Raw genomic sequence first — 115,343 nt, 5'->3', positions numbered from 1 at the left:
GCATAGGATATACATAACTAGCATTTGGAGTGCATATTATGACTCATCATCGTCTATTGCGTCTTGCTAACATCTCAATGGTGATATTTTTAGTGGTGGCCTGTGCCGCCTTGAGTATTGCTTATCTTCAAGAAGAGAAAGTATCGTTGGGCATGACGGTGTTTATGCACATCACCTTGGTAATTAGTGCCGCGCTGTTTAAGCTGGCGTATGTGGTACGTTTAATTGCGCAAGACAAAATGGGCCAACCGCTGGTTTAGGGCACGGAGTTGCCAGCAGAGCAGACATCCTCTGTCATCTGCAAATGTCGTCTGCCGACGACTCTAAGCCTAAGAAAGAGGCGGCAGGGATAGTCTCCTTCTACCAGCACATGACAGAGATATCATGTGCTGAGCGCTTTATTTCCCCGCACCTTTCACCACTCACTTGAAAGCAGTTAGTCTAGCTTTTGGCGGGTGATTTCTACTTCATCACTAAACTGGCGGCGCAGTTCAGATTTAGTTTTTATAACGAGCTCTCCGCCTTTGCCTATGGTCATGTGCTCGGGGTTATCATTGTGCAGTGCCTGCCATAACAACACCGCCTGCATGCTGTTTTCTTTTTGCTCTGTCGTCAGCACAGAGCCGTCTGGCCACTTGCCTAATTCAACCGCCGTTTTTAAACGTAAATAAACATCTTCTGGCATGTTGGCAATAGCTTGCTGAAATGATGACATCTTGTTTCTCCTGTCGGTAGCTTCTAAATGAGTACCGCTATAAGTATTGATGCGAGCGCCGCAGCCATAAAAAAGGGCAGCCCATGGCCGCCCTTCGTACACACTAACGGCATCATTACGGTGCCTTATGCTAGCCGTTACTGAGGCAAGTCTATCAGCTCAATCCCGGCCATTTTTTGCATGACTCGTACAACCTGACAGCTGTAACCAAACTCGTTGTCATACCATACATACAGTACAGCACGATCGTCTATAGCAATGGTTGCCAGCGAGTCAACAATACCGGCAAAACGAGAACCAACCATGTCGGTTGATACTAATTCGCTGCTGGTGCTGAAATCAATTTGCTGGTGCAAAGGTGAGTCCAGCGACATGGTTAGCAGGTACTCGTTTAGCTCGTCGGCGTTGGTCGGCTTATCTAAATTCAGATTAATCACCGCCATAGACACGTTAGGTGTCGGCACGCGAATCGCATTACCGGTCAACTTATTTTTCAATTCAGGTAGTGCCTTAGCCACGGCAGAGGCCGCACCGGTGCTGGTTAACACCATGTTTAGCGCCGCACTACGGCCCCGACGATCACCTTTATGGAAGTTATCAATTAGGTTTTGGTCGTTGGTGTAAGAATGCACAGTTTCAACGTGGCCATTCTTAATGCCGTATTTATCACTTACCGCTTTTAACACCGGAGTGATGGCGTTAGTAGTACAAGACGCCGCCGATATGATCAAATCTTCTGATAAAATCATGTTGTCGTTTACACCAAACACGATGTTTTTAATATCGCCTTTACCTGGAGCCGTTAGCAGTACTTTAGCCGCACCCTTGGCTTTAAGATGCTGACCTAAGCCTTCTTCATCGCGCCAAATACCTGTGTTATCAACGATTAACGCATCGTTAATACCGTATTGAGTGTAATCAATCTCGGTGGGGCTATTGGCGTAAATCACCTGAATATAAGTGCCGTTAGCAATAATGGCATGGTTTTCCATGTCTACTTCAATGGAACCATTAAACGGGCCATGTACCGAGTCGCGGCGCAGCAAGCTGGCGCGCTTTTCTAGGTCGTCTGACGAGCCACGTACCACGATGCCACGTAAGCGTAGGCCGTGATTACCACCCGAACGCTCAATTAGCAGACGAGCTAATAAACGACCAATACGGCCAAAACCATATAACACCACATCGGTAGGCTGGCTGTTATGGTCTGTATCAAGAGCCGGTGCCAGTTCGTTACGCAAGAAATCAACCAAGCCAGATTCGTCTTGGTGAGTCTGCCAGTAGCGTACCGATAATTTACCTAAATCGATGCTGGCCGGTGCCAAATCAAGTTCACTCAGTGCTTTCAACACCGGGTGACTCTGACTGACTAACAGTGCCTTGCCTTCGTGGCGACTTACTACACGGTGAGCCTTGATAATCTCAATGGTAGAGGCATTTAACAGTGGACGCGCATGGACGCAAATTTCCACGCCCTGATCACGGTACAATTTTCCAATCAGGGGCTGCATAGACTCCGCCAGCTCCTGGCTTTGTTGCCAGGCGGACAGGTAACTCTCGTGGGTCATCGACCGGATCCTTTTTTCGGGTAACTATCATGAGTACTGAAGCAGGTATGGTGTTTAAACGAACCGATAAATACCGCTTAGCTCTATTTTAAGTGCGCCTATTTTAGTTGATAGAGGGTATGATTACTAGACTAAGGACAGCCAACAAGGTTCTCAAATGAACATCAAGCATGCTTTTTTGATGCTACTCGCCCCTCTCTTTTTAGCAGCCTGTGACCGAGATCGCATCATTAATGTTTGTGAAGACACTCCTCAATTTTGTCAAGAATTACACGCAGACAGCTGGTGTCGCTTTGAGCGCACAGCGCTTATCCGTGCACGTAAGCTGCAAGCAACCCAGCCAAGTGATCCCAATAATTACGATTTGCTCACTACATTAAAAGAATATCATGGCTGTTTAGACCCACTACTGGCTATTGAATACACTCAACGTAAAGAACGTAAAACCGATAAGGTGGATGCAGTATTTCATGCACAAGAAGCCATGACACAACTGGCCGCAGACACCGTAGATTCAGATTATCCTTATTTGCTGTTATGGCACTGGCAACATGAAGGAAGCCAAAGGGCTAAAGCCAGATTTATTAAGCTCGCAGATAGAGCTGAAATGCAAACGCCAGACTTGCAAAATACCTTAGCTAAATTATTGATGATTCGTGATAGTGCCGCGGCTGAGCAGAAGTTGCTTTACGCGCTAAGCCTCTATGAGAAAGGTGACACGCTAGACAGTAATATTATTGCCAACTTACTCACTTTGTATATTCGCCAGCAGCGCTATCAAGAGGTTTGGCTTTGGTCTCGGGTATTGAGTAAATTGAATCATGAAGAAAATATTGAGTTAGCCCGCCTCGATGTCTATTCAACATTTGATGCGGCACAGCAGCAAGAAATGCAGCAGCAGGTAGAACATATTTTTAAGCAATTGACACAGGGAAAATTTCAAGCGCCCAGCATCGAGTGAATTAACTGATCTTGCACAATGTTATGTGGGATTGGCTTACAATCAGATTGACGGTTTATGTTTTTTTTGTAACGTTAGTCTGTATTCACTTTGATATATTTCAGCATAGAGTACAAACATGAAAATTAAGGTAGCTATTAACGGTTTTGGTCGTATCGGTCGATTGATGTTTCGTGCCGCATGCGAGCGTAACGACATGGAAATAGTGGCCATTAACGACTTGCAAGATGTTGATTATATGGCCTACATGTTGAAATATGACTCTACTCATGGCCGTTTTCAAGGCGATGTGCAGGTAGAAGACGGACAATTAATGGTGAATGGCAAGTCGGTGCGGGTGACCGCTGAGCGCGACCCAGCCAACCTTAACTGGAGTGCGGTCAATGTCGATGTAGTAGCAGAAGCCACCGGCATTTTTATGACCGATGAAAAGGCTCGTCTGCACATTCAAGCGGGTGCTAAAAAAGTGGTGCTTACCGGTCCATCTAAAGACGCGACGCCGATGTTTGTAATGGGCGTAAACCAGCACACCTATGCCGGTGAAGATATTGTTTCTAATGCCTCCTGCACCACTAACTGCTTAGCACCGCTGGCCAAGGTTATTAATGATAATTTTGGCATCGTCGAGGGCTTAATGACCACGGTGCATTCAATTACCGCGACTCAAAATACCGTTGATGGTCCTTCACAAAAGGATTGGCGTGGTGGCCGTGGTGCCAGCCAAAACATCATCCCCTCCTCTACCGGTGCAGCCAAGGCCGTGGGTAAGGTGATCCCTGAACTGAATGGCAAGTTAACCGGCATGTCGTTTCGCGTACCTACGCCCAATGTGTCTGTCGTCGACTTAACGGTACGGTTAGAAAAGTCCGCCAGCTATGCAGAGATTTGTGCCACGATTAAGGCAGCCGCAGAAGGCGAGATGAAAGGCATTATGGGCTATACCGAAGATTCCGTGGTATCGACTGACTTTTTAGGTGAAACCTGCACCTGTGTATTTGATGCCGGTGCGGGCATCGCCCTTAACGAGAACTTCGTAAAGTTAGTGGCTTGGTACGATAACGAAATGGGCTACTCACACAAAACCCTAGACTTGATCGCACACATCTCGAAGTAACTAACTAATAGCGCCGAGCACCAAGCGCCCGGCGCCCAGCTCAACAAAAGACCGAGACCAAAGACTCTCTCGCCACGGAATACACGGAAGGACACGGAAAAATAATCAAGATAAAAGTGATTGATGGGTTAAGCCCTTACAATAAATATCCTTGTTAGCTCTTCTTCCGTGTATTCCGTGGCAAACAGAGCTTTAGATTTATCTTTTAAGCCCTACCTCCCTCTTCACCTTCCACCCAGCTCAACAATACACCGTGTTTATCTTTAGCTTGCTGCTGAGCGCCAAATACTAGTCTCGATATTCAATCGTTGGCATAGTAAAATGTTGGATTCGGCCGCCATGAGTTGGTGGCTTGCTGACCTGATATCAGAGATTTATATTAATGTCCGACGCCGCATCCCCTACGTTTACTCCCGAGCTACTCTCGCCTGCGGGCACCCTTAAAAACATGCGCTATGCCTTTGCCTATGGTGCCGATGCCGTGTATGCCGGTCAGCCGCGCTATTCGCTGCGGGTACGTAATAACGAGTTTAATCACGAAAACCTTAAAATAGGTATCGATGAGGCCCATGCGCTGGGCAAAAAGTTTTATGTGGTGGTGAACATTCAGCCCCATAACGCCAAGCTAAAAACCTTTATCCGTGACATGAAGCCCGTAATCGAGATGGGCCCAGATGCGTTGATTATGTCCGATCCGGGGCTGATTATGCTGGTGCGTGAGCATTTCCCTGACGCGACCATTCATCTGTCGGTGCAGGCTAACGCGGTTAACTGGGCGTCGGTGAAGTTTTGGCAAGATTACGGTATTGAGCGCGTGATTTTATCGCGGGAACTATCCCTAGAAGAAATTGAAGAAATTCGCGCCCAGTGCCCCAAAGTAGAACTCGAGGTGTTTGTACACGGTGCATTATGCATGGCGTACTCTGGCCGTTGCTTGTTATCGGGCTACATCAATAAGCGCGATCCTAATCAGGGCACCTGTACTAACGCCTGTCGTTGGGAATATAAAGTGCACGACGCCAAAGAAGACGATGCAGGCCAAATTGTGCATCAGCAAGAGCCAATTGCCGTGCAAAAAATCGACCCCGCACAAGAAACTATTACCCCCACACTGGGCGCCGGTGCGCCTTATGAACACCCGGTATTATTGGAAGGAAGTAACCGCCCGGGTGAGTATATGGCGGCTTATGAAGATGAGCACGGCACTTACATCATGAATTCTAAAGACTTACGTGCGGTGCAGTATGTAGAGCGCTTAACGCAAATGGGCGTGCATTCGTTAAAAATTGAAGGCCGTACTAAGTCGTTTTATTACGTGGCTCGTACCGCCCAAGTGTATCGTAAGGCCATCGACGATGCCGTTGCCGGCAAGCCGTTTGATGCCAGCTTAATGAGTACACTAGAGAACCTAGCGCACCGTGGTTACACCGAAGGCTTTTTAAAGCGTCATGCCCACAGTGATTATCAGAACTACGAAATCGGTCATTCGGTATCGACCCGCCAGCAGTTTGTGGGTGACATTACCAAGCGCGATGGTGATTGGGTTCAGGTTGAGGTGAAAAATAAGTTTATGGTAGGCGATCAGTTAGAGCTAATGACGCCGGCCGGTAATATTACCTTTACCCTAGAGCAGATTAAAAACCGCAAAGGTGAGCTAGTAGACGTCGCGCCCGGCAGCGGCCATGTAGTTTACATACCCTTAGCCCAAGACATAAATGCCGACTTCGCGATTTTGTTACGCCATTTAAAATAACCGCATTAATAGCTGTCAGATAAAAACGGCCGTACGCTTTACGTCATTCGCTGTAAGTCTTTAAATCAATCCTAAAGCAGATACCGGGGCGAGCCCGGCAAGACGGCATAGGGCGAAGAGCCAACAAGAACGGGGTTTGTGTTCATGCCGTCTTCCTGACGTAGATCAGGATCTGCTTGAGGGTTTAATACATAAAAGCAGATATCGGGGCGAGCCCGGTAAGGCGGCGAACTGCCGCTGTCAGCGGTAAGCTTTCAGCCCTCAGGTAAAAACAAAACACGGAACCGGTTTTGATGTTATCTGTAGCTGATCGCTGATCGCTGAAAGCTGACGGCTTACCGCTTTCACTAAGCGGTATTTATCTTTAGCTGAGCGTCGGGCGCCTGATGCTTGGCGCTGAATTGCATCCATAAAAAAGCCGAGACTGTTGTCTCGGCTTTTTTGCGGCTATCAATAACGAAAGGCTAATTACTCAGCTGGCTTCTCGTCATTGTTAGCAGGTGCTGCAGCTTCTGGCTGAGCAGGAGCTGGTGTTGCAGTTTGTACTGGCGCGGCTACTTTAGCTGCTTCAGTAGGCACTGCTGTTTCAGCGGCTGCTGGTGCAGCTTCAGTTGGTGCCACGTCGGCTGGTGCTTCAGCTGCCACTTCAGGATCTTTCGCTTCTTTAATAGACAAACGAATACGACCCTGACGGTCAACTTCTAATACCTTCACCTTAACGGTGTCGCCCACACTCAAATGATCCGATACGTTTTTAACACGCTCTTCGGTAATTTGAGAAATGTGCACCAAGCCATCTTTGCCTGGCAGGATGTTAACGAAGGCACCAAAGTCGGCTAAACGAACGACCTGACCTTGATAAATAGTGCCCGGCTCCACTTCTGCAGTTAGCTGCTGAATGCGGCTAATAGCAAGTTTAGCGGCTTCGCCATCTACTGCGGCAATTTTAACGGTACCGTTATCATCTAGTTCGATGGTGGTGCCGGTTTCTTCGGTCAGTGCACGAATAGTCGCGCCGCCTTTACCAATCACATCACGGATCTTCTCAGGATTGATCTTGATGATATGAATGCGCGGTGCAAAGTTAGAAATCTCTTCACGTGGCGCCTGCAACGCATCGTCCATCACAGTTAAGATGTGCAAACGGGCATTACGAGCCTGCTTGAGCGCCTTTTCCATGATTTCTTTAGTGATGCCTTCAATTTTAATGTCCATCTGCAAAGCAGTAATGCCTTGCGTGGTGCCGGCTACTTTAAAGTCCATGTCGCCTAAGTGATCTTCATCACCCAGAATGTCGGACAGTACCACGTAGTCTTCGCCTTCTTTTACCAAGCCCATGGCAATACCGGCCACAGACGCTTTAATGGGTACGCCGGCATCCATTAGTGCCAGTGAGGTACCACATACAGAAGCCATAGAGGACGAACCGTTAGACTCGGTAATTTCGGCAACGATACGTACCGTGTATGGGAACACCTCAGCACTTGGCATAACGGCTGCAACACCGCGTTTAGCCAAACGACCGTGACCAATTTCACGACGCTTAGGGCTGCCAACCATACCGGTTTCACCAACACAATAGGGAGGGAAGTTATAATGCAGCATAAAGCGGTTGGTGCGGGCACCTGTTAACTCATCAATCATCTGTGCATCACGCTCGGTGCCCAGAGTGGCCGCAACCAACGCCTGAGTTTCACCACGGGTGAACAATGCAGAGCCGTGAGTACGCGGCAATAGACCGGTGGCTACGTTAAGTGCACGGATCATATCGGGTTCGCGACCGTCGATACGCGGCTCGCCACGTACTACACGACCACGCACTATGTGCTTCTCAAGCTTACCCAGCTGCTCTTGTACTTCTTTGGCCTTTTGCTCGGGGTTGCTCACTAAGACTGCGGCTAATGCTTTCGCCTTAATAGCGCTGATTGCATCGCGACGCGCGGTTTTATCGGTAATGCGATAGGCTTCGCCCAACTCATCACTCGCCAGTTCCGCTACTTGGGCTTTCAGTGCTTCGTTTTCAGCTTTTGGCTGCCAGTTCCAAGAGGGCGTACCCACTTCTGCGGCAAACTCTTTAATGGCCTGTACCGCAGTATTTAGCTGCTCGTGACCATACACTACCGCACCTAGCATTACGTCTTCTGGCAAAATATTCGCTTCAGACTCAACCATCAGCACTGCATTTTCGGTACCGGCAACCACTAAGTCCAGTTCGCTGTTTTCTAGCTCACTGATGCTTGGGTTAAGTACGTATTCGCCGTTCATGTAGCCTACGCGCGCAGCACCAATCGGGCCTGCAAACGGCAGCCCAGAAATAGCCAAGGCCGCGGATGTACCCAACAGCGCAACAATGTCAGGGGCAATTTCAGGATTAACCGAAACCACGGTCGCAATAACCTGAACTTCGTTTTTGAACCCATCGGGAAACAACGGACGAATTGGGCGGTCAATCAACCGCGACGTCAGTGTTTCACCTTCCGTTGGACGGCCTTCACGTTTAAAAAAGCTGCCAGGAATACGACCGGCGGCATAGGTACGCTCTTGGTAGTTAACCGTTAGCGGAAAAAAGTCTTTGCTTTCATCTGCATCACGCTTGCCAACAACCGTTACTAATACGGCGGTATCACCAATGCTGGCCATAACAGCACCACTCGCCTGGCGAGCCATTACGCCAGTCTCAAGAGTTACCGTATGTTGACCATACTGGAAGGTTTTCACGATAGGATTCACGTTGTAGATTCCTTAATATGCTTGGTCTTTTAATTTAGCTCAACAGTATACTTTATTATGGATTAAAGCACAGCGCGAAGCAGGTGAAGTATAAGACGTGAAGAATGAGACGTAGCCCACCCGGTCCAAAAGTACGAGGGTTCTCCTCTCTACCTCACGGTTCATGCCTTACGGTGAAAATCAGGCAACAAAAAAGGGCCCTAGGGCCCTTTTTTATTAAACTGAATGTGTCGATTAACGACGCAGACCCAGTTTGGCGATCAGTGCACTGTAACGTGTTACTTCTTTACGCTTCAGGTAGTCCAGCAAGCTACGACGCTGGGATACCATGCGCAGCAGACCACGACGGCTGTGGTGATCATGGATGTGCTGCTTAAAGTGACCTTGCAGGTGATTGATTTGTGCGCTCAGCAGGGCAACCTGAACTTCAGGTGAACCTGTGTCGCCTTCGCCACGTGCATGGTCAGCAACAATTTGGGCTTTAGTTTCAGCGTTTAGTGACATCTTTTGTACTCCAAAGAGATGAATGTTTTTTCCAGCCGATCACTAATTCAGCCGGAAAGCGAGCGCGCATTCTATCAGTTAAGCCAGTGTTGGCAACCAGAAAATGGCGTTGCCAACAAAAGAATGACTTAACGGTCGCAAGGTTCAAAAAGATTTTGCAACGGAACCCACAGCAGAACACGGAAAAATAAAGATAAGTTCGGAAATATATTTTATTTTTAAGACCTAAAATATAGCGCTAAGCCTGAAGCCAAATCAAATATAGCTCTTTGTCATCTTTAGCGCTGACCGCTTGGTTACCTGCCAACACTCAGCTACACGCTACCCTAATGGCTTGCTCTTACCAATAAAATATCTTAGTAATTTTCGCTCTTATCTCAGCTTAATTTTCCGTGCGTTCCGTGTTTCTTCCGTGGCAAAGAAGTCTTTAATCGCTATTAACGCACTAAGCGTTTAGGTGCCACTTTGCCATCGTCGTCAATTTCGCCAACGCCAATAAACCGGTGTTGCTCTCCCACCGTCATTCTTACCTGCCCGTCTGTAGGCGCACCCGAGACCTGAACCGCTTGGCCCTGATTGATATAACCGGCCACCAACTCAGACATGTGTACTTCTGGCAGACTAGCTACGGCAGTCTCCATCGGCAACAACAAGGGATCTAGCTCAAGGCGAGGAGCAATCTCTTGCGTGCGGCAGTTTTCAAGAATGCATTCCAGCTGCTCAAGAGTCACCATCCGCTCGGCGGGATACGTCGCAACCGCTAAGCGGCGCAGCACCGCCACATGCGCACCACAGCCCAGCACTTCACCCAAATCATCAACGATGGTACGAATGTAGGTGCCTTTGCTGCAGTGAACCTCCAGCTCCACTTCGTCTCCTTCAAAGCGAATCAGCGTGAGCTCATACACAGTGATAGAACGCGACTCTCGCGGTATTTCTATGCCTTCACGGGCATATTGATACAAGGGCTTACCTTGATATTTAAGCGCAGAGAACATGGAGGGAACTTGCTGGCTCTGACCACGAAATGGCTCCAGCGCCGCAATTAATGCCTCCTCAGTCACATTAACCGGACGGGTTTCAACCACCTCGCCATCGGCATCACTGGTGTTAGTACGCAGTCCTAATTTGGCAACCACGCGATAGCGTTTATCCGCTTCCAGCAAAAACTGAGAAAACTTAGTGGCTTCGCCTAAGCAAATGGGCAACATACCGGTGGCTAATGGATCTAGTGCTCCGGTGTGCCCCGCTTTGGCCGCAGCATAAATGCGCTTAACTTGTTGCAAGGCATCGTTAGAGGTAATGCCCTCAGGCTTATCTAACAACAAGATGCCGTCTACCTCACGACCACGAAATCGACGTTGACGCCCCATTATTAATCCTTTTTCTCTTGATCTTGTTCTTGTTCTTGGTCTTGAGCCTGCTCTTCGCCGCTGCGACCGCTTTCTTGTATACGACGCTTATCTTCGGCAATGGTGCTAGAAACCAGGGTAGAAATACGCACCCCTTCCACCAAGCTTTGATCGTAGGCAAAGCGCAGCTCAGGCGTGACACGCAGGCGCATCGCTTTACCCACTAGGGTGCGAATAAAACCACTGGCATCTTTCAAGACCTTCATGCCTTCGGTAATTTTTGCTGGATCGTTTTCTAAAAAGGTGACAAATACTTTAGCAGTACTTAAGTCTTTAGATAAGTCGACACCGGATACCGTAACCAATTTTAGACGGTCATCTTTAATTTCCCGCTGCAGGATCATCGCAATTTCTTTTTGCAATTCCTGCCCAACCCGGCGGGCACGGCTGAATTCTCTAGCCATAATGCTGTTTTCCCATTAAAAAAGGAGCCTTTAGGCCCCTTAGTATCAAATTAGGTGACAAAAGAGTGCAGCCCTAAAGCGGGCTGCAAGCCCTTTCGACGCTAGCGGTGCTAGGTCGGCGTCTCCCTTATAGGGTGCGCTGTACTTCTATAATCTGGAAGACTTCTATCTGGTCGCCTACACGTACATCATTGTAGTTCTTAACGGCGATACCACATTCCATGCCATTACGCACTTCTTGCATATCGTCTTTAAAACGACGCAGCGATTCTAGTTCGCCTTCGTAAATTACCACGTTATCACGCAATACCCGAATTGGGTTGCTACGTTTAACGTTACCTTCGGTAACCATACAACCGGCCACTGCGCCAAACTTAGGCGAGCGGAACACGTCGCGTACTTCGGCTAAACCGATAATCTCTTGTCTAAACTCAGGTGCCAACATGCCAGTCATGGCCTGTGTCACTTCGTCCAGCAATTCATAGATAACGCTGTAGTAACGTAGATCGATTTCTTCAGCTTCAATCATCTTACGAGCAGAAGCTTCGGCACGTACGTTAAAGCCCAAGATAATAGCATTCGAAGCTGCCGCTAAGCTGGCGTCAGTTTCGGTAATACCACCTACGCCAGAGCCAATGATCTTCACTTTAACTTCGTCGGTAGACAGTTTCTGCAACGACTCAGCAATCGCTTCAAGAGAACCTTGTACGTCTGCTTTCAGTACCAAGTTCACTTCAGCCACTTCGCCTTCTTCCATGTTCGCAAACATGTTTTCAAGCTTAGCGGTCTGCTGACGCGCTAGTTTCACATCACGGAACTTGCCTTGACGATACAGCGCTACTTCACGTGCTTTCTTCTCGTCGCGTACTACTGTGGCTTCATCACCAGCAGAAGGTACGCCCGACAAGCCCAGAATTTCTACTGGAATAGACGGACCGGCAGTTTTAACGTCGCGACCTAACTCATCACGCATCGCACGCACTCGGCCATACTCTAGGCCACACAGTACTATATCGCCTTGGTTCAGCGTACCTTCCTGTACCAGTACTGTTGCTACTGGGCCACGGCCTTTATCTAGGCGAGACTCGATGACCACACCTGATGCCATGCCATCGTATATCGCTTTCAGCTCTAATACTTCAGCTTGCAGCAATACCGCTTCTAACAAATCATCAATACCATCACCGGTTTTAGCCGAGATATAGGTAAAGATGTTTTCGCCGCCCCAGTCTTCCGACATGATGCCGTGTTGAGACAACTCACTCTTAACGCGATCGATATCCGCTTCGGGCTTATCCATCTTGTTAACAGCAACGATCAACGGCACATTGGCCGCTTTCGCATGCTGAATAGCCTCGACGGTTTGTGGCATTACACCATCATCCGCCGCCACTACCAAGATAACGATATCGGTTGCACTGGCACCACGAGCACGCATTGACGTAAACGCCGCGTGGCCTGGGGTATCCAGGAAAGTGATAGAGCCATTCTCGGTATCTACGTGGTAGGCACCAATATGCTGGGTAATTCCACCGGCTTCGCCAGACGCTACTTTAGCGCGACGAATATAGTCCAGTGTAGAGGTTTTACCGTGGTCAACGTGACCCATGATAGTCACCACTGGCGCACGAGTTTGACGCTCGGCATCGGTATCACGGTCAGACAACACATGCTGCTCTAATTCGTTTTCACGACGTAGAATCACTTTGTGTCCCATTTCTTCCGCCACTAACTGCGCGGTTTCTTGGTCGATAACCTGGTTAATGGTCGCCATAGCGCCCATCTTCATCATCACCTTGATGACGGCTGTACCCTTAACGGCCATTTTGTTAGCCAGTTCGGCTACAGTAATGGTTTCGCCAATTTCAACATCACGGTTAACCGTTTGAGCAGGCTTTTGGAAGTCATGCTTCATTGAATTGGGCATCATTACTTTGGCGCGCTTGCCTTTGCGCAGACGCTCGTTGCGGCTTTCACGGTTCTCGCGGTCTTCTTTGTTCTTACCGCCTTTGCGTTTCTTGCCACCGGTGCTACGGCGTGCTTTATTTTCTTCAGTCTTATCTGCTTCGTCTTCCGCGGCCTTGGCATGAGGGTTAGTCATAACATGGTAGTCGGCATCTTCTGGCTTCTTCGCTGCAGCTTCTTCAGCCCAACGTTTTTCGTTTACTTCAGCCAGTTTGCGCACTTCTTCCGCTTTTTCTTTGGCATCTTGCTCGGCCTTGCGCAAAATTTCTTGTTCACGCTGCTGCTTCAATTTTTCTGCTTCGCTCTTCGCCATATCGTCCACCTTTTTCTGCTCTTTGCTTTTGGGGGCTGTTTTCCCCTGCTCTTTGGTGTTCTGAGCTTGCAGCTGAGCCTGGCGGGCTTTTTCTTCCGCGTCATGCTTGGCTTTTTCTTGCGCTTCACGTTTAGCCACTTCTTGTGCTTCACGTTTAACTTGCTCTTCGGTCTCGCGGCGAGCCTGCGTTTCTGTTTCCAGACGCGCTTGCTCTTCTGCTTCCTGCTGACGCTGCTGCTCTTCTTCAGCAGTATCGCGTCTTACGTAGGTACGCTTCTTTCGCACTTCAACCTGAACAGCCTTGCTCTTTCCACCCACCACGGGCACATTCAATGTGCTCATGGTTTTGCGCTGCAACGTCATCCGTTTGGGTTCGTTTGCCTCAGCGCCATGCTGTTTTTTCAAATGTGTCAGCAAATCGGCCTTTTCGGTTTCCGATACCATATCGCCGGTTGATTTTTCCATACCGGCTTCGCGAAACTGCTGTACTAGACGGTCAACTGATGTGTCTATGTCGCTGGCGAGCTGCGATAATGTAACTTCTGCCATTCATTTACCTCCGCTGAACTTATTCTTCGGTCTGGTCTCCAAACCAACAGATATTACGGGCTGCCATAATCAGCTCCCCAGCTAGGGTTTCACTCAGATCTTCAATTCCTTCAAGATCGTCTATGCCCTGCTCTGCTAGTTGTTCCAGTTCCGCAACACCACGGGCGGCAAGCGCATACGCCAGCTCCCGGGTCATGGAGGGCAGTGCGAGCAGTTCCTCTGCTGGCTCAACCCCTTCGAATGATTCTTCTTGCGCTAGCGCCCGAGTCGTCAGGGCAGCCTTGGCACGGTTACGCAGCTCCTCCACCATCTCTTCATCTAGGCCTTCTACGCTCAACAGCTCGCTGACCGGCACATAGGCAATTTCTTCTAATGAAGAAAAACCTTCTTCCATCAGTAAGGCTGCAAAATCGTCATCCACATCCAAGTGCTGGATAAACAGATTAATGATCTTGTCGCTTTCAACCTGATGCTTGCTCTGCAAATCTTCTACCGTCATTACGTTCAGTTCCCAGCCAGTAAGCTGGGCGGCTAAACGCACGTTTTGACCATTACGGCCAATCGCTTGGGCAAGATTGCCAGATTCCACGGCAATATCCATGGAATGGGCATCTTCATCCACAATGATGGAAGCAACGTCAGCCGGTGCCATGGCGTTGATCACCAGTTGCGCAGGATTATCATCCCACAGCACGATATCAACACGTTCGCCATTTAGCTCGCCAGATACCGCCTGAACTCGGGCACCTCGCATACCAACGCAAGCGCCGATAGGATCGATACGTCGGTCGTTGGTTTTAACGGCGATTTTGGCACGGCTGCCTGGATCACGGGCAGCACCCATGATTTCGATAATTTCTTCACCAATCTCTGGCACTTCAATGCGAAACAACTCTTTCAAGAAGTCGGGGTTGCTACGGCTAACGAATAGCTGAGCACCACGTGCTTCTGGACGCACGGCATATAGTAAACCACGTACTCGGTCACCGCTGCGGAAAGTTTCGCGAGGCAGCATATCTTCACGGAAGATAACGGCTTCAGCGTTATTACCTAAGTCTAAAATGACGTTCTCACGCGTCGCCTTTTTGACTACACCGGTAATAATTTCACCTTCTTGGTCTTTAAACTGCTCAACCACTTGCATGCGCTCGGCTTCGCGTACTTTTTGTACGATAACCTGTTTCGCAGTTTGGGTGGTAATGCGGTCGAAAGTAACCGAGTCGATGTCATCTTCTACAAACTCACCGAGCTGGATTTCCGGCTCATCAATTTGTGCAGCTTCCAACGTAATCTCGGCGTAAGGATTGGTCAGAACTTCCTGACTTTCCACTACTTGCCAACGGCGGAAGGTTTCAAAGTTACCACTTTTACGGTCAATTTCGACTCGTACTAGGATATCACCTTCATATTTCTTTTTGGTGGCCGTAGCCAACGCTGTTTCCAGCGCCTCAAAAATCTTTTCGCGTGGTACTGCCTTTTCGTTAGAAACGGCATCAACCACCAGTAATATTTCTTTATTCATGTCCGACCGCCTCGTTAGTCAAAGTTCGGAACCAGATGTGCTTTTTGGATATTAGCGAAGGCGACGGGAAACACGGTTCCTTCCACCTCCAGACTGATCATGGTGTCGTCTACCGCCACCAGAAGTCCGCTCAATTTACGACGGTTGTTCACCGCCATACGCAGGGATAACTCTACCTGCTGACCAATAATGGCCTGATAATGAGCCGGCTTAAACAGGGGGCGAGCCATACCCGGAGAAGACACTTCCAGATCATATTCGGTAGAAATGGGATCTTCCACATCTAACACGGCACTTGCTTGCCGACTTACATCGGCGCAATCTGATACTTCAATACCGTTTTCATGGTCGATATACAAACGTAAGGTCGAATGCTGCCCGGCACGTATATACTCGAGCCCCAACAATTCAAAGCCAAGAGCCTCAACCGGCTCTGTTAGCATCTCGGTCAGTCGTTGTTCCAATGTAGCCAAAGCTACCCCTCCGAAAACAAAAAAAGGGCTCGCAGCCCAGTGAATGTGCACCAATATAATATTGGTACTAAAGTGCAGATAAAAAAAAGCCCCGATCTTCAAATCGGGGCTATTCACCTGGACCCTGACTGTTGCCTTGCGACAACCACTTATCACACTAACCATTACAAAAGCCTAATAGTAACAAGCTGCAATAAATGTGAGGATTTGGTTGCGGGAGCCGGATTTGAACCGACGACCTTCGGGTTATGAGCCCGACGAGCTACCAGACTGCTCCATCCCGCGTCCGAAAACGTAAAAATTATAGTCAATTTGGGTTTTAAACTCAACTTAACTCAATTTTGGTGCCGTGAGCGGGAATTGAACCCGCACGCCCATACAGGCACTACCCCCTCAAGATAGCGTGTCTACCAATTCCACCACCACGGCAAAAACTTTTTATTTTGGTACGTCGCTGTTTTCGTTTTTAATAACATCAACAGGAGCATTACCTGGGATAACACTTTCTTCCACTGTGGGAACAGAAAGGTCTTCCCATTCGCTTCCCTGAGTGCTGCTGTTGCTGGATAAATTACCCAACGCCAAGCTCACTACAAAGAAACCGGCTGCTAGTAGCGTAGTTGCTTTCGTAAGAAAGTTACCTGAACCACCTGAGCCAAATACTGTATTGGAGGCACCTGCTCCAAAGGAAGCGCCCATATCGGCACCCTTACCTTGCTGCATCAGCACTAAACCAACTAAGGTTAGCGCGATAAGCAGATACACCACTAAAAGAATTTCGTACATCAGCCTACCCTTGCTTGACGTCTGAGCCCCGCATCAGACTGCTGTCCGGAGCGGGGCTAATACTAGCGAGACGACTCACCGGATACAAGCGCAATTTTCAAAAAACAGCGCGAATGAGCGAAAAGCCATCAAAAAAGAAGATTCCATCACCAAATAAACGGGAACAGTGAGGGGTAAAGTGTAAAGAGTAGGGACTCCACACTCTTTTCGCCTCACCCCTCACATTCAATTACTCAACTGCGTCGGCGATATATTGCGCTAGGCGACTCACTTGTTCTAGCTCTGCCCCTTCTACCATGACGCGGATCAGCGGCTCGGTGCCAGACTTGCGCAATAATACTCGTCCTGCTCCTGCTAACTCTTGCTCGGCAACGGCCACTCGGCGTTTTACTTCGCTGTTATTAAGCGGATCGGTACCTGCCTGAAAACGCACATTGTTTAGCACTTGAGGATAAAGGGGTAACAGCTGCCCTAAACTTTGCAAGCTTTGACCGCCAGACGCCATCACCCGCAGTACTTGTAAGGCGGCGACAATGCCATCCCCGGTGGTGTTGTAATCCAGACTGATAATATGTCCTGAGTTTTCTCCACCCAACTTCCAGCCGTGTAGTTTTAATTGCTCTAGCACATAGCGGTCACCGACCTTAGCCCGTACAAAGGGAATATCTTGTTTCGCTAATGCTAACTCGAGTGCCATATTGGTCATTAATGTGCCGACCACCCCGCCCCCTAAGGCGTTACGCTTAATGGCATCTTGCGCCATTATGTAGAGTAGCTGATCTCCGTCGAGCAAAGCGCCGGTATGATCAACCATGGCCAAGCGATCCCCATCACCGTCAAACGCAATGCCTAAATCGGCACCGTGCTCTTGCACTGCGGCAATTAACGCCTCGGGAGCGGTAGAGCCCACTTTATCGTTAATATTAACACCATTAGGTTCACAACCAATGCGGATCACCTTAGCACCCAGCTCGCTAAATACTGCCGGCGCTATGTGATAGGTGGCACCATGAGCACAATCTATCACTATGGTCAGGCCATCTAGGTGCATTTCGGAAGAAAAGGTACTTTTACAAAACTCGATATAACGGCCCGCCGCATCAGTAATACGGCTCGCCTTGCCCAGCTGCTCTGAGGCCACACAATCCATGGGCTGATCTAGCATAGCTTCAATGGCCAGCTCTACTTCATCGGGCAGCTTGGTACCGTCATGAGAGAAAAACTTGATACCGTTATCGTAATAAGGATTATGCGATGCGCTGATCACAATGCCGGCTTCCGCCCTAAAAGTACGCGTCAAATAGGCAATCGCAGGCGTTGGCATCGGCCCAAGCAAAGCCGCTTGTAGACCTGCGGCTGACAATCCCGCCTCCAGTGCAGATTCGAGCATGTAGCCAGAAATTCGCGTGTCTTTACCAATCAGTACTTTTTTGGTGCCCGTTTTTGACAGGACCTTACCCGCAGCCCAACCCAATTTCATCACAAACTCGGGAGTGATGGGGTAATCACCGACTCGGCCGCGTATACCGTCGGTACCAAAATATTTTCTGCTCATTATATTATCCCTGATAATGCTTGGCGTATTGCCATACTCTCATGGCATCAGCCATTTCTCTTACATCATGAACCCGCAGTATTTGTACGCCCTGACTTAGCGCAAATAAATGCGCTGCCAGACCTCCCGCTAAACGCTGGTCGACTTCTCGACTCAATAACTGCCCTAGCATCGACTTGCGCGACATTCCCGCCAGCAAAGGCAGCCCCAACTGATGCAGCTGCCCGACCTTACCCAATAATTCATAGTTATGCGCTAGCTGCTTACCAAAACCATAGCCAGGATCAAGGCAAAGCCGTTGCCGGCTAATTCCTGCTTGCTCACAAGCTTGCACCCGCTGTTGTAAGAACGCGGCCACCTCTGCGGTCACGTCATCATAATTTGGTGCCTGTTGCATAGTTCTAGGCAGCCCTTGCATGTGCATCAGGCAAATAGCAGCACCGCTTTGTGCGGCAACCTGCAACGCATTAGGTTCACGAAGAGCTCTAATATCATTAATTAAGTCAGCCCCTGCTGTTACTGCACCCAGCATGACTGTTGCCTTGCTGGTATCAATCGATATCCAGCAGTCCAGCTCTTTGCGTAATAACTCTATCACGGGAATGACACGGTCTAGTTCTTGCTGCTCAGCGACCGCATCTGCGCCTGGACGTGTCGACTCCCCTCCCACATCAATAATGACGGCACCGTCGTTAACCATCTGCACGGCATGGCGTAACGCGGCGTCTTGAGCAACAAAATGGCCGCCATCAGAAAAAGAGTCTGGAGTCAGGTTAAGCACTCCCATGATGCAAGGAGTAGATAAATCTAGCGTTTTGGATGAGCTCGATAACAGCATAACAAGACATTCTCTTCAAATAAAAAAGCCCCGAACAGGGGATGTTCGGGGCTTAATTTATCACAAAATATTAATGACCGGTGATATCACTTGGCTTATTCAGATCAGGCGCTTCTGACTTAGGCTGCGGGTTTTTATCCGCTTCTTTGTCCGTTGCTTCATCATCCGAAGTCGCGGTAGGTCCTTGTGGCTTATCGTCGGACTCTTCAATCCAATCGGCTGGAGCCCGAACTTCGCGACGTGCCATCAAGTCATCAATTTGCTTGGCATCGATGGTTTCATACTTCATTAGCGCATCTTTCATGGCATGCAGTATATCGACGTTATCCAGCAATATTTTCTTGGCACGTTGGAAGTTACGCTCAATAAGTTCTTTCACTTCAGAGTCTATCGCCTTAGCGGTTTCATCTGACATGTGTTTCACCTTGCCCCCAGAGCCGCCCATGAACACATCACCCTCTTCTTCCGCGTACAGCAAAGGTCCTAGCTTTTCAGACAACCCCCACTGCGTCACCATCTTGTACGCTAAGTCGGTGGCACGCTCGATGTCATTAGACGCACCTGTAGTTACCTTATCGAAGCCGTAGATAATCTCTTCGGCCAACCGGCCACCATATAGGCTAGAAATCATCGACTCTAACAGCTGCTTACTGTAACTAAAGCGATCTTGCTCGGGCAGATACATAGTCACACCCAAGGCGCGACCACGAGGAATAATCGACACTTTATAAACCGGATCATGCTCTGGCACCATGCGCCCCACAATAGCGTGACCTGCTTCGTGATACGCAGTCATGGCTTTTTCAGACTCAGACATCACCATAGAACGGCGCTCAGCACCCATCATGATCTTGTCTTTTGCCTTTTCAAACTCATCCATCGACACTACGCGTCGAGAAGAACGAGCCGCAAACAAGGCCGCTTCGTTCACCAAGTTCGCTAAGTCCGCACCACTGAAGCCCGGAGTACCACGGGCAAGAACACTCGCCTTAACATCATCACCCAAGGGTACGCGACGCATGTGTACTTTAAGTATTTGCTCACGGCCACGTACGTCAGGCAGCCCCACTACTACTTGGCGGTCGAAACGACCAGGGCGCAGTAACGCCGAGTCCAATACGTCGGGACGGTTAGTTGCCGCCACCACGATTACGCCTTCGTTACCTTCAAAGCCGTCCATTTCAACCAGCATCTGGTTAAGGGTTTGCTCTCGCTCATCGTGACCGCCACCCATACCAGCGCCACGCTTACGACCAACCGCATCAATTTCATCGATGAAAATAATGCAGGGTGAAGACTTTTTCGCCTGCTCAAACATGTCGCGCACGCGGGATGCACCTACACCGACGAACATTTCAACGAAGTCGGAGCCTGAAATGGTAAAGAATGGCACTTTAGCTTCGCCAGCAATGGCTTTGGCCAATAGCGTTTTACCGGTACCAGGCGGGCCCACCAACAAAATGCCGGTAGGAATACGCCCACCCAACTTCTGGAAATGGCTTGGGTCGCGCAAATAATCAACCAGCTCGGCTACGTCTTCTTTAGCTTCATCACAACCGGCTACATCGGCAAACGTAGTTTTAATTTGATCTTCGCCCATGAGGCGCGCCTTGCTCTTACCAAAGCTCATGGCGCCTTTACCACCGCCACCGCCTTGCATTTGGCGCATAAAGAACACCCACACACCAATCAATAACAACATGGGGAACCATGAAATAAAGATAGAGGTCAGCAGGCTGGGCTCTTCTGGTTTCTCGCCCACGACTCGCACGTTGTTATTCAACAAATCGTTTAACAATTGTGGATCTTGCGCAGGCAAAATTGTCGTGAATCGATCACCACTGCGCTTAACACCGTTAACGGTTTTACCGTCGATGCGTACTTCTCGAATTTGCCCTTGGGCTACTTCCTGTACAAAGGTAGTGTAGTCCGTTTGGCTTCCACTCGGCTCGCTTGGGCTAAAGCTCTGGAATACCGACATCAACACCACGGCTATGACCAACCACAGGATCAAATTTTTCGCCATGTCACTCAAATTACTAACCTCACCGGCTGACTGTTTATGATTCTGAGAGTACTACAGTTTATAACCTGTAGCCACAATGTACACTTCTCGCGACCGCGGTCGCGACGAATCGGGTTTTCTTACTCTTACCGAACTAAAAGACCGACGAACTTCCAATAAAAACTCATCAAAACCGGCCCCTTGAAACACTTTCACTACAAAACTACCTTTAGGTGTCAATACTTGGCGACACATATCCAGCGCCAACTCCACCAAATACATGGATTTAGGCTGATCTACTTCTCGGGTGCCACTCATATTTGGCGCCATATCAGACAGTAATACATCAACCTTGTCTTCACCTACCCGCTCAAGCAGTGCATTCAACACCGCTTCGTCTCTAAAGTCTCCTTGTAGGAAGTCGACGCCTGCGATGGCGTCCATCGGCAGTAGGTCACAGGCAATCACTTGACCTTTTTGCCCCACTTGCTCCACGCAATATTGACTCCAACCGCCAGGGGCGGCGCCTAAATCCACTACCGTCATGCCTTGTTTGAGCAAACGGTCGCGCCCTTGCAATTCTTCTAATTTAAACACGGCTCGGGAGCGGAGGCCTCTTTTATGCGCCTCTTGTACATATTTATCGTTGAAATGCTCTTGAAGCCAGCGCGTTGAGCTGCCCGAGCGTTTTTTGTTCGCCATTAAATTATCGCTCTGCTATTACCATTACAGTGTAGATGGGGGTACAATAGCCCCCTTTCAACCTATTAACTGAAGCATTTTGCAATGACTCTGACTAATAAGCAAAAACAATACCTCAAAGGATTGGCTCACAGCCTTAAACCAGTGGTATTGCTGGGCCAACATGGCCTGACCGAAGGCGTGTTGGCTGAGATCGATTTAGCCCTTAATTTTCACGAATTGATCAAGGTCAAAGTTGCCGCCGAAGACAGGGAAGTTAAAGCACTGGTCATGGATGCCATCGTCCGTGAAACAGGCGCGTTAAAGGTACAAAGTATCGGCCACATGCTGACACTATACCGCAGCAGCGAAGAGAAAAAAATCAGCTTACCCCGCGCTTAAGCATTAGGGCCAAGTAAGCAGGCCCTCTGCTTTTAACTTCTTGGCCCTCTTTTCTGTGTTGCTACACATTAGTACCACTACACTATAAGTATAATTATTTACCTTGGTGTTGTGATGTCTGACCATCCCTATTTAACCGACGAAGAGCTTGCCCTGCTTAACGAGCTTTACCAAGCTGACGGCCAAAATGCATTGCTAACGCTGCCATTAGTGATGGATGCCAATATAGGACCTTTATTGGAACAAGCAACAGGCCTCGAACTAAAACTTGAACTAGGCCAAGTAAAACTTAGCTTTCCTGTCGCCCTAAACCACCCGGTCGCAAGCCAAGAACAAGCCGCACTCAGCTCACCTAATATTGTTAGCCACAGCGGACACCCTCGAGCTTGGCGCTTACCTCATCCACAAGATATTGAGCTTAAACGCCCAAATGGACAACTGTTGGCTGCCGAAATTCGTGACTTGTCTATCAATGGTATGCGCTTGGTATCACAGCGCCCATTATTTAAGCCTGCACCCAGCCAACAAGCGCATAAAAAAATATGGTTGGTGCTGGGCCAAGAGCAGCAGCTGGCATTGCAACTTACGTTAGTTCGCCAACGTAAAGGCCCGCAATTTTGGCTCACAACGGTGAGCTTTACACTCAACAGTGCCGACAAGGGCACCTTGTCAGACTTTGTATTTCGTGGCTTTTTAGAACAGATACAAAAACGGCAGGCGCTATAGCGTCTGCCGTTTTTCGTTTTCGTACTGAGTCGTGTGGCCGAAATTACAGGTACTGGACCTTAAGAATTTCGTATTCTACTTCGCCACCTGGCGTTTTTACTACCGCCACATCATCCACTTCTTTGCCAATAAGCGCGCGAGCAATCGGCGAGTTCACCGAAATCAGGTTCGCTTTGATGTCTGACTCATCGTCACCCACAATGCGATAGGTGATTTCTTTTTCGTCGTCTACCTTAAACAAATCTACCGTGGTACCAAAAATAACTTTGCCAGTATTAGGCAGCTTGGTCACGTCGATAATTTGAGCGTTGGACAGCTTGCCCTCAATTTCTTGAATCCGCCCTTCACAGAACCCTTGCTCTTCACGCGCCGCATGGTATTCGGCATTTTCTTTTAAATCGCCATGTTCACGGGCATCAGCAATATCGGCAATAATTCTGGGGCGTAATACCGACTTGAGGTGATCCAGTTCTTCACGCAGCTTTTGTGCGCCAAGAACCGTCATAGGAGTTTGTGCCATAATAAAACCCAGTTCCTTTCAGACAATAAAACAACAAGAGCCCTGCCGAACATCAGCACAGGGCTCATATTATACATTCCGTGTCAGCCGCTGGGCTGCTATGTAGCAACCCAGATTAATACAGCTAACTTAGCGGGTCAAATCGTCGAAGAAGCGCTTCACTCCATTGAGAAAGCCTTCCGTCTTGGGTTGATGTTTGTTGGCTGCAACACCACCACAAGAGTCTTCTAATTGACGTAATAATGATTTCTGTTCTTCGGTTAGGTTAACCGGCGTTTCAATATAGGCTTTACATACCAAATCGCCCATTTGACCATTGCGAGCCGAACGTACCCCTTTGCCCTTAAGACGGAAGCTACGGCCGGTTTGCGTTTCAGCCGGTATTTTTAGCTTAACCCGTCCGTCTAGGGTCGGCACTTCTACTTCGCCGCCCAGAGCCGCGGCACTAAAGCCTATCGGCACTTCACAAAACAGGTTGTTGCCGTCCCGAACAAAAATTTCATGCTCGCGTACGTGCATCTGTACATAAAGGTCACCCGCCGGCGCACCTGATTCACCTGCCTCGCCTTCGCCGGATAACCGAATTCGATCGCCGGTGTCTACACCCGCCGGTATTTTTACCGACAGCGTCTTCGTTTTTTGATAACGGCCGTCACCATGACACTTATGGCAGGGGTCGGTAATGATCTTACCTTTACCACGACAATGCGGACAAGGCTGCTGCACGGTGAAGAAACCTTGGCGCATTTGCACCTGACCATGACCATGACAGGTAGAGCACGTATTGGCCTGGGTGCCCGCTTTAGCACCACTGCCATCACAGACATCACAACCTACCAGTGTTGGCACCTTGATCTCTTTGGTCACGCCCCGCACGGCTTCTTCTAGCGTCAGCTCCATATTGTAGCGCAAGTCAGACCCACGGGCCGCACGCTGCTGACGACGCTGACCGCCACCGAAGATATCGCCGAACACATCGCCGAACACATCGCTAAAGTCACCGCCGCCGCCACCAAAACCATGGCCGCCCTGCTGACCATTTACCCCTTCATGACCAAACTGATCATAAGCGGCGCGTTTTTGCGCATCGGTCAATACTTCATAGGCTTCAGACGCTTCTTTAAATTTATCACCGGCGTCAGCATCGGCTTTATTACGGTCGGGATGATATTTCATCGCCATCCGCTTATAAGCTTTCTTTATATCGCGCTCATCGGCTCCTTTAGAGACGCCAAGCACTTCATAATAATCTCGTTTTGACATAGGCTGATTACTTACCTGAGTCCTGTTAACACAAAGGCGGGTGTTGGGATCCCAACACCCGCACTAGGCGCGTTAATACGCTGGGTTTAAATTACTTTTTGTCGTCTTTTACTTCTTCAAACTCGGCATCAACTACATCGTCATCGCCTTTGGCTGATGCGTCTTGTGGTTCGCCCGCAGTTTGTGAAGCTTCAGCTTGGGCCTTGGCCTGAGCAACTTCAGCCAACTTTTGTGACACTTCCATCAGCGTTTTCTGTTTGGCTTCAATGTCATCTTTATCTTCGGTACGAGCGGCAGTTTCTAGCTCGCTCAATGCAGACTCAATGGCGCTCTTGTCATCGGCGGCCAAGTCATCGCCCGCTTCTTCCAGCTGCTTGCGAGTAGCATGAATCAAGCCATCAGCTTGGTTACGTGCGCCCACTAGCTCTTCAAACTTTTTATCTTCGGTCGCGTTTGCTTCCGCTTCGCGCACCATGGCTTCTACTTCTTCGTCACTTAGACCAGAAGAGGATTTAATGGTGATCTTCTGCTCTTTACCTGTGTCCTTATCGGCCGCAGATACGTGCAGAATACCGTCGGCGTCCAAATCGAAGGTCACTTCAATTTGTGGCAGGCCGCGCGGTGCAGGACGAATACCTTCTAGGTTGAACTGACCCAGAGACTTGTTATCACCTGAGCGCTTACGCTCACCCTGCAATACGTGAATGGTCACGGCTGCTTGGTTGTCGTCTGCAGTAGAGAACGTTTGAGACTTGCGCGTTGGAATAGTGGTGTTCTTCTCGATCACCGCCGTCATTACGCCACCCATCGTCTCGATACCCAAAGACAGAGGTGTTACGTCCAACAACAATACGTCAGTTTTGTCGCCAGACAATACGGCACCCTGAATCGCGGCACCTACGGCAACGGCTTCGTCTGGGTTAACGTCTTTACGTGGCTCTTGACCAAAGAAGTCACTTACCGCTTTTTGTACTAATGGCATGCGGGTTTGACCGCCGACCAAAATAACGTCATCAATTTCTGATACCGACAGGCCTGCGTCTTTTAGTGCCGTTTTAACGGGCTCTAACGACTTCTTCACCATGTCTTCTACCAGTGACTCCAGCTTGGCGCGAGTCAGCTTGATGTTCAGGTGTTTAGGGCCTGATGCATCAGCAGTAATATAGGGCAAGTTCACGTCAGTCTGCTGAGCAGAAGACAGTTCGCACTTGGCTTTTTCAGCGGCTTCTTTTAAGCGCTGTAGTGCCAGCATGTCGTTACGCAGGTCGAAACCTTGCTCACGCTTAAACTCTTCGACTAAATAGTTGATTAAACGGTTATCAAAGTCTTCACCACCTAAGTGGGTGTCGCCGTTAGTGGCGAGTACTTCAAAGGTCTTTTCGCCGTCCATCTCATCAATTTCGATGATCGAGATATCGAATGTACCACCACCCAAGTCATATACTGCAACCTTGCGATCGCCCTTGGCTTTGTTTACGCCATAAGCAAACGCCGCCGCAGTGGGCTCGTTGATAATACGTTTTACGTCTAAGCCTGCAATGCGGCCGGCGTCTTTGGTTGCCTGGCGCTGTGCATCGTTGAAGTAAGCAGGCACGGTAATAACCGCTTCAGTCACTGCTTCGCCTAAGTAGTCTTCGGCGGTTTTCTTCATTTTTTTCAGTATTTCTGCAGATACCTGTGGGGGAGCCATTTTTTTATCTTTGGCTTCTACCCAAGCATCACCGTTGTCGGCTTTAACGATTTTGAACGGCATGATTTTTAGGTCACGCTGTACTTCTTCGTCTTCAAAACGACGGCCAATCAAACGCTTGATGGCAAATATGGTGTTGTGCGGGTTGGTCACCGCCTGACGTTTAGCTGGCTGGCCAACTAATATTTCGCCATCATCGGCATAGGCGATGATGGAGGGAGTAGTACGAGTACCCTCGGCGTTTTCTATTACTCGTGGATTATCTCCGTCTAAAATAGCGACGCAAGAGTTGGTGGTACCTAAATCGATGCCGATGATTCTACCCATGAAATCCTCTCTAAATATCTTGAATTAAATAGTAAGCATTATGTATTTTGCTTTAATCTATATATGCGGCTGCCGATGATGACTTTCAAGGCATAGCTCACACTTTTTAATGAAAACCGCCATTTTACGTCTGCGGTTTGCGACTGGAGTGCTTTAAGCCTACTTATATTAGGCTTGAGTACCTTAAGCTTGGGTATCGATGGCCGGCCCTTTGGCCACCATGACCATGGCGGGGCGCAGTACGCGGCCATTAAGCTCATATCCTTTCATCATGACTGCCACGACTGAGTTAGGCGCAACGTCGTTGCTTTCTACCATGCTCATGGCCTGATGCTTATTCGGGTCAAATGGCGTGCCAGTAGGGTCTATCTGCAATACGCCAAATTTTTCTACCGTGCTTAACAGAGACTGCAGCGTCAGCTCCACCCCTTCATACACCGCTTTAAAGGCATCGCTTTCTTTATCTGTGTGCTCAAGGGCGCGTTCTAAGCTGTCGATAACGGGTAATAACTCGTTGGCAAACTTTTCCAATGCAAACTTTCGTGCCTTTTCTACATCTTGTGCAGCACGGCGGCGCAAGTTTTCCATTTCAGCCAACGCGCGCAATGCATTATCTTTTTCCGTCTGGGCGCTGCTGGTCGCATCCGCTAGTTGTTGCTCCAGTTCGGCTACATAAGCTGCATCCGGCAAGGACTGCTCTGCCTCTTCCGATGCCTCAGCATTTGTATCTACGGTCAGCGGCTCTTGCTCAGCAGCCTGCTCTGTATCAACCTGATGTTGTTTATCGCTCATGTGATCTCCCATATATAAATTCTTGCCTGCAGCCTATATGGGGGAGGCGAGATCAAAATTCAAGAGAATATGTTGGCAATTCTTGATCACTCGCTCGCTCTCAGACACAGTGTTAATTAGAATGAGGCATAACACGGCTAAGAAAGTACTGGCCGACCTGCCTACCTTACCCTTCAGCTAGGTCTATATATCGATGGATACCGAATTTAATACCATAGCCCTTATCGGCAAACCCGATCATGAGGGAGCCAACCAAACTCTGGTTGCCTTGTATAAGCACCTTATTGGTTTGGGGATTAACGTTGTTATAGAGCGACGAGTAGGCGAGCAGCTAAGGCTTGACGATGTTGAGCTATTAGAAATGGTTGAGCTAGGGGAACGCGCCGATTTGGCCATCGTGGTCGGCGGCGACGGTAATATGTTGGGTGCCGCACGTGTTCTAGCTAGATTTGATGTGGCGGTGGTGGGCGTTAACCGAGGCAACCTCGGCTTTTTAACCGACTTGTCACCCGACAGCTTTGAGCAGCCCCTTGACCGCCTACTAGCCGGTGATTATCAAGCCGAAAATCGCTTTTTACTCGAAGCCCAAGTACACAGACACGGCCAGCTAAAGGCCAGTAATACCGCCATGAACGAGGCCGTATTACACCCGGGTAAAATCGCCCATATGATTGAGTTTGAGGTGTACATTAATGGTCATTTTATGTACAGCCAGCGCGCCGATGGCATGATTGTGGCCACCCCTACGGGCTCTACCGCCTACTCTTTATCTGCCGGTGGCCCCATTGTGACCCCTAACCTTAATGCTATTACGTTAGTGCCGATGTTTCCGCACACTTTAAGTTGTCGGCCCATTGTTATCGACGCCGACTCTCACGTAAAGCTGGTGCTGTCTCCTAACAATAGAACCGGGCAAATGCTAGTAAGTTGCGACGGCCACGTATCGCTGGCAGTGCAACCGGGCGATGAAATTCATATCAACAAGAGTCCCCATAAACTCAAGCTACTTCACCCACGTGGCCACAATTATTTTGAAGTACTGCGCAGTAAACTAGGCTGGGGCAGTAAGCTTTTTTAGTGTCGATTGTTGAAAAAATCATGGCCAAAAGCAGAGAAATACCGAAGCTGCTTTGGCCATGTTGTCCCCTTTACTCTTCAATCGACGGTTTGCTTTTACTAATAAAACCTCTTCGTTCTTGCCGCCTTTCTCATCTTAATTTTTCTGTGCTTCTCATAAATAAAGAAGCGTGCTCTTCCATGGCAAAATATTTTAACCTTCTCTTTTTACTAAAAACTTAACACTCAAAATTCAAAACTGCCTTGCCACTGTACAAAACAACAGTATACTGTATTTATACACAGTAACCCTTGTGCAGAGGTTCTATCATGTTACTTCAGCTCACCATCAGTAATTTTGCCATCGTCTCTTTTCTTGAGTTGGACTTACGTGCCGGCATGACCAGCATCACCGGCGAAACGGGAGCAGGCAAGTCAATCGCCATCGACGCGTTAGCCCTCGCCCTGGGCGAGCGGGCAGATACCGACACCGTTAGGCCCGGTGCCGATAAAGCCGATATTAGCGCACGCTTTCGCATCGACAAGCTACCTAAAGTAAAGGCATGGCTCAGTGAACAAGAGCTGGACGAGCAAGATGAATGCATTCTGCGCCGCACCTTAAACCGCGAAGGTCGCTCTCGTGGTTACATAAATGGCACACCGGTACCACTGGCTCAGCTAAAAGCTCTGGGGGCATTACTGATCAATATTCATGGTCAGCATGCCCATCAGGCGTTGCAAAAAACCGACTACCAGCGAGGTTTGCTGGATGCCTACGCCGGGCATCACCAGTTAATACAAAAATCGAGTAAGTACTACCAGCAATGGCGTCAACTGACCAACGAGCGCCAACAGCTGCAAAACGATCAAGTTCAATGGCAAGCACAGCGCCAACTGCTGGAGTATCAAGTGGCTGAGCTGGATGAGCTGGCACTCGATGCGGAGGAATTTCCTACCTTAGAGGCCGAGCACACTCGACTGGCAAACGGGGCCGAATTGCTTAACGACTGCCAGCTGGCACTGAATGTGCTAGCCGATAGTGAAGAAAACAATGCGTTACAACAATTACGCCACGGCTTGAAACTCGTCACCGAACTCTGCCAAATGGACGCTCGCTTATCAGCCATACAAGAGATGCTCGAAAGCAGCCAAATACAGCTTGAAGAAGGCCATGGTGAATTAAGCCGCTACTTAGACCGGTTAGAGCTTGATCCCGAACGCCTGCACGAGGTGGAATCGCGTATGGCAAAGGTGATGGAGCTGGCACGCAAGCACCATGTACTTCCTGGTGAGTTGCATCGCTTTCATCAAAGCATTGCCACCCAACTCGCAGCAATGGATCACAATGACAGTCGTCTGCAAGAGCTAGCCGAAGAAGTAGAATACGCAAAAGAGCAGTTTTTATTAGCCGCCGAACGATTGAGCCAAAGCAGGCAGCGTTATGCACTGTCACTGAATAAACAAATTACCGCCAGCCTTCATCAACTCAGCATGGAGCATGGGCGCTTTGAAATGACAGTCACCGCCGATAAAACTGCCGGTTATTCTCCCTTGGGAATAGATAAGGTTGAGTTTTTGGTTAGCACGAACCCAGGCCAACCCATGAGCCCAATGGCGAAAGTGGCATCCGGTGGCGAGCTGTCACGTATTAGCTTGGCTATTCAAGTTATTACCGCGCAAAAAGTTGAAACCCCCACTCTTATTTTTGATGAAGTAGATGTCGGTGTCAGTGGCCCAACCGCAGCAGTCGTCGGCAAGTTATTACGCCAGTTAGGTGACTCTACACAAGTGTTGGTGATCACTCACCTGCCCCAAGTGGCAGGCAATGGTCATCAGCATTACTTTGTCAGCAAAGACAGTGCCGATAATGTGACCCAAACCCGTATGCAAGAGTTGGATAACGATAGCCGCCTAAACGAACTAGCGCGATTACTCGGTGGCAATAAAATTACCGAGAACACCCTAGCCAACGCCCGAGAGTTATTGGTGAGTGAAGCGTAAATAAAGCGGTTAGCGTGTCTCTACTGTCACAAATAATCTCAGCACTCAGACGCAACTGGGTAGCCTCCTCCGACACGCTGCAAGCACCTCCCTGTGACGCTCAAACACATGACATCCCTGTCATGTGATGGTCGGCTGAGGCTATCCCAGCGGCTTCTTCTTTAGGCATCGAAATTGTCGGCTGACGGCATTCACAGGCAACTCTACAGCTTATAGGAGGGCAGAGGGTATCTGCTCAGCCGACCATCTGCGCCAAGGATGGCGCGGCTGAGCCCCCAGGGAGGGGTTTACGGCGAGTCGGAGGAGTGGTGCCCTTCCTGACTTATCGCATTAATACCAAAAAAAGTGATTGCAAAGAGATGGACGGTATTAGCTTACACCAGTCGGCGGGCGGCGCCGATGACGATCTCAATGGCTTGCTGCTCGGTGTTTTGCATCGTGGTTTCGTTAGGGATTTCTTGCTGGGTACGGTTAACAATAACGCCGGCTACACAGCCCGCCTTAAGACCCATGCTGGCACACATGGTAAATAAAGTGGCCGACTCCATTTCGTAATTCAGCACTCCCAGCGCCTGCCATTCTTCCATACTGCCCTGCAGGTGACGTGGTACACGAGCAGAAAACGTGTCGTAGCGCTCCTGTCCCGGATAAAAAGTATCAGACGACGCCGTAATCCCTACATGAGGACTAAGCCCCAGCTCTCGCGCCGCATCAACTAACGCACAGCTACAATCAAAATGAGCAACCGCAGGAAACTCTAGCGGCGCAAAATGACGACTAGCACCATCTAAGCGCACCGCGCCTTGCGTGACAATTATGTCTCCTACATTAATATGGGGCTGAATAGCGCCAGTAGTACCAATACGCAAAAACGTCGTCACCCCCAATTGAGCAAGCTCTTCTACCGCGATCGAAGTAGAGGGGCCTCCTATGCCGGTAGAGCACACGACTACCGACTTGCCATCCAGCTCACCCAACCAAGAAGTAAACTCCCGCTTAGTCGCTAACAAACGCGCATTGCTCAACTGACTGGCAATGCGTGCCACCCGCTCGGGATCTCCAGGAATAATAGCCAGCTTGGCACCGTGCAAATCCTCATCGGTTATTCCTAAGTGAAAAACGTGCTTAGCCATGAGTTACTCCCGAATAACAACGTAAAAAATAGTATGATAGAACAGCGGATCCAAGATGACAGTAACTCGTATCACGGAACCTCTTCTTCAATAGTGGGTCAGATTGCCATCGTAGCGATCTTAGTCAACGAACAAACCCAAATATTAGCCAAGCATCGGCTTGTACAAGGTCGGCGCCAACCGCTATTATGGCGGCAAGTCACACAGGGATATAATGCGTATATGCAACTCAAAACCTTGATTTTACCTTTATTGTTTACTCTTCCTTTAACCGGCTGCAGCTTGGTTTATAAGGTGGATATACCACAAGGCAATTACATTGAAGCAAAGCAGGTTGAGCAACTTCGCCAAGGCATGAGCCAAGAGCAAGTGCGCTTCTTGTTGGGCAACCCCATGAACCTAGATAGCTTTAATCACGACCGCTGGGTCTACCTCTATTACTTTAAACCCGGTCACGGTGAGCCAGAGCAAAAACAATTGATTTTAGACTTTATTAATGGGGCGCTAACTTCAATTACTGGTGATTACCAAGCTTCAGCCTCTTTCAGCCAAGGGCTATAAAAAACGTGTGGCCATACCAATCTATGGCCACTGTTAGACGTAAAGAGTGAGGCATGAATCAAAGCATCTAATGGGTAGCTGTTATTTTTGCTCTTTACGATTTATCGCTTTTCAGGGGCTTTGGTTTAGCGCGATTTTCAGAAGGTCTTCCACCAGTTACTTTATCTGCTCGCCCTTCTTCTTTAGCTTGTTCGGCTCGCCGACGGCGAATTTCTTTAGGATCTGCCAACAAAGGCCGATAAATTTCAATTCTGTCGCCATCGTGCAGAGCGTGATCGAGCTTAACCTGTCGCCCAAAAATACCCACCATATTGCAGTCTAAGTCGATATCAGGAAATTGCTGCAAAATACCCGACTGCTCAATCACCTGTAAGACATTATCTGCTGCAGATACCTTGAGACTCAACACTGTTTGCTTATTTGGTAAGGCGTACACCACCTCAATTTGAATAAGACTCACCACCATACACCTCTTTTGCTCGCTCGCTAAAAGAATGCACCATTGCATTGGCCAGCTCTTTAAAGACTCCGCCAAACGCCAACTCTATAAGGCGAGAAGTAAATTCAAAATAGAGTTCCAGTTCAACTTTACAGGCATCATCATCCAGTGGTGTAAAGGTCCAACCACCATTTAAAGCCTTGAAAGGGCCATCAACTAACTCCACCCTGATATGGTTATGCGGTGTGAGTTCATTGCGCGTCGTAAAGGTCTTACGAATGCCTGCCTTAGCTACATCTAAGGCCGCTGTTATCGTATTGTCGGACTCAGAAACAATGCGACTATCGACACAACCAGGCAAAAACTGCGGATATGAGTCAATATCATTCACTAATTCATACATTTGTTGTGCGCTAAACATCACTAACGCACTGCGAGTAATACTCGGCATAACTTCTCCTGGCAGCGAAACGCCCATATTTTAACACTAATCTCAGCAGGACTCACGACTGACACGTCGCTTAAGCAATAACCGCGCTGAATAGAGAATAAATCGAACAAAAAAATAGCAGTTGCAGTCTTGGCAATTCCCAAGGCCATCAAGGACCCGTATAATGGATGTACTATGACAAAAAACAAAGCCAAGAAAAAAGTCGGTTCCAGCACCATTGCCCTTAATAGAAAGGCAAGGCACGAATATTATGTAGAAGAAAAATTCGAAGCCGGGCTGGAACTACAAGGATGGGAAGTAAAAGCGATGCGGGCTGGCAAAGCCAATATCGCCGATTCTTACGTATTTATACGTAATGGCGAAGCATTCTTGTTTGCCGCCACCATCACCCCACTCAACGTTGCCTCTACTCATGTAGTGTGTGACCCCATGCGTTCACGCAAGCTATTGCTTAAACGCCGTGAACTCGATCGCCTAGCCAGCCAGCTTGATCGCGAAGGCTATACGCTGGTTCCACTTGCACTGTACTGGTCTAAGTCTTGGGTTAAAATTGAAATTGGCCTAGTAAAAGGTAAAAAAGACCACGACAAGCGCCAAGACGTTAAAGAGCGTGACTGGAAACGCGAAAAAGACCGCATGATGAAACATAAAAATCGTTAATACTTGTGGTTTGGTTTGAATTGCCATACCATAAACGGACTTGGGGCTGATTCTGGATTCGACGAGATTCTCGAACTCCTAGGTGCATGCCGAGGTGCGATAGGCCTCGTTAAAAAATCGCAAAAAAATAGTCGCAAACGACGAAAACTACGCACTAGCAGCTTAATAACCTGATAGAGCCCTTCTGCCCTAGCTTGTCTGTGACTTAGGGAATTGGAAGGTCATACTTCACAGAATCGCGTGGATATCGTGCCTGACGGTGGAAGCGTTAAAACCAATTTAGGCTAGTTATTCTGTGGCGTGTCTGTCCGCAGCAGATGGCGAATGTAATGACTGACTAAGCATGTAGTACCGACGATGTAGGTTTTTCGGACGCGGGTTCAAATCCCGCCAGCTCCACCAATCGATTGGAAAAGGCCACCTTAGGGTGGCCTTTTTTATATGCAATACAGCCACTATTGCCTTGCTCGGCTGCTTTCCATAGGTTTTCTTGCCCATATGTTGCTTCGTTCACTTACAAAAATTAATCTTCGCACTCTTATTCTCTCGTTGGCAGTGCTGAGTGTACTGATCACCTCAGGTAACAGCTTTTACGCCACCTACGAGGTTCAGCGAACATTACTTATCAATAATACCTTAGAAGCCAACCGGGTCTATGCAACCAAGCTGGCCGAAGTGACCGATGCCTTTCTCAAGACCACACAGAGTAATCTCTCCTACAGTGCCAATTTTTTGAGCTCTCAGATGGATAACAATGACATTCTGATGGACGAGACGCGTCGTCTGCATCAACAATCTGGCACTTTTAACTCGGTTTATGTCGTCAACGCAACAGGGACTGTGATAGCGGCATCTCCGCAAACCCTCGATCTAAAAGGGGTTAAGGTTAACTCGACTAACGCACCGCAGCATCTTGAAGCCAAACAACCATTAATTACTGACCCCTATGTTTCGCCCCTAGGTAATTATATGATCAACTTGTCGCACCCAATATTTTCCGCTAATGGTGACTACCAAGGCTATATTGGGGGTTCTATCTATTTAGAACAAGACAACATACTGGGCGCTATTCTAGGCAAGCATTATTACCATGACGGCTCTTACCTCTATGTGGTCGACCGTAATAAAACACTTATCTATCATCCTAATAAGGAGCGTATCGGCCAAAAGATAGCCAACAACATCGCTATCGATGACGTGGTTGCGGGTAAAGAAGATGCTCATGCCCTGTTCAACTCTAAAGGAATTGAAATGTTAGCCGGCTTTGCTCCTGTTAAGCGAGCTGGCTGGGGAGTGGTTGCACAACGACCCAAACAAGCCACTTTGGCAGGGCTAGACGGCCATATTGTGAGTGTGTTTATAAAAGCTCTGCCCCTTACTTTTCTTACACTGCTCGGTATCTGGCTATCCGCTGTTTTTATTTCTAGACCGCTTTGGCAGCTGGCGTATAACGCCCAATTAATCGATAAAAAAGAGGCGCAGGGAAATATTTCTAGCGTCCGCTCTTGGTACTTTGAAGCCGCTCAACTTAAGCTAGCAATTCTAAAAGGCACGGGCTTGCTCAACGATAAAATTAGCCAATTGCATACCGATAGCCACACAGATGTAATGACCGGATTACTCAACCGACGAGGCATGCAGCAGATGCTGGATCAATATCAAGAAAAACAGCGTTCTTTTGCCGTGGTTACGCTGGATATCGACCATTTTAAACGGGTAAATGACAGCTACGGTCATGATGTGGGTGACATGGTGATTAAAGCGTTGGCAGCCCTGATGAAAAATAATGCGCGTAAAGAAGATGCTTTATGCCGCAGTGGTGGGGAGGAGTTTATAATATTTTTGCCAGACACCACACTAAGCACTGCCCTTACGGTAGCTGAGCGACTACGCTTGCAAGTGGCCGAATTTAATATGCCAACGGCTGGGTTTATCACCATCTCATTAGGTATTGCTTATTGGCCTGGCGATCCCGTTATCATTAACTCGATACTCAAACAGGCAGATCAAGCTTTGTACCAAGCTAAGCAGCAAGGGCGAAATCGCACAGTCACCGCAGGCAACATCACACCTTAGTCTTAACCTACTTAATCTCGCACAAAGTTTTCACTTGATCGGCGGGTTGCGGCTTAGCGTATAAATAGCCTTGATATAAACGACAACCGTTAGCCAACAACATATCGCGCTGGGCTTTAGTTTCGAGCCCCTCTGCAATCACTTCTAACCCGAGGCTGGTTGCCATGGCAATAACGGCGCGAATGATAGCCAGACTGCTGTTGTCTTCGGGTAGGCGTCGTACAAATGATTGATCTATTTTAAGTTGGTCTAGCGGGAGTTGCTGCAAGTACTGTAGCGATGAATAACCGGTACCGAAATCATCAATAGCAAAACGAATACCCGCCTCTTTAAATCGCCGCATACGCTCAATAGCTTGATGCATATCCGTGACGAGCATTGACTCGGTTAACTCTAGTTTTAACAATGTAGGATTAGCACCCGTCTCTTGTACAACTTTAAGCACTTCCTCAACAAAACCCTGCTGGTACAGTTGAGCCGGACTGATGTTGACTGATACCGTTATGTCTTTAAAAATCGGAGTTTGTGCCCAGATTGCCATTTGTTCGCAAGAACGTAACAGCACCACACGGTCTATTTTGCTCATAATACCCGCGGCTTCGGCTACGCCAATAAAGGCACCGGGGGCTAACAGGCCTCGAATAGGATGTTGCCATCGCACTAGCGCTTCAGCGCCAATTAGATCGTTATTGCTATTGAACTGCGCCTGAAAATATACACAAAATTCTTGTGCTGCCACACCGCGGTTGATGTCTTCTTCTAGCAATAAACGCTCTGATATCACATCTTGCATGCGTGGGCTAAAGAAGCGACGCTCGCCTTTACCACCTGCCTTAGCGGCATACATGGCTAACTCAGCTTGGCGCAGTAATTCTTCAGGCGGCTGCTCTGAGCTGTCTAGCACGGCAATCCCCAAACAAGCACTGCTACGCAAACTTTGCTCGCCATGGGTATAAGGCTGATCAAGGAGATTCAACAATACTTGGCTATAATGATCTAGTTGTTCAATGAGTTGAGTTTCATTATTGGCTCGTGCTCCAAGCGCAAGCACAAATTGATCACTGCCTAATCTAGCAAGACTGTCCTCCTCAGTTAATTTACCGCATAACTGATCGGCTACATGTAACAACAGTTTGTCGCCTACTGCATGCCCCCACAAATTATTCACATTTTTAAAGTGATCTAGGTCGATAAAAATAACCGCACCCAAAGTGCTTCTCTTAGTACAGTCTGTTTGTATTTGTTTAATACGATTGAGCAATAAGCGGCGGTTAGGTAGTCCAGTTAAGCTGTCATAATATGCTAGGTGGTGAATTTTTTTAGCATCTTCTTTCTGGGCGCTAATATCTGTTATACCCGCGACATAATGACTGATTTTACCTTGATGGTTTTTTACCGCACTAATCGACAGCCATTGCGGATAGACTTCTCCCGATTTTCGCTTGTCATACACTTCGCCCTGCCAGTGGCCATGAATATTAATGTCATGCCACATATCACGGTAAAAGGCTTTGCCATGCAGCCCAGACTTAAACATGGCAGGTGTTTTACCAAGCATCTCCTCTTCGCTATAACCGGTTATTTCGGTGAATGCACGATTAACACGCAATATACAATTATTTTTATCGGTAACTAGCAGGCCCTGAAAACGCTCAAAAGCAACGGCTGCAATACGCAAATCGGTTTCATCTTTAATGCGTCCACTAATATCTCGACTTAATATTACAACTGCACGGTGCCCACCCAAGTCACTTTCTAATACTTGCGCCACACTTTCAAAAGTCCGCCATTGTTCACCAACCTTCAGCTCAAACACCATATGAGTGACCTTTTTCTGCCTTATGGTGTCGGTGATAAAATGCATTAAGCGCTCGACATGCAATGTGTCATAAACATCTCGAATATTATTCCCAACTACCCTCATATCTTTATCGTAGGGAAAAATATAATTATCGGCCATAACGTCGAGATAATTACCGTTGTCGTCAATGACGCTCATCATGTCGGGCAAAGCACTGGTTATCGCCAGTAAACGAGCCTGACTGTTGCGTAATGCCTGCTGCTCTTGCTGACGGCGCTCCGCATCTTTAATGATAAAAATTAACATTAAAGTGAGCGGAACCGCCACAATAAGAAACGGTATCGTCATGGATAATAAATGCAGTTTTAATTGCGTCTCTACGGTGACGTAGAGCAAACCAATACCTATAACGTGCAGTAATAAAATGACAGGTAAGAGGTGGCGTATATGAAACGTAAGCCAACCTCGTTGATGACAATAACGTACAAATAAGCCAAGTAATAAGGCCAGTGTCGTACTAATGATGCTTACAGAGGATCCTGAATCATCTACCAAAAATTGAAACCCTGCCGCCAGTATAAAGGCCACACTGCCGGTAAGAGCCCCCCCTAATAAGCCCGCTACAAACATCACCGCTTCTGCCAAATCCAGCATAACACCCGGCCCAATATTAAAGGGAGCCGATACACAAGCAATGGTGACAATACCAAACCAAAGCCCGGTGGTTAACGGGAGTAATCGAGGAAATAGCTGCATTACCCGTACGTTCATGGTCAATAGCCAACCAGAGGCAAGTATAAGAATGGCCTGTTCAATAATAGATATCAGCATAGGAAGATTACAGTTGCTCTGTTTATGGAATGCACGCTGATGAAAGCCGCCACTGACCTAAATGGTGGTTAAGCATAGTACATCTAGAGCCACAGTGTAGCATTCCACTATTCGTTATATCCAGATGAAATAAATAAGTAACCTTCTATTACTTTTAAAGCCACAACAAAAAATATCTTGCGCCATAAAATAAACAGTCTATGAGCCATACTTTATTTGTCACAAACAGGCAGAGCTACATATGTGGTTTATACTTAGTTCAGCATAACAGCCACAGGTAAGATGCTTAAACGCTTAGTGGCCGGTCATTATGCAAATATAACGATCCGCTATCTTGAGTTACTCCAAGATAAACCCCATCGTGAAGGCCATAATGAAGAGGTATCAGCCTATGATTTTCAATCGTATCTGGGGTTTGTATGCGCGCCCTAAAACCGAATGGCGCAACATAGACAATCACCACGAAAGTTTTAGCCACAGCTTGATACACTTGGCGCTTATCGCGCTAATCCCCTCGGTGTGCGCCTACTTTTCAACGACACTCATTGGCTGGAACCTAGGATACAGCCACACTAATAATACGATGTTGACGCACGAGAGCGCGCTAGTAATGGCCGTCGGTATGTATTTTACGCTGATTATCGGTGTATTTGCCCTCTCTTATTTGATGTTCTGGATGGCAAAAACCTTTGGTGCTAATCCTAGCTTTAGCCACACAGTTGAGCTTTCTTCCTATACCGCGACCCCCTTATTTATGACCGGCTTAGCACTGTTTTATCCTGAGCCTATTTTTTTGATGGCCGTGGGATTAGCCGGGGTCGCCTACTCGGTTTATCTACTGTACTCTGGCATTCCCATCATCATGCACATTCCCGAAGAGCGAGGTTTTATCTACTCCAGCTCAGTGGTGACGGCCGGCTTGGTATTGCTGGTGTGTATTATGGTTGGGTCGGTCATCGTATGGAGCATAGGGTTTGGCCCCGTATATACCCACTAACGCGTTTATTAGATACAAAAAAGGGGCCTTTCGGCCCCTTTTTATTGCTTAAAGCGCCGTTATGGCTGACCTTCGTTGTAAACAGCAAGATGACTATTGTCACTGCAGTCAGATTGTTTGGTATTGTCGTTACGTATCGCATTTAGCTCGTCTAAATACGCTTGATTCACGTCTTGAGTAACGTATTCGCCGGTGAAGACCGAGGTTTCAAAATGTCGCAGATCAGGATTGAAATGACGTACCGCATCTTCCAAGTCTGTTAGCTCCTGAAAGATAAGTCCGTCGGCACCAATCAACTGACAGATTTCATCCACTTCTCGGCCATACGCAATCAGCTCGTTAACCGAGGGCATATCAATGCCATACACATTCGGGAAACGGATCTCGGGGGCGGCAGACGCAAAGTATACTTTTTTGGCACCGGCTTCGCGGGCCATTTTAATAATTTGCTCCGAGGTGGTGCCTCGTACAATGGAGTCATCCACTAGCAGCACATTTTTGCCGGCAAATTCAGACGGAATGGCATTAAGCTTGCGCCGTACCGACTGCTGACGTTGTAGCTGGCCGGGCATAATAAAAGTACGGCCAATATAGCGATTTTTTACGAAGCCCTGCCGATAAGGCAAGTCTAGGTTATGGGCTATTTCGAGGGCAATATCGCACGAGGTTTCAGGGATAGGGATCACCACATCAATCTCTAAATCTTCCCATTCCCGTGCTATTTTATCGCCCAGTTTTTGGCCCATTTTTGCTCTAGCCCCATATACCGAGACCTTGTCAATGAAAGAGTCTGGACGAGCAAAATACACATATTCAAAAATACAGGACTGGTGCTGTGGCGCGGCGGCGCATTGCTGGGTAAATAGCTCGCCGTCCTGAGTGATATAGACGGCCTCTCCGGGTGCTACATCACGGATCAGGCTAAAGCCTACCGAATTCAGTGCCACGCTTTCTGACGCCACCATATATTCGGTGCCGCTCTGTTCGCAATCGCGCTTGCCTAATACTAGCGGGCGAATACCATTAGGGTCACGAAACGCTAGCATGCCATGGCCAATAATAACCGCCACCGTCGCGTAAGCGCCTCTGACTTTTTCATGTACTTGACTGATAGCAGCAAACACGTGCTTAGGTTCGAGGTGTAAGTTTTGTGTTTGCTGATCAAGCTCGTGCGCTAGCACGTTAAGTAAAATTTCAGAGTCGGAGCTGGTATTGATGTGGCGGCGAGCAACGCGAAACTGCTCTTCTTTGAGCTCGCGCGCATTGGTCAAATTACCGTTGTGTGCCAGCGCAATACCAAAGGGAGAGTTAACATAAAAAGGCTGCGCCTGTGCCACACTGCTGCTGCCTGCGGTAGGGTAACGCACATGGCCAATGCCGACGTTGCCAATTAGACGCTCCATGTGGCGTTCTTCAAACACTTCTCGCACCAAGCCATTGGCTTTACGCTGGCGCAGCGTATCACCATCTATGGTCACGATCCCGGCCGCATCTTGGCCTCGGTGTTGCAGTACGGTTAGGGCGTCATATAACGCCTGATTTACTGGAGTCGTACCTTGAATTCCGACAATCCCACACATGTCCTAATTTCCTCAATTCATTATGGCTTGGGGGGTAAAAAGCTGGATGAATTTTGCACCAGGCTGAAGAACCACTGGATAATAATACCGAACTCCGGAATTAACCGGGATTGTTGCCACCACAGACTTTGAGAAAAAGCTGTCATGGTATCGATAAAAAAGATTAAAGCGGCCACTATCAATACACCACGCACCGCACCAAAACACACTCCCAGTACACGATCTGTGCCTGACAGTCCGGTTTTTGTGACCAGCTCACCGACGATGTAATTGACTAGCGCACCCAGGATGAGGGTTAACACAAATAGGATGGCAATAGCGGTACCATTGCGCACGAGAGGATCTGAAATGTCGAGTAACGTACTCAAATCTGCATAAAACTGGCTGGCAACAAAGAAAGCGGCAAACCAGGTGACCAGTGACATCGCTTCTTTTACGAAACCCCTGATCAGGCTAATGACGGCCGAGAGGCCGATAATGCCTAGAATTACATAATCTATCCAAACCATCATCTGCTGCCGAGGACCTCGTTAATGTTGCGTATTCTACCAAAGGACGATGCCAAAAAGCGAAAGAAAAACGGATAAACTTCGTTCAACATCAAACTATTCTTTTGCTAAGCCTTGTTAAATAAAAAAGGTTCGGCGCAGTTACCCGCGCCGAACGTCTCTGAGTGATGACCTGACTAAGATGACAAGATAATCTGTCTAACAGGTCAACTTACAAACCGTTATAAAAAGTAGCCGCACCAGGCCCCACTGGTAGGCCGAATACAAATACCCACAAAAAGAAGAGCAGGCTCCATCCTAACAAAAATACTATCGAATAGGGCAGCATCATGGCCATCAGGGTGCCTATGCCCAAGTCTTTCTTGTACCGGGCCGCCACCGCCATAATCAAACCAAAGTAGCTCATCATGGGCGTGATGATATTGGTGGTCGAGTCACCAATGCGATATGCCGCTTGGATCACTTCTGGCGAGTAGCCCACCAGCATCAGCATGGGCACAAAAATAGGTGCCGTTACTGCCCACTGGGCAGACGCCGAGCCCAACATCAGATTGATAAAGCCGCACAGTACGATGAAACACAACATCAGCATGGGGCCGGTCAGCCCTATATTCTGTAGAAAGGTGGCTCCCTGTACTGCCACTACGGTACCAAAATTGGTCCAGCTGAAAAACGCGACAAACTGAGCGGCAAAAAATACCAACACTATGTACATACCCATAGAGCTCATGCTTTTCGACATGGCATCAATCACGTCTCGATCGCTATTCATGGTGCCGATCATACGACCATATACAAAACCGGGAATGGCAAAAAACACAAAAATAAAGGCCACTATGCCCTTTAGAAACGGGGAGCCGGCAATATCGCCGGTTACCGGATGACGTAACACACCGTTTTCGGGCACTATGGTCAACGCCAGTAATGCACACACTGCCAGAGCAGCCAGACCCGCCCCTTTAAGGGCGCGTTTCTCGGCCGGTGTCACCCGCCCCATGCCAGTCATATCGAGATCACCGGCAGCGTCGGCCTCATTATATTTACCCAGCTTAGGCTCGACGATTTTCTCGGTAACAAACGCGCCTAACGCGGCAATAACAAAGGTACTCACAAACATGAAGTACCAGTTTACTTCTGGCCCCACCACATATTCGGGATCAATGATGTTCGCCGCCGTTTGAGTGATACCCGATAGCAGCGGATCAACCGTGCCTAATAGCAAGTTGGCACTGTAGCCACCCGACACACCGGCAAACGCCGCCGCTAACCCTGCCAGAGGGTGACGCCCGAGTGAATGAAAGATCATCGCCGCCAGCGGGATCAGCACCACATAACCCAACTCAGACGCGGTGTTGGAGACTATCCCCGCAAACACCACTGTTACCGTAACCATACGCTTGGACGCATTCATCACCAAGCCGCGCATGGTGGCAGACAAGAGGCCGGAATGCTCGGCAATGCCCACGCCCAGCAGCGCGACCAGTACGGTGCCCAAGGGAGCAAAGCCGGTAAAGTTGCTCACTAGGCTGCCCACAATACGTGACAGGCCTTCGCCATTTAGCAGACTCACCACCTGGATCATGCCATCAGTGGCTCGCCCCGCTACGCCTTCAGGGCGAGGGTCAGCCACACTCAGTTCAAAATATCCGGCAATACCCGATGCGATTAAAATAACGGCACAGAGAATGGCAAACAAAGTAATGGGATGCGGCAATAAATTGCCTAACCATTCAACGGTATCCAAAAAGCGGGTAAACCCACCTTTTTTGTCAGCTCCACTCTGGGGAGCACCTTTATATTCAGTTGAACGCGACGTCATGTCTTTTTCTCCATCAAAACCAAGCATCCGGCATAGCCAGACAAACAGATCAGACAACCATCAACCGAATTAACAGACAATAAAACCACCTGAATACTTATCGACGAATGGTAATGCTGGCATATCAAAAAATGATGGTGGATTATACACAGAGAAGAAAGTTCATCAATGACACATGATGCTAAATTGTTATATTTTTATAAATAATATGACTAACATCTGGTAATTTCATGAAACTATTGTGTGCTTTCGGTTTAGTCGCAAGCAGTAATGCAGGTTACAATGAGCTTTATTCGTATAAAAATTCAGGGATTACTTCATGCTCTTTCCCCGCCGCTTCGCCAACTTGGTTTTTCCGATTCTGATGTCTATTTATATGGTAACGATAATGACTGGTTTGGTCACAGGGGTGAATACTGGGCTTAATGACGGTTTTTTATCGCGCTGGTGGCAGGCTTTTTATGTCGCCTGGCCAGTGGCGTTTATGTTAATGCTGGTCGGCGCGCCGCATTTGCAACGGCTGGCGCAACGATTAACAATCAAGTAATACCAATCACATTAAATATTTGGTCAGGTGTTGGGTCGGAACGTCTGAGGTAACACAGCCGCCTCCCATGACACGCTACGAATACACCCATGTAAGCTCGGACATGCCATCCTTGGCATGTCACGGTCGCGGAGGCCATCTCTGTTACCTCTTTATAAGCATCGAGTTGTCTGTGAGCAGCGAATGGTCTGTAGACAGCGTGCTTCTCTTCACTCCCAACAAAAAAGCCGCAAGCCAGACAACGGTAAGGTTGCTGGCCTGCGGCTTTATTCAATAACTGCAGTGCTTGCTAGATATTAACGGTTGTTTATTAACCGATAAATTGCAAGCCACCCATGTACGGCTGCAGTATTTCGGGAACGGCAATACGACCGTCTTCCTGCTGGTAATTCTCCAGTACAGCTACCAGAGTACGACCAACGGCCAGTCCTGAACCATTCAACGTGTGCAACAACTGTGGCTTGCCATCAGCGCCGCGTACGCGGGCCTGCATGCGGCGCGCCTGAAAATCACCACAGTTTGATACTGAAGAAATTTCTCGGTAGGTATCTTGTGCCGGTAACCAGACTTCTAAGTCATAGGTTTTAGCGGCACCAAAGCCCATATCGCCGGTGCATAGCGCCATTACCCGATACGGCAACTTTAAGCCCTGCAGTACTTTTTCGGCATGGCCGACCATTTCTTCTAGGGTGTCCCACGACGTATCGGGATGCACCAGCTGCACCATTTCTACCTTGTCAAACTGGTGCATACGCACCAAGCCTCGAGTATCACGGCCATAAGAGCCGGCTTCGGAGCGAAAACAAGGAGAATGAGCAGTCAATTTCAGCGGCAATTCACTGGCCTCATAAATTTCATCGCGGCCAATATTCGTCAGTGGTACTTCCGCCGTTGGGATCAGTGAGAAACGACGTGTGTTGCCGGCTTCGTCGCCTTCGCCTTCAATGGCGGTGTGAAACAAGTCGGCAGAAAACTTAGGCAGCTGGCCAGTACCAAACAGGCTGTCGCTGTTCACCAGATATGGCACATAGCACTCGGTGTAACCGTGCTCTAGGGTGTGTAAATCCAGCATATATTGTGCTAATGCACGGTGCATACGAGCAATTTGCCCCTGCATGATCACAAAGCGAGAGCCTGAAACCTTAACTGCGCCTTTAAAATCTAATCCGGCCAAGGCTTCGCCCAGCGCCACGTGATCTTTGGGCTCAAAATCAAATGCCGTAGGCTCTCCCCACACGCGTACCAGCTCGTTATCGTCTTCGTTTTTGCCTACCGGTACCGACTCATGGGGCAGGTTTGGCAGGGCCGCATTAAAAGCTTCAATCTCGTTAAGCAATGTATCTAACTCGACTTTACAGCCATCTAGCTCGTCATTAATGCTGGTTACTGCCGCCTTCAATGGCACTATGTCTTCGCCGTTACGCGCTGCTAAGCCAATGGCTTTAGAGCGTGCGTTGCGGTCGGCCTGCAATTCTTGAGTGCGAGACTGCAACGACTTACGCTGTTCTTCAAGGCGATTAAACAATGTAATGTCGAGCGTAAAGCCTCGGCTGGCAAGCTTTGCCGCCGTGTCGGCAATGTCGCCGCGCAAGTATTTGGAATCCAGCATGAGTTACCTTATTAAATGCATGTGTGCGTTAAGTGTCGTGTTAAATGCGGCGTTAAGACCTATGTTAAGTGCTTGCCTATAAACGCGCAGCGTTAAAGCCACTAAATTATGCCTAAGTTTAACAGCCGCCCGACGCAGAGCCAACTAAGCTCAAGGCTTTTTGGATAGTCGGTCGAGGTTATCTAGATAATCGAGCTTGGCTTTCACTTTTTTCTCGAAGCCACGATCGTTAGGCTGATAATAGCGCCGCCCTGCCAATGCTTCAGGCAAGTAAGTTTCACCCGCGGCATAGGCGCCCGGCTCATGGTGCGCATAGCGATACTCAGACCCGTGCCCCAGCTCTTTCATCAACTTAGTGGGGGCGTTGCGAAGGTGCATCGGCACATCGTAATCGGGCAACTCGCGCGCCTCTTTTAAAGCGGTATTCCAGGCGGTATACAGGGCGTTACTTTTGGGTGCACAGGCAAGGTAGACGATAGCTTGAGCAATAGCCCGTTCCCCTTCCGCAGGCCCCACTCGAGTAAAGCAATCCCAAGCCATTAATGCCACTTCCATGGCTTTAGGATCGGCTAAGCCGATGTCTTCTGATGCAATAGCTAACAGGCGACGGGCAATGTACAAGGGGTCGCAACCGGCACTGATCATGCGCGCATACCAATACAGGCCCGCATCGGGGTTAGACCCTCGAATCGACTTATGAATCGCCGATATCAAGTCGTAATACATATCGCCCTGATTATCGAAACGCGCCAAACGCTCACCGGTTACCTCGGCTAACAAGGGAAGGTCGATGTGGCGCACATCGCCCTGTAGCTCAGCCATGTCTGCCAGTAGCTCTAGGTAGTTTAACGCCTTGCGACCATCACCATCCACTAATTCGGCCAATGCACGCTGCACGCCATCAGCCAGCTCAATGCCCTGTTCGGCAAGGCCTCGTTCATCAGTGAGCGCCTGCGCTATCATCTGCTCTATGTCTTGTGGCTCTAGGCGCTTTAGCAAATAAACGCGCGCCCGAGACAATAAGGCGTTGTTTAATTCAAAGGAGGGGTTTTCGGTGGTGGCACCAATAAAGGTCACGGTGCCGTCTTCTATATGTGGTAAAAAAGCATCTTGCTGAGACTTATTAAAACGATGCACCTCATCCACAAACAAGATAGTGCGCCGACCGGCCAGTTTATGCTCTCGAGCTCGTTCAATAGCGGCGCGAATTTCTTTCACACCCGAGGTCACCGCCGACACCCGCTCTATTTGAGCATCGCAATAATGGCCAATTAACTCGGCCAAGGTGGTTTTGCCGGTGCCTGGCGGGCCCCACAGGATCATGGAATGACAATGCCCTGCTTCCAACGCCCGGCGCAGCGGCTTATCTGGCCCAAGAATATGGGCTTGCCCCAGATATTGCTCGAGTCGCTGTGGGCGCATGCGCGCCGCTAGCGGGCGAAAGTCGTCTTGTTCAAAGTCGAGACTCAAGGTACTCATGTCATTTCATCTCCACGTAAACAAAACGTCCAGCCTACATTGTTTTGTTGATATTCTGTTGGCCGTCAAGATTTTGCGTTAGTTTTACACCGCTCAGGCTCTCTTATTATGCCCTTATCCCGCCTTTGCGAGCGCAGCGCGGCAATCCATTCTGTAAGCTCGTGCAATGCTCAAACATAGATTGCCGCGTCGTTGCACTCCTCGCAATGACGAAGGTTAGGGTTTGGCTGGCCTTTTGTAGTGTCGAATTTATTCGACCGATTTTGGCCGTGTTATCATTCTTTGCTTGGCACCGTTTTTTCTTCCAGCTTTAAGCTTACCGCTGACAGCTTTGTCTTCAGCGTTGGTCGTCTATCATTACGCCTTTGGGGGGCGTAAAGGTGAAGTTGCTAACCTTTGTCTGCGGCGTGGTGTTTACCTTACTTAAGCTGAATTCACTACGCTGACCACCGGACTCCAGCACCGTAAAACGCTGAATACGGTTACGATTGTCAAAGCTCAGGCTAAACTGACTGATCAGTTCACCGGGATCTTTACTGGTCACCACATAGGCATCGCCTTTGCGTGACACGTCATATTGCTGCCAGCGCTTGCCATCGCCCCCAGCGATTAATAGAAAAGGCGTATTCTGAATCGCCTCTTCTAGCGGTGCTATGCTGACCTGCTCTACAAACGGGTCATACATCCACACGCTGTTGCCGTCAGATACAATCACGCTTTCATCTGGTGACTTCGTATGCCAACGGAAACGATCGGGGTGCGCCAATGCCATGGTGCCATTAGCACTTTGCATCGGCTCACCTTGCTCATCGAATACCTGCTGACTGAAGTCGGCAGAAAAACGGTCAAAGGTAGCTAGCTTTTGTTGTAGCTCGGCTCGTGCATCGGCCAATGCAGTGGCACTAACTGACCATAATAAAATACTTAACGCGGCTATCTTGTTCATTTAATTTCGCTCCCTAACTGGCGGAGGTGCCAATACTTCACGTTGGCCGCTGCCCATAGGCTCACTAACAATACCTTGTCTTTCCATTTGTTCTATTAGTCGAGCGGCGCGGTTGTATCCTACTTTAAGCTGACGTTGCACCCCAGAGATAGAGCCACGACGCGTCTCTACGACATAAGCTACCGCTTCGTCATACAAAGCGTCGTCTTCTTGGTCGCCGCCTTCAGCTACTTCACCAGGTAACAGCCCATCGGCACCCACATCACCACTTAAGATGTCTTCAATATAATTAGGCTCGCCGCGCGCTTTCCACGCTGCCACTACTTTATGCACTTCATGATCATCCACAAAAGCACCATGTACTCGAGTAGGCGTGCTCTCGCCCGCGGGCATATACAGCATGTCACCCATACCAAGCAGTGACTCTGCACCCTGTTGGTCGAGAATAGTGCGTGAGTCTATTTTACTGGATACCTGAAATGACATTCGAGTAGGGATGTTGGCCTTAATGAGGCCGGTGATCACATCCACCGACGGTCGCTGCGTTGCCAAAATCAGGTGAATACCTGCCGCTCGCGCTTTTTGCGCAATTCGGGCTATTAACTCTTCTACCTTTTTGCCCACTATCATCATCATGTCGGCAAATTCATCGATCACCACCACAATGTGCGGCAGTTTTTCTAATGCAGGAGGAGAGGTGTCCATAGATTGTGTTGGATCCCACAAGGGATCACGTATCGGATCACCGGCATCAATGGCGGCTTGCACTTTAGTGTTATAGCCCTGCAGGTTACGCACGCCTACCGCCGACAGCAACTTATAGCGTCGCTCCATTTCACCCACACACCAGCGCAGTGCATTGGCGGCATCTTTCATATCGGTGACCACTTCGGTCAGCAAGTGTGGAATGCCTTCATACACCGATAATTCCAGCATTTTGGGGTCAATCATAATAAAGCGTACTTCTTCGGGCGTGGCCTTATACAAAATGGACAAGATCATCACGTTCACGCCTACCGACTTACCGGAACCCGTAGTACCTGCCACCAAGACGTGCGGCATTTTGCCCAAATTCACAATAACCGGTTCACCGGCAATATCTTGCCCTAACACCAGCGTAAGCGGGTGTTTGCTATCGGCAAACGCTTTACTGTCCATCACTTCACGTAAATACACGGTGTCACGGCGCGTATTTGGCAACTCTAACCCGATATAAGGTTTACCAGGAATAACCTCCACTACTCGCACACTAATGGCGGATAAAGAGCGAGCTAAGTCGCGATCCAAACGGCTAATTTTACTAACCTTAATGCCCGGTGCTAAGTCTAATTCAAAGCGCGTAATAACGGGCCCTGGATAGACGCCTACCACGTTGGCCTGCACGTTATAGTCAGCCAATTTAGCCTCTACCAAACGAGCAATGCGGTCTAATTCAGCTTCACTTACCGTGTGTTGGCGCGGCTTAGGTAAGTCTAATAACTCGACTGATGGCATCGACATGACATCGCGGCGCGGGCTGACCGGACGAGGAGGCACAGGAGCAGGGGCAGACACGGACTCTGTTGCTTCATCTTCTTTTAGCCAAGGTAAGTCAAGATCATCTTCTTCATCGTCTTCATCATCCAGTGCCCAACCGTTTTCTTCGGCAATGGTTGCCATGGCAGCCTCAGGCTCACCCACATCTCCCATTATCGGCTCTTTACGTACTGGAGGCATTTTTTTCTGTAGCTTAGGGCGTGCTTCGCTCACCGCAGGCAGCGGTGCCAATAAGGGATCATATTGTTCTATTGTTGATTCATCAGGTTCAGGTGCTAACTCGGTGTTGCTAGGGCTAGCAAGACGGTCTTTAAAGCGGCGCCATCCGGCAAAGCCACTTTCTGGCGCAGCGCCAGCCACCTCATTAGATTCAGCGACCACCAATGGCTGTACAAACTTAGGCTCGCCACGTGAAAAGGTGTTGGCCTGCCAATCGGCAATACGCTGGGGAAGCGAACCAAACCACTGTGGCGCATTTAATGCTCCGGCCCCAAGGCGCTCAACAATCAGCAACCAAGACCATCCGGTAAAAAACGTGACGCCAGTGGCAAATGCACATAGCAACAGCAAGGTGGTGCCCAAGGCACCAAACACCGGACCTAATGCTGATGCCAGCATGTCGCCAATAAGGCCGCCAGACGAAAAGTAATATATATTGCCTAAATTCATGCTGGCTAAGCCCTGCAGACTCAACAGCACCATTAAAAAACCAATAATACGCAAGCTCAGCGTTAAATAGCAGATATCGCTTAAAGCACGCGGGCGCCATAGGGTGCCCCAGCCAACCAACACCATCACTAATGGCATTAAATAAGCCGAAAAACCAAAGATAAACAACAGAATATCTGCCAGCCAAGCCCCTGCAGGCCCGGCAGCATTAAGAATATCTCCCCCCCAGGCAGTTTGTGACCAGCCCGGATCTGATGGGTGGTAAGACACCAAAGACAGCATCATGAAGATCGCCAATAAAATAATGGTGATCAATCCGGCTTCAAACAGACGCTGTAAACCAGACATGGGAGTAAACAGCTTTTTCTCCGCCAAACGCCCGCTCCTCACTTTAAAATTAAGTTTCGCAATAACAGCTAGGGTCTGTTGACCTTAACATCAACTGCGACAAAAAAAGTCGCCAGCACTCAAACGACAAACGAGCGGCCGGGGCCGCTCGCAGGATCAGGAGGTTCGTGTGCCCAGCCCCGTATAAAAATACCAGAGGCGAGCACATTAGCACAGTTTATCGGGTATTTATTACCAGACGATTACTCTGCTTCACTTCTTCCATGACAACATAGGTACGAGTGTCGTTGACTCCAGGTAAGCGTAGCAAGGTTTCACCCAGCAACTTACGATAAGCCGACATATCGGCCACTCGTGTCTTTAGCAAATAGTCAAAATCACCCGATACTAAATGGCACTCTTGAATTTCTTCAAGCTTTTGTACTGCGTCGTTGAACTCGTCAAACACGTCTGGCGTGCCACGATTTAGGGTGATCTCAACAAACACCAGCAGCGAGGCATCCAAAAACTGGGGGTTAAGGATGGCGGTATAACCTTCGATATACCCTTGACGTTCTAAACGACGCACCCGCTCTAGGCAAGGCGTTGGACTCAGTCCAACCCGCTTAGACAATTCGACATTGGAAATTCGGCCGTCTTGCTGCAGCTCATTAAGTATATTGCGGTCGATACGATCCAGTTCTTTGCTCGGCCTGCTGTTCAAATCCAACACTTCATCCATCCTTTGACTCATTAGCGATACATTCCACTGTGAACATTACATCTATATGGCATAAAACCACACCCTAATGCAATAGCGGTATTAGACTGATGCGCATTTCAACCGGCCGTGATGCCTGAGCTTGCCGTCATTCCATAAACAGAAAACAAATAAATACACAAAAAAAACGATTATCTACACAATTTAATTAGCGGCATCTTAGCATGCTAAAATTCAAACGGATAGCACATCTGTTTGATATCAACATAAAATCATCATTAAATATAAATTTAACCACCAATTGCGGACATTTAAACCAACAGTAGTGGCAATTAGGATATTTATCACGGCCCACACACAAATGAACTAAGCACTTACTTACCCTGCAAGACTAAGCTTGTAAGTCATTATTATAAAAAGCTATTCCCTGTTTTTTTAGCGTCACAGCCTGTCTCAGCGACACATTCGTTATATTGCATAACTATTCGCCATTTCAAATAATTGACTGCCCACTGCCAAGGCAACGCTTAGCTTACGGCTATGCCCACGGTGGCAATACTTGTGTTGGGCTTTATTCCCTAGTGTCTATCCCCTACAATCGGGCTCACTTTTATCTGCCTATTGCCAAGGTTGGAGCAACAAATGAGCCAAGCAAAACATGCCAAACTGCTAATTCTGGGTTCGGGTCCTGCAGGATATACCGCCGCCGTCTATGCGGCCCGCGCTAACCTCAACCCAGTATTAGTGACCGGTATTCAACAAGGTGGTCAGCTGACCACCACCACCGAAGTAGAAAACTGGCCAGGTGATGCAGAAGGATTAACGGGCCCGGCGCTTATGGAGCGTATGCAAGCTCATGCCGAGCGCTTTGAAACCGAAATCTTGATTGATCATATTAACAGTGTTGATCTTAGCCAGCGTCCGTTTCGTCTTAAAGGCGACAGCAGCGAATATAGCTGCGATGCACTGATTATTGCCACCGGCGCTTCCGCTAAATATTTAGGCCTGCCTTCTGAAGAAGCATTTCAAGGTCGTGGCGTTTCTGCCTGCGCCACTTGTGATGGCTTTTTCTATCGTAACCAAAAAGTCGCCGTCATTGGTGGCGGTAATACCGCGGTAGAAGAAGCTTTGTACCTGTCGAACATTGCCAGTGAAGTGCACTTGGTGCACCGTCGTGACGAGTTCCGCTCTGAGAAAATCCTACTCGACCGACTCATGGACAAAGTGAACAATGGCAACATTGTGTTGCACACTCACCGTACGCTAGAAGAAGTGTTGGGTGACAACATGGGTGTAACCGGTGTGCGCCTGAAAGATACTCAAAGCGATGCCACGGAAGAGCTGGAGTTGACTGGCGTGTTTATCGCTATCGGACACGAGCCAAATACCAGCATGTTTGTCGATCAATTGGATATGGAAAACGGCTACATCACCGTGCAATCTGGTTTGAAAGGTAATGCGACACAAACCAGCATCGAAGGCGTGTTTGCCGCCGGAGATGTGATGGATCACACCTACCGTCAAGCTATTACCTCAGCTGGCACCGGCTGTATGGCGGCACTAGATGCTGAGCGCTATTTAGACGCGCTGAAGTAAAGCATTTAGTTAGCAGCTGAAAGTAAAACGGCGCTGTTAAATACAGCGCCGTTTTTTGATCTAAAAACCAACCTAAAGCCTTTTGCCACGGAATACACGGACCCCACGGAAAAATAGAGACCAAATCTGGATAAAATATTTTATTAATAAGGGCCAGCCCCTTAGGGCTGCGGTACATTAAAGCATACGCTGTCAGCCAAGAGACGATATTTCTCTTTAACTTACGGCGTATCGCGTAAGGCTGCGCTTACTCATAAGCTATATTGGCACTTTTCGCTCTTCTCTCAGCTTAATTTTCCGTGGGGTCCGTGTATTCCGTGGCGAGAATGTCTCTAGTCTCGGTCTTTAACGCTCTGTTCTATGTTTAGCTGGGTGTTGGGCGCTATCTTGACTCCTCACGCCTTTCGGCCACTTACCTGCTCTAATGCTTGTTGCAGGGTGGGATAAAACGAGAGCTCGTTGGCGATGGGTTGCACGTTGGCACGAGCTAGCGTTTTTAACGGCTGAAATTGTAAATCGGCGATCACCACTTCAATGTTTCGCTGCTGGCATTGCTGCACAAAGCGACTTAATGCCGCCTGCCCGCCCGCATCTAAAATAGACACCGCATCCATATACAAAATCACACCACTTTGCTGCTTGCACCACGTCGACAACTCACTAAACACGCGATCGGCGGCGGCAAAAAACAAGGGGCCGTTAATTTTAAATACCGACCAGTTTTCAGGCAAAGGCGTGGCCAGCAACCGATGATGACCTGAAATATCAGAGACCCTCGTCATTTCGGCAATATCACGCACAAACAACACTGCCGCCACCAAGATACCCGCGGTAATAGCTAGCACCATATCGAACAAAATAGTCAGCGAGAAACAGGTTAAAAAGACGAATACATCGCCCACCGGGGCAGTTTTTAGCAGTTTTATCGCCTTATGTGCCTCACTCATGTTCCACGCCACCACCATCAGTAACGCGGCCATGGCCGGCATCGGCAAATAGGCCAACATGGGCGCCAGCAACACTAACGCCGCCAACACCACCAACGCATGCACCATGCCCGATACCGGAGACTCGGCTCCAGCCTTCACGTTGGCTGCCGAACGAGCAATCGCGGCTGTGGCGGTAATACCGCCAAAAAACGGCGCTATGATGTTGCCGATGCCCTGCCCTAACAGCTCGCTGTTGGCACTGTGACGCTTGCCCGTCATACCATCTAGCACCACGGCACATAACAAAGACTCAATGGCCCCCAGCATGGCAATGGCGAACGCTGCGGGCAGTAAGGCGCTGAATAACGACCAGTCGAGAGTTAACTCAGTGCCATTGGGCCCGGGCTGCAGCCAAGGCCACACCCATTCGGGCAATACCGGGGGAATGCCCTGCCCCGTGCTGCCATCGGGTAATAAATAACTGAACTGGCTGCTAATGGTGGCAATATTCATGCCCTGAGTATTTAACAGCCAAGTGATGACACTTGCCACCAACACCGCGGGTAAGTGTGCTGGCACGCCGGTTTTTAGCTTTGGCCAGCCCAACATTATCGCCAGCGTTAATAACGCAATCAGCAGGCTTGGCCAATATACATCGGGCACCGCCGTCGCAAGTGCGGCTACCTTGCCCACATAATGTTCGGGCAGGCTCGCAAGCTCTAGGCCTAAAAAGTCTTTTATCTGCAAGGTGGCGATCACCACGCCAATTCCGCCGGTAAATCCTAGGGTGACCGACTCAGGAATATATTCAATCAGGCGACCCAGTCGTACTACCGCCATGCCAATAAGAAGTACTCCCGACATAACAGTGGCCAGTAATAATCCCCCCAGCCCATATTGCTGAGCGACGGGATACAAAATCACCACAAAGGCCGCGGTAGGGCCAGAAATACTAAAACGAGAGCCGCCCGTTAGCGCAATAATAAAACCGCCAACAATAGCGGTATAAAGACCATATTGAGGAGCAACGCCACTCGCAATAGCCAACGCCATTGCCAACGGAATGGCAATTATACCCACCGTCATTCCTGCCAGTACGTCTTTTATTAACCGTTGGCGATTGTAGCGTTCTTTAAAGCAACTCTCGCGCAACGCATGGCCAATGCGTAACGAAAATAAATGTGCCCGGTGCGGCATGCGTTTCTCCAGCAACCTTATATTTATATTATGCCTTTGATTATATGCTCATTAGTTATTGATTCAATCATGTTAATATCAGCCCTCAAGCGGTGAAGAGTGATGGGTAAAGAGTAAAATGGACGAGATAACCAAAAACACACCAACCAGCAACCCTAAACCCTATTCTTGCCACCAAATACACAGAAGAAGAGCATGATAAGCTAAGGGCGGTGTTTGGTTTTAGCTGGGCGCTTGGCGCTATATTTACACTTCACTCTTCACCCACTGTAGCGACATGACTTACTTATGCTGACCTTACTCGATGAACATCTTTGGTTTCCGCCACCTGAGCAGGCTTTGCAAGACCCAAACGGTCTGCTGGCCATCGGCGGTGATTTAAGCACCCAGCGGCTGTGGCTGGCTTATCAGATGGGTATTTTCCCATGGTTTGAGCAAGACCAGCCCATGCTCTGGTGGTCACCCAACCCGCGTGCCGTTATCAAACCAGACCAGCTGTATGTCAGTCGCAGCCTCGCCAAATTGGCACGACGCAACACCTATCGTTTGACCATTAACACCGCCTTTGAGCAAGTTATTCATGCTTGCCGCTCCCTAAGAGAGCGCAAAGAAGGCACCTGGATTACCGCAGATATTGAACACGCCTATTGCCAATTACATCAACAAGGCTATGCGCATTCGGTGGAAGTGTGGCAAGGGGATCGTTTGGTCGCAGGCCTTTATGGCATGAGCTTAGGCACGCTATTCTGTGGTGAGTCGATGTTTCACCTCGTAGATAATGGCTCTAAGCTCGCCATGCTCGGCTTGTGTCGCCATTTCAGCCGCTATGGTGGCAAGTTGGTCGACTGTCAGCTACCCAATCCCCATTTGATGAGTTTGGGCGTCACAGCATGGCCACGCTCACGTTTTCTGCATAAACTACAACAGCTACAACATGAGCCACTCATATCAGGATGCTGGCAATCAGGCGAGTTAGTATTATGCGAGAAGTAAGCCTCAAGGTAGGGTTAACCCCTGAACACCCGTGCAGTTATCTTCCAGGGCAGCAAGAGCAATTACTGGTGCTACTCGACAAAAATCGACTGTGTCCGCAAGGGTATGAAGAGCTGTTAAGTGCCGGTTTTCGCCGCAGTGGCCGCGACATTTACCGCCCGCATTGTCAACGTTGTAGTGCCTGCGAGTCACTGCGCGTAGACGTAGAACAATTTGTGCCCAGTCGTAGCCAAAAGCGCATTATCCGACTGAATCGTGACGTACAGATCACGCTAAGTCAGCAAGATAAACCCGAATACTTTGAGTTATATAGCCGTTACATTAACCAACGCCATCAAGACGGAGCCATGTACCCAGCTAATCGCGAGCAATATAACGGTTTTTTAGCGTGCGACTGGCTACCGCCCATGTTTATTGAATTTTGGCTTGAACAACAATTGATTGGCGTTGCGGTGACCGACAAGCTTGAGCAGTCATTCAGCGCCATGTACACTTTTTATGAACCCAGCCTAGAGCATCGGTCTCTTGGCTCCTTTGCCATTCTTAGCCAAGTGACCATGGCCAAAGAACAACATAAAAAATGGGTTTACTTGGGATACCAGGTAGATGGTTGTCAGAAAATGAACTATAAACAACACTTTCGCCCCCATCAACGGCGGGTAGACGGGCATTGGCGATGAAAGACTGAGCAAAACTTTACACTTAGGGCGAAATACGGCATGATCGCAGCCGCTTTTATTGCCTGCGCTAACAAGAGGACTCAATGGCTAAAGAAGACAGTATTGAAATGCAAGGGACCATTTTGGATACCCTGCCGAACACCATGTTTCGCGTTGAGCTAGAAAATGGCCACGTGGTAACTGCTCACATCTCTGGAAAAATGCGTAAGAACTACATTCGCATCCTTACCGGCGACAAGGTCACGGTTCAACTGACTCCTTACGATTTGTCAAAAGGGCGCATCGTTTTCCGCGCTCGTTAATTCGTTCGCCAGTCACCCCCTAAAGCGAGCAATGGCGGTTGCTGTTTCTCGCTATTTTTTTGGGTGCTTTGCTTGCTTATATTCTGTTAGGCATGTGTCTCTTGAATAAAAATGCCCAGCTCTAATAGGGCTGGGCATTGTCGTATTATTATAGCGGCATCATGTATTCAGCATGTTTAGTGAGCCAAAGAGGCTTCAGACTGATAATCAAAATGCAGTTCGTTGTCTTTAAGGGTGACTTTGACCGAGCCGCCACCAACCAGTTCGCCAAACAGCAGCTCGTTGGCCAGCGGCTTTTTCAGCTGTTGTTGAATAACCCTCCCCATGGGACGTGCTCCCATCGTTTTGTCATAGCCTTTCTCGGCTAACCAATGACGAGCCTGTTCACTCACCTCCATTGATACACCTTTCGCATCTAACTGTGCCTGCAACGCCACTATAAACTTATCCACCACCTGATGAATCACTTCCATATCCAAATTATTAAACCAAATTATGTGGTCTAAACGGTTACGGAATTCAGGCGAAAATGTACGGTTTATTTCAATCATGGCGTCTGGGCTATGATCCTGCTGCTGAAAACCAATCGACTGACGTACCGTCTCTTGCACCCCAGCGTTGGTGGTCATCACCAAAATGACATTGCGAAAATCAGCCTTACGACCGTTGTTATCGGTAAGAGTACCGTTGTCCATTACCTGTAATAACAGGTTGAACACATCTTGGTGTGCCTTTTCTATTTCATCGAGCAGCACTACCGCATGAGGATGCTTAATCACCGCATCGGTTAACAAGCCGCCTTGGTCATAACCCACATAGCCCGGTGGCGCACCAATTAAACGCGACACCGTATGTGACTCCATGTACTCCGACATATCAAAGCGCACCAGCTCGATACCCAACACTCGAGATAACTGCTGGGTGACTTCCGTTTTCCCCACACCAGTAGGGCCGGCAAACAAGAAAGAGCCAATGGGTCGAGTCTCGTTACCCAAACCAGAACGACTTAAACGAATGGCGTCAGTAAGTACCTCTATCGACTTATCCTGACCAAACACTACCATTTTCAGCTTCGACTCCATGGTTTTCAGAGCATCTTTATCGGAGCTAGAAACGGACTTTTCAGGAATACGCGCAATTTTAGCCACAATGGCTTCAATATCGCCTACGCCAATCGTCTTTTTGCGTTTAGACGGCGGCATCATGCGAATTCTGGCGCCTGCCTCATCAATCACGTCAATCGCCTTATCCGGTAAGTAACGATCGTTGATGTACTTGGCCGACAGCTCAGCGGCCGCTTTAATCGCAGGATTGGTATAGCGCACATCATGATGCGCCTCATACCGACTTTTCAGCCCCATCAATATTTTAGTGGTGTCTTCTACTGATGGCTCTGGAATATCGATTTTTTGAAAGCGGCGTGCAAGTGCACGGTCTTTTTCAAAAATCTGGCTGTATTCTTGATACGTGGTCGAGCCCACACAGCGGATCTGCCCGCTAGACAACATCGGTTTTAGCAAGTTGGCTGCATCTAGCTGGCCGCCAGACGCCGCACCGGCACCAATAATGGTGTGAATTTCATCAATAAACAGGATGGCGCCCTTTTGCTTTTCAAACTGTTTGAGCAGCGCCTTAAAACGTTTTTCGAAATCACCCCGGTATTTAGTGCCAGCCAGTAAGGAGCCCATGTCGAGGGAGTAAATAATGCTATCGGCAATAATCTCGGGCACTTCACCATGCACAATACGATAGGCTAAGCCTTCGGCAATGGCGGTTTTACCTACCCCTGCTTCACCGACCAACAGCGGGTTATTTTTGCGGCGTCGGCACAATACCTGAATCGCACGGCTCACTTCATTGTCGCGCCCAATCAGCGGGTCGATACGGCCTTCTTTCACCCATTGGTTCAGGTTAATCACAAAGCCTTCTGTTTGGTTGCTAGCCGCCTCTTCGCTGCCATCTTCTTGCTGCAAAGAAGGCGCGTCTTCTTGCTCGCTATCTTTGCGCACACCGTGTGATAAAAAGTTAACCACATCCAAGCGGCTGATCTGAATTTTTTTCAGTAAATAGGCCGCCTGCGATTCTTGCTCGCTGAAAATGGCCACCAGCACGTTGGCACCGGTTACTTCGGCATTACCCGATGATTGCACATGAAACACCGCCCGTTGCAGCACACGTTGAAAACCGAGTGTCGGCTGAGTTTCAATTTCATCATCGCCTACCGGTAACAGCGGCGTGGTCTGTTCAATAAACAGATGCGTTTCTTTGCTTAACTGCTCAAGATCGGCACCACACGCGGTGAGCGCTTCTTTGGCAGCTGGATTATTCAACAACGCGAGTAGCAGGTGCTCCACCGTCATGAACTCGTGGCGAGCACGGCGCGCTTCGTTGAAAGCTTCATTCAACGTGCTCTCAAGATCTTTGTTCAACATAGGCACCTCCCCTAAAAACTTCGGTGTCCCGTTGCGGCGGGTCTTAACTCACTCTTGCTCCATGCTACACAACAGCGGGTGTTCATGTAGCCGAGCATGATTGTTCACTTGTGCCACCTTAGTCTCTGCTATTTCAGCAGTAAACAGGCCGCATACTCCCTTACCTTGGTAATGAACGGACATCATCACCTGTGTTGCCTTGTCCTCATCCATAGAAAAGAATTTTTGCAGCACCTCCACCACAAAATCCATGGGGGTGTAATCGTCGTTATTTATGATGACCTTGTACATAGGAGGGGGTTGCAGCGCAATTTCTTCCACCTCTTTTAATTGATCGCCATCAGCCTGCTGAATTCTCCTGCTCATACACCTACTCTAAATCACTGTTCCAGATCTCGCTACACCATAGACGTCAATTTTTAGACTTCTGTGCGTTGCGTCCTTCAAAGCCATGGTTTTCATCGTTTGTTAGCACTCAGGATATCAGGAACACACTAAAGTGTCTTTTCCTTCACCCTACCGCTTGCAGTGGTGCTGTCAACACTGACAGTACCAAGCTGTGAGATAAGAAACAAAGTCTTGACTCATCTCCCTGTTAAATTAGAGTAGAGCCTTGGTAGTGATTAATTATAGCGCTAAATAAGCCGTAATTTTATGATTACCGCGTCCGGCGAAGAATCGCCTTTAGTGATAATTAAGAGATGGTTAATACGGCCATAACTCTTTAATCAATTGTTGTTTAGGATGTTTGAGCATAAGGGATGCACGAGTATGACAACCGGCACGGTGAAGTGGTTTAATAACGCTAAGGGATTTGGCTTTATCTGTCCACAAGAAGGCGGTGAAGATGTGTTCGCACACTTTTCTACCATTGAAATGGAAGGATATAGAACCCTGAAAGCGGGCCAGTTAGTACAATATAAAATTGAACAAGGCCCTAAAGGAAACCATGCGATAAGCATCAGACCGACGGGCGAATAATAAAGCACGGATATACATGTTCTAACAATAAAGGCGCTACGGCGCCTTTAATTTTTTGTCAATACGAAAGACCAGATACTCTCGCAACTGAACCCACTGAACCCACTGAACCCACTGAACCCACTGAAAAATTAACATGAGATAAATACGAAAGACCCAATATATTTTATTGGTAAGTAGAACGGTGTAATAGATGTGGAACCAAAACTGTAAATTAAAGATCCCCTTTGCTACGGAAGAACACGGGGCACAGTTCACGTGCGACAAGAGCCTAAGAACTTTTGATTGGGGTAGCCCCTCCTGTGATGACCTTGTGGCCTGGCTCCTAGCATAAAATTCACTTTCAGATCTGATCACTATTTTTCCGTGGAGTCAGTGGATTCCGTGGCAAAAGGCTTTTATCTTTTTTGTTACTTACCGCTGCAGGCTTAGAGCTGCCCGCTAGGCTTTGTTATGCTAACTTAGTGCTTACTTTCGACTATCAGGATAGTGCGCCTATGCATGCCAGCTTGCTCGCTCCGGCCCAGTTTGACCCAGCCGAACTTACCTTACCCAAATGCAAAGAAATATTAGCGCGCCTACAGCAATGGCTTGAACAGCGCTTTAAGGCTGGCGATGACATCATGGAGCTGGTGGTTACTCGTTCGCAACACATGGACCAACTGCTCACCGGGTTGTGGCAACAGATGGGCTTAGCACAAGACCCCGAGTTGGCATTAGTGGCCGTGGGCGGCTACGGTCGTGGCGAACTGCACCCCTATTCTGATATTGACTTGCTCATTTTATGTAATTGCGAGGCGACACCCGCCATTAATGAGAATATTAGCTGTTTTATTACCATGCTTTGGGATTTGCGATTAGAAATCGGCCACAGTGTGCGCTCGGTGGCAGAGTGCCTTAAACAAGGTGAGAATGACCTCACCATTGCCACCAATCTCATAGAAGCGCGCCTAGTCACCGGCTGCTATCGCACCTTTGGCGCGCTCACTCGGGCCACCGAGCCAGATACCTTTTGGCCCAGCCAAGCCTTTTTTGAAGCTAAACGAGAAGAGCAAGTTCAGCGCCACCGTCAATATCAAGACACCAGCTATAAGCTTGAGCCCGACATTAAAAATAGCCCAGGGGGCCTTCGCGATATTCAAACCATCAGCTGGGTAACGCGCCGCCACTTTGGTGCCACCACCTTGCACGAAATGGTCAGCCACGATTTCTTAAGCCAAGACGAATATCTCGAGCTGCTCGACTGTCAGAATTTTTTATGGAAACTACGCTTTGCGCTACACATGGCTATTCATAAGTCTGACAACCGATTGCTGTTCGACCGCCAGCGCGCGGTCGCCACCACACTCGGGTTTGCCGGTGAAGGCAACGAGCCGATAGAACAAATGATGAAGCGTTTTTATCAAACGGTGCGTCGGGTCTCCGAGCTAAACGAAATGTTATTGCAGTTGTTCGACGAAGCTATTTTGGGTCACATTGCCATGGATGTAACCACCCTGACCCCTGAGTTTCGCTTACGTGGCACCTTGATTGATGCCATTCACCCTAATCTGTTTATTGATAAACCCGCCGCCATATTACGGCTGTTTTATCAAATTGCCGCTCAGCCGCACATTACCGGCATTTATTCCAGCACCCTACGCGAGCTGCGCGACGCACGTCGGCTATTACCCAATTTTTTATGTGATCAGGCTGATTGCAGACAGGTGTTTATGATGATCATGCGCCACCACGAAGGCTGTGGCCTGGCTCTTACCTTAATGCATCGCTATGGCATTTTGGCCGCGTATCTTCCTCAGTGGAATAAAATTGTCGGCCAAATGCAGTTTGATATGTTTCATGCCTATCCCGTAGACGAGCATACCCACCGCCTGCTTAAAAATATTTATCGTTTTCGCAAGCCCGAAGCCAAGCGCAGTCACCCCTTGTGCTTTGATATTTGCAGCCGAATACGTAAGCCCGAAATACTCAACCTGGCAGCCTTGTTCCATGACATTGCCAAAGGCCGTGGTGGCGATCATTCTGAGTTAGGTGCCGAGGACTCTCTGGCATTCTGCCAGCAACACGAGCTTGATCCATCCGATGCCCGCTTGGTGTCGTGGCTGGTGCGCCACCACTTACTGATGTCGGTCACTGCCCAGCGACGAGATATTTATGATCCTGATGTGATCAGCGAATTTGCTACCAAGATAAAAGATGAGTTACAGCTCGATTTTTTATATACGCTCACCGTAGCCGATATTTGTGCCACCAACGATAATCTGTGGAATGACTGGAAAGGCAGCCTGTTACGCGAGTTGTACTTTTCAACGCAAAAAGCACTGCGCCGCGGGCTAGAAAACCCACTAGATCTGCGCTTACGCATTCGCGAAAACCAACGTCAAGCACGACAAATATTAACTCGGCTAGACACCACAGAAGAGCAAATAAAACCGTTGTGGGCGCGCTTTACGGCCGACTATTTTTTGCGACACACGCCAGAGCAAATAGCTTGGCATAGCCGGCACATTCTTGCTCATGACAATAGCCCACGCCCGTTAGTGCAAATTAGCCAACAGCCGGGCCGAGGTGGCAGCGAGTTATTTATCTATTGCCCCGACTCCCCCAACTTATTCGGTCGCGTGGCGGCAGCATTGGATCAAAAAAATCTGAATATCCATGATGCGCAAATTATGACATCTAAAGACGGCTATGCCCTCGACACCTTTATTGTGCTCGAGCCAGACGGTCAGCCCGTGAGTGGCGACAGGTTGAGCGACTTATGTCAGCGCCTTAGCGACGTATTAATCCACTCAGAACCGCCCAAAGTGCGCATTCGGCCGCCTTCTCGACGCCATCGAGAGTTTACCGTCACCACTCAAGTGAACTTTATGCGCCCTCAAAGGCCCACTAAACGCACATTAGTGGAGCTGGTTGCCTTAGACACGCCCGGTTTATTGGCTCGTGTTGGCAATATTTTTAGCCAATTAAAGTTAAATCTGCATGCGGCTAAAATCACCACCATTGGCGAGCGCGTAGAAGACTTTTTTAGCCTTACCAATCAACAAAGCCTGCCCTTAAACGAGCAAGAGCAAGCACTATTACGTGAAAAGTTAGTGGCAGAGCTGAGCCTTGAAAATAGCGAGTAACTAACAAAAAAAGAGCGATCATAATATATGCCGTCATCCTGACGAAAGTCAGGATCTGCTTTTAAGGCAAAGAGCCGATACCGGGTCGAGCCCGGCAAGATGGCATAGTGACAGAGACTAGCCCAGTGCGGTGTTCGTCTTGAGCTTGGTGCTAGAACATGCACTTAACTCAACATTAAACATGCAAAATTAAACATTGCGCGAAGCGCCACGCTTGGCGCTTTTCTGCTATAATGCGAGCCCGCCTTAAGTGCGCCCTTTTTATCTAACATCAAGAGTTTCCCCGTGACCAACACCGAATTTTCCACACTGTCTCTGGACCCTGCGCTGATCGCTAACCTGACCAGCCTTGAATATACCCGTATGACACCTATTCAGGCTCAGAGTCTGCCTCTGATGCTGAATGGTAAAGACGTTATTGCTCAGGCCAGCACCGGTAGCGGTAAAACCGTGGCCTTTGGTCTGGCCTTGTTGGCTAACCTTGATGTTAATCGACTAAGCGTACAAACCATGGTGCTGTGCCCTACTCGCGAACTAGCCGATCAGGTAGCACGAGAATTGCGCCGGCTAGCTCGTGCCATGGCCAACGTTAAACTCGTGGTCTTGTGTGGTGGTTCACCTACCGCCGCACAAACCGCCTCTCTTGCATTTGGTGCCCACATTGTGGTGGGAACCCCAGGTCGTATGCTAAAGCACCTAGAGCAAGGTAGCTTGGTTCTGGACGATTTGAATACCTTGGTGCTAGATGAAGCAGATCGCATGCTCGACATGGGGTTTGCCGATGATATCGACCTCGTGGTCGACTTTGCACCCACGCCACGTCAGACCCTGCTTTTTTCAGCGACCTATCCTGAAGGTATTGCCGATCTTAGCCGCGGGTTGCAACAAAATCCCGAGCGTATCTCGGTGGCCGATGAACAACGAGCCGACACCATAGTACAACTGCTATTTGAAGTGGTCCCGCACCTGCGCAAGCAAGCTCTTGCCACGTTACTTGGCCACTATGCACCACGCTCGGCAGTGGTGTTTTGTAATACTAAGCGTGCCTGTCAAGAAGTGGCCGATCATCTCACCGAGCTTGGCTTTTCTGCCTTGGCATTAAATGGTGACCTTGAGCAGCGTGAGCGCGACCAAGTGTTAATTCGTTTCTCTAACGGCAGTGCCAATATTCTGGTAGCTACCGACGTTGCGGCTCGCGGCCTCGACATCAAAGAGCTGGCGGCGGTTATCAACTATGACATTACCCAAGACCCAGAAACACACGTACACCGCGTAGGTCGAACCGGTCGTGCGGGCCAGCAAGGTTTAGCATTAAGCCTATACAGCCCTCAAGAAGCCTACCGCGTGAACATGATTGAAGAATATCAGCGCGCGCCTATCGTTCAAGGCTCACTGGCTGATCTCAATGAAAACATAGCGCCACTGCAACCTGAGATGGTTACCCTTAATATTGCCGGCGGACGTAAGAGTAAGATCCGCGCGGGCGATATTTTGGGCGCCTTAACTGGTGAAGCGGGTATTAGCGGTAGCGAAGTTGGCAAGATTGATATTTCAGAAATGCAATCTTACGTAGCCGTGCACAGAGACGTCGCCAACAAGGCTCTCAAGCATCTGCAACAAGGCAAAATTAAAGGCCGTGTCGTTAAAGTTCGAATGATTTAACAGCAGGTGAAGCGTGAGAAATAGCAGTAAGCGCCCAGCTCCGAGCTAACAAACTAAAAAGCACCGACCTTGTAGGTTCGGTGCTTTTTTTCGCCTTCATTCAACATTGCGCGAAGCGCTAATCTCGGCCACGGTCGTTGTAATGACGATGAATATAGTCAATTTTATCCATAAACTGACCCTTTAGTTTTTCACTGCTGTAGTCAAACTCATAGCTTTGATGAAAGTTAATCTGCAAGGTCACGCCACTGCCCGATAACACCGCGCTGTAACCATCAAAGTCACTGCTGGCGACCACGCCATCTAACCGATGCCCGTCTTCGTAAGGCTCACCAAAACGACGAATTTTATCAAACACTTCTAACACGACCTTGTTGTTCAACTCATTCTGCATATCTGACTCCTGAATTAACCCACGTTCTACGCCTTACGTTAAGACTTTTTCGCAACGGAATCCACGGAAAAATAGAGATTAAACCTGAATAAAAACCTGTTAAGGGGGAAGCGTAAAGAGTGAAGAGGACAACCTAATGACCACCTTCTAACTGTTTTATTTTCTTCTTAGCAATAAGAGTTCTGTGTACTTTTCGTTCTTATCTCAGCTTAATTTTTCCGTGTTCTTCCGTGTATTCCGTGGCAAAAATAGGTTTGTCTTTTATCTTACAGCTTGGCACTGCACTAACCTAAAAAGGCCACACCCACAGTAACATAGGTATGCTCACCGATATCACCAAGATATCCAATGGCAATCCCAGTCGCCAGTAATCCCCGAAACGAAACCCACCGGGCCCCAGTATCAGGGTATTATTTTGATGACCAATCGGTGTTAAAAATGCGCATGACCCGCCAATGGCTACCGCCATTAAAAAGGGGTCTATGCTGACCCCCAGCTGGTTTGCAGTGCCAATAGCAATTGGGCACATCACTGCCGCCGTTGCTGCATTATTCATTAGGTCGGACAAGTTCATGGTGACCACTAAGATCAGAATAAGCGCAATAGTAGCGTGCCCTTGTGCCACACCATTAAGTAACAAGTTGGCAAGTAACTCGGCGGTGCCTGTCGATTCCATGGCTTGTGCCACCGGAAACAGCGCTCCTAACAACACAATAACCGGCCAGTCAATGGCACTATAAACCGAGCGCGGTGGTACGGTACGCACCACCATAGACAACAGCACACCGGCCGCAAACGCCACCGCTGCAGGTAAGAGGCCAATAGCCGCCGCCGATACCGACGCGGCCATAATCACGGTGGCCAACAGCGCCATGCGTTTGTCAGGAATGCGCAATTCACGTTCGGCCAGCGGTACACAACCGGTGCTGGAGGCAAATTCGGCAATCGCCTCAGGTCCGCCCTGCATCATCAACAAATCGCCGGCTTTAAACGCCTGGGCTCGCAGTCGTTTGACCGACCGCTTGCCTTGGCGCGATATCGCCAGCAAGTTAATGCCATAGCTGGTTCGAAGCTGAATGCCCGAGGCCGTACGCCCCAGCAAGCCAGAGCTGGGTAACACCACCAACTCCATCAGCAACACTTCGTCATTTGAATCGCTGCTGCTCTCATCTGTATTATCGCTCTTGTCAGCCTTGCTCGTTGGCACGGCTTCGGCGGCGGCGAGAGTTTTACTGCTGCCGTTTTTATCGTCCTCTTTGGCCTTTTCTTTTTCTTTTTCATCTCGGGTCGCCTTGGCTTCTTCCAGTTTCAGCCCCAGGCTAGATAAGGCACTGGCCAAAGTTTCTGCTTCCGCTTCCAGTATCAGAATATCGCCGGCACGCGCGCGACGACGTGGACTGGGCGTGGTGACCCTAACCTCGTTACGTACTAGGCCCAGTACCTGAGCATCGGCTTCTACTAGGGCCTGCTCTATTTCACGCAGCGTCATGCCTTCGGCCTTGCAGCCCGCGGGAACCCGAGCCTCGGTAGTATAAGCGCCCGAGTCAAAGCTATCCGCCCCCGATTGTTTGCGCCCCGGTACGATGCGCCAGCCTATTAGCGCTACAAAACTCACACCAACGGCCGCAACCACCAACCCCACGGGGGTAAAATCAAACATGCCGAACATCTCCTCGCCACTGGCTTGGCGAAAGCTCGACACAATTAAGTTAGGTGGCGTACCAATCAGGGTGGTCATGCCGCCAAGAATGGTACCAAAAGACAATGGCATTAATACTTTGCCCGTGGGTATTTGCTTGCGCCGCGCCATTTGCACCGCCACCGGCATTAACAGAGCTAAGGCTCCCACGTTGTTCATAAAGGCAGACAAAACGGCACCCAGAGCAGTCAGGGCGGCAATAGAAAGCGTCGGACCGGCATTCGAGGGCAGTAACCAGCGAGTTAGCACATCGACGGCACCTGAGCTTTGCAGGCCCTTGCTTAGCACCAACACACACGCCACGGTAACCACCGCAGGGTGACTAAAACCATCAAAGGCGATATCTGCGGGCACTAGCCCCGTTAAAATGCAGGCCAGCAGCCCGCCCGCCGCCACCATGTCATGGCGCCAACGGCCCCATAAAAACATCAGTACAGTACAAAGCAAAATAATAAGAATGGTGATTTGTTCGGGGTTCATTTATTGCTTGCTCCTGCCCAAAATCGGAGGGGTTATATTAAAACGGCGTGTTTTAATAAGGACCACACATCTCCCAGCCCGCATTATGCGCGGGGTAACTTGCCGAGTGTAGCAGTATTTTTAGCAAGTCTGACAATAAAAAATACAGGTAAACCAAGATACCGAAACAGCTTAATTAGTTGAATTTAAACGGTTAACCCTGCTCTTCACTCGCCTAGTTTTCTTGTTAATCTTTAATGATGCGTGATCGCGCAATGGTGGCCTTTATCAACCGCTCAGGCTAAAATCACTTTTTTATAAATACGGTAAGACTCATGATCAAGCTTGGCGATAATAACACCCTGCCCCTGTTACGATTAGACGACAAAGGCGGCTGGTTGGATGCAGGAGAATATGGCGAAACATTTTTGCCACGGCGTCAATTGCCGGTCGATTGCCAGCCAGGTGATGAGATAGCCGTTTTTATTTACCTAGATTCAGACCAAGAGCCGGTGATCACCACCGACAGCCCAAAGGCGTTGGTATATCAGTTTGCTTCACTAAAAGTGGTGACCACCAACCGTTTGGGCGCTTTTCTTGATTGGGGCATGAAGAAAGATATTTTTGTGCCGCAGCGCAGCCAAGCCAGGCCCATGGAAGAAGGCCGCCATTATGTGGTGTACCTCTATTTAGATCATGAAGGTCGCATGGTCGCCAGCAGCAAGCTAGACAGCTTTCTTAGCCGCGAATTGCCCACTTATCGCCCTGGTGATGAAGTGGACTTGCTCGTTGCCGAACAAACTCAGTTAGGCTTTAAAGCCGTAGTAGATAACCAGTTTTGGGGCTTACTATTCCGCTCAGATATCTCGGGTCGCGTCCCTATGGGCCTCAGTAGCAAAGGCTATGTTAAGCAAGTGCGCGACGACGGAAAAATCGATCTTACCCTGTTTAAACTGGGCCCTGGTAAGGTGGACGATGCCGCACAAGCCGTACTCGACAAATTGGAGCGCGCCGGTGGGTCTATGCAAGTCAACGATAAAACCGATCCCGATACTATCTTCCGTTTGTTCGGTATTAGTAAAGGCACCTTCAAAAAAGCCATTGGCGGCTTATATAAGCAAGGTCATATCGTGATAGAAGTTAACGGCATTCGCAGCGCTAACAAGTCAGAGTAAATCACCGATAGCGCTAAGGGCTTAGCACCAAACGCCTAGCTAAAACAAGGGTGAAGGGTATCTATTGGGTGTCACTTAGTCACAACTCTGTTCTATGTTCAGAGCCGTCGGCGAACCGGAGGAGGAGTGTCCTTTTCCTGACAAGCCACATTAATATAAACAAATAATAGTTGTGACTAAGAGGTGGGCTGTAAGGCCTCAGCTAAAACAAATACCGCCTTGTAAGTCCTGCTTAGCGGGATAGATTGGCTTTGGGCGCGAGTGTTGTCCTCTTCACTCTTAACGCTTCACCGATTTTTATTCAGATTTAATCGCTATTTTTCCGTGTTCTTCCATGTATTCCGTGGCAAAAATGGTTTAGATTGATAACCCCGTTACAAATGCAGCCTGAAGGCAAAGACGCGCGGTGCAAGCATAGCCCCGTTTATCAAGCAATGGAAACGTAACAAGTTTGCTCATCTTTGCCCCGCATTAAACAGAGTTAAGACTGCATTTGTAGCATTTGTCACTCACGCAAATACATACGAATACTGACTGGCTCGCCAGTACAGCTCAAACAAAAGGCATACAGATGACACAAATTAGAATCGCCATTGCCGGCTATGGCAACCTTGGCCGCGGCGCAGAAGCCGCCATTAAGCAAAGCCCTGACATGCGTCTTGTGTCTGTATTCAGCCGTCGCGATCCGGCCGGTGTCACGCTGCTTGACAGCACAGTGCCGGTTTATTCGATGGACGATATCGAGCAATATCAAAACGACATAGATGTGCTGCTGTTATGTGGTGGGTCTAAGTCCGACTTACCCGAGCAAGGCCCCTACTTGGCTGGTCTGTTCAACATAGTCGACAGCTTTGATACCCACGCCAAAATTCCTGAGTACTTCACCGCCCTCGATGCTCCCGCACAAAAAGCCGGCAAGGTTGCCTTGTTATCTGTAGGCTGGGATCCGGGTCTGTTCTCTCTCAACCGCTTGTTTGGTGAAGCTATTCTACCCCAAGGCGAAACTTACACCTTTTGGGGTAAAGGGTTAAGTCAGGGTCACTCAGACGCGATACGTCGGGTAGAAGGCGTTAAATCGGGCGTACAATACACGCTGCCTTCTGAACCCGCTATGGCTCGGGTACGTAATGGTGAACTGCCACAGTTAACCACTCGTGAAAAACACACTCGTGAATGCTTTATCGTATTGGCAGACGGCGCCGATGCCGAAGCCGTACGCTCGACCATAGTCAACATGCCGGATTACTTCTCCGACTATGACACTACGGTTAACTTTATCGACGCACAAACCTTTACCGCGCAACACAGCAGCATGCCCCATGGTGGCTTTGTGATCCGCAGTGGTGAAAGCGGTGCCGACAACACTAAACAAGTGTTGGAATTTTCATTGAAGTTGGGCAGTAACCCCGAGTTTACGTCTAGCGTGTTGGTCGCGTACGCGCGGGCGGTACACAAGCTTAGCCAAGCAGGCGACACCGGCGCCAAAACCGTATTCGATATTGCTCCAGGCTTATTGTCACCTAAGACACCCGCCCAACTGCGTAAAGAAATGCTTTAAAATACAGCTTTAAGCCTTCAGCGGTAAGCTGTCAGTTAAAGATAAAAAGCACCGAGCCTTTAAGCTCGGTGCTTTTTTTGCCATTATCTCGGCCCTTCGTGCAGCTGTACGCCGTAAGTAAAGAACAAACACCGCCCGTCCTTGGCTTGTACCCTACGCTGTCTTTTGTGTTAGCTGGGCGATCGGTACTGCTTTTATATTTTATCCATCCAGCCTTTTAGCCACGCGAGTGCTGGCTCTTCGGGATCCAATGTTTCGCTGGCATCCACTTGTAATTCGTCGGTTACAGCCTGTGCTTGCAGCTCTTGTAGTAAGGCGGCTAATTGCACACCCGCACCGCAAAAATGATCATAACTGCTGTCACCCAACGTGACCTGCGCATAGCGTAACTGAGGCATGGGCGGGCAACTTTCGCGCATTTCTTCAAACAGCGGCAACAAGTTAGGCGGCAACTCCCCCTGCCCCGTGGTAGAGGTAACCCATAGCCAAAAATGGCTAGCGTCTAAATCTGAAAGCTCGGCTTCTTCATGTAATGTCACCTGATGGCCGGCGCCAATCAATGCTTCTTCTAGCGTTTCGGCAACGGAAAATGCCGATCCATATACACTGCCCACGATAATATCTACTGCTGCCATAATGACTCCTTTAAATACTTTTGCCCTACGGGCAGCTAGTAGTAGCTGTCAGCCGTAAGCTATCAGCTACTAATAAAAGTGATAAACAAAACACCGTTCAGAGTGCCGCGTGAAGGGTGAAAGCTAACACCTCAATCTTAAAAGCTTTCGCCACGCTTCTTGTAGCAAAAAGTCTTGCGGTTTTGATTTAGCTGCAGGTGTTGTGTCGTCCTCTTCACCCTTTACTCTTCACTCTTCGCACTGTTTAACCAATTAAATTCTTCGAGAATATGCTGCCAGTCAGCATCAAGCTCGGCATCAAGTTGTAAAGCCTTCCCGGTGACGGGGTGCGTTAACGATAGGCGGCTGGCGTGCAACAGCATACGTTGGCAATTATATTGCTCCCGAAAAAAGCGGTTATGCCGTCCATCACCATGACTAGTATCACCCACAATGGGATGAAATAAATGTGCCATGTGTCGACGCAATTGATGCTTGCGCCCCGTTTCGGGTATCAAGCGCACTAGGCTGTAACGACTGGTGGAATGCTTCTTCGATACCGCAAACGGCAGCTCTATTTGCGCCAAGCTCTGCCAATGCGTAATGGCCGGCTGAGGTGGCTTATCCAGATCAGCAAACTTATCCGCAATGGCATCCGGCTGAAAACTTAGCGCATAATCCAAAGTACCCAGCTCGGGCATAAATCCGCGCACCACCGCCACATATTGCTTACTTACCCTATGCTCGGTAAATGCCTCCGTCAGCAGGCGGGCCACAGCCGCACTTTTAGCAAACAGTAACACTCCAGACGTAGGCCGATCCAAGCGGTGTACCGGAAACACATGGCAACCAACGGCATCTCGAGTGAGCTGCATCGCAAAGCGCGTTTCGCCTTTATCCAGCCAACTGCGATGCACTAATAAGCCCGCGTCTTTATTAATGGCCACCAAAAATTCGTCTTCATAAATGATATCGACGCTCATGCTTCGCGTACCACCGGCTGACCCGATAAACACTCATCTAATTGGGCTATGGCTTCTTTTAACCTACTAGTATCTGCAGTCTCAGATTTAAAACTTTCGCTAGCCATGGGATAAATCGAAATTTGGCTTGGCAGGGGCATTTTTGCATCTAACATTGCTTGCAAGCGGACTAACAACACAAATTGCAGCCACTGCGCAAAGGTTAACGTATCCAGACAAAACGGCTCTGTGCTGGCGAGAGCGGCAGCACTGGGAGGCTCAATTTGCCACCAAGATAGCGCTTTTAGCTCATCTGCAATGACATTTAACCGCTGTTGAGCATAGGCTGACATATACTGGCTCCTGTTAAAACACGCGCTGACTATACCATCTTGGCGCGTGACTCCCTATAATCAGCGGCTGTTCAACAGGAGAAACCGATGCAAATAAATACCTTGAGTGAATTTTTAACCCAGGCAGGCACCGAGTTTCGCCTTTATGACTTGGGTCGGCGTCTACAGCCATTAAGCCATGACGACTTTGCCGCCATAGAAGCCAATCAAAGACCCTACCCCTGGCCGTTGCAACGTCATGCCTGGCTGGCCGTCTGCTACTGGCAGCAACACAGCCAAACTCAGCCCTATGTGTGGTTTCTTAAATTACCGCTTGATGAGCGTGGCCTATTTAATAATGGTGCCGTTAAGCACTTTTTAGCCGCCTTGGTTGAGCAGCTAGGCCAGGACATTAGTGGCGAGCTAACCGACGAGCAGCAACAGCGTCTAGCACAAACGCCTTTTACCTTTCAGCCTTCCCAAGACAAGCTAGCCGCCTTTCATGCAAGGTTAGGCTTGGCGCTAAATTTGCCGCCATCCGTCTTTTTTAACGACGTGTGTGATTATGTGCAGGATCCTAAACAACACGACTGGCAACAGCTTGGATTACAAGGCCTTGCCGATCTGACGGCTCGTTTACAACAAGACCGCGCATTAAGTCAGGCGTTAGCCGCGCATTTACTCGGACTCCCACAACCGGTACAGGATGCGCTGCTTAGCCAGTGTGAGCATCATCCACTGCCTAGCGTCATTAGCGAACGCCTACTTAGCACTATCAGCACCGAGCTTGAGCGCCAGCAGCCTAACCAAGAGCGCATTGCCCAATTATTACGCGCCACCGCCGGCAGTCCGACGTGCACAGCCCGCCAACAAAAAATAGCCACCTTACTGACATTAACGCCCAGTCAGCCGGTAATGCTGAGCTTGGCGGCACGCCTATGGCAAGATTTGACCGATGAAACCCTGCTTATTACTTATCTTGAACAGTTGGCCGAACATCATGGCGAGCTGTTTAACGGTCTGTTTGCCGAGCTGGTTTCTATTCCTGCTTTACGCCCGCTGATCCTTGGCAACTTGCACAACTCAGCCTTGTCCTCTAGCTTAAAAAATGCGCTAGGCACCTTGTTTACTGGCGCAGTATGACAGAGCTACTCGGGCTGCTGGGCCTATTTATATTCGGTGCGGGATATTGGCAGATTCGACGCCAAAGTGAGTTCGCTCGCCAATGGCTAGAGCGCTATTGTCGCCAGCAACAGTTTCAACTGTTAAGCGTGTACCGCTATCGCTATAAATGGCAAAAAGGTCGCTTGCTCGCCCAATTTCGCTTTGAATTTAGCCACGATGGCCTGCAACATGATGAAGGGAAGTTATTGTTGCACCATTTAAAGGTATTGGACGTGTCTGTTCCCGTGTTACGCGAATCATCGTCATCTATGCTTTAAGCTAAAACTGAAAGCGACAGAATCAAAACCTAAAGATATTTTTGCCACGGAATACACGGAAGAAAACAAAGAGCAGAGCCTTCTTTTAGCTGTGCGCTAGATTTGGCTCTTACCAATAAAATCCCTTGGCACTCTTCGCTCCTATCTCAGCTTAATTTTTCCGTGGATTCTGTGGCAAAGAATCTTTAAGGTCTAGGTGTTAGGTTAGGGCTTCGACCCTTCACTCTATAAGGAGATTACAATATGATGGAATCCGTTAATCACCCATTTCACACCCTATTCGAACAGTTAGGGCTGGATGCCAGCAACGAAGGCATTAAGCAATTTATTGCCAGCCATCAGCTGCCGGCAAACGTCGACCTAATAGAGGCACCTTTTTGGAGTGCGGCACAAGCCAGCTTTTTAAAAGAAGGACTGCAAGACGACTCAGATTGGGCGGAAGTTATCGACCAACTAAACATCAGCCTAAGATAAGGTTACCGAGCCATTATGCCCCAGCAAGACATTATTAACGCCATTCATAGCCTGGCTAAAGAAGGTAAAAAAATTAGCACGGCAACCGTTAAAGCTCGACTAAATGGCTCGGTAGAATTAGCGGCCTTATTGCCCTTGATCAGCCGCTATAAACAATCGCCACACAGCTTGCCGGAGGCTGAACCCACCCCCTCCAACTCAACCACCCACTCCCCTTCCAAAGTCGAACAGGCATTAGCAGAGCGAGTTGCTGAATTAGAAATAAAAGTGGCACGATTAGAGCAACGGTTAACAGCACAGGAGTCGCGCAGCTAATGTGGGTATGCGAACTGCACTTTGACTGTTACCAAGACACACAATTAGCCCAAGTTGAACCGGCTATTCGTCAGTTTATCGATGCTCTGCGTTTCAATGGCCAAATTTTAGGCCGAGAGTTCCCCACTGCCATGCATCAAGGGTGGTTAACATGTCGCGTGGTCTGCCCCGAAAAAGACAGCCTGCACCCGCGCTATTACAGCCGCCAAATTGAACTGGCCATCAGCCAGCTTCACCAAGCCGGTATCACCACTCCCAAAGCAACGGTAAAAGGCCAAGATCTTAATTCAGACACCACCGATGATTGCGACTCACGCCAGTGGCAATTGTTATACACCACTTACTTGCATTCTTGTTCACCGCTGCGCTGTGGCGAGCACTTTTCTCCGGTGCCTTTATATCAAACCCCAGCCGTGGCTAATGGCGACTTTAAACAAGTGCTTAAATGGCAGGAAGACTGGGAGGCCTGCGATCAACTGCAAATGAATGGCTCTATTCTTGAACACGGTGCTGTGCAAGAAATAAGTACCCATAACAGTCGATTAAGCCGCCGCGGGATAGACTTAAGCAAGCGCATCGAATTGTTAACGAAGACCCCCACTTTTTACTATTTGTACCGCGTGGGTGGCGAGAGCCTAGAGAGCGAGCTTAACCGGCCCTGCCCAAGCTGCGGTGAACCTTGGCGCTTGAGCGAGCCTCTGCACGAGATCTTTGATTTTAAGTGCGAGCCGTGTCGCTTACTCTCTAATTTATCGTGGGATTTTAAAAAGTAACAACCGCTGGAAGCCTAAAACGGAACCATTTAGGTCATAACACAAGACTAAAGATTCTCTTGCCACGGAATACACGGAAAAATAGTGATCAGACCCGAAAAGAACCTTAATGGTAAGAGCTACGATTAGACCAATCTGGAAAACTAACTGATCAGATTTCATGTCTTCTGTAGGGTCGATTTCAATCGACCAAAAACCATAGCACGGCCTAAAGAGATCGAATACTCCTTGCCTAAATAAGGCGACCCTACGCTCGGGGTTGGTTGGTATGTACCATTTGTTTGTACTTTTACTTGGATAAATATTAGCGCTTAAAGCTGACCTTTGTACCTCTAGCGCTCAACTTAAAAATAGATCACATTCTTACTTAGATTGGTATTAGACCAAAGCAAAAGTGACAGGTGAAACAGAGACAGAATATGCAGGTTGATTTTGCCTTAAGCTAACAAACAAGCCCACAAAAGCGGTGTTTATTTTTAGCTGACCGCTTCTCGCTTCGCGGCTCAGCACGGCTCTATTTGGCGTAAAAACTCGCTTAAGCTGGGCGCTAATACGCCGATGCTGCCCTTGCCTAAGCGCTCTAGCTGCACTTCACCGGTGGCATTATTCAGCGTCACTAGTTTTTGTTCATCCCGACAGGTCGCCAAAAACCAGCTAGCGGACAGCTTCAACTTTTGCATCATCATCTGATGGGCAATCTGGTTTTGCTGTAATCGCTCAAAGTCTTGCTCGTTCCATGGCTGCAACAAAGTAAAAAACAGCCCCTTAAAGCAGGCCTCAATATTGCCCGCATAATAATGACCAAATACCGCACTTACATCCTTATGTACGGGCATAGCTAGCGCATGGGCCACATTGTCAAAGTGCCCGGGGTCGGGACGCGCCCACGCCTGCCAACCCACTTTTCCTGCTTGAGGAGGCAACTGCTCGGCCGGAGAAGAATACGCCTCGTCGTGCTCAACTAGCGGGATGCCACGCAGTCGTTGCTGACGGGAAAATAGCTCGGCGAGCGCCATCACCACTTGATCTTGCATACTAATGTCTCACAATAAGGCTAGATGCCTTATTCTACCAACTGGACTCTAAAATGACACCAGAGCAAAAGTACCAAGCCAGCAACGCCCTAGACGCCTTGCCATTGGGTAAACAAAGCAGTTACGTCAGTGAATATGACGCTGGGCAATTACAATCTGTGCCGCGGCATTTAAATCGAGACGAATTAGGGCTAACCGCCGACGCCCTGCCGTTTGCGGGTGAAGACTTATGGAACATGTATGAACTATCTTGGCTGAATACCAAGGGCAAACCCATGGTAGCCATGGGCGAAGTACGAGTTCCAGTGACGAGTCAGAACCTGATTGAGTCGAAGTCATTCAAGCTGTACTTAAACAGCTTCAACCAAAGTCGTTTTGACAGTATCGATGAAGTAGCAGCCGTGCTCACCCATGATTTAAGCCTGTGCGCCCAAGGTCGCGTTAAAGTAACGCTGTTTGAGCTAAAAGCCGCTCCCAGTCAATTTGGTATCTTGCCTGGTGATTGCATCGATGGGCTCGATATCACCGTCGACAACTACCAACCGGTACCCGATTTATTGCGCCATGCCATTGATATCTCCGAGGCTGGCAAGACTCAAATAGTCAGCGAAACCCTACATTCTCATCTGCTAAAATCTAATTGCTTAGTCACCGGTCAGCCAGACTGGGGCAGTGTCATGATCCGCTATCAAGGCCCGCTTATTCACCGCGACATTTTGCTGCGTTATATCGTGTCGTTTCGCCAGCACAATGAGTTTCATGAACAATGCGTAGAGCGCATTTTTATGGATATTATGCAGCATTGTCAGCCCAAAGAACTCACCGTGTATGCACGCTACACGCGCCGCGGCGGGCTAGACATCAACCCCTATCGCAGTAATATAGCTGGCAAAGCCGCTAACGTACGGCTACAAAGACAGTAAAAACGTAAGGAGTTAAGCGTAAATAGTGAAGGGTTAAACTCATAGATTAAAGGGCGGTATTTCTTAACTGATGGCTTACAGCCCCAAGCTTACCGCTGTTCAAAGGGCTGGGTCTTATCTCAGTTTAATTTTTCCGTGTGCTTCCGTGCCTTACATAGCAAAGAGGCGTGGCAACCAAATCTTTAATTTTTAGCCAGCTTCGCTTGGCACCGTTAATTGGCGCTGGTCGCTATTTTCCAGTCTTCATTCGGTTATCACTTATGGTAAACTGGCACTTCGTACGCATAATATATCGGTATTCGTTATTGTGATTTTGTCTGTCGCTGTTTTGGTGTCACATTTGGCGGGTGCTCCTGTGCTATCGCCATATCAACCCGAGCCTGTTGAACTACAACGGGCTCGTCAGCTTATGCTAAGCCGACCCAATGAATGCGTGGCATTAACTCATTTTTTTTTACAGCGCAAAGAAATTGATCCTGCACAGCTGGTTAATTCACGCCAAGACTTTGATCATCAAGAAATGGCCAAACACTATCGCACTCGCGAGCAGAGCCAAGCCGCTTGGCAGATTCAGGCGCTATGCCAAGCTAACGACGGCTCATTGGTGCCCGCCGACGCCAGCATTAACCGCGCCATTATGCTTGCCAAGCAATACCGACAAACCGATATAGCAGCAACTAGCTTAATGATTAAAGCTAAGCTCGCGCTTGCCAAAAAAAGCCCTGAACAAGCTAAACAGCTGCTAGATGAGGCAGCAAAACTACTCACAGATAAAAGCCCTAGCAACTTACAAGAAGCGCTGTCGTTACTTCAGGCCAGTACTTTGTTGCATCAGCATCGTGTAGATGATGCACGATTAGCCTTCGAGCAGATAAGGATTCAGGCCCAAGAAGATAACCAACAGGTACAACAGGCTTGGGCAAACTATCTGCTGGCAGAGTATTACCAGCTGCTGCAACAAGATGAATTAGCACTATCGCATTATGTAGAAACGCTGAATTTGCTTGGCAAACGCCGCCAATATTACCTTAAGGCCATGGCGGCAGAAAAAGCCGCTAATATCAATGTCGCATTAGGTTCGGGCGAGCAAGCCATTCACTACGCCAACTTAGCAACCAGTGAGTTTGAATTATTGGGTAACCCCAGTTTACTCATTAGTTCACTATTAAACTTAGGTCGAGTAACTCGCACCGGCAGCCATGACGCCAGCTTAGCCTTAGTGTACTTTTTTAATGCCCTCGATCTTGCCAAAATCTTAGCCGACACTCACCATATTTCCCAGCTGTATTTAGAAATTGGCCATAGCTATCGGGTGTTAAAAATAGAGGCTGAAGCGTTTCATTACCTCTCTTTAGCACGTGCAAGTTTCGAGCGTAACCACGACTCGCCTCGCCAAGTTGATGCCCTATTACAACTGGGCCAGCTATATATGACACAGCAAGAAGATGGCCTGGCACTCATACAGTTTAAGCAAGCCCTAGCGTTGGCCGAGCAACAAAAAGACGTGCCACGTTTAATTGAGTGTCACCGCCTGTTGGCCCAATTGTTTGAAAGCGCAAATAATCCCACTCAGGCTCTAGAGCATCATAAGGCCTATCATGACTATTATGCTCGGGCGAGCCAAATTAATCGCCTGCTCACTCAAAGTTTAGTGCAAGACAGCGAACAACAGCTGCAACAAGAAAGAGAACTCGCCGCACTACGACAAACCAACCAACAAGCACAACAAGAAAAACAACGCTTTACCGCCCTAGCAGCGGGGCTGACTCTAATTGTGCCCTTATTGTTGTATGGCTGGCTACGTAATCATGCTCGTAATCGCCGCTTACAGCACAACAACCTAGAGTTACAACATTCTCTGCTGCTGGAGTCGAGAACAGGGCTCCCAAACTGGCGTCAGCTGATGCAGCGACTGCCACAAGAAATGGCTAAAAGTCAGCTCCGCTCAGAGCAATGGTATCTAGATGAAGCAGAAGCTCAGCCGTTTAACGATAAAATTTACTATCTGCTGCTGCATGTTCCATTTATGGTCGACCTCAGTGAGCGCTTAGGATTAATGCATGCCTCTGCGCTACAAAAAGAGCTGGGGGCCTACCTCAAAGGACGCATTCATCCCAAGGCGCGGCTTTATGACTTACGCGAGGGACAGTTCATCTATGTTATCTCGCAACGCCAAGTCAATTCACTGCAGCACACCATTACGAGCCTAGAAAATATGTTCGCGGAATTCCCTAGCCCATTTAAGCTGGATCAACGCTTGGCTATTGGTATTATTGGTCATCCTTTTTTACCTAAGGCCCCCCACGCACTCGATGACATGCGCTTAGGTGATATTTTGTATTTAGCCATGGCGGCCGCTCATCAACTCGCCAACCAAACTGATTCTCGAGCCTGGGTAGAACTATTAGCGGTAGACTGTCAGCAGGCGGCTTTTTTTAATGGTGATATACGCCATTGCTGTATACAGGCGATTTTAAAAGGATTGGTCAAGGTAAATAGTTCACATAACAAACAACATATTGACTGGCATGCTTTAGCCCCTGATAGGGTGATGTCTATTTAATTTTATAGGGTTGTCTACTACGTAGGCTGCGGTGGTAAAAAATGAATAACTTTGACGATAATAAAATGCTAAAGGAACTGGCCTCAGTTATTAATCAGCTAGAAACAGTACAGTCTGACTTACAGCAGTCTGATTCTTTTTCGGTCCCCGTTCCCGCCGTTGGTCGCTTGACCAGTCAATGGCACAAGATGTTTACTGGTGAGGCTAGCGCCGCACAAGCTGCTCAACAAGGGCAACTTGCTAGCACGCTAGCACAGCAGCTAGACCGCTTGCGCACTAGTCACGATCGTCTGCAACACATACAAAGTATCAGCGATAAAAAACTGCAACAGGCCTCAATACAGTTACAGCAATCGGGCTTTAGCCCTGCTCAATCTGATGAATGGCTAACGTCGATCAGTAAAAAAGAAGGGAGTCATCAAGGTCAATTACTGCAATTGCTCGATTATTATCAAATAGCATTGGCAAATAGCATTGCGAGTAGAAGTAAGTCCGAGAGTGAACAGCAAGGTAATCAACACAAATTGTGCTCTCGCATGCTCCAGCTTATTGATGAGTTACACTTTTCTGGCCCAGTGACCATAGAACTTGCCAAGTTACGCCATCAGTTACAGCAAGATATTGCCCCCGCCTTACTCCCAAGTATTTGTATTAAGCTTATCGACTTAACCATTGAGGGTTATCGATTTGAGCGGAAAAATTCTACTAAATTCTTATCCAATTTAAACTCTCATTTAGAAAAAGTGCACCGCAATTTTGCTATAACATGTAGCGAAGGACAGTCGTTATTTGATGCTCGCACCCATCACGGCCACCATATTTCTGGTGAACTTAGGGCCATTGGCGAGCACCTCTGCAACCAAACTAACGAACAACTAAAAGCCGATATAGAACTAAGAATGCACAGTATTAATCATATATTGGTACAAAATGATCGGTTGCAAGAGCGTGAGCAAACTTTACTTCAACGTATGAATGATATGGATCAACAGATCCAAACGCTTAAAGAAGAAGCTGATAACTTCAAACAACAACTCAACACACAAAATGATAAACTGTTTATAGACAGTTTGACCCAGATTCATAATCGAGCCGGTATGGATCAACGGCTTGATATTGAATATCGACAATGGCTACGCTATGAAAAACCCCTATGCGTTGCGTTACTCGATATCGATTATTTCAAAGAAGTTAACGATAAGTATGGCCACTTGGCTGGTGACAAGGCGTTACGCCTGATTGCTCGCACACTAGAAAAATCGATAAGAGGAAGCGACTTTGTCGCTCGTTTTGGTGGCGAAGAATTCATTGTGCTGTTAAATAATATCGACCAAGAAAACATCGAGGTCCCCCTACAAAAGTTACGTGAAAGTATTAAGCGCATTCCATTTAAGTTTAAAGAAGACCCCGTGACTATCACCATATCCTTGGGAGCTACCCTGTTTAGAGCAGGCGATAGCATTCATTCGGCCATTGAGCGAGCAGATCAAGCTCTGTATCGTGCCAAGCATGCAGGCCGAGACCAGATAGTCATAGACTGACTCCATAATAATTATTCACGGGAGTGATTATGATCACCCATATTAATCCAGTTGGCAGCATGAATTTGCTGTCACAAATTGAAGTTGACAACCTCAAACAATCGGCCTCTGGTGCGTTATATCAGTTATTTCGTAACTGTGCCCTAGCGGTTCTTAATTCAGGTAGTAAGACTGACAGCTCTAAAGAAATTCTCGAACGTTATACCTCGTTCGACATTAATGTGATCCGTCGTGAGCGTGGCGTTAAACTTGAGCTATTTAATCCACCCATACATGCATTTGTAGACGGCGAAATTATTCGCGGCATTCAAGACCATTTATTTTCGGTGCTACGCGATATTATCTATGTAAATAGTAAGCTGCAAAATAATGAGCAATCTAGCCTGACCTCTCCCGAGCATTTAACCGATTTGGTATTTTCTATTCTGCGCAATGCCAATGCGGTACATCCCGGTGTCGAGCCTAACTTAGCGGTGTGTTGGGGCGGGCACTCTATATCTGCCAGCGAATACCAATACACCCGAGAAGTAGGCAACGAACTCGGCTTAAGAGATATGAATATTTGCACCGGCTGTGGCCCCGGCGCCATGGAAGGCCCAATGAAAGGTGCGGCAGTTGGTCATGCTAAACAAAGAGCCACCGGTAGCCGCTATATTGGCCTTACCGAACCTTCAATTATTGCAGCCGAGCCACCTAACCCCATCGTTAACGAGCTGGTCATATTACCCGATATTGAAAAACGCCTAGAGGCGTTCGTACGCATGGCACACGGAATAATTGTGTTCCCTGGTGGTGTCGGTACCGCAGAAGAAATTCTCTATATTTTGGGCATTATGATGCACCCAGAAAATCGTAATCAGCCGATACCGATTATTCTAACGGGCCCGAAAGAAAGCGCTGATTACTTTCGCAGCATGGATGAGTTTATTGGTAATACCTTAGGCCCAGACGCACAAGCGCTGTATCAAATTATTATTGACGAGCCGGCAGAAGTGGCCAGACGCATTAAAAATGCCATGCCACTGGTGCGTGATTATCGTAAATCGGTGGGTGATGCTTACTCCTTTAACTGGTCATTGCACATAGAGCCTGAGTTTCAACTGCCCTTTATTCCTAACCATGAAAATATGGCCAGTTTAAATCTTAATCGTAACCAACCACCACAGCAGCTGGCAGCCAATCTGCGCCGGGCTTTTTCTGGCATTGTGGCCGGTAACGTAAAAGAAGGCGGTATTAAAGCCATTGAAGAGCAAGGGCCGTTCTTGCTAGATGGCGATCCCGAAATTATGAACATGATGGACAAACTGTTGCAGCAGTTTGTTGAACAGCAACGCATGAAGCTGCCCGGTTCAACCTATGTTCCCTGCTATCGCATTCGTCATTAATAAGGCATAGCACTAAATGCAGTTACTGATCATTGATGCGCTCAACCTTATCCGCCGTTTATATGCGGTACAAGAGCAGCGCAATTCGGATGAACAGGCGGCGCTGGTTGCAACCAGCGCCGCTCTTAAACATGCCACTAAGCGGCTATTGCATCAGTTTCAACCCAGCCATGTAGTCGCGGTATTTGATGGGGCTCCTATTGGATTTCGCCATCACCTTTATCCAGAATACAAAGCCGGCCGCAAGCCTATGCCCGTGGCGCTGGCAAACTATCTACCCCAGTTACAGCAAGATTTTTGGCAACTGGGGATAGATGCATTGTTATCAGATACCGATGAAGCGGATGATTTAATAGCGACCCTGTCGCGCACCCTCAGCCGCCATGGCAAGCCCAGCATTATAGTGTCTACCGATCAGGGCTTTTGTCAGTTGCTCAGCCCGTATATTCAATTATGGGATCATTTCAACCAACGCGCGTTAACGCCTCCCTTAGCCGAACAAAAGTTTGGCTTACGCGTCGATCAGCTCGTGGATTATTGGGCGCTGACAGGAGTATCTGGCAGCCAAATTAAAGGCGTGCCTAGCATCGGGCCTAAGCGTGCTCAAGCCTTACTGCAGCGTTGGGACACCCTAGATCAGCTGCTTGTGGCCCCCTGTGATGACAAAGCAGAAAACACTGTGATAAAGCATAAAGACCAAGCATTATTAGCGAGACAATTGGTTAAATTGGTTGATGATATTGAGCTGGGCTTTAATTTACAGGACTTGCGCTATCACAACTTGGGCGCTGGCTCATAGAATATATGGTGTGAAAATGGTATAAGTAACTGCAAATCGTGTTGATTTCGACTTTTCATAGATAATGGAACGCAACCCATGAACAAACGCAGTATTACCGTGATCCCAGGTGATGGTATTGGACCCAGTATTGTCGAGGCCGCACTCACTATTTTGGATCATGCCGGTTGTAACTTTCATTACGACTACGCCGACGCAGGCCTAATGGCCCTTGAGAAGCATGGAGAGCTTCTTCCTCAGTCGACCCTAGACCTAATAGCAAAAAATAAGATTGCGCTTAAAGGCCCTCTTACCACGCCTATCGGCGGTGGTTTTACCTCTATTAACGTCTCGCTGCGCAAACACTTCAATTTATACGCGAATTTACGCCCAGTGATCTCGTTTGAGGGCACCCAAAGCCGCTTCGAAAACATCGATATCATTACTATTCGTGAGAATACCGAAGGCATGTACTCAGGTGCAGGCCAAACCCGCGCAGAGGATAATAACAGCGCAGAGGCCATGAGTATTATCACCCGCGAAGGTGCCGAACGTATTACCGAGTTTGCTTACCAAGTAGCACGTAGCGAAAGCCGTAAGAAAGTCACCATAGTGCACAAGGCTAACATTCTAAAGTCGACCTCTGGCTTGTTTTTAGAAGTGGCACGTGAAGTTGCACTTCGCTATCCAGAAATTGAAACCAACGAGATGATCGTAGATGCCGTGTGCATGAACTTAGTCATGTATCCCGAGCGATTTGATATCATCGTCACCACTAACCTGTTTGGCGATATTATCTCGGACTTGTGTGCCGGCCTGATCGGTGGCTTGGGCATGGCTCCCGGCGCCAACATTGGTAAAGAAGTGGCTATTTTTGAAGCGGTACACGGCTCGGCTCCCGACATTGCAGGGCAAAATATCGCCAACCCTTGCTCGGTAATTTTGGCCTCCATTCAAATGCTCGAGCATTTGGGCATGCAAGACAAAGCCCAGCAAATCCGCAATGCAATACGCAAGACCATTGCTGAAGGAAAAACGGTTACTCGTGATCTCGGTGGCACAGCCACCACCACTGAGTTTACCCAAGCGATTGTGGCTAACCTTTAAGCCGACCGCGCCAAGTAAGCAATCACGCATAACTTATATGGATTATGTGGCTAGCTTACCTTTATTGTCACCCTCGCGAAGTAGGGGGCCAGTGCCTTTGTAGGCAGCTCTCTGGCTGACAGCTCTGCGCCACAACCCCTGGATTCCCGCCTTCGCGGGAATGACGACAGAACCGCGCCAAGTAATGCATAAATAGGGCCACAAGGCCCTTTTTTGTGGTTAAATTTCATACAAAAATACACTATTTTCTGCTCCCTAGAGCTATATTTAATACAACAAGGGAGAATAGACTATGGACAGTCAACTCAGACTACCGCGAGGCGGCTTTTTCCTATTACTACTCGCTTATGCCGCCCCAGCCTTTGCCTATGAAGGCCCAGCGTTTAGCAACACCCCAGGTGAGACTAGGCAGCCCCAACCATATACCGCTTATGTATCCCCCAATACCACAGCCGCCCAGCCATTACGTTTTACGCTTACTCCGCACAATACTTTTGTTGTTATCCCCAGACGTTACGGCCTCAATTTTGAGCTTACTCCCACAACCGATGGCCAACAAAAAATCATCGCCTACCCCAGTTTGACGCTCACGCCACAGAGCTCGCTAGGGTTATCACTAAAAAACTTTCGCCCCCGATTAGACTTTGAACAAGGTGGCTTTAAAACTTCGCTTCGCCTGCGTGGCAATGGTATCAAGCTCAATATCCGCCCCACCGCCCTCAGCAATCGACTTGAGTTTGATATCAAAATAACCGATGACGAATCCCGATTGGACTTCACCTATCGGTATTAATAATACTAAAATAAAGCTTTAAGCCGTCAGCTGTAAGCGATCAGCTAATGATAAACACCGTATTTTGTAGTCCAACGCTTCAGCTGTTGGTCCTGCGAAGCAGGATGGTTTTGGTGGTTTAAAGATATTCGCCTAGGTTGAAATGCGAGAGCAGCGTGGGAGAGATACATAAAAAAGCACCGAATCTATATACAGACTCGGTGCTTTTTTAACTGACAGCTGCTCCTGTTTACTCTTTAGGAAGCAGACGCGCTACTTTATACGGTCGATACACATGCACGGTAATTTCTTCTCGGTCATGGTATAGCTGCTTAGCTTGCACATGAAAGCCACCAAGATCGGCTAACTTAGCTTTAAGCTGCTCTAAGTTATGCATGGCTTCTGCATAGCGCTTTTTCATCGGCAGTTTAAGGTTAAAGATCGCTTCTTGGCAGTTTTCTTCCAGTAACCAGGCCGCCATAATGGACACCACTCTCGCTGGTTTTTCTACCATATCACTGACTAACCAGTAGGTATTTAGGCGCGCTGGACGCCAGCTAAAGGCGTCATCTTTATAGTGCTTCACCTGCCCCGTGTCCATCAGCTTGGCATCCATGGGGTTATGATCGATCGCAGTCACCATCATTTCCCGAGAGACCAACTGGTGGGTCCAGCCGCCGGGTGCGGCACATAAGTCTACGGCACGCATGCCAGAGGTTAAGCGCAGTTCCCATTCGTGGCGCGGAATAAACACATGAAAGGCCTCTTCCAGCTTTAAGCTAGAGCGACTCGGCGATGTAGAAGCAAAGCGCAAGCGCGGTATGCCCATATGAAAAGGTGAGTTATTAAAAGAGTAAGAATACCCCAAGAACGCATGATTATTGGCCAGAAAAAACAGATGCAATACCGGTCGATTAGTCATTTCTTTGCGGGTCAATAACCCTTTTCCACGCAAGGCTTGGCGCATGGGCACGGTAAATTTACGACAGAACCGAGACAGCTCTTTGCCGTCATTAGTATCTGGTGTTTCTACGCGAATATCACCGCACAGCTCCATACCTTCGGCCGCTTCCAGCAAAGGCGTAATGCGGTCGTCCAGCGGCAAGTCTTTTACTTCTGCATGCACCACCCACATTTGGCGGGCGAAGATCAGTTCGCGATACAATAACTTACGTGCCATTAAATCGGCGTCGTCAGGCCCAAAGCATTCATAAATAACAAAGCCGCTGTCGTCCTTGGTGCGAGCAAATCCAGGGCAACCAAACTGCCCTGCTCTGTCCTGAATTTCCGCTGCCGCCTCTTTCTCAAATCCGGGGCGACAATATATTAATAACTGTTTCATCAAGACCTCAACCAAGTGCGACCGGCCAGCAACACGCTTAACCATCCCGCCATAAAACACACTCCGCCCAGCGGAGTGATAAACCCAATTCCCTTGGTGCCAAACAGCACCAAGGCATAAATACTGCCACTAAAGAGCACTGTGCCTAGTGTAAAGAAACCCGCGGCCACATGCAGTGTTTTTAGCGTCTTTACCCGCATCGCCAACACCATAAATAACAGGGCAAGAGCATGATAAAACTGATATTGCACGCCCGTATTAAAGGCACTTATTAACGATGCAGACGCGCCACTTGCCGCCAAACCATGGGCGCCATAGGCCCCCAAGACCGTCCCCGTTAGCCCCATAAGAGCCGCGATATAAAACCAGATATTAACGAGCAAGAATAAAACTCCTCATCCCCGCCACTATGGCTGCCAAATTATGTTCCAGCGTAGTGCCTGATGACTTGCGCGGGCTAAAGCTATGATCGCCGTCTTTCACCCATAAAGTCTGTATTGTGGGCGCCAGATCATAGCCCAAGATGGTCTCTTTATTACCAAAGTTATCTCGCTCACCTTGCACCAACAAGCTCGGTGTTTGCAGGCTTGCTAAATGCTGACCACGAAATTTTTCTGGTTTGTTTGGTGGCGTAAACGGAAAGCCTAACAATATCAGCCCCGCAGGCGTTAGCTCATCGGCGATTAAAGAGGCCATGCGCCCGCCCATCGACTTGCCGGCTAAAAACAGCCGCGGATGAGCAAACTCGGCCACCACTTCTCGCCAGCAGGTTAACAACGCCGGTTCGCGATCCGGTGGCCGACGACGTCCATCGAGTCGCGTTTTTTGCATAAACGGAAATTCAAAGCGGATCACTTGAATATGTTCATCCGCCAAGCCCTCGGCAAGACAAGTCATTACCGCATGCTCCATGCCAGCACCCGCACCGTGGGCCAGCAACACCCGATTAGGCGCATCATCCGCGCCATTCATTAATACATGATTCATAAGACGTAACTTATTTTATAGGTGAAGAGTGATGGGTAAAGGTAAACATAGCGCCCGGCACCAAGCTAAACCCAAACATCAGACCTAAAGCTATTTTTGCCACGAAACGCACGGAATCCACGGAAAGATAGTGATCAGATCTGAAAGTGACTTTAATGGTAAAAGCTAAAGCACCATCATCAGAGAGCGCGCTCTTATCAAAAGTAAGCCTTTATCACTTGTCGCTTGCTTGTGACCTCTTATGGCGTTCTACTTAAGAGCAAACAAGAAGTCAGATGGTGGCAGTTAGGTTGTCCTCTTCACTCTTTACCCTTAACAGTTTTTTATTCAGATTTAATCGCTATTTTCCGTGCATTTTGTGGAAAAGAACCTTTAGTCTCTGGCTTTTAGCACGGTGCAATGCGCGCGATTATAAGTTGCGAGAGCACGACAAGCCAGAGCCTGCGCTATAAAGCCCTATAATTGTCGCTTAAAGCGTGCAATACATACTCCTTATATTCTTTCACACCATAGCCTCTGCTACACTGAACTCCGCTTTATTTTTACTATGCAGGCTTCTGTAATGACTAATATGCTTCCCGTTTCTATGCTCGACTGGCTAGTGTACAGCATGGTGTTATTACTCATATTTTTGGTGCTGTTAAGCCTGCTACGCCGATTATGGCGTGGCAAACTCAAACCCCCTTATCAGCAAAAGCTGCTATTCAGCCCCGAGGCCAGCACAGCGCTACGGTTATTAGACGACGCCATCGGTCAGCAGTTACGGGTGTTTGCAGCCGTAAGCCTGAGCGAACTGCTCACTATCAACCCCAAACTAAAAAAAGCCCAACGCGAACAAGCACAGCACGCCATATATGGCGAAAAGCTGGATTTTGTACTGTGCTCAACCGACGACTTTAGCGTGAAGGCCGCCGTCATCTTAGCCGACGACAGTTTAAGCAAGACCGATAACAAAAATCAGCAACAGCTGCTGCAGCATATTCATGAGACCGGATTACCGGTGATCCAACTGTCACCCAAAGCATGGCCCAGCGCGCAAGCGTTACACGACGAGATCATTGCCGCCTGCAACCAGCGCACCACGCCAACTTTTATAACAGGCCAAGGCCGCGTCGAACCCGTACTCAGCCTGCCCGACGAAGAGCAAGACGACGAACCCCAGATCAAGCTGTAAGCCAAATAACAGCGCCCAGCTACAAGAAGGCACCACAATCAGTCGTAAGGTCGGCTTATTGCTCATAATATATTTTTCAGATTTAATCTTTATTTTTCTGTGGGTTCCGTGGGTTCCGTTGCAAAATAGCTTTGGTATTTTGATTTAGCTGGGCGCCGGGCGCTTAGTGCTCGGCGCTATGCTTTACCCCCAAATCTCACCGATCGGGGTGTCTGGTTGATAATGATGGGCTATTTGCGCCTGCAGCAATTCAGCAGTAGCCAGCGCATCGGTAAGAGCATGGTGGGGCTGATAAAAAGGCAGATGATAGCGGTCACGACTATCGGCTAAACGAATAGACGCCGGTTTTTGCCCTCGCAATCGCGCCCACAACCCTAACGGTTTATCGCGATGCCGCCGCGCTTCTAGCTCCATGGTATCAACCACCGGAAACACAATACCTTCGTTTAGCCTAGCTTTAAGCGCCGAGGCTAAAAACTCCCGCTCTATCGCTTTATGATGCACAACCACTATACAGCCTGCTAATGCAGCTAATAGATCATCCAGCACCAGCAATAAGTCTGGCGCAGCTTGTACCTCCGAGTGGGTAATACCGTGGATCACCACCGCTTCTTCAGACATCGGCTTATGGGGGTTCAAAACCCAGTGTTTGGCCTCTTTACAGCGAATACGCTGTAAATTAAAGGGCACCAGCCCGATGCTAACAATGGCGTCTTTCTTCTGGTTTAGGCCGGTGGTTTCAAAGTCCATCGCTACAAAAGGTACTTGCGCTAACGGTGTGTCGGCATTAATAGCACCGGCACGATAAAATCGCTCTAATCGATAGTCTCGTGCATTACGGGCCAGTTCGCCGAACAGTTCCGGCCACTCGGGCACGTGATCTTGACGCTTTATGTCTTGGGGTTGCAGATAAAACATGATGCGACTTAACTCCGGTTAGGCTGGTAGCGAAACTTCATAAACTTTTGTGCGTTGCTTAATATTTGAAACGCATCTTTAAGATTACGCCGCTCAAAGTCCGACAGATTATCTGGCTCAATGTTGTTATCCGGCTCGTTGCCCGCCTCAAGATCTAACGCCTGATGGCGAATGCGTACCATGGCAATAAACTCCATGGCATCGCGCAAATCCGGTCCTCTTCCCTTAGGTAAAATATTCGACTCAATCACATCATTTAAACGCTCAAACGAGTTATGCGCCGTAGAGCCCACCGCCAACGCATGTACCCGAATAAGATCGGCCAAAGGGGCCGTCCCACGGCGTTTAAGGTTAATAGAGTTATTGTGCTTGCCGTCTTGCTCCATCACAAATTCTTTGAAAAATCCCAACGGCGGCGTGCGCCCCAACGCATTACGCGCCATACTCGCCAAAAAGCGCGGGCTACGTTGGGCTTTGCGAGCAATGAGGGCATTGAGTTGATCGGCCCATTGAATTTTTCCATACACGCCGTCGAGATCGAAAAATATCGAGCTGTTTAATAACGTCTGGGCGCTAGGGTTGAGAATCCAGTCACTAAAACACTGTTCCCATTGTTGACGGGTTTTTTGCCACTGCACATTGGTCGCCATAATATCGCCAGTGCAATAACTATAACCACAGACGGCTAAGCCATCGCACACATGCTTGGCCAGAGCGGCAAAATAAGCACCGTGTTGTGCTGGATCATAGCGATTATCGAGAATAATGGCGTTATCTTGGTCCGTCACAATCAGTTGTTCGTCACGCGCCATCGACCCCAGCGCCAAAAAGCAGTAGGGCACCGGCGGTGGCCCTAACTCTTGTTCGGCCAGCTCGAGTAAGCGCTGTTTAAAGCTACGACCAATGCCGGCCATGGCGGTGCCTATCATGTGCGAGTTGGCATCTTCATTTACCATGCGCGCAAAACAGGCTTTTACATCATCGGCAATGGCCGCTAGCTCGTCGGCATTTTGCGCCTTAAAAATATGACGCACCACAAACAGACTATTGCGTGACTCATGGCGCATCACATCCGACAGCGCAACCACCCCAAGCGGTTTTCCCTTATGCAATATGGGCAAGTGATGCAGGTTATAGCGCAGCATCAATAACATGGCCTCAAACACAAACTGGCCACTTTCTAATGCCACTATGTCCTGTGACATCACCTCGGCGACACCAGTATTGGCCGACAGGCCCGTAGCCAATACCCGAGTACGTAAATCTCTGTCCGTTAAAATTCCCGCTACGCAATCATTCTGGCTCTCGCCCGGCTCTTGATCAGAGCCCAACACCAATATGGAAGACACCCCTTCCTCGGTCATTTTTTGTGCCGCTTCCAAAATAGTCGCCGACAAGGGAATCGTCACCGGATCGCGAGAAATTAGCTCGCGCACCGTCGAGGTTAGCAGCTCGTCCCCCCCTTCTTGGCGTGAAACCGCCTGCCGTAATCGGACGTTATCTTCTACTTCGATATAATCGGCAAAGGACTCATAGCCTTCATATAGCTCATTAAATACTGCTTCTGGCAGGCAATACACCAAAGTGTCTTCAAGTGCGGTAGCCGTCATTCGCACCTTGTTATTCATGAGCAAGCCCATTTGCCCAAACAAGTTGCCCTCGCTTAACCGATTATGCAGCTCGCCACTACGGCGGTGCATTTCCACCGCACCAGAACGGATCAAATACAGGTCGTGCACCAGATCACCATAATTAAAAATTACGGTGCCCGCGCGGTAATAGGCAATTTCTACCTGCACGGCAATGGATTCGAGCACCTCATCATCCAAGGTATCAAACGGGGGAAAACGCCGAATAAATCCTAATACTTCCAGTTGTTCCGCTTCCATATCGCGACTCGCTCATCTTGAAAATACAGCGCCCGGCGCCCAGCTCCGAGCACCCAGCTAAATAAAAACACCAAACCCTATTGGCCACAGAATACACGGAAAAATAGCGATTAAATCTTAATAAAAATCGGTTAAGGGTGAAGCGTAAAGAGTGAAGAGGACAACCTAACACCACCTTATAACTTCTTTACTTTCTTCTTATCAATAAGAGCATTGTGCATTTTTCGCTCTTATCTCTGCTTAATTTTTCCGTGTATTCCGTGGCAAAGAGCCTTTAAGGTCTGAGCCTTGTTCATGTTTTAGTGCTCTTGTGGCATGCCCATTAAAACAAAAAAGGGTGAAGCGCTTGGTGTTAGGTTTAACCCTTCACGCTGTACGCTTCACCCTTCATATTGCTTATTCAGCCCGCTTTATCTCGGCTCAGACGCCAACCCTTTAATTAAGGATACGCACGACACCAACAGCACTATGGTAAACGGGAAGCCCGTTGATACCGCCATGGCTTGCAACGCCGCCAAACCACCACCCAATATCAGAGCAATGGCGACCAGGCCTTCAAAAGTACACCAGAACACCCGTTGCGGTTTAGGCGAATTCACCTTACCGCCCGAGGCGATGGTGTCTATTACCAAAGAGCCGGAGTCGGACGAGGTGACAAAGAACACCACCACCAGAATAATACCGATAAAGGAGGTGATCTGTGCCAGCGGCAAAGCATCCAACATAATAAATAACTGCAATGGCACGGCAGCCTCAGATACGGCCTGATAGCCTTCGCTTACCAACTGATTAATAGCGGTGCCACCAAAAGCGGTCATCCATAATACGCAGGCGGCAGACGGCACCAACAGCACCGACACTAAAAACTCACGCACGGTACGGCCACGAGACACTCGGGCGATAAACATACCCACAAACGGGGACCAAGAAATCCACCACGCCCAGTAAAAGGCTGTCCAACCCTGAGAGTAGTTAGCGTCCTCTCGACCAAACGGCATCGCCAAGGCAGGTAAGTTCTCAAAATAAGCAGCCAAGTTCGTGAAAAAGCCCGATACGATTAACATCGTAGGGCCAACAATAATCACAAACAGCAGCAGCAAGGCCGCCAATGCCATGTTGATTTCAGACAACCGCTTAACGCCGGCATCCAGCCCCGCCAATACCGAGACGGTAGCAATACCGGTAATCAGGATCACCAGCACAATTTGAGTGGTGGTGCCCAGCGGAATATCAAACAAATAATTCAAACCCGCACTGGCCTGAGACGCGCCAAAACCCAGTGAAGTAGCTAGGCCAAACATGGTGGCAATCACTGCCAAGGTATCAATTAAGTGCCCCGGCCAGCCCCAGATTCGCTCGCCCAGCAGCGGATAAAACACCGAGCGCATGGTTAGCGGTAGTCCCTTGTTAAAGGAGAAAATCGCCAGCCCCAATGCTAATACTGCATAAATAGCCCAAGGGTGTAGACCCCAGTGAAAAATAGTCGCCGCCATGCCTAAGCTGCTAGCAGCGGCCGCATCACCTACCGCACCACCCAAGGGGGCCCAGTCAGTACGCACGCCATTTTCCATGGTAATGCCCGCAAACGAAGTGCCAAAATGAGACAACGGCTCAGACACCCCATAAAACATTAGGCCGATGCCCATGCCCGCGGCAAACAACATCGAAAACCAGCCCACATAAGTATAATCGGGCGTGGCCTTGGTACCGCCAATGCGCACTCGGCCCAGAGGAGAGATAATCAGCCCCAGGCATACCAGCACAAAAATATTACCCGCGCTTAAAAAGAACCAATCCAAGTTTGATGTCAGCCAGTTACGCAAATCAGCAAACAAGGGCGCGACTTGGTTTTGAAAAGCCAAAGTAAGAAATACGAACACAACGATTGCCAAGCCGGACATTAAAAATACCCGGTTGTGAATATCCAGCCCAAACGGCCCTATCTGTAGCGCAATGTTATCTTGCCCCACCTGATAGTCGGTATTAATGGGATTCACCTTACCTTCAGGCGCGATCACATCTTTATTATCTTTATCTGTCATTTCAGATCCCTTGTACACCAGAGTAGTTAATATAGTTGTAAAATACCGATTGAATATAGCACAAAAAGTCAACTAACTCCTTGAATTTATAGCTAACAGATCAATAAACCCGCACTATTTAGCCAAATATAATGAACGGGGCTTACATGAGCTGGCCCCCGTGCTCAGCGCCAACCCAAATAGCAGGAATACCCTTAGCTTAAGGTAGAGGTAAAAGCCGCATTTGGCGCGCTGGGTATCACAGAATCAAGCAAAATATCGTATAACGCCTGGGCGGCCACCGACAATTTATGATCAGAGCGCGTCACCATGCCAATGGCGCGCTCCAACACCGGTGCCTGTAATGGCAGGCAATGGGCTCCCAGTTCAAACATTTGCCTCATGCATAGCGCCGGCACCACGCTCACCCCTAATCCCGTTCCCACCATGCGCCCAATAGTTACCAACTGATGACTCTCGAAGGCTACCTGCAGCGTTTGCCCCTGCACCATATCGCCCCCCCGCGCCGACTGCGCAAGCTGCTTGATGTGTTCTTCCAACATCAGCCGCACCGCAGACGGTCGCTGCAAGGCAATAAAAGGTTCGGCCAACAACTGCGTCCAGCTAACATCCGCCTGCTCCGCTAAAGGGGAGTGGGCCGGCACCACGGCCACAAAACGGTCTTGATATAACGGCGTAAACGCCAGACCAAGATCGGCTGTAGGCTCAAAGGTAATGCCCAACTCCACATGGCCGTCGCGCACCAAATCCAGCACCTGTTCATTGATCACATCATTAATAGTGACATTCACCCCGGGGTGGCGCGCCCGAAATGTCTGCAATAACGGCGGCAGCACATTACCGGCAAACGACGGCATCGCCGCCAGCACTACCCTCCCTCGCTGCAGGGTAAAGCGCTGGCGTAATTCATCTTCGGTGTTATCCCACTCCACCAGCAAACGGCGCGCCAACGGCAATAAGGCTTCGCCTTCTGGCGTTAGCCGTACTTGGCGCGTAGTGCGGGTGAACAAACGTCCGCCCAAGTCTTGCTCCAACCCTTTAATGGTCAGACTAAGTGCCGACTGCGATAAAAATAATCGCTCCCCTGCCAGTACAAAACTCAAGGTTTGCGCCACCGCCATAAACGCCCGTAATTGTTTTACCGTCATCAAGTGCTCCTTAACTCTGCCAGACTGTACTCATCTGCAACCATTTTTTAGCCTTAGCTAGGAACTATTAATTCAAATAACTCATCAATCAATCATAAAATCAAACTTAACAAATATATAACTCGTGCGATACTCGGTAGTAACAAGCTTTACCTACAAGCGTTACCTAACAAAATTCAAGCAACAGCAACAGCTCACAACAAGAGGGAACTGTGATGGCAGGTTTCGATAAACGCGTAACGAGCTATGAGGCGGCATTGGCCGGACTGGAAGATGGCATGACAGTGCTGGCAGGCGGCTTTGGTCTGTGTGGCATCCCCGAAAATCTGATAGCCGAAATAAAGCGCAAAGGCACCAAGGATCTCACCCTAGTGTCCAACAACTGTGGCATAGACGGCTTTGGCCTGGGATTACTGCTGGAAGATCGACAAATTCGCAAGATGGTCGCCTCCTATGTGGGCGAAAATGCCCTGTTTGAAAAACTGCTGCTTAGCGGCGAGCTAGAAGTAGAGCTAACGCCCCAAGGCACCCTAGCCGAAAAAATGCGTGCCGGCGGCGCCGGTATTCCGGCCTTTTTTACCGCCACCGGCTATGGCACCGACATTGCCAAAGGCAAAGAAGTGCGCGAATTTAATGGCCGACCACATATTTTAGAACCCGCCATCACCGGCGACTTTGCCATCGTTAAAGGCTGGAAAGCCGACCATTACGGCAACGTGATCTATCGCCACACCGCCCGTAATTTCAACCCGCTGGCCGCCACCGCCGGCAAAATCACCGTGGTAGAAGTCGAAGAAATTGTCGAGCCTGGCCAGCTTGAACCCTCGCAAATTCATACTCCCGGCATTTATGTCGACCGCCTTATCTGTGGCCAGTTTGAAAAACGCATCGAACAACGCACGTTGCGTAGCTAATTCAATAACAAGGTGCAGCTAATTCAGAACCAGATGTCGCTAATTCAATAACAGGGCGCAGCCGATGTATGTTTGCTGCGATGACCGAATTCATTTCAAGGAGAGCAAGCTATGGCGCTTACTCGTGAACAAATGGCCCAGCGTGTGGCACAAGAATTACAAGACGGCTTTTACGTCAACCTCGGCATTGGCATTCCTACTCTGGTGGCTAATTACGTGCCGCAGGGCATGGAAGTAATGCTGCAGTCTGAAAATGGCTTGCTGGGCATGGGGTCTTTTCCTACCGAGGCCGAGCTGGATGCCGACATGATCAACGCCGGCAAGCAAACCGTAACCGCCCGCACCGGCGCCTCTATTTTTGACTCAGCAGAATCCTTTGCCATGATCCGCGGCGGCCATGTGGACTTAACCGTGCTCGGCGCCTTTGAAGTGGACGTACACGGCAATATCGCCTCGTGGATGATCCCAGGTAAATTAGTGAAAGGCATGGGCGGCGCCATGGACTTGGTGGCCGGGGCCGACAACATCATCGTCACCATGACTCACGCCTCAAAAAGTGGTGAGTCTAAACTGTTGCCTCAGTGCCAGCTGCCGCTAACCGGTGCCGGCTGCATTAAACGGGTACTGACCGATTTGGCCTATCTGGAAATTGAAGATGGCGCCTTTATTCTTAAAGAAAGAGCGCCTGGCGTCAGCGTAGCAGAGATAGTCGCGCTCACCGCCGGCAAGCTAATTGTGCCAGATCAGGTACCCGAAATGACCTTCGAACCCTAATCGACTCGTTAAAAGGTGCCTGATTCAGCGTCAATGCAGGGGCTATTGACCTTTCGAAATGATTTTTGCCCTCGGGTGATGCCTGGACCAACATGATACAGCCCTTCTGGGCCCTGCCGCTGCTGGGCATTGTTGGCTTGGGCGCGCGTGATATTATGGGCTATTGCCTGATCATGTTGCTGTATTCCGGTCTCGTGATTTCCGCAGTGCTGTATTTTATGGCCTAACATTAGCGTCCCCGCGCAAGCGGGGGCCATGTTATTGCCGTCATTCTCGCGAAGGCGGGAATCCAGTGGTTTTGCAGGTAACCCGCAGGCTGACCGCTCTGCGCCACCGCTCTTGGATTCCCACTTTCTCGATCAATATCGCTCTTCGCTATTGGTTTACGTGGCAAAATAACCACACCCGTTATGCCTTTTCTTTAAAGGAGTTGTTGTGGACTTACTCAAGGTGATTATTCACGCGCCCACCGAGCCCGCCTTGCAGCGCGCCCAAGCCAACTTGCGCAACCTGCTGCGCGCCCGACCTGATGCGCAAGTAGAGCTGGTGGTAAATGGCCCCGCCGTGGCCACGGCGGTAAGCATTACCGACCCCGATATTCGGGCTCGGCTGCGGTTATGCCAAAACAGCATCACGGCCCAAAACATTACCGCGCCCAGCGACATTCAGCAGGTAAACGCCGCCATACTGCACTTAAGCGAACGCCAACAACAAGGCTGGAGTTATATAAGGGCCTAGCTCGCCCGTTGTGCGGCAATGTTGAATACTTAATTTTTAATGTTGAATGAACAGCTCTGAGCTGAGGTTTATTGGGTTTAGGCTAGTCTCGTCCACTTCACTCTTTACCCATCACCCTTTACTCTTTAAGTGCAAGCACGGCATCAATGTCTGCCGCTGAGTAACGCTCGGCCAAGGCTTCACCTGGCTCACCATTAGTGCGATTCACAATGCGCCCTCTTTGTACTGCGGGCCGTGCGGCAATCTCTTTCGCCCAGCGTTGCACGTGGGTATAACTCGCGGCATCAATAAACTCGGCAGCATCGTACGCCCGGCCCAACACCAGGTTGCCATACCAGGGCCAGATGGCGATATCGGCAATGCTGTACTCGTTGCCTGCAATGAAGGGCTTATCTGCTAGTTGCTTGTCCAGTACATCGAGCTGACGCTTGGTTTCCATGGTGAAGCGGTTAATGGCGTACTCAATTTTATGTGGCGCATAATGATAAAAATGACCGAAGCCACCGCCCAAGTACGGCGCCGAGCCTTGTAGCCAAAACAGCCAATTTAGGGTTTCGGTGCGCTCGGCAATATTGGTCGGCAAAAAGTGGCCAAATTTTTCTGCCAAATACAGCAGTATGTTGCCGGACTCAAATACTCGCAGCGGTTTATCACCAGAGCAATCCAGTAGCGCAGGGATCTTTGAATTAGGATTAATCGACACAAAGCCGCTGGAAAACTGGTCACCGTCGCCAATGCTGATTAGGTGCGCATCGTATTCGGCCTCCGTCACGCCCAGCGCCAGCAGTTCTTCCAGCATAATGGTGACTTTTTGGCCATTGGGCGTACCCATAGAATGCAGCTGCAGCGGGTGCGCACCTTGCGGTAAGTCTTGCTTGTGGGTCGCGCCGGATATCGGACGATTTGTTTTGGCAAACGTGCTGCCATCGTCTGCTGGCTCAGTCCACACGGTAGGTGGTTGGTATTCGCGGGTCATACTGTCTCCTTAAAAAACCATCATCATTGAATCGTGATTATACCAAACAGATTAAATAACTGTTCTGTTTTACTGCCCAGGACTCTTTTGTAACGAAACCTTCGGCCGCAAGCTGCCCCTGTAGGCCTGTCACTTAGTAACATCTTTTTGTTGACGTTTTGGGTATAAGTCAGGCAGAGCGCACTACTCAGCTCGACTCGCCGTAAACCCATCCCTGGGGGCTCCGCCGCGCCATCCTTGGCGCGGAGGGGCGGCGGAGCAGACGCACTCGGCCTTCCCATGAGCACCGAGTTGCCTGTTTTTTGTAGGCGAACGCTTGCTCTCGCATTGGGCCGCAGGCGCAAATCAGTTTCCTTAGGGGAATTGCTTGATTTAAACCATTAGCTCAAGGGCGTCAGTAATCGATGCCAATAGGCTACACAGTGACGTGTAGCCGGATAAAGGGCTCTTCTTCACCGACCATCACATAATATAGAAGCCATGTGTTGAAGCTAGGGGGGCGAGCAAGGCTGGCCGTGACGAACTGTTTTAGCTTAACGAACATCCAGTGAATGTTCGCAGTAGGCTAAAATTGTGAGTGTCATTAGCCTGCAGCGTGTCGATGAAGAAGACCCTTTGTTCAGCTGTAATGCAGAACAGACAGACTAAATTACGCACCCTACAAAAAACAAAAAAAACCTTAGCCGCATTGAGTGGCCAAGGTTTTTTTCGGTTATGAATTATTGAGAATTAGTTACTCAATCATAGTAGTGGGTACCTCATATACTTTTAGTTCGGTGTTATTTACACCAGTATAGCTGGTGTAGTTACCATCATCATCGTTACCATCTGCTACTTTGGTCCACTCTTTACCTAAGGTGATCTCATCTTCTGAGTCACCAAATATTTTCAGCACATTGTCACTATCTGTCATGCCAATCACATCTGCGACGGTAAGGCCGGTGATGGTGTTGGCACCTGAACCCTGCATATCAATGACTTCAATGTTTTTTAGCTGATCAGATAATTGAGTACCAGACAAACTCTCGCCAAAGCGCAATTGAATAGTGTCTTCACCACCTCGGCCGTTAATGGCTTGACCAGTCCAAATCAGAGTATCGTCACCGGTACCTGCTAATTGATTTGAAATATTCAAATCAATTGTGGCTTTTTCGCTGGTAACTTTAGTGCTGTCAGCATTTGAGCTTTCGACAGTCCAAGCTTCTACCCCAATTTGCAGACCTGACTTATCTAAATCCTGGTCTACCAAAGCAGACTTAGCCTGCTTAAAGCCTAGAGCATTCAGATCATCCTGACTCAAGCCAGTAATGGTGTAACTCTGATTGCTAACATCATAGGTCACGGTACGCCCTGTGCTCTCACTGGTATCTAAATGCACGCCCTTAATAAAGAACTCTGCATGCTCACCCAAGCCTGTCAGAATCAAACTAGTCGTTTCTGTACTGTCATCAGGTTGAGTTGACGTTGCAGGATCAGGGTCATTCATCGCAGCGTTTAAGTTCAGTGCAATAACATCGCCTTCTTTACCAAAAGCTCGAGTCGGGTTAATCACCAAACCATCTGCTTTTGCATCAATAACGACATTAGCAATGGCGGTTGACTCAGTCAGCTTATCACTCAGATCCACCTCTCCAGACTCTACAATGAGCTTAAGATCTTTAAGCGTACCGCTCCAATAAGCTGGCGGTAAGATAGCCACATAGCCCGGTAAAACACCTTCAGATAAAATCCAAGTATTGGTTGTACCGTCACCACCGGCGTTATTAGTTAACGTCGCTTGGGTGGCATCTCCTGCCGAAGTACCTACATAAACAAGGAAACCGTTGGGTAAACCAGCCAACATAATGACATTGATCGCCTCAGAGCCATCAGTGTCAATCAGGTCAACTTTTAAGCCGCCGGCTCCTGTTAGCTCAATCGCATTAGACTCACCCGAACTATCAGCCTCGTCACCTGTAACAAGCGTACTTTCAACAGTCACACCATTGTTGACAATTTCTATTGTGCTGGTGACTGACTCGGTGGTTGTTACTGGCGCAGGTATGTCAGTTGATCCTGTAGGCGCTTGCTCTTGGGTGGTCACTTTCACCGTAAAGGTCACATCACCGGGCTGCAAGATGACACCCGTATTAGGCGTGTATTTCAACCCAGCAGTGCCGCCATCTTTGCCGACCTGCACTACGTAATAATTCTCTCCATCAATTTCTTCAATAGCTAACGCGGTGCCATCAGCTAAAGTTAAAACGCCATCAGCGTTGCTAACTTGTACATAAGCCTTGCCATCCACTATTTCTCCAAACGCACCATCAACACCCTTAGCAACCGTAATCGTTACTGGAATACTGTCACTGCCCTCAGCAACGTTACTGGCCGCCACAGTGATAATCGCCTCATCTGTCACCGGAGCGACGGGGATCACCATATCGGCCTTAGGTATTTCAGAGACCTGACTGTCACCACCCGCGACTGAGGTGCTTAAGCTGGCATTAAAGGTAAACTCACCCTGACTATTGTTATCGTTTTTATCGAGTGGCGATGTGATTTCAATACTTTTCAGAAGAGCATCTAACTCTGCCTGCCCATTACTACCTGCCGGAACAGTTGTGCTCGCAGTCCAAACATCTTTAAAGCCTAAGGAGTTACCTAACTCATCAAACATCTGCTGACTGGTCATAGTCATGCCAGCAATCACAGTTCCTTCCGGCACATCGCTTAAAGTCACTGTTAACGTGTTTGGATACACTGATGTTTCTTCAGCCATGGTTCCGCTCAAAATATCTGAGAGCTCAAACGGCGTATCCTCGCTAACACCTACGTCTTTATACACCCACTCATTAACAACTAAAGGCTCACGCCCGTCGCCTGCTGGGTAGTCAACTTTGAGATGCCAGTTTACTGAATCCTGTTCAGTTGCAGTGTTTGAATCTGGGTCCTTGCCACGATCCTTAGACTGGACGGTCATCTTGATCTTCGCTGCAGCTTCAGAGTTTTGACCAGAAACTTTAGGTCCAACGATAAAGATGACTGGAATATCGATACCTGCTGCAGTAATAGACTGAGCCGCCGCACCTTCATAGATAAGCACCCAAGTATTGCCATCAATCTGCTCTGCACCCTCTACCGTTACCCCAACTGGCACGCCTTCGATCAATACTCGGATCACATGCTCACTGCCGTCATTATCCAGTGACGTCACCTTCATATTCACAGTGACAGTATCGGCTGCAGTAAGAACTACAGTATCTGGTTCAGCATCATCATCTGTGTATTTATTTGAGCTTACCGTTGTGCCAAGCGTGCCGCTAATGGCATAAATAACAGTGTAAACCGTATCAGTTACTGGTGTAGCGGTTAACGTGAAGTTACCATCTTTAACGACGGTCACAGGGTCGCCAGAGACTACTGCTCCATAATGCCCGTCCGTTACTTCATATTTAAAGTCGAAAGAGCCAATAGCACCGTCTTTATGCTCAGCGCCTTTAGCGGCTAAGGTCTTGGCCTGCTCGGCGGATAAGATATAATAGTCTTTATCATCAATAGTTTTTGAGCCTAACCCAGCAGCACTTAACTCTGTCTCACCTATATATAGCGTAAAGCCAGCAGTGTCTAATTGACTCTTTTCAACAAAGACGCTGCCTAAAGTCTCATCCGTATCACCATTCTGATGAACAATATCAAAGTTCAATGAAGTAATATCATTCTCATCCTCAACCAAAACAGCGCTGGTCGTGGTAATGGCTTCCGGTGACGGTGTAACGACAAAGGTCACATCCGTAGATGACATCGTTTTAGAGTCACCACCCGCTACGCCCGTTTCAGTGGTAACACCTGCTACTTGGAAAGTCACCTCGCCACTGAAGTTATTGGGTGTTTCGATTTTCACACTACCCAAATTACTTTTGGCAACCGTCCAAATACGATCTGCTCCTGTGCCAGCTTGCAATAGCGTGGCACCGGTCAACTTAAAGTCTTCTGGCAAACCACTGATACGCACAGTGACCACTTCTGAGCCATCTGTATCAGGTGTTGTCACACTGGTAACTAGATCAGTTAGTTTTATATGCCCGCCATCGGTATCCAGTGTTTTCTCTTCGAAAGTTGGTATTTTAGGATTATCAACAGGATCAGAACCAAGGTTTAGATTTACTTCTGCATCATCTGCAACACCTTCAACAAAAATATTAACCGGTAGCGTATACACAGCGGAATCATCACCGTTAAGAGCTTTTTCCTCTGACTGAGCTGTCACGTTTAAGGTGAAGTTGCCACTCACGTTATCAGGCGCTTGGTAGGTCAGCGGGAAGCGAGGCTGGTTGGCAGCACCGGCACCGTTGAAATCTTTCAACTCTAAGGTGGTGTTTCCTATCTGCGCAGTAAAGGTTCCAGGAGTACCATCACTATTGATATAGGTAATAGTTGCGCCCACTGGAATATCATTTATCACTATAGTGATTTCTTCTGATTTATCAGAACTCAACGCATTGATATCTAAATCAATCGGCTGATCTTCCTTACCTCGCGCAAAGCCATTAAGCGACAAGGCAATATCATCGGCAACGCCTCTAATTTCTACGTTAGTTAATGATGCGCTACCACTCACAATCACGCTGGCATTTTGCTGCGCAGCCAAATCAAAGATTGCATTTGGATTGTTCGGATCCCACGTCACTGTAGGTTCAGGTTCGTTATCATCATCAAAGTCAACCGTGACGGCTTCAACTTTAATGGTGAAGGTTCCCGAGAAGTTTTCTACAGCTTTAAACTCTAATGAGTTTAAAAACTCCTTTGGAATACGAATAGGCTCGCCCACATAGACAAACTCATGCCAGTTACCACCAGTATCTTTGTATCTAAAGATAGAACCCTGCGCATCGGTTTGACCAACATCACCCGTGCCGGCAACAAGCTCTGGTGTGAACTGAGCAAAGGTGAACTCGTCGGAGTCCTCATTCGTCCAAGCTGCATCCAGTTCAAACGTACCCTCAATACCAAGAGTAAACCACTCATCTTCATAGCCTGGAGTCTTGTATTCATGATCGGCGTTGATGGTGAGGTCGGTACCATTGGCACCATCAGAGTCTACACCAACTTTTTCAGCAACTGGGGTGACGGTGATTTTCACTGGTTTGGTCACAGTTTTAATGTCAGTCCCAGTGGTGTTAGTATCAGTAGTTGTTATATCCAGATTAATCGTCGCATCCAAACTGTTGTGCGCTGGCGGCTTGATCGTAAAGCCTTTCAATACAGCTTCGCGCTCAGCTTCAGTACCAGCGGTGAAGGTAATAGTGTATTTATCCGCTGCTGTACCAGTACCAGAAACACTCCAATCAGAACCACTCGCAGGTGCTGTTACTACCCAGCCTGCAGGGATTTCAAAGGCTACTGAGTAGATCACTTCAGTACCATTGGTGGTATCTGTATCAGTTACGCGAACTTCTTTAAGGAAATCTACAGACGTATCTTCTGCAGTTGTTACGTTACCTGCGACAACGTCACCTGCTACTGGTTTGACGTGCAGGTTAATGGTCACACTGTCTGTTTGCCAGACAGGAGTAATAAAACCTGAATTGCCTGAACTATCAGCATCGGCATCCAATGCGCCTAAAATAACGTTAATATTACTCAGGTCACCACTAAAATCCTTCGGTGGTGTGATCGTAATATTTGGCAGTGCTCCTTGTGTACCAGGAATACTCATCCCAACATAACTATTGCCATCAATTGTTATATTTGGCGCCTGTGGAAATCCGAGCGAACTTGTACCTACAGTAAACGTATTACCATCAACAGCAATGATCGTACCTTCAGGCAAGCCTGTTAGACCTAAATAACGGGTTTCACTGCCGTCCAGATCCTTAAAGGCATCCGGCGCAAGAATACTAGTCAGGTTGAAGGATGTGTCTTCATTAAAAGTAATATCAGCAACTTTATCAGTACCTGGAATAGCTACAACAACATCAGTTTGCGCAACACCTTGCTGTACTTTGAGGACAATATCATCCGTAATAGCCTGCACATCAACGGTGATGGTTTGTGAGCTGTTAGCACCGGGAACGCTGGCTAACTTGTTACCACTGCCATCGACTTCATAGCTATCGACCGAAACCTTAACGGTAAAGTTTTCATGACGGTCGGCTGCCGGTAGCGCTTTAATGGCCTCGTATTCGGTTTTTGTAACGTAGTTAACTGCCCCATCACCTGTTAAACCACTCAGGTGTAAATCAGCTACGCCGGTGATGACGAACTTATACACACCATCAGTATGTGTATAAGTTACATCCCCTGCAGTGTTGGTCAATGTTCCTATTGCATTTGCAGTACCGCTCAAGCTTAAGGTGATAACACCTAAAAGCTCAGGATCATCTCCCAGAGTACTCGTAGTGTTTTGGTCATCTTTATCGGTAACAACTGGCGTTTTAAGACCCAGTGCTATTGATGTATCTTCAGGAGTCACCAGTGTTTTATTACTTTCAAGCTGCGGTGCATCTGAGATTGGATTCACAGTCACATTCACCGTAAAGGTTTTGGAAACACCATTGACCATGGTGGTGTAGGTGAAGATATCTGCACCGCTGTAATTGCCGTTTGGTACATAAGTGATGGTGCCATTGGTATTAACAGTAGCCGTACCGTGCGCAGGCATTGCTCCAGCATCAATTGATGTATTGCTTTGAGTCGCATCAGCGTTGGTATTAAAGGTATTACCCTTATCTGTGCTCAATGCAGTTGAGTCTTCATCAACAGTGATGGCCTTAGCAGCTGGCACATCATCTTTAACCAATACATTAAAACTCGTTGTGACTGAGTCACCATCGCGGTCAGTGACAACAAGATTTGTAAAGCCCAGCACGATACCTACAGGATCCGCACCCACTGCGTGATCCAATGGACCTTGCAGAGTGAGTTCATAACCTGGCGTGCCTTGAGGGTTAGTAATTTTGACAGTAAAGACTGTTTTACCATTAGCTGTTGCGGTAATGGTATGACTATCTGTCAGAGCGTAGGTTACAGCCTCTCCACTTGATTTGATGCTCTGCCCATTCAGAGCAGTTATAGTGGCTTCAGTAAATACCACATCTCCCGCTTTATCAGCGCCAAACTTAACGCCTAATGAACCTACTGATCGCTTCTGTTCATCAGTACCGGGGGCACTACCGCTGGCAAGGTACTTCTCATCAATCACATTACCTGCTGTCACACTACCAGCATCAATACTCGGACCGTCGTCTTTAAAAGTAAAGCGACCACCAACATCAACGGCGGTGCTAGTCACAGCATCTCCGTCACCATCGGTAGCTGTGGCGGTGACAAAGATTGCATCAGTCTTGATCGTAACTGCATCATCAGGATCAATGGTAATTGGATGCTGGATCGGACGCGTTTGCGTTAGGGTAACTGAGCCAGAATTAGCATCAATACTGATGGTGAAAGCGACATCCTCAGTACCTGTGACTTTACCAACAATGTTATTGCCATCTTTATGTAGAGTGATCGCCTTACCCGAAGCCGTATCAAGCAGGCCGCTATTAACAGCATCAGTCACAGTTAAAGCGTAAGTCGTACCAGCGGAACCGTCAGCACCATAATTGACATCGAAGACGCCATTGATAAAGGTTGCATCTGTTGCAGTGACTTTATCCTCAGCCCAATTCGTTTCATCAACTTCTAACCTGCCGAGCTGTGTATTATCAACGGTAATAGTTGGTGCATCATCTTTAAAGCTAAGCTTATCACCCAAACTAATACTTGCAGACGCCTCGTCACCATCACCATCAGTCACAGTCGCTTTTAGGCTCAATGCGCCGCTTGGCAAACTTACTGCATCATCTGGATTAGTTGTATTTGGATGCTCCAATGCACGAACTTGAGTTAAAGTCACCTTACCATTTGCATCCACACTCACGGTGAAAGCAACATCCGTTGTGCCAGTCACTCGACCCTCGACACTTGTGCCATTCATAAACAAATCAATAGCTTTGCCCGTCGCAACATCTGTCATATCAGTGGCTATTACAGAGTCAATTTCAAAGCTATACACAAGCGCGCCTGTAGCTGCTTGGCCATCTGCACCATAGTTAACAGTAAAGGCAGAGGCAAACTCTCCAGTGTTAGACGTCGCCAATGCGGTTTCATCAACCTCAATGGTAGGAATGGTTCCGGTACCTGAAACGAGAGGTGCATCGTTGACCACTTTAATAACAAGGTTACCGGCTGCGCTATCCGGCGTGGTATCACCATCACTGACTGTGACCGTGAATGTTTTCGAGGTATCACCCACAGTATCAATCACTGTTTCTGGCAAGGTATAGGTGTAGTGAATTTTACCTAAACCTGTGGTTGGATCATGCTCATAACGTGCAGTTAATCCATCTGCACCAGTAATAGCTGTGTCAACTGATGTGAGTGTTTGACCTGCCAATGTAATACTCGGCATGCCATCGTTAGTGAAGAAATCAATGGTGCCGGAGGTGGTTTTTAGGGTTTTGTCAGTGCTTGTACCATTGGTCAAGCCAGACTCATACACAGTTGTGCCCGCATCCCCTACTGCTGGAATAGCCAGTGTCGGCGTACCATCTTGCACTGTGACAGTCAGCGTAGCGGTATCGATGTCACCATCAGCATCGCTCAGCGTGTAAGTAAACTCATCGACTGAACCACTTTTCACATTATTTGCCCGCTGGTAGGTGTAAGTACCATCAGCTTGAATTGTTAACGTACCGTGTACGCCAACAACCGTAGCACTACCTGTTTCTGGGACTACAACATCTGCACCGCCAGCCGTTGTCACTTTTGTAACCTTGGCTGTATCGGCACCTTGGCGATCGTTAGTCACGACATTACCGTTTGCGGCAAAGCCATCAGCGGCAACGTTAACGCTATCGTCATTAGCCGTTGGCGTATCGTCGATAATATTGACTTGCAGACTACCGGAGTGTGTTACACCGCCCGCATCAGTCACGATAAGAGCGATATCATCAAAGTTGTTTAAGCCTGGATTAACAGGGCTAGTTGTTTCAGGGGTGCTCTGTACTTCTTTCAGCTCATAGCTATACGCAACTGTAGCTGCAGTCGGCACACCACCCACTGTAGTGCCTGGCGTAAAGCCAGTAACGGTGATGATACCTTGCGGAGTTGTAATTGTGATTTGTGTAGTCGGACTTAACCCTTGCAACTGGGCAAGCGTAATCAGCGTGCCACCCACATCGATGCTCGCTAAACCGTCAGGTGTATTAAGGGTGATGGTGCCAGTGGTGATTTGACTGTTATCAGTCTCCACTAAACCTTTCTCATAGACCGTGGCCTGGCCTTGCTGCTCCAGACTTGTTGAAGCTCCCTCATTACCATCATCAGGCGTAATCGTTGGATCACCATCTGTTTTACCATTAATGGTAATGGTCAGTGTAGTGGTGGCTGTATCGCCATCCGCATCAGTGATGGTGTAGGTGAAGACTTCAGTCAGTGATTTACCCGTTTTCAGGGCGTTGACTGCGGCATTATCATTGTCCAGCGTGTAGGTATAAGTACCATCAGCGTTGAGCACTAGTGAGCCGTAAGCACCTTCTAATCCAGTACCTACAACACCAACATCTGTACCAAATTGAATACCTGTAACAGGCGCAGCACTGTTTGCATTATCAGCACCCAGCTTGTCATTGGTAAAGACGTTACCGCCAACGGTAAGAGCATCATCCTCAGCGATGGTCGCTGTATCTGCTGTCGCTAACGGCGCATCGTCCATGATTTTAATGGTGACGGTGTTCTTGGCAATATTGCCATACTGATCAACCACATCGAACTCAAATATTTCTACTGTAGAGACGACATTTTCAGTCACAGCATTATTTAAGACATAGCTGTAGGTGCCGTCAGTTTTAACAGTGAATGTTCCTGCAGGTGTTGTAAAAGTTGTAAGCTCTTTAACTGTCCAATTGCTATCAAGATTCAAGGATTGGTCAGTGATTTTGCTAGTGATATCACTTGGCGCGGTACCGTCAGCCAGACCCGACTCATAGACTGTACCCTGCGTGTCCTTCAACGCACCCGATACATCCGTCACCTTAATGGTTAAGGTTGTCTCTTTGGTATCGCCATCAGCATCTTTGACTGTGTAAGTAAACTCATCAGATACCGCAGGACCAGTGGTCACGTTTGGCTTGGCCTGATAACTGTAACTACCATCAGATTTAAGCGTCAAGGTACCGTAAGTACCTTCAATGATCGTACCCGCTGCAGTAACTGTCTGCACAGTACCGCTGGCAAACTGAACGCCAATCACACCACCGGTAGCAACCCAACCATCAGCACCCGATGTATCGTTGGCTAAGAGACCCTCAATTGCAGTCTTAGTTAATGTGTAGCCTTCTTTAACTTCACCGTCATCTTTCACCACCAGCGGTGCATCGTTGATGATATTAATCACCAAGTCGCCGGCTGGCGCTGCATCACCATCGTTATCAGTTACGGTAATGGCAAAGCTTTGTGACGTTTTAGTCGTTGAATCAACTGCTTCAGGCAGGGTGTAGCTGTAGTGGATAACACCTTCACCATTAGCATTGTATTCATAGCGTGCGGTCAGGCCGCCTGCGAAAGTTTGGTTAACATCCGTCAACGTATGACCACCCAATGTGACAGTAGTCAGCCCATCTTTTGCAGTAAAATCAATGGTGCCGATAGCTGTGTGTTTATTACTGCCTTGCTCGGTACCACCGGTCAAACCTGACTCGTACACAGTGGTTGTTGCACCACCTGCTGCTGGTATATCAAGGATAGGAGCATGATCGGCAATGCTAATAGTGAGTGTCGTGTTAACAGTATCGCCATCACCATCACGCAAGGTGTAAGTGAACACATCATCAACGCCACCTTCAGAACCTGCATTACGCTGATAACTGTAAGTGCCATCGGAGTGAATGGTCAGGTTACCGTATGTGCCTTCAACCACTGTGTTACCAGTTGGTGAAATTATAGTGGCAGCATTTTTACCCTGAACCTGACTCACTTTAGCGCCATCGGCACCTTGGGTGTCATTGCTAATCACGTTGCCCGTCACCGCAGCATAGCTACCGGACGGTACGCTATTGGTATCAGCCTCAGCAGCTGGAACTGTGTCTGTAATCAGAATCGTCAAATCAGCTGAAACCGTGCTATCGCCACCGTTATCAGTGACGATGATCGGGAATGTATCGGTGACGCTGTTTTTACCGCCGCTGTGGTTTTTATTGGTACCAGTCTGCTGGTAGCTGTAAGTCACTTCACCGGTTGCGACATTAAAGCCAGTTAGTATTAAGGTGCCTTCTGCGCCTGAAATAGTCACTGGGTTGGCAGTTAAATCAGCCAATTGTGCCGCGCTGACTACCTTTGTACCTACAGTGATCTGCTGAAGACCATCGGGAGCCGTAATGGTAAAGTTTCCGGTGACGGGTGCTGTCGCGTTCTCAGCAATGCTGTGATCACCAACCTCAAGGTCGTTGTTGTCAGCAATGACTAACGTTGGTACACCATCAGTTTTACCATCAATGGTAATAGTGATGGTTGCAGTACTTGAGTCACCATCCGCATCCTTAATGGTATAAGTAAATTCCTCAGTGAGAATGTCACCGTCTTTAAGACCATTAACAGTGACGTTTGTGTTGTCCAACTGATAGCTGTAAGTACCATCAGCGTTTAAGGTTAATTGACCGTAAGCGCCACTGAGTGCAGTACCAATAGTGCCTGACGTTGCGCCAAAGCCAACTTCGACAACAGGGTTTGTTTGTGTATCTGCACCTAACTTATCGTTAGTCAGCACATTGCCCGTTAGCGGGTTAGCACCGTCTTCAACAATAGTGCCGGTGTCGTTAGCTGCCTGGGGCACATCATCAATCACCAGCACACCTAAAGAGCCAGCAACTTCGCCAATCACACCCGTACCGTCCGCAGTTTTCGCGGTAACACCCAAAGCAATATCTTTCAGCAGTGAATTAGTACCACCCGCGTCAGCATGGGTTTGTGCATCAGTTAAGGTGTATTCATAGCTGATATCCCAGCTCACCTCACTACCATTGCTGGTGGCGTTGGCGGTCATACCGGTCAGCGTTAATGTGCCATGGCCTGCAATAGTAATTGTCTGTGCTGCACCTGCTAGACCTTGTAATTGCGCCAAAGTAATGGTCGTACCAGCAATGCTGATACTGTCTAACCCACTCGGTGCAGTCACACGCAAAACACCAGATGCTGTTTCTGAGGTATCTGCAGCGGCATTTAGGCCTTTCTCATATACGGTAATCTGGCCGTTTATAGCACTGCCATTATCATCCACTGCCGTAATGGTTGGTGCATCGAGGATGTTGGAGTTGGCAACATTTGCGCTGCCAACTCTCAAGTCCTCGAATTTAACAGTACCCTGATCTACCAGTCCGCTAATAGTTGCAGTCAGTGGTTCGCTATATTCAGTCACTGCATCTACTTTGGTCACAACATCAAAGGTGGCTGATGATTGGCTTGCACCAATAGTGATGCTGGTAGGCAAACTATCAACATCTCCCAAGTTAGCTGCTGCACCGCTCCAATTCAGTTGAACATCAACAGTTTTTCCTACCGCAACCTCAACTGGCTGGCCATTAGCATCGACTAAACTGACCGTATATTTCAGTGTGCCGCCCTCTAGCACAGAGGCTTGAGCCACAGTGATTTGTGCGTAAACGGGGTCAATGGTGTCACTGACAACAGTGCTCACGGCAGTGCCATCAAAGCCAAGCTGCTCGAAACTATTCACAGTACCAGCGTTTGCTTCAACCACTGAGGTAATAGCGTTAGTGACGGTTTCGTCATCTTTGTACACATCGTCGCCCTGCACAACTTTCGCTTGTGTGGCGCTGCTATCACCCGCCGCAATAATCACATCCCCGAAACTCGTGGTCACGGTCACAGCGTTATTAGCAATAACCGGATTACCATTGGTATCCGTCAAGGTCACTGTGTACACCAGATCCGCCGCACCTTCGCTTACGGCTGTTTTATCAACACTCAGTTTAACTGTGACTGGAGTCAGGGTATCGCTGACAGTGGTACTCAGAATATGGGTGCTATCAAAATCAATCTGTTCAAAGCTGCCTGCCGTGCCGGCATTTGCTTCGGTCACACTGGTGATGTTGTTTGACAGTGTTTCACCGTCAACATACACATCATCACCCTGCACTGGCTTGACCAGTGTACCGCTGCTTGCGCCCTGAGCAATGATGATGGTGCCGTAAGTGGTTTCAACCGTGACGGCATTGTTCGCTGGGGTTAAATTGCCAGCGGCATCTTTGAGGGTCACGGTGTAAATCAGATCCGCAGCACCTTCGCTGACGGCTGTTTTATCAACCGTCAGTTCAGCAGTGACAGGCATAGTGGTGTCAGTCACTGTCACCGTCGCGGTGTCCGTGGTGATCAAATTCTCAAAGTTACCGCCGGTCGTGCCAGTGACAGAGACAGCAAAGCTGCTCTCATCCAGATAGACGTCTTCGCCGTTATTAATATCAAACGGTGTAGAACTGACCAGATCACCCGGCGTATAGGTTGGGCCAAAGGTGATGGTTGCGCCATTATTCAGCATTACCACTAATTCAGTCTCTGGTGCATGATCAAGATTGGCAGTGATTTGCGCGGTACCTGCTCCTTCATTCACGCTGACATCGTTCAATGTCAACGTCACATCCGTATCAGTATCCGTGATGGTCATCGTACCCACCGTTGGCGTGCCCAGCTGCTCAAAATCAGTACCACCAGCAACCGTTACATCCGTCGCAATCACGACCTCCGCCGGCGCTTCGGTGTACACATCTTCAAATAAGCTCGGCGGGATAGTGACATCAACGGTGCCGGTGTCGCTGCCTGCGGCCACGGTAATGGTTTGCTCAACCCCGTTCAGATCGGTGAAGGTCACGGTCACCGGCTCATCGCCAGTACGTACTTCACTACCCAGAGTTACGGTGTAGGTTAACTCACCGCCCGCTTCAGTCAGATCCGGACTGGCGGTTAAGCTAACGCTGGTGGTGTCCGTGGTATCACTGACCACTGTTTCTACTGCATCAGGCTTAAAGCCTAAGTCTTCAAAGCTGCCTGCCGTGCCGCCATTCGTTTCGGTCACACTCGTGATGTTGTTTGACAGTGTTTCACCGTCAACATACACATCGTCACCTTGTACTGGCACCGTCAGCGTACCGCTGCTGGCACCCGCTTCAATGGTAATCGTGCCGAGGGTGGTTTCCACGGTCACGGTGTTGTTCGCTGGGGTTAAATTGCCAGCTGCATCTTTGAGGGTCACGGTGTAAACCAGATCCGCGGCACCTTCGCTGATGGCTGTTTTATCAACCGTCAGTTCAGCAGTGACAGGCGTAGTGGTGTCAGTCACGGTCACCGTCGCGGTGTCGCTGGTCACCAGATTTTCGAAGTTACCGCCCGTGGTGCTCTTCACAAACACATCAAAGCTGCTGCCATCTACATACACGTCTTCGCCGTTATTGATATCAAACGGTGTGGAGCTAACTGGCGTACCGACAACATAATCAGTACCGAAGGTAAGGGTCGCACCATTACTCAGCGTTACCACTAATTCAGTCTCAGGCGCATGATCCAAGCTCGCGGTGATCTGTGCCGTGCCGCTGCCTTCGTTAACGCTAACATCGTTCAATGTTAGCGTGACGTCGGTGGGGGTGTCGGTGATGGTGATATTCCCCACTGTTGGCGTGCCCAGCAGCTCAAAATCAGTACCACCTGCAACCGTTACATCCGTCGCAATCACGACCTCCGCCGGCGCTTCTGTGTACACATCTTCAAACAATTCAGATGGGATAGTGACGGTAGTTGTGCCCGTGCTACTGCCTGACTCCACGGTAATGGTTTGTGAATCACCATTCAGATCCGTGAAGGTAACTGTGACTGGATCATCACCGATACGCACTGGACTGTCTAAGGTCACGGTATAGGTTAAATCACCGCCCGCTTCGGTCAGGTTTGGACTCGCCGTCAGGCTGACGCCCGTTGTGTCGGTGGTATCGCTGACAGTGGTACTCACAATATGGGTGCTATCAAAATCAATCTGTTCAAAGCTGCCTGCCGTGCCGGCATTTGCTTCGGTCACACTCGTGATGTTGTTTGACAGTGTTTCACCGTCAACATACACATCGTCACCTTGTACTGGCACCGTCAGCGTACCGCTGCTCGCGCCTTGAGCAATGGTGACCGTACCGTAGGTCGTTTCCACGGTCACGGTGTTGTTCGCTGGGGTTAAATTGCCAGCTGCATCTTTGAGGGTCACGGTGTAAACCAGATCCGCGGCACCTTCGCTGATGGCTGTTTTATCAACCGTCAGTTCAGCAGTGACAGGCGTAGTGGTGTCAGTCACGGTCACTGTCGCGGTGTCGCTGGTCACCAGATGCTCAAAGTTACCGCCCGTGGTGCCCGTCACCGAGACAACAACGCTGCTGTTATCTACATACACATCTTCGCCGTTATTGATATCAAACGGTGTGGAGCTAACTGGCGTACCGACAACATAATCAGTACCGAAGGTAAGGGTCGCACCATTACTCAGCGTTACCACTAATTCAGTCTCAGGCGCATGATCCAAACTTGCGGTGATCTGTGCCGTGCCGCTGCCTTCGTTAACGCTAACATCGTTCAATGTTAGCGTGACGTCGGTGGGGGTGTCGGTGATGGTGATATTCCCCACTGTTGGCGTGCCCAGCAGCTCAAAATCAGTACCACCTGCAACCGTTACATCCGTCGCAATCACGACCTCCGCCGGCGCTTCTGTGTACACATCTTCAAACAAGCTGGATGGGATGGTGACGGTAGCTGTACCTGTGCTCTGGCCTTCGTTCACTGTGATGGTTTGTGAATCACCATTCAGGTCAGTGAAGGTCACTGTGACCGGATCATCACCCGCGCGCACTGGACTGTCCAAAGTCACGGTATAGATTAAGTCACCGCCCGCTTCGGTCAGGTTTGGACTCGCCGTTAAGCTGATGCTGGTGGTGTCAGTGGTATCGCTGACAGTGGTACTCACAATATGGGTGCTATCAAAATCAATCTGTTCAAAGCTGCCTGCCGTGCCGGCATTCGCTTCGGTCACACTCGTGATGTTGTTTGACAGTGTTTCACCGTCAACATACACATCGTCGCCTTGTACTGGCACCGTCAGCGTACCGCTGCTGGCACCCGCTTCAATGGTAATCGTGCCGAGGGTGGTTTCAACCGTTACGGTATTGTTGGCAGGCGTGAGCTTGCCCGCGGCATCTTTGAGGGTCACGGTATAAACCAGATCAGCCGCGCCTTCATTGACTGCCGTGTTGCTCACGGTTAATTCAGCCGTGACTGGCGTAGTGGTGTCAGTCACTGTCACCGTGGCGGTGTCGGTGGTGACCAGGTTTTCAAAGTTACCGCCCGTGGTGCTCTTCACAAACACATCAAAACTGCTGTTATCTACATACACATCTTCACCGTTATTGATATCAAACGGCGTCGAGCTGACTTTTTCACCCGGCACATAATCCGTACCGAAGGTAATGGTTGCACCATTACTCAGCGTAATCGTCAGCTTAGTTTCTGGCGCATGATCAAGACTGGCTTCAATCTGTGCCGTACCGCTGCCTTCGTTAACGCTAACATCATTCAATGTCAGCGTGACATCGGTGGGGGTATCGGTGATGGTAATCGTACCCACCGTTGGTGTACCCAGCTGCTCAAAATCAGTACCACCTGCAACCGTTACATCCGTCGCAATCACGACCTCCGCCGGCGCTTCTTTGTACACATCTTCAAACAAGCTGGATGGGATGGTCACAAGCTGCGTACCCGTGCTACCACTGCTGATGGTGATGGTTTGCGCATCACCATTCAGATCGGTGAAGGTCACGGTCACCGGCTCATCGCCAGTACGTACTTCACTACCCAGAGTTACG

Annotated in this window: 86 protein-coding genes, 2 tRNA genes, 1 other RNA gene and 1 pseudogene; 40 read left to right on the top strand and 50 right to left on the bottom strand. The window is 48.8% G+C overall.

Going from position 1 to position 115,343, the window contains the following annotated elements; all coding sequences use genetic code 11:
• The first annotated feature begins 38 nt into the window (after positions 1 to 38).
• Positions 39 to 260 carry a hypothetical protein gene (locus ACFQ1C_RS06585; protein ID WP_379557797.1) on the top strand — a complete coding sequence of 74 codons (222 nt, stop codon included), beginning with the start codon at positions 39 to 41 and terminating at the stop codon, positions 258 to 260.
• Between the two features lie 176 nt (positions 261 to 436).
• Here the strand turns inward: ACFQ1C_RS06585 and ACFQ1C_RS06580 are convergent, their stop codons facing one another.
• Both ACFQ1C_RS06580 and ACFQ1C_RS06575 read right to left on the bottom strand, forming a co-directional pair.
• Positions 437 to 715 carry a YeaC family protein gene (locus ACFQ1C_RS06580; protein WP_379557796.1) on the bottom strand — a complete coding sequence of 93 codons (279 nt, stop codon included), beginning with the start codon at positions 713 to 715 and terminating at the stop codon, positions 437 to 439.
• A gap of 137 nt (positions 716 to 852) precedes the next feature.
• Entirely contained in the window at positions 853 to 2,283 is a 1,431-nt protein-coding gene (locus ACFQ1C_RS06575) for a glyceraldehyde-3-phosphate dehydrogenase (RefSeq protein ID WP_379557795.1), read from the bottom strand.
• 157 nt (positions 2,284 to 2,440) lie between these two features.
• On the opposite strand from ACFQ1C_RS06575, the gene ACFQ1C_RS06570 reads away from it, so the two are divergent.
• From ACFQ1C_RS06570 to trhP, 3 genes are all read left to right on the top strand, one after another.
• Positions 2,441 to 3,244, top strand: a complete 804-nt coding sequence (locus tag ACFQ1C_RS06570) for a DUF2989 domain-containing protein (RefSeq protein ID WP_379557794.1) — start codon at positions 2,441 to 2,443, stop codon at positions 3,242 to 3,244.
• 118 nt (positions 3,245 to 3,362) lie between these two features.
• The gene (gene gap, locus ACFQ1C_RS06565; RefSeq protein WP_379557793.1) at positions 3,363 to 4,358 is read left to right on the top strand and encodes a type I glyceraldehyde-3-phosphate dehydrogenase; all 996 of its coding nucleotides are present in this window, start codon (positions 3,363 to 3,365) and stop codon (positions 4,356 to 4,358) included.
• Between the two features lie 382 nt (positions 4,359 to 4,740).
• Positions 4,741 to 6,111, top strand: a complete 1,371-nt coding sequence (trhP, locus tag ACFQ1C_RS06560; RefSeq protein WP_379557792.1) for a prephenate-dependent tRNA uridine(34) hydroxylase TrhP — start codon at positions 4,741 to 4,743, stop codon at positions 6,109 to 6,111.
• Positions 6,112 to 6,588: 477 nt separating this feature from the next.
• Here trhP and pnp read toward each other — a convergent pair.
• The 14 genes and pseudogenes from pnp to rlmE form a co-directional block, all read right to left on the bottom strand.
• Positions 6,589 to 8,841, bottom strand: a pseudogene (gene pnp, locus ACFQ1C_RS06555) (polyribonucleotide nucleotidyltransferase); the annotation flags it as partial.
• A gap of 234 nt (positions 8,842 to 9,075) precedes the next feature.
• Complete coding sequence (gene rpsO, locus ACFQ1C_RS06550) at positions 9,076 to 9,345, bottom strand: 30S ribosomal protein S15 (protein ID WP_379557791.1); 270 nt, start codon at positions 9,343 to 9,345, stop codon at positions 9,076 to 9,078.
• Positions 9,346 to 9,782: 437 nt separating this feature from the next.
• Positions 9,783 to 10,718 (bottom strand): tRNA pseudouridine(55) synthase TruB, encoded by a 936-nt coding sequence (gene truB / locus ACFQ1C_RS06545; protein WP_379557790.1) that lies wholly within the window; start codon positions 10,716 to 10,718, stop codon positions 9,783 to 9,785.
• Positions 10,719 to 10,720: 2 nt separating this feature from the next.
• Positions 10,721 to 11,161 carry a 30S ribosome-binding factor RbfA gene (gene rbfA, locus ACFQ1C_RS06540; protein ID WP_379557789.1) on the bottom strand — a complete coding sequence of 147 codons (441 nt, stop codon included), beginning with the start codon at positions 11,159 to 11,161 and terminating at the stop codon, positions 10,721 to 10,723.
• Between the two features lie 127 nt (positions 11,162 to 11,288).
• Complete coding sequence (infB, locus tag ACFQ1C_RS06535) at positions 11,289 to 13,988, bottom strand: translation initiation factor IF-2 (RefSeq protein WP_379557788.1); 2,700 nt, start codon at positions 13,986 to 13,988, stop codon at positions 11,289 to 11,291.
• A 19-nt stretch (positions 13,989 to 14,007) separates the two neighbouring features.
• Positions 14,008 to 15,510, bottom strand: a complete 1,503-nt coding sequence (gene nusA / locus ACFQ1C_RS06530; protein ID WP_379557787.1) for a transcription termination factor NusA — start codon at positions 15,508 to 15,510, stop codon at positions 14,008 to 14,010.
• A 14-nt stretch (positions 15,511 to 15,524) separates the two neighbouring features.
• Entirely contained in the window at positions 15,525 to 15,983 is a 459-nt protein-coding gene (gene rimP, locus ACFQ1C_RS06525) for a ribosome maturation factor RimP (protein WP_379557786.1), read from the bottom strand.
• A 208-nt stretch (positions 15,984 to 16,191) separates the two neighbouring features.
• Positions 16,192 to 16,268 (bottom strand) — tRNA-Met (locus ACFQ1C_RS06520).
• Between the two features lie 57 nt (positions 16,269 to 16,325).
• Positions 16,326 to 16,412: transfer RNA gene (locus ACFQ1C_RS06515), tRNA-Leu, on the bottom strand.
• Between the two features lie 9 nt (positions 16,413 to 16,421).
• Positions 16,422 to 16,769 (bottom strand): preprotein translocase subunit SecG, encoded by a 348-nt coding sequence (gene secG / locus ACFQ1C_RS06510; protein WP_379557785.1) that lies wholly within the window; start codon positions 16,767 to 16,769, stop codon positions 16,422 to 16,424.
• 229 nt (positions 16,770 to 16,998) lie between these two features.
• Complete coding sequence (gene glmM / locus ACFQ1C_RS06505; RefSeq protein WP_379557784.1) at positions 16,999 to 18,324, bottom strand: phosphoglucosamine mutase; 1,326 nt, start codon at positions 18,322 to 18,324, stop codon at positions 16,999 to 17,001.
• A gap of 4 nt (positions 18,325 to 18,328) precedes the next feature.
• Entirely contained in the window at positions 18,329 to 19,162 is an 834-nt protein-coding gene (gene folP / locus ACFQ1C_RS06500) for a dihydropteroate synthase (protein ID WP_379557783.1), read from the bottom strand.
• A 70-nt stretch (positions 19,163 to 19,232) separates the two neighbouring features.
• On the bottom strand, positions 19,233 to 21,197 hold the full coding sequence (ftsH, locus tag ACFQ1C_RS06495) for an ATP-dependent zinc metalloprotease FtsH (protein ID WP_379557782.1): 1,965 nt from the start codon (positions 21,195 to 21,197) through the stop codon (positions 19,233 to 19,235).
• Positions 21,198 to 21,239: 42 nt separating this feature from the next.
• Positions 21,240 to 21,869: a 23S rRNA (uridine(2552)-2'-O)-methyltransferase RlmE gene (gene rlmE / locus ACFQ1C_RS06490; RefSeq protein ID WP_379557781.1), complete on the bottom strand. Its 630-nt coding sequence runs from the start codon at positions 21,867 to 21,869 to the stop codon at positions 21,240 to 21,242.
• Between the two features lie 84 nt (positions 21,870 to 21,953).
• On the opposite strand from rlmE, the gene yhbY reads away from it, so the two are divergent.
• Entirely contained in the window at positions 21,954 to 22,250 is a 297-nt protein-coding gene (gene yhbY, locus ACFQ1C_RS06485) for a ribosome assembly RNA-binding protein YhbY (RefSeq protein ID WP_379557780.1), read from the top strand.
• A 114-nt stretch (positions 22,251 to 22,364) separates the two neighbouring features.
• Positions 22,365 to 22,976, top strand: coding sequence for a PilZ domain-containing protein (locus ACFQ1C_RS06480; protein ID WP_379557779.1), 612 nt, complete (start codon positions 22,365 to 22,367; stop codon positions 22,974 to 22,976).
• A gap of 43 nt (positions 22,977 to 23,019) precedes the next feature.
• Here the strand turns inward: ACFQ1C_RS06480 and greA are convergent, their stop codons facing one another.
• From greA to grpE, 4 genes are all read right to left on the bottom strand, one after another.
• Complete coding sequence (gene greA, locus ACFQ1C_RS06475; protein WP_379557778.1) at positions 23,020 to 23,496, bottom strand: transcription elongation factor GreA; 477 nt, start codon at positions 23,494 to 23,496, stop codon at positions 23,020 to 23,022.
• A 129-nt stretch (positions 23,497 to 23,625) separates the two neighbouring features.
• Positions 23,626 to 24,759, bottom strand: a complete 1,134-nt coding sequence (gene dnaJ, locus ACFQ1C_RS06470; protein ID WP_379557777.1) for a molecular chaperone DnaJ — start codon at positions 24,757 to 24,759, stop codon at positions 23,626 to 23,628.
• A 91-nt stretch (positions 24,760 to 24,850) separates the two neighbouring features.
• Positions 24,851 to 26,776 (bottom strand): molecular chaperone DnaK, encoded by a 1,926-nt coding sequence (gene dnaK / locus ACFQ1C_RS06465; RefSeq protein WP_379557776.1) that lies wholly within the window; start codon positions 26,774 to 26,776, stop codon positions 24,851 to 24,853.
• Between the two features lie 183 nt (positions 26,777 to 26,959).
• Positions 26,960 to 27,568, bottom strand: a complete 609-nt coding sequence (grpE, locus tag ACFQ1C_RS06460) for a nucleotide exchange factor GrpE (protein ID WP_379557775.1) — start codon at positions 27,566 to 27,568, stop codon at positions 26,960 to 26,962.
• 193 nt (positions 27,569 to 27,761) lie between these two features.
• Here grpE and nadK point away from each other — a divergent pair, with 193 nt between their 5' ends.
• Together nadK and recN are read left to right on the top strand one after the other, a co-directional pair.
• A complete protein-coding gene (gene nadK, locus ACFQ1C_RS06455) occupies positions 27,762 to 28,646 on the top strand; it encodes an NAD(+) kinase (RefSeq protein ID WP_379557774.1) in 885 nt (294 codons plus the stop codon).
• Positions 28,647 to 28,954: 308 nt separating this feature from the next.
• Positions 28,955 to 30,625: a DNA repair protein RecN gene (recN, locus tag ACFQ1C_RS06450; RefSeq protein ID WP_379557773.1), complete on the top strand. Its 1,671-nt coding sequence runs from the start codon at positions 28,955 to 28,957 to the stop codon at positions 30,623 to 30,625.
• Positions 30,626 to 30,999: 374 nt separating this feature from the next.
• Here the strand turns inward: recN and udp are convergent, their stop codons facing one another.
• Entirely contained in the window at positions 31,000 to 31,758 is a 759-nt protein-coding gene (gene udp, locus ACFQ1C_RS06445; protein ID WP_379557772.1) for a uridine phosphorylase, read from the bottom strand.
• A 222-nt stretch (positions 31,759 to 31,980) separates the two neighbouring features.
• On the opposite strand from udp, the gene ACFQ1C_RS06440 reads away from it, so the two are divergent.
• Entirely contained in the window at positions 31,981 to 32,319 is a 339-nt protein-coding gene (locus ACFQ1C_RS06440; RefSeq protein ID WP_379557821.1) for an outer membrane protein assembly factor BamE, read from the top strand.
• A gap of 94 nt (positions 32,320 to 32,413) precedes the next feature.
• Here the strand turns inward: ACFQ1C_RS06440 and ACFQ1C_RS06435 are convergent, their stop codons facing one another.
• Both ACFQ1C_RS06435 and ACFQ1C_RS06430 read right to left on the bottom strand, forming a co-directional pair.
• The gene (locus tag ACFQ1C_RS06435) at positions 32,414 to 32,785 is read right to left on the bottom strand and encodes an RnfH family protein (RefSeq protein WP_379557771.1); all 372 of its coding nucleotides are present in this window, start codon (positions 32,783 to 32,785) and stop codon (positions 32,414 to 32,416) included.
• Positions 32,760 to 33,209, bottom strand: coding sequence for an SRPBCC family protein (locus ACFQ1C_RS06430; protein ID WP_379557770.1), 450 nt, complete (start codon positions 33,207 to 33,209; stop codon positions 32,760 to 32,762). Before ACFQ1C_RS06430 ends, ACFQ1C_RS06435 begins: the two co-directional genes overlap by 26 nt.
• A 174-nt stretch (positions 33,210 to 33,383) precedes the next feature.
• Between ACFQ1C_RS06430 and smpB the strand changes: the two genes are divergently transcribed.
• From smpB to ACFQ1C_RS06415, 3 genes are all read left to right on the top strand, one after another.
• The gene (gene smpB / locus ACFQ1C_RS06425) at positions 33,384 to 33,869 is read left to right on the top strand and encodes an SsrA-binding protein SmpB (protein ID WP_379557769.1); all 486 of its coding nucleotides are present in this window, start codon (positions 33,384 to 33,386) and stop codon (positions 33,867 to 33,869) included.
• A 42-nt stretch (positions 33,870 to 33,911) separates the two neighbouring features.
• Positions 33,912 to 34,271, top strand: a transfer-messenger RNA (tmRNA) gene (gene ssrA / locus ACFQ1C_RS06420).
• A 96-nt stretch (positions 34,272 to 34,367) separates the two neighbouring features.
• Positions 34,368 to 35,945 (top strand): sensor domain-containing diguanylate cyclase, encoded by a 1,578-nt coding sequence (locus ACFQ1C_RS06415; protein WP_379557768.1) that lies wholly within the window; start codon positions 34,368 to 34,370, stop codon positions 35,943 to 35,945.
• A gap of 7 nt (positions 35,946 to 35,952) precedes the next feature.
• Here ACFQ1C_RS06415 and ACFQ1C_RS06410 read toward each other — a convergent pair whose 3' ends face one another.
• Positions 35,953 to 38,577 (bottom strand): EAL domain-containing protein, encoded by a 2,625-nt coding sequence (locus tag ACFQ1C_RS06410; protein ID WP_379557767.1) that lies wholly within the window; start codon positions 38,575 to 38,577, stop codon positions 35,953 to 35,955.
• Positions 38,578 to 38,968: 391 nt separating this feature from the next.
• Between ACFQ1C_RS06410 and ACFQ1C_RS06405 the strand changes: the two genes are divergently transcribed.
• Entirely contained in the window at positions 38,969 to 39,574 is a 606-nt protein-coding gene (locus ACFQ1C_RS06405; protein ID WP_379557766.1) for a Yip1 family protein, read from the top strand.
• A gap of 59 nt (positions 39,575 to 39,633) precedes the next feature.
• On the opposite strand, the gene purF is transcribed toward ACFQ1C_RS06405, so the two are convergent.
• The 3 genes from purF to ACFQ1C_RS06390 all read right to left on the bottom strand — a co-directional run bounded on the left by purF (position 39,634) and on the right by ACFQ1C_RS06390 (position 43,482).
• Positions 39,634 to 41,154: an amidophosphoribosyltransferase gene (gene purF / locus ACFQ1C_RS06400; RefSeq protein ID WP_379557765.1), complete on the bottom strand. Its 1,521-nt coding sequence runs from the start codon at positions 41,152 to 41,154 to the stop codon at positions 39,634 to 39,636.
• 20 nt (positions 41,155 to 41,174) lie between these two features.
• The gene (locus ACFQ1C_RS06395; RefSeq protein WP_379557820.1) at positions 41,175 to 41,663 is read right to left on the bottom strand and encodes a CvpA family protein; all 489 of its coding nucleotides are present in this window, start codon (positions 41,661 to 41,663) and stop codon (positions 41,175 to 41,177) included.
• Between the two features lie 211 nt (positions 41,664 to 41,874).
• Positions 41,875 to 43,482 carry an AbgT family transporter gene (locus ACFQ1C_RS06390; protein ID WP_379557764.1) on the bottom strand — a complete coding sequence of 536 codons (1,608 nt, stop codon included), beginning with the start codon at positions 43,480 to 43,482 and terminating at the stop codon, positions 41,875 to 41,877.
• Positions 43,483 to 43,801: 319 nt separating this feature from the next.
• Here ACFQ1C_RS06390 and ACFQ1C_RS06385 point away from each other — a divergent pair, with 319 nt between their 5' ends.
• Positions 43,802 to 44,029, top strand: coding sequence for a DUF2798 domain-containing protein (locus ACFQ1C_RS06385; protein WP_379557763.1), 228 nt, complete (start codon positions 43,802 to 43,804; stop codon positions 44,027 to 44,029).
• 310 nt (positions 44,030 to 44,339) lie between these two features.
• Here ACFQ1C_RS06385 and serS read toward each other — a convergent pair whose 3' ends face one another.
• The 5 genes from serS to lrp all read right to left on the bottom strand — a co-directional run bounded on the left by serS (position 44,340) and on the right by lrp (position 51,349).
• The gene (gene serS, locus ACFQ1C_RS06380; protein WP_379557762.1) at positions 44,340 to 45,638 is read right to left on the bottom strand and encodes a serine--tRNA ligase; all 1,299 of its coding nucleotides are present in this window, start codon (positions 45,636 to 45,638) and stop codon (positions 44,340 to 44,342) included.
• A gap of 150 nt (positions 45,639 to 45,788) precedes the next feature.
• Positions 45,789 to 47,117 carry a replication-associated recombination protein A gene (locus ACFQ1C_RS06375; RefSeq protein WP_379557761.1) on the bottom strand — a complete coding sequence of 443 codons (1,329 nt, stop codon included), beginning with the start codon at positions 47,115 to 47,117 and terminating at the stop codon, positions 45,789 to 45,791.
• A gap of 337 nt (positions 47,118 to 47,454) precedes the next feature.
• The gene (gene lolA / locus ACFQ1C_RS06370) at positions 47,455 to 48,063 is read right to left on the bottom strand and encodes an outer membrane lipoprotein chaperone LolA (RefSeq protein WP_379557760.1); all 609 of its coding nucleotides are present in this window, start codon (positions 48,061 to 48,063) and stop codon (positions 47,455 to 47,457) included.
• The gene (locus ACFQ1C_RS06365) at positions 48,064 to 50,643 is read right to left on the bottom strand and encodes a DNA translocase FtsK (protein ID WP_379557759.1); all 2,580 of its coding nucleotides are present in this window, start codon (positions 50,641 to 50,643) and stop codon (positions 48,064 to 48,066) included.
• A gap of 190 nt (positions 50,644 to 50,833) precedes the next feature.
• Positions 50,834 to 51,349 carry a leucine-responsive transcriptional regulator Lrp gene (gene lrp / locus ACFQ1C_RS06360; RefSeq protein ID WP_449290062.1) on the bottom strand — a complete coding sequence of 172 codons (516 nt, stop codon included), beginning with the start codon at positions 51,347 to 51,349 and terminating at the stop codon, positions 50,834 to 50,836.
• Between the two features lie 609 nt (positions 51,350 to 51,958).
• Here lrp and trxB point away from each other — a divergent pair.
• Positions 51,959 to 52,912: a thioredoxin-disulfide reductase gene (gene trxB / locus ACFQ1C_RS06355; RefSeq protein WP_379557758.1), complete on the top strand. Its 954-nt coding sequence runs from the start codon at positions 51,959 to 51,961 to the stop codon at positions 52,910 to 52,912.
• A gap of 395 nt (positions 52,913 to 53,307) precedes the next feature.
• Here the strand turns inward: trxB and dauA are convergent, their stop codons facing one another.
• On the bottom strand, positions 53,308 to 55,038 hold the full coding sequence (dauA, locus tag ACFQ1C_RS06350; protein ID WP_379557757.1) for a C4-dicarboxylic acid transporter DauA: 1,731 nt from the start codon (positions 55,036 to 55,038) through the stop codon (positions 53,308 to 53,310).
• 288 nt (positions 55,039 to 55,326) lie between these two features.
• Between dauA and aat the strand changes: the two genes are divergently transcribed.
• The 3 genes from aat (at position 55,327) to infA (ending at position 57,013) form a co-directional block, all read left to right on the top strand.
• Positions 55,327 to 56,031 carry a leucyl/phenylalanyl-tRNA--protein transferase gene (gene aat, locus ACFQ1C_RS06345; RefSeq protein WP_379557756.1) on the top strand — a complete coding sequence of 235 codons (705 nt, stop codon included), beginning with the start codon at positions 55,327 to 55,329 and terminating at the stop codon, positions 56,029 to 56,031.
• Positions 56,016 to 56,711, top strand: coding sequence for an arginyltransferase (locus ACFQ1C_RS06340; RefSeq protein WP_379557818.1), 696 nt, complete (start codon positions 56,016 to 56,018; stop codon positions 56,709 to 56,711). Before aat ends, ACFQ1C_RS06340 begins: the two co-directional genes overlap by 16 nt.
• A gap of 83 nt (positions 56,712 to 56,794) precedes the next feature.
• The gene (infA, locus tag ACFQ1C_RS06335; RefSeq protein WP_007419779.1) at positions 56,795 to 57,013 is read left to right on the top strand and encodes a translation initiation factor IF-1; all 219 of its coding nucleotides are present in this window, start codon (positions 56,795 to 56,797) and stop codon (positions 57,011 to 57,013) included.
• Positions 57,014 to 57,189: 176 nt separating this feature from the next.
• Here infA and clpA read toward each other — a convergent pair whose 3' ends face one another.
• Positions 57,190 to 59,445: an ATP-dependent Clp protease ATP-binding subunit ClpA gene (gene clpA, locus ACFQ1C_RS06330; RefSeq protein ID WP_379557755.1), complete on the bottom strand. Its 2,256-nt coding sequence runs from the start codon at positions 59,443 to 59,445 to the stop codon at positions 57,190 to 57,192.
• A 48-nt stretch (positions 59,446 to 59,493) separates the two neighbouring features.
• The gene (gene clpS, locus ACFQ1C_RS06325) at positions 59,494 to 59,811 is read right to left on the bottom strand and encodes an ATP-dependent Clp protease adapter ClpS (RefSeq protein WP_379557754.1); all 318 of its coding nucleotides are present in this window, start codon (positions 59,809 to 59,811) and stop codon (positions 59,494 to 59,496) included.
• Positions 59,812 to 60,216: 405 nt separating this feature from the next.
• On the opposite strand from clpS, the gene cspD reads away from it, so the two are divergent.
• The 3 genes from cspD (at position 60,217) to dbpA (ending at position 65,216) form a co-directional block, all read left to right on the top strand.
• Positions 60,217 to 60,426 carry a cold shock domain-containing protein CspD gene (cspD, locus tag ACFQ1C_RS06320; protein ID WP_379557753.1) on the top strand — a complete coding sequence of 70 codons (210 nt, stop codon included), beginning with the start codon at positions 60,217 to 60,219 and terminating at the stop codon, positions 60,424 to 60,426.
• A 497-nt stretch (positions 60,427 to 60,923) separates the two neighbouring features.
• The gene (glnD, locus tag ACFQ1C_RS06315) at positions 60,924 to 63,554 is read left to right on the top strand and encodes a bifunctional uridylyltransferase/uridylyl-removing protein GlnD (protein ID WP_379557817.1); all 2,631 of its coding nucleotides are present in this window, start codon (positions 60,924 to 60,926) and stop codon (positions 63,552 to 63,554) included.
• Between the two features lie 285 nt (positions 63,555 to 63,839).
• Complete coding sequence (dbpA, locus tag ACFQ1C_RS06310) at positions 63,840 to 65,216, top strand: ATP-dependent RNA helicase DbpA (protein WP_379557752.1); 1,377 nt, start codon at positions 63,840 to 63,842, stop codon at positions 65,214 to 65,216.
• Positions 65,217 to 65,334: 118 nt separating this feature from the next.
• On the opposite strand, the gene ACFQ1C_RS06305 is transcribed toward dbpA, so the two are convergent.
• Both ACFQ1C_RS06305 and ACFQ1C_RS06300 read right to left on the bottom strand, forming a co-directional pair.
• Entirely contained in the window at positions 65,335 to 65,610 is a 276-nt protein-coding gene (locus ACFQ1C_RS06305) for a DUF3081 family protein (RefSeq protein ID WP_379557751.1), read from the bottom strand.
• 289 nt (positions 65,611 to 65,899) lie between these two features.
• Positions 65,900 to 67,789 (bottom strand): SLC13 family permease, encoded by a 1,890-nt coding sequence (locus ACFQ1C_RS06300; RefSeq protein ID WP_379557750.1) that lies wholly within the window; start codon positions 67,787 to 67,789, stop codon positions 65,900 to 65,902.
• Positions 67,790 to 68,103: 314 nt separating this feature from the next.
• Here ACFQ1C_RS06300 and ACFQ1C_RS06295 point away from each other — a divergent pair, with 314 nt between their 5' ends.
• Together ACFQ1C_RS06295 and ACFQ1C_RS06290 are read left to right on the top strand one after the other, a co-directional pair.
• The gene (locus tag ACFQ1C_RS06295) at positions 68,104 to 68,943 is read left to right on the top strand and encodes a CvfB family protein (RefSeq protein ID WP_379557749.1); all 840 of its coding nucleotides are present in this window, start codon (positions 68,104 to 68,106) and stop codon (positions 68,941 to 68,943) included.
• Between the two features lie 571 nt (positions 68,944 to 69,514).
• A complete protein-coding gene (locus tag ACFQ1C_RS06290; RefSeq protein ID WP_379557748.1) occupies positions 69,515 to 70,501 on the top strand; it encodes a diaminopimelate dehydrogenase in 987 nt (328 codons plus the stop codon).
• Between the two features lie 194 nt (positions 70,502 to 70,695).
• On the opposite strand, the gene ACFQ1C_RS06285 is transcribed toward ACFQ1C_RS06290, so the two are convergent.
• The 3 genes from ACFQ1C_RS06285 to ACFQ1C_RS06275 form a co-directional block, all read right to left on the bottom strand.
• A complete protein-coding gene (locus tag ACFQ1C_RS06285; protein ID WP_379557747.1) occupies positions 70,696 to 71,136 on the bottom strand; it encodes a flavodoxin in 441 nt (146 codons plus the stop codon).
• Between the two features lie 221 nt (positions 71,137 to 71,357).
• Positions 71,358 to 72,098, bottom strand: a complete 741-nt coding sequence (gene truC, locus ACFQ1C_RS06280) for a tRNA pseudouridine(65) synthase TruC (RefSeq protein ID WP_379557746.1) — start codon at positions 72,096 to 72,098, stop codon at positions 71,358 to 71,360.
• Positions 72,095 to 72,430, bottom strand: a complete 336-nt coding sequence (locus ACFQ1C_RS06275) for a YqcC family protein (protein WP_379557745.1) — start codon at positions 72,428 to 72,430, stop codon at positions 72,095 to 72,097. The genes truC and ACFQ1C_RS06275 overlap by 4 nt, the downstream gene beginning before the upstream one ends.
• Before the next feature lie 87 nt (positions 72,431 to 72,517).
• On the opposite strand from ACFQ1C_RS06275, the gene ACFQ1C_RS06270 reads away from it, so the two are divergent.
• From ACFQ1C_RS06270 to ACFQ1C_RS06250, 5 genes are all read left to right on the top strand, one after another.
• Complete coding sequence (locus tag ACFQ1C_RS06270) at positions 72,518 to 73,552, top strand: DUF3549 family protein (protein ID WP_379557744.1); 1,035 nt, start codon at positions 72,518 to 72,520, stop codon at positions 73,550 to 73,552.
• Complete coding sequence (locus ACFQ1C_RS06265; protein ID WP_379557743.1) at positions 73,549 to 73,851, top strand: DUF3301 domain-containing protein; 303 nt, start codon at positions 73,549 to 73,551, stop codon at positions 73,849 to 73,851. The genes ACFQ1C_RS06270 and ACFQ1C_RS06265 overlap by 4 nt, the downstream gene beginning before the upstream one ends.
• 243 nt (positions 73,852 to 74,094) lie before the next feature.
• Positions 74,095 to 74,325: a DUF2789 domain-containing protein gene (locus tag ACFQ1C_RS06260; protein ID WP_449290061.1), complete on the top strand. Its 231-nt coding sequence runs from the start codon at positions 74,095 to 74,097 to the stop codon at positions 74,323 to 74,325.
• Between the two features lie 15 nt (positions 74,326 to 74,340).
• A complete protein-coding gene (locus ACFQ1C_RS06255) occupies positions 74,341 to 74,640 on the top strand; it encodes a hypothetical protein (RefSeq protein WP_379557742.1) in 300 nt (99 codons plus the stop codon).
• Positions 74,640 to 75,413 carry a Zn-ribbon-containing protein gene (locus ACFQ1C_RS06250; RefSeq protein WP_379557741.1) on the top strand — a complete coding sequence of 258 codons (774 nt, stop codon included), beginning with the start codon at positions 74,640 to 74,642 and terminating at the stop codon, positions 75,411 to 75,413. Before ACFQ1C_RS06255 ends, ACFQ1C_RS06250 begins: the two co-directional genes overlap by 1 nt.
• Before the next feature lie 503 nt (positions 75,414 to 75,916).
• On the opposite strand, the gene ACFQ1C_RS06245 is transcribed toward ACFQ1C_RS06250, so the two are convergent.
• Entirely contained in the window at positions 75,917 to 76,447 is a 531-nt protein-coding gene (locus ACFQ1C_RS06245; RefSeq protein ID WP_379557740.1) for a SecY-interacting protein Syd, read from the bottom strand.
• A gap of 53 nt (positions 76,448 to 76,500) precedes the next feature.
• Between ACFQ1C_RS06245 and queF the strand changes: the two genes are divergently transcribed.
• From queF to ACFQ1C_RS06210, 7 genes are all read left to right on the top strand, one after another.
• Positions 76,501 to 77,370 (top strand): NADPH-dependent 7-cyano-7-deazaguanine reductase QueF, encoded by an 870-nt coding sequence (queF, locus tag ACFQ1C_RS06240; RefSeq protein ID WP_379557739.1) that lies wholly within the window; start codon positions 76,501 to 76,503, stop codon positions 77,368 to 77,370.
• Between the two features lie 331 nt (positions 77,371 to 77,701).
• Positions 77,702 to 79,933: a GGDEF domain-containing protein gene (locus ACFQ1C_RS06235; protein WP_379557815.1), complete on the top strand. Its 2,232-nt coding sequence runs from the start codon at positions 77,702 to 77,704 to the stop codon at positions 79,931 to 79,933.
• A gap of 41 nt (positions 79,934 to 79,974) precedes the next feature.
• Complete coding sequence (locus ACFQ1C_RS06230) at positions 79,975 to 81,474, top strand: GGDEF domain-containing protein (RefSeq protein WP_379557738.1); 1,500 nt, start codon at positions 79,975 to 79,977, stop codon at positions 81,472 to 81,474.
• A 29-nt stretch (positions 81,475 to 81,503) separates the two neighbouring features.
• Positions 81,504 to 82,859 carry a nucleotide 5'-monophosphate nucleosidase PpnN gene (ppnN, locus tag ACFQ1C_RS06225; protein ID WP_379557737.1) on the top strand — a complete coding sequence of 452 codons (1,356 nt, stop codon included), beginning with the start codon at positions 81,504 to 81,506 and terminating at the stop codon, positions 82,857 to 82,859.
• Positions 82,860 to 82,875: 16 nt separating this feature from the next.
• Positions 82,876 to 83,658 carry a flap endonuclease Xni gene (gene xni / locus ACFQ1C_RS06220; RefSeq protein ID WP_379557736.1) on the top strand — a complete coding sequence of 261 codons (783 nt, stop codon included), beginning with the start codon at positions 82,876 to 82,878 and terminating at the stop codon, positions 83,656 to 83,658.
• A 78-nt stretch (positions 83,659 to 83,736) separates the two neighbouring features.
• A complete protein-coding gene (locus ACFQ1C_RS06215) occupies positions 83,737 to 84,744 on the top strand; it encodes an isocitrate dehydrogenase (protein ID WP_379557735.1) in 1,008 nt (335 codons plus the stop codon).
• Between the two features lie 292 nt (positions 84,745 to 85,036).
• Positions 85,037 to 85,537: a hypothetical protein gene (locus ACFQ1C_RS06210; protein WP_379557734.1), complete on the top strand. Its 501-nt coding sequence runs from the start codon at positions 85,037 to 85,039 to the stop codon at positions 85,535 to 85,537.
• Positions 85,538 to 85,766: 229 nt separating this feature from the next.
• Here the strand turns inward: ACFQ1C_RS06210 and rlmM are convergent, their stop codons facing one another.
• Genes rlmM through ACFQ1C_RS06195 form a run of 3 tightly spaced genes read right to left on the bottom strand, consistent with a single transcriptional unit; the run spans position 85,767 to position 87,845 of the window.
• Positions 85,767 to 86,858 (bottom strand): 23S rRNA (cytidine(2498)-2'-O)-methyltransferase RlmM, encoded by a 1,092-nt coding sequence (gene rlmM, locus ACFQ1C_RS06205; RefSeq protein WP_379557733.1) that lies wholly within the window; start codon positions 86,856 to 86,858, stop codon positions 85,767 to 85,769.
• Positions 86,858 to 87,205, bottom strand: a complete 348-nt coding sequence (locus tag ACFQ1C_RS06200; RefSeq protein WP_379557814.1) for a DUF423 domain-containing protein — start codon at positions 87,203 to 87,205, stop codon at positions 86,858 to 86,860. The genes rlmM and ACFQ1C_RS06200 overlap by 1 nt, the downstream gene beginning before the upstream one ends.
• 25 nt (positions 87,206 to 87,230) lie before the next feature.
• On the bottom strand, positions 87,231 to 87,845 hold the full coding sequence (locus tag ACFQ1C_RS06195) for an alpha/beta fold hydrolase (protein ID WP_379557732.1): 615 nt from the start codon (positions 87,843 to 87,845) through the stop codon (positions 87,231 to 87,233).
• 562 nt (positions 87,846 to 88,407) lie between these two features.
• On the opposite strand from ACFQ1C_RS06195, the gene ACFQ1C_RS06190 reads away from it, so the two are divergent.
• Entirely contained in the window at positions 88,408 to 89,019 is a 612-nt protein-coding gene (locus tag ACFQ1C_RS06190; RefSeq protein WP_379557731.1) for a DUF2726 domain-containing protein, read from the top strand.
• A 183-nt stretch (positions 89,020 to 89,202) separates the two neighbouring features.
• Here ACFQ1C_RS06190 and ACFQ1C_RS06185 read toward each other — a convergent pair whose 3' ends face one another.
• From ACFQ1C_RS06185 to ACFQ1C_RS06170, 4 genes are all read right to left on the bottom strand, one after another.
• Complete coding sequence (locus tag ACFQ1C_RS06185) at positions 89,203 to 89,937, bottom strand: 3'-5' exonuclease (RefSeq protein ID WP_379557730.1); 735 nt, start codon at positions 89,935 to 89,937, stop codon at positions 89,203 to 89,205.
• 8 nt (positions 89,938 to 89,945) lie between these two features.
• Complete coding sequence (locus tag ACFQ1C_RS06180) at positions 89,946 to 91,826, bottom strand: DUF294 nucleotidyltransferase-like domain-containing protein (protein ID WP_379557729.1); 1,881 nt, start codon at positions 91,824 to 91,826, stop codon at positions 89,946 to 89,948.
• 410 nt (positions 91,827 to 92,236) lie between these two features.
• Positions 92,237 to 93,868 (bottom strand): BCCT family transporter, encoded by a 1,632-nt coding sequence (locus ACFQ1C_RS06175; protein ID WP_379557728.1) that lies wholly within the window; start codon positions 93,866 to 93,868, stop codon positions 92,237 to 92,239.
• A 194-nt stretch (positions 93,869 to 94,062) separates the two neighbouring features.
• Positions 94,063 to 95,016 (bottom strand): LysR family transcriptional regulator, encoded by a 954-nt coding sequence (locus tag ACFQ1C_RS06170; RefSeq protein ID WP_379557727.1) that lies wholly within the window; start codon positions 95,014 to 95,016, stop codon positions 94,063 to 94,065.
• A 215-nt stretch (positions 95,017 to 95,231) separates the two neighbouring features.
• Here ACFQ1C_RS06170 and ACFQ1C_RS06165 point away from each other — a divergent pair, with 215 nt between their 5' ends.
• The 4 genes from ACFQ1C_RS06165 to ACFQ1C_RS06150 all read left to right on the top strand — a co-directional run bounded on the left by ACFQ1C_RS06165 (position 95,232) and on the right by ACFQ1C_RS06150 (position 97,442).
• A complete protein-coding gene (locus tag ACFQ1C_RS06165) occupies positions 95,232 to 95,930 on the top strand; it encodes a CoA transferase subunit A (RefSeq protein ID WP_379557726.1) in 699 nt (232 codons plus the stop codon).
• Positions 95,931 to 96,041: 111 nt separating this feature from the next.
• Complete coding sequence (locus ACFQ1C_RS06160) at positions 96,042 to 96,704, top strand: CoA transferase subunit B (protein WP_379557725.1); 663 nt, start codon at positions 96,042 to 96,044, stop codon at positions 96,702 to 96,704.
• A gap of 65 nt (positions 96,705 to 96,769) precedes the next feature.
• The gene (locus tag ACFQ1C_RS06155) at positions 96,770 to 96,931 is read left to right on the top strand and encodes a TIGR00366 family protein (protein ID WP_379557724.1); all 162 of its coding nucleotides are present in this window, start codon (positions 96,770 to 96,772) and stop codon (positions 96,929 to 96,931) included.
• A gap of 208 nt (positions 96,932 to 97,139) precedes the next feature.
• Positions 97,140 to 97,442, top strand: a complete 303-nt coding sequence (locus tag ACFQ1C_RS06150) for a DsrE family protein (protein WP_379557723.1) — start codon at positions 97,140 to 97,142, stop codon at positions 97,440 to 97,442.
• Between the two features lie 118 nt (positions 97,443 to 97,560).
• Here the strand turns inward: ACFQ1C_RS06150 and yghU are convergent, their stop codons facing one another.
• Both yghU and ACFQ1C_RS06140 read right to left on the bottom strand, forming a co-directional pair.
• Positions 97,561 to 98,418, bottom strand: a complete 858-nt coding sequence (yghU, locus tag ACFQ1C_RS06145) for a glutathione-dependent disulfide-bond oxidoreductase (RefSeq protein ID WP_379557722.1) — start codon at positions 98,416 to 98,418, stop codon at positions 97,561 to 97,563.
• A gap of 733 nt (positions 98,419 to 99,151) precedes the next feature.
• On the bottom strand, positions 99,152 to 115,297 hold the full coding sequence (locus tag ACFQ1C_RS06140) for an immunoglobulin-like domain-containing protein (RefSeq protein WP_379557721.1): 16,146 nt from the start codon (positions 115,295 to 115,297) through the stop codon (positions 99,152 to 99,154).
• Positions 115,298 to 115,343 lie beyond the last annotated feature (46 nt).

The sequence above is a fragment of the Oceanisphaera ostreae genome (assembly GCF_042676125.1).
Lineage (GTDB): Bacteria > Pseudomonadota > Gammaproteobacteria > Enterobacterales > Aeromonadaceae > Oceanimonas > Oceanimonas ostreae.
This window is presented reverse-complemented; position numbering and strand designations above follow the sequence as displayed.

Coding starts and splice junctions, on each gene's coding strand:
- ACFQ1C_RS06585 (WP_379557797.1), top strand. CDS start 39: ATGACTCATCATCGTCTATTGCGTCTTGCTAACATCTCAATGGTGATA.
- ACFQ1C_RS06580 (WP_379557796.1), bottom strand. CDS start 715: ATGTCATCATTTCAGCAAGCTATTGCCAACATGCCAGAAGATGTTTAT.
- ACFQ1C_RS06575 (WP_379557795.1), bottom strand. CDS start 2,283: ATGACCCACGAGAGTTACCTGTCCGCCTGGCAACAAAGCCAGGAGCTG.
- ACFQ1C_RS06570 (WP_379557794.1), top strand. CDS start 2,441: ATGAACATCAAGCATGCTTTTTTGATGCTACTCGCCCCTCTCTTTTTA.
- gap (WP_379557793.1), top strand. CDS start 3,363: ATGAAAATTAAGGTAGCTATTAACGGTTTTGGTCGTATCGGTCGATTG.
- trhP (WP_379557792.1), top strand. CDS start 4,741: ATGTCCGACGCCGCATCCCCTACGTTTACTCCCGAGCTACTCTCGCCT.
- rpsO (WP_379557791.1), bottom strand. CDS start 9,345: ATGTCACTAAACGCTGAAACTAAAGCCCAAATTGTTGCTGACCATGCA.
- truB (WP_379557790.1), bottom strand. CDS start 10,718: ATGGGGCGTCAACGTCGATTTCGTGGTCGTGAGGTAGACGGCATCTTG.
- rbfA (WP_379557789.1), bottom strand. CDS start 11,161: ATGGCTAGAGAATTCAGCCGTGCCCGCCGGGTTGGGCAGGAATTGCAA.
- infB (WP_379557788.1), bottom strand. CDS start 13,988: ATGGCAGAAGTTACATTATCGCAGCTCGCCAGCGACATAGACACATCA.
- nusA (WP_379557787.1), bottom strand. CDS start 15,510: ATGAATAAAGAAATATTACTGGTGGTTGATGCCGTTTCTAACGAAAAG.
- secG (WP_379557785.1), bottom strand. CDS start 16,769: ATGTACGAAATTCTTTTAGTGGTGTATCTGCTTATCGCGCTAACCTTA.
- glmM (WP_379557784.1), bottom strand. CDS start 18,324: ATGAGCAGAAAATATTTTGGTACCGACGGTATACGCGGCCGAGTCGGT.
- folP (WP_379557783.1), bottom strand. CDS start 19,162: ATGCTGTTATCGAGCTCATCCAAAACGCTAGATTTATCTACTCCTTGC.
- rlmE (WP_379557781.1), bottom strand. CDS start 21,869: ATGGCGAACAAAAAACGCTCGGGCAGCTCAACGCGCTGGCTTCAAGAG.
- yhbY (WP_379557780.1), top strand. CDS start 21,954: ATGACTCTGACTAATAAGCAAAAACAATACCTCAAAGGATTGGCTCAC.
- ACFQ1C_RS06480 (WP_379557779.1), top strand. CDS start 22,365: ATGTCTGACCATCCCTATTTAACCGACGAAGAGCTTGCCCTGCTTAAC.
- greA (WP_379557778.1), bottom strand. CDS start 23,496: ATGGCACAAACTCCTATGACGGTTCTTGGCGCACAAAAGCTGCGTGAA.
- dnaJ (WP_379557777.1), bottom strand. CDS start 24,759: ATGTCAAAACGAGATTATTATGAAGTGCTTGGCGTCTCTAAAGGAGCC.
- dnaK (WP_379557776.1), bottom strand. CDS start 26,776: ATGGGTAGAATCATCGGCATCGATTTAGGTACCACCAACTCTTGCGTC.
- grpE (WP_379557775.1), bottom strand. CDS start 27,568: ATGAGCGATAAACAACATCAGGTTGATACAGAGCAGGCTGCTGAGCAA.
- nadK (WP_379557774.1), top strand. CDS start 27,762: ATGGATACCGAATTTAATACCATAGCCCTTATCGGCAAACCCGATCAT.
- recN (WP_379557773.1), top strand. CDS start 28,955: ATGTTACTTCAGCTCACCATCAGTAATTTTGCCATCGTCTCTTTTCTT.
- udp (WP_379557772.1), bottom strand. CDS start 31,758: ATGGCTAAGCACGTTTTTCACTTAGGAATAACCGATGAGGATTTGCAC.
- ACFQ1C_RS06440 (WP_379557821.1), top strand. CDS start 31,981: ATGCAACTCAAAACCTTGATTTTACCTTTATTGTTTACTCTTCCTTTA.
- ACFQ1C_RS06435 (WP_379557771.1), bottom strand. CDS start 32,785: ATGGTGGTGAGTCTTATTCAAATTGAGGTGGTGTACGCCTTACCAAAT.
- ACFQ1C_RS06430 (WP_379557770.1), bottom strand. CDS start 33,209: ATGCCGAGTATTACTCGCAGTGCGTTAGTGATGTTTAGCGCACAACAA.
- smpB (WP_379557769.1), top strand. CDS start 33,384: ATGACAAAAAACAAAGCCAAGAAAAAAGTCGGTTCCAGCACCATTGCC.
- ACFQ1C_RS06415 (WP_379557768.1), top strand. CDS start 34,368: ATGTTGCTTCGTTCACTTACAAAAATTAATCTTCGCACTCTTATTCTC.
- ACFQ1C_RS06410 (WP_379557767.1), bottom strand. CDS start 38,577: ATGCTGATATCTATTATTGAACAGGCCATTCTTATACTTGCCTCTGGT.
- ACFQ1C_RS06405 (WP_379557766.1), top strand. CDS start 38,969: ATGATTTTCAATCGTATCTGGGGTTTGTATGCGCGCCCTAAAACCGAA.
- purF (WP_379557765.1), bottom strand. CDS start 41,154: ATGTGTGGGATTGTCGGAATTCAAGGTACGACTCCAGTAAATCAGGCG.
- ACFQ1C_RS06395 (WP_379557820.1), bottom strand. CDS start 41,663: ATGGTTTGGATAGATTATGTAATTCTAGGCATTATCGGCCTCTCGGCC.
- ACFQ1C_RS06390 (WP_379557764.1), bottom strand. CDS start 43,482: ATGACGTCGCGTTCAACTGAATATAAAGGTGCTCCCCAGAGTGGAGCT.
- ACFQ1C_RS06385 (WP_379557763.1), top strand. CDS start 43,802: ATGCTCTTTCCCCGCCGCTTCGCCAACTTGGTTTTTCCGATTCTGATG.
- serS (WP_379557762.1), bottom strand. CDS start 45,638: ATGCTGGATTCCAAATACTTGCGCGGCGACATTGCCGACACGGCGGCA.
- ACFQ1C_RS06375 (WP_379557761.1), bottom strand. CDS start 47,117: ATGAGTACCTTGAGTCTCGACTTTGAACAAGACGACTTTCGCCCGCTA.
- lolA (WP_379557760.1), bottom strand. CDS start 48,063: ATGAACAAGATAGCCGCGTTAAGTATTTTATTATGGTCAGTTAGTGCC.
- lrp (WP_449290062.1), bottom strand. CDS start 51,349: ATGAGTCAAAGGATGGATGAAGTGTTGGATTTGAACAGCAGGCCGAGC.
- trxB (WP_379557758.1), top strand. CDS start 51,959: ATGAGCCAAGCAAAACATGCCAAACTGCTAATTCTGGGTTCGGGTCCT.
- dauA (WP_379557757.1), bottom strand. CDS start 55,038: ATGCCGCACCGGGCACATTTATTTTCGTTACGCATTGGCCATGCGTTG.
- aat (WP_379557756.1), top strand. CDS start 55,327: ATGCTGACCTTACTCGATGAACATCTTTGGTTTCCGCCACCTGAGCAG.
- infA (WP_007419779.1), top strand. CDS start 56,795: ATGGCTAAAGAAGACAGTATTGAAATGCAAGGGACCATTTTGGATACC.
- clpA (WP_379557755.1), bottom strand. CDS start 59,445: ATGTTGAACAAAGATCTTGAGAGCACGTTGAATGAAGCTTTCAACGAA.
- clpS (WP_379557754.1), bottom strand. CDS start 59,811: ATGAGCAGGAGAATTCAGCAGGCTGATGGCGATCAATTAAAAGAGGTG.
- cspD (WP_379557753.1), top strand. CDS start 60,217: ATGACAACCGGCACGGTGAAGTGGTTTAATAACGCTAAGGGATTTGGC.
- glnD (WP_379557817.1), top strand. CDS start 60,924: ATGCATGCCAGCTTGCTCGCTCCGGCCCAGTTTGACCCAGCCGAACTT.
- ACFQ1C_RS06305 (WP_379557751.1), bottom strand. CDS start 65,610: ATGCAGAATGAGTTGAACAACAAGGTCGTGTTAGAAGTGTTTGATAAA.
- ACFQ1C_RS06300 (WP_379557750.1), bottom strand. CDS start 67,789: ATGAACCCCGAACAAATCACCATTCTTATTATTTTGCTTTGTACTGTA.
- ACFQ1C_RS06295 (WP_379557749.1), top strand. CDS start 68,104: ATGATCAAGCTTGGCGATAATAACACCCTGCCCCTGTTACGATTAGAC.
- ACFQ1C_RS06290 (WP_379557748.1), top strand. CDS start 69,515: ATGACACAAATTAGAATCGCCATTGCCGGCTATGGCAACCTTGGCCGC.
- ACFQ1C_RS06285 (WP_379557747.1), bottom strand. CDS start 71,136: ATGGCAGCAGTAGATATTATCGTGGGCAGTGTATATGGATCGGCATTT.
- truC (WP_379557746.1), bottom strand. CDS start 72,098: ATGAGCGTCGATATCATTTATGAAGACGAATTTTTGGTGGCCATTAAT.
- ACFQ1C_RS06275 (WP_379557745.1), bottom strand. CDS start 72,430: ATGTCAGCCTATGCTCAACAGCGGTTAAATGTCATTGCAGATGAGCTA.
- ACFQ1C_RS06270 (WP_379557744.1), top strand. CDS start 72,518: ATGCAAATAAATACCTTGAGTGAATTTTTAACCCAGGCAGGCACCGAG.
- ACFQ1C_RS06265 (WP_379557743.1), top strand. CDS start 73,549: ATGACAGAGCTACTCGGGCTGCTGGGCCTATTTATATTCGGTGCGGGA.
- ACFQ1C_RS06260 (WP_449290061.1), top strand. CDS start 74,095: ATGATGGAATCCGTTAATCACCCATTTCACACCCTATTCGAACAGTTA.
- ACFQ1C_RS06255 (WP_379557742.1), top strand. CDS start 74,341: ATGCCCCAGCAAGACATTATTAACGCCATTCATAGCCTGGCTAAAGAA.
- ACFQ1C_RS06250 (WP_379557741.1), top strand. CDS start 74,640: ATGTGGGTATGCGAACTGCACTTTGACTGTTACCAAGACACACAATTA.
- ACFQ1C_RS06245 (WP_379557740.1), bottom strand. CDS start 76,447: ATGCAAGATCAAGTGGTGATGGCGCTCGCCGAGCTATTTTCCCGTCAG.
- queF (WP_379557739.1), top strand. CDS start 76,501: ATGACACCAGAGCAAAAGTACCAAGCCAGCAACGCCCTAGACGCCTTG.
- ACFQ1C_RS06230 (WP_379557738.1), top strand. CDS start 79,975: ATGAATAACTTTGACGATAATAAAATGCTAAAGGAACTGGCCTCAGTT.
- ppnN (WP_379557737.1), top strand. CDS start 81,504: ATGATCACCCATATTAATCCAGTTGGCAGCATGAATTTGCTGTCACAA.
- xni (WP_379557736.1), top strand. CDS start 82,876: ATGCAGTTACTGATCATTGATGCGCTCAACCTTATCCGCCGTTTATAT.
- ACFQ1C_RS06215 (WP_379557735.1), top strand. CDS start 83,737: ATGAACAAACGCAGTATTACCGTGATCCCAGGTGATGGTATTGGACCC.
- ACFQ1C_RS06210 (WP_379557734.1), top strand. CDS start 85,037: ATGGACAGTCAACTCAGACTACCGCGAGGCGGCTTTTTCCTATTACTA.
- rlmM (WP_379557733.1), bottom strand. CDS start 86,858: ATGAAACAGTTATTAATATATTGTCGCCCCGGATTTGAGAAAGAGGCG.
- ACFQ1C_RS06200 (WP_379557814.1), bottom strand. CDS start 87,205: ATGGGGCTAACGGGGACGGTCTTGGGGGCCTATGGCGCCCATGGTTTG.
- ACFQ1C_RS06195 (WP_379557732.1), bottom strand. CDS start 87,845: ATGAATCATGTATTAATGAATGGCGCGGATGATGCGCCTAATCGGGTG.
- ACFQ1C_RS06190 (WP_379557731.1), top strand. CDS start 88,408: ATGACTAATATGCTTCCCGTTTCTATGCTCGACTGGCTAGTGTACAGC.
- ACFQ1C_RS06185 (WP_379557730.1), bottom strand. CDS start 89,937: ATGTTTTATCTGCAACCCCAAGACATAAAGCGTCAAGATCACGTGCCC.
- ACFQ1C_RS06180 (WP_379557729.1), bottom strand. CDS start 91,826: ATGGAAGCGGAACAACTGGAAGTATTAGGATTTATTCGGCGTTTTCCC.
- ACFQ1C_RS06175 (WP_379557728.1), bottom strand. CDS start 93,868: ATGACAGATAAAGATAATAAAGATGTGATCGCGCCTGAAGGTAAGGTG.
- ACFQ1C_RS06170 (WP_379557727.1), bottom strand. CDS start 95,016: ATGACGGTAAAACAATTACGGGCGTTTATGGCGGTGGCGCAAACCTTG.
- ACFQ1C_RS06165 (WP_379557726.1), top strand. CDS start 95,232: ATGGCAGGTTTCGATAAACGCGTAACGAGCTATGAGGCGGCATTGGCC.
- ACFQ1C_RS06160 (WP_379557725.1), top strand. CDS start 96,042: ATGGCGCTTACTCGTGAACAAATGGCCCAGCGTGTGGCACAAGAATTA.
- yghU (WP_379557722.1), bottom strand. CDS start 98,418: ATGACCCGCGAATACCAACCACCTACCGTGTGGACTGAGCCAGCAGAC.